The sequence below is a fragment of the Ochrobactrum sp. RH2CCR150 genome (assembly GCA_014138095.1).
In the GTDB taxonomy this organism is placed as follows: domain Bacteria; phylum Pseudomonadota; class Alphaproteobacteria; order Rhizobiales; family Rhizobiaceae; genus Brucella; species Brucella gambitense.
In genome coordinates, this window is sequence record JACGXE010000001.1 from 519,044 (window position 1) to 633,681 (window position 114,638).

Here is a 114,638-nt window from a genome sequence, read left to right on the forward strand (position 1 = left end):
CCACGAGGAAGTAGTGCTTCATGAAGCGTTCGACATGGTTCTGGCCGGGATGCGCGGTATAGCCGAGACGCTGGGCGATTTCCTGCTGAATGTCGAAGGAGAGGCGTTCTTCCGCTTTCAGCGTCGCAAAATGCATGTGGCAGCGCACAGCCCAGAGAAAATCTTCCGCCTTGTTGAAGATGCGCAATTCGGCGCGGGACAGCACGCCGAGCTTGACCAGCTCTTCCTTGGTTTTGACGCGGTAGAAATATTTGGCGATCCAGAACAGCGTATGCAGGTCGCGCTGGCCGCCTTTGCCTTCCTTGACATTCGGCTCTACCAGATAGCGCGTCTCGCCCGCCTTGCGATGGCGTTCGTCGCGTTCGGCAAGCTTGGCCTGAATGAATTCCGGCCCGGTATCCTTGACGATTTCCTCATCGAAGCGGGTGACGAGCGCGGTGAACAGATCCTTGTTGCCGGTTAGAAAACGCGCATCGAGAATGGCGGTGCGGATCGTCATGTCTTCGCGCGACAGGCGAATGCATTCATCGATGTTGCGCGTGGAGTGGCCGACTTTCAGCCCCATGTCCCAGAGCATGTAGAGCATATATTCGACAACCTGCTCGCCCCAAGGAGTCTGCTTGTAAGGCAGCAGGAACAGGAGATCGATATCGGAACCCGGCGCCAGTCCGTTGCGTCCGTAGCCGCCGACCGCAACGATGGCCATGTTTTCCGCCTTGGACGGATTGACCATCGGATAGACCTTGGTGGTCGCAAATTCGAACAGCGCCTCGATCAGCGTGTCCATGAGATAGGAGAGGCGTCGCGCGCAGAGCGTGCCGCCGCCATCCTTCATCAGCAGCCCTTCCGCATTGGCGCGACCGCGCACCAGCGCATCTTTCAGCGCGTGCAGAACCACCTTGCGCACGGGAAGGCTCGTGTAGCTTTCGTCGGTCGAATCCGCCAGCTCGTTGAGCTTGCGACGGAGCGTTTCGGGATTGACGATCTCTTCCAGCTTCAGGTCGTGTGCGCTCATGCGGCTTGCAGGTCCGGCTTTTCGGGAAAGGAATTGCGGTGACGGCGATAACGTATAACCGCTTTTAAACAGGATGAATATGCAAAAGCAAAGGCCGGGTTTCCCCGGCCTTCTCATGCATCATTTCTAATATTTAGTTCGTCGCATTATAGGCGGCAATGGCCGCCATATTGACGATGTCGGAATCCTTCGCGCCAATGCTGACGATCTGCGCCGGCTTGTCGAGGCCGACCAGCAGCGGACCGATAATGGTCGCGCCGCCCAGTTCCTGCAACATATTGGCGGCAATCGATGCGGAGTGATTGTCCGGGGTCACGATGACATTGGCTGCGCCCGACAGGCGGATGAACGGATATTGTTCCATCAGCTTTGGGTTCAGCGCCACATCAGCACTCATCTCGCCGTCGAATTCGAAATCGACATGGCGCGTATGGAGAATGCGCACCGCTTCCTGAATACGGGCAGAGGCTTCGCCGCCCATATGGCCGAAGGTCGAGAAGGCGGTGAGTGCAACGCGCGGAACATAGCCCATGCGACGCGCCATGCCTGCGGCTTCCACGGCAATATCGGCAAGCTCGTCTGCAGTCGGCTTTTCATGCACGGCGGTATCCGCGATGAACACGGTGCGACCACGGCAGAGCGCGATGGAAACGCCGACCACGCGATGGCCCGGCTTGGAATCCACCACGCGGCGCACATCGTCGAGGCCGGTTGCATAATTGCGGGTCACACCCGTCACCATGCCATCGGCATCGCCCAGCGCCACCATGCAGGCCGCGAAATGATTGCGGTCATTGTTGATGAGGCGATGGCAATCGCGGGTCAGATAGCCCTTGCGCTGCAATTTCTCATAGAGATAGTCGGCATAGGCCGAATTGCGGCTGGAAAGACGCGCATTGATGATCTCGATGCCGGGGCGCTCGATATCCATACCGGCGGCTTTCGCGGTGTCCTTGATGCGCTCGTCGCGACCGACGAGAATGGCGGTGCCCAGCCCCTGGTTCACATAGGAAACAGCGGCGCGCATCACCTGTTCTTCTTCGCCTTCGGCAAAGACGATGCGCTTTGGCTGGCGACGCACGCGCTCGTAAATACCGCGCAACGTCGAGGCGATCGGATCGCGGCGCGCCGACAATTCGCTCTTGTAGCCTTCGAGGTCGGTGATGATGCGGCCGGCAACGCCGGTTTCAATCGCAGCCTTGGCAACAGCTGCGGAAACCGAGGCGAGCAGACGCGGATCGAAGGGCACCGGAATGATGTAGCTCGGGCCGAAGCGCGGACGGCTGCCCTGATAGGCGGCGACCACATCGTCCGGCACGTCTTCGCGGGCAAGTTCGGCCAGCGCATTGACGGCGGCGATCTTCATCGCATCGTTGATCGTCGTGGCGCGCACATCGAGAGCGCCGCGGAAAATATAGGGGAAGCCAAGTACATTGTTGACCTGGTTCGGATAGTCCGAACGACCGGTGGCGACGATGGCGTCATCGCGAATGCGGGCGACTTCTTCCGGGGTGATTTCCGGGTCGGGATTGGCCATCGCGAAGATGATCGGGTTGGGCGCCATGGCGCGCACCATCTCTTCGGTCAGGGCGCCCTTGGCCGAGAGACCGAAGAATACATCTGCATCCTTCAGCGCGTCGGTCAGCGAGCGGCGGTCGGTCTTCACCGCATGCGCCGATTTCCACTGGTTCATGCCTTCTTCACGGCCCTGATACACGACGCCCTTGGTGTCGCACAGGATGATGTTTTCCGGCGCAAAGCCCATGGCCTTGATCAGTTCGATACAAGCGATACCAGCCGAACCCGCGCCATTGCAGACGAGCTTGGTCGTCTTCATGTCGCGCCCGGTCAGATGCAGCGAATTGATCAGACCGGCGGCGGCGATGATCGCGGTGCCATGCTGGTCGTCGTGGAAAACCGGAATATCCATCAGCTCGCGCAGGCGCTGCTCGATGATGAAGCAGTCGGGCGCCTTGATGTCTTCCAGATTGATGCCGCCGAAGGACGGGCCGAGATAGCGCACGGCGTTGATAAAGGCGTCGATATCGGTCGTGTCGACTTCAAGGTCGATGGAATCGACATCGGCAAAGCGCTTGAACAGAACGGCCTTGCCTTCCATGACCGGCTTCGATGCCAGTGCGCCGAGATTGCCGAGGCCCAGAATGGCGGTGCCGTTGGAAATGACGGCGACGAGATTGCCCTTGGCCGTATAGTCATAGGCGCGCGCGGCATCTTCCGCGATGGCCTTGACCGGCACGGCGACGCCCGGCGAATAGGCCAGCGACAGATCGCGCTGCGTGGTCATGGGCTTGGTGGGGTTTATTTCCAGCTTGCCGGGGCGGCCCTGCGCGTGAAAGTCGAGCGCTTCTTTCTCACTGGCTGTGGGTGTGCGCTCTGGCGTGTTGCCCTTCGGCGTCGAGACTGGCATGTTCCCTCCGGAATCTTGTGCGGTCGCATTCGATAGCGCCAGTCTGGAAATGTGTAAACAGCGCTTTTTGGAATAGTTATTCATTCAAAAACGAATGAATGCGTAATTGGAAGCAATCCCAGGAAAAGTGTGAAACGGTTTTCCGTCCGGGATTGCGAAGAAATAAAGTAACTTTGACTACGCAAAAAGCGCAATAAAAGAAGCATTTCCAGCAAAAGTGCGAAGCGGTTTTGCGTAGGATAATGCGTAACAATAAAGGTTTTATAGCATGGACGTGCGGGGCGAAAACGACAAGCCGGAAGCGGAAGAAAATACCGCGCAGGAAACTGTTGTTCGCCTCACACCCATGATGGAACAGTATATCGAGATCAAGGCGGCGAATGTTGATTCGCTTCTGTTCTATCGCATGGGCGATTTCTACGAACTGTTCTTTGACGATGCTGTGGAGGCGTCGGCAGCCCTCGGCATCACACTGACCAAACGCGGCAAACATCTGGGCGAAGACATTCCCATGTGCGGCGTTCCGGTCCATGCTGCCGACGATTATCTGCAAAAGCTCATTACCAAGGGCTATCGCGTCGCCGTCTGCGAACAGATCGAAGATCCGGCGGAAGCAAAGAAGCGCGGTTCCAAATCCGTGGTGCGCCGCGATGTCATCCGTCTGGTGACGCCGGGCACGCTGACCGAGGAAAAGCTGCTTGACCCGTCTGAGGCCAATTTCCTGATGGCGCTTGGTCGTACCAAGGGAGACGGGGCGCTGGCTCTGGCATGGATCGATATTTCGACGGGCACATTCCGCGTTGCCGAAACGACCGAAGAACGCCTTTTTGCCGATATCATGCGCGTTGATCCGCGCGAACTGGTGGTGGCCGATACGGCGTTTCATGATCCCGAATTGCGCCCGTCTTTCGATCTGATCGGCAAGGCGGTGTCGCCGCAGCCTGCAACCCTGTTCGACAGTGCTGCCGCGCAGACGCGCATTCAGCGCTATTACGACGTGGCGACACTTGACGGTTTCGGCCAGTTCAGCCGCTCGGAATTGTCGGCCATTTCCGGCGCCATCGCCTATATCGAAAAGACGCAGATTGCCGAGCGTCCGCCGCTGATGCGGCCGGAGCGCGAGCATGAAGGCGGCACAATCTTCATCGATCCGGCAACGCGCGCCAGTCTGGAACTGGTTCGCACCATGTCGGGCAACCGCGATGGCGGCTTGCTCAAGGCGGTGGACCGCACTGTCACCGGCGGCGGCGCGCGGCTTCTGGCCGAGCGTTTGACTGCGCCGCTGACCGACCCCAAGCCAATCGCGATGCGGCTCGATTCCGTGTCGTTCTTTCTCAGCGAGCAGTCGCTTTGCGATGCGCTGCGACGTGAGCTGAAAGGCGTGCCGGATATGCCGCGCGCGCTGTCGCGTCTGGCGGTGGGGCGTGGCGGTCCGCGTGATCTGGGTGCTTTGCAGCGTGGGTTTGAGGCGGCGGGCACGCTGGTCTCTGTACTGGAAGGTTCGCTTCTGCCGGAAGAGCTGGGCGCGGCGCGCGATGCGCTTGAAGTCATGCCTGCAGCTTTCGCAGCACATATCGACCGGGCGCTGGCCGATGAGCTGCCGCTGTTGAAGCGTGACGGCGGGTTCGTGCGCGAAGGCTACAACACCGAACTCGACGAAATGCGCGCCTTGCGTGATCAGTCCCGCCGCGTGATCGCAGGCTTGCAGGCCGACTATATCGAGGAAACCGGCATCAAGTCGCTGAAGATCAAGCACAACAATGTGCTTGGCTATTTCATCGAAGTGACGGCGAATAATTCCGGCGCGATGACCGATACGGATGCCGCCAAGGGTCGCTTCATCCACCGCCAGACCATGGCGAGTGCCATGCGCTTCACGACGACGGAACTGGCCGCGCTTGAAAGCAAGATCGCCAATGCTGCCGACCGGGCGCTTTCTATCGAACTCGCCATCTTTGAAGAACTGACGGCTGAAGCCGTTTCCCATGCCGACAGTATCCGCGCAGCCGCAGCCGCACTTTCGGTATTCGATGTTTCAGCCGCACTTGCCGTGCTTGCAGACGAGCAGGGCTATTGCCGCCCGTTGGTTGATGACAGCCTGTCCTTCAACATCGTGGCGGGTCGCCATCCGGTGGTGGAACAGGCGCTGCGCCGTCAGGCGGCCAATCCCTTCGTTGCCAATGATTGCGATCTATCGCCACAAAGCGACGGCGGCAATGGCGCGATCTGGCTGCTGACCGGCCCGAATATGGGTGGTAAATCGACTTTCCTGCGCCAGAACGCGCTGATCGCGATCCTTGCCCAGATGGGCTCGTTCGTGCCTGCGGGTTCAGCGCAAATCGGCGTGGTGGACCGGCTGTTCAGCCGCGTCGGCGCTTCCGACGATCTGGCGCGCGGGCGCTCGACCTTCATGGTCGAAATGGTGGAAACGGCGGCGATCCTCAATCAGGCGGGCGAGCGTTCGCTCGTCATTCTTGATGAGATCGGTCGTGGCACTGCGACCTTCGACGGGCTTTCCATTGCATGGGCGGCGGTGGAATATCTGCATGAAAAGAACCGCTGTCGGGCTTTGTTTGCCACGCATTTCCACGAAATGACGGCGCTGTCGGAAAAGCTGGAGCGGCTTTCCAATGTTACGATGCGCGTCAAGGAATGGGACAATGATGTCGTCTTCCTGCATGAAGTGGCCAAGGGCGCTGCCGACCGGTCCTATGGCGTGCAGGTTGCGCGGCTGGCCGGTCTGCCGGAAGCGGTCGTCAATCGCGCGCGGGACGTTCTGCACCAGCTGGAAGCTGGTGAAACATCCGGCAAAGCTGACAAGCTGATCGATGATTTGCCGCTGTTTTCTGTAGTGTTGCAGCAGGAAAAGCCGAAGCCGCAGGCATCGGCAAAGGACAGCGAACTGGCAAAGGCTGTGGCAGGCATCAGCCCGGACGAGCTGACGCCCCGTGAAGCGCTCGACCTGATCTACAGGTTGAAGGAACTGGCCGGAAAGGCGTGAGGTTTCTGAATGGTTTCCCCTCATCCTGAGGAGGCCCGCAGGGCCGTCTCGAAGGGCGAGGGGAAAATATTTACAGACTACACGAAGCGGTTTGCTTCAGCGCCGTAATAGGTAATGTAGCGGCTGGAGATGCGTTCGATCGGCAGGATGATGAACACGTCGGTCGTGCCGAAGGCTTCATCGATCACTGCACCGTCGCCGATCATCGCGCCGAGACGCAGATAACCCTTGACCAGTGGCGGCATGGAAAACAGCGCAACCTTGTTGTTGATCGCTTCCTTCGGCATCAGGTCCATTGGCTGATAGCGATGCGGCAGTGCGCGCACATCCCAATCCGGCGTGGCGCGACAATTCTGGTGCAGGAACGACAGGCCAAGCGCGTGGGCGGCGGGAACCGGTCCGTGGAACGAGGCGCAGCCGAACATGACGTCAATCGAATGACGACGGCAATAAGCCCATGCACCCTGCCACAGCAGCTCGACCGTACGCTTCGAACGGTATTCCGCCTTCACGCAGGAGCGGCCAAGCTCGAGCAGATTGAGATTGGGGCGGGACAGCGCCAGACGCTGCACGTCATATTCATCTGCCGAATAGAAACCGAGCGCCTTGTCGGCCTGATCGCTGCGCATCAGCCGGTAGGTGCCGACGATCTGCTGGTGCTCAGGAACCGGCAGGGCAGTATCATAGACGAGAAGGTGATCGCAGATCGTGTCGAAACGGTCGGCATCGCGAAGCTCCACGGCCTCGATGGATTCCTTGCGCGCGCCCATTTCTTCGAAGAACACGCGGAAACGAAGTTCCTGCGCGGCCTCAATGGCTTCACGGGAGTTTGCAAGTCGCACTTCGAGCGAACCGATACGTCCGAGAACGATCGGGTCATCACCGGTTGCGAATAGCGCCTGTTGTGCTTCTAAGCCTGACATGACCGTATCATCAATGATTTGCTGGCCCATTCCAAGCAGTACTGTCATGATGATTCGCTCCTGATTTGTCTATTCACGTATTCCTGAACCTTTTCCCACTGATTACGCAGTGAAATTGGCTTTCTCATTCGTAGGACGATGGCGCAGATGAACTGCAGCTGGCCGAGGTACTAGAGAGCGAGTGCTACGTGAGGATGACAGAAGCGTGTCACCAATGTGTCATTTCGGACGGGAGCCGCTTATCCCCTTCAAATGTCTTTAAAATTACGGGCTTCACGTTATGCGAAAGCCCGATAACGATCAAGTTACCCTCTCAATGGGCAATAAATTGGGCGTCATATTAGGCGCTCAATTGATAGGCTCAACGGGCGGCGCGTTCGCGCCGCCAGCCGAGAAACTCTTCCAGAATGATCAGTGCCGCACCGATGGTGATAAAGGTGTCTGCTAAATTGAAGACGGCGAAAGACCATGTCGGCAGGTGGAACAGGATATAATCCACCACATAGCCGTGTATCACGCGGTCGATCAGATTGCCGAGCGCGCCGCCGATCACCAGTGCAAAGCCATAGCGGGCAAAGACACGGTCCGGCGCATTTGTCCACCAGAGATAAAGCACGAAGGCGATGACCGCAGCGGTGATCGCCACCAGCCCCCAGTCGTGCAGCCAGGCGAGCATTGAGAAGGCGATGCCTTCATTATGCGTGCGAAACAGCGCGAGAAACGGCAGCAGGTCAATCTGCTGGGCGTAATCCATATGGGTTTCGACCAGAAGCTTGACGCCCTGATCAATGAGAACCGTGAGAATGACGACGAGAAGCGAAGACAGAACCGCGTGACGCTTCATTATTATCCTCTTTCGTCGAGGGCGAGTGCATCGCGGCGGATTTCATAGAGCATGACACCCGTGGCGATTGCCAGATTGAGCGAATCTGCGCGGCCTGCCTGCGGAATGCGCGCAAGCTTGTCGCAAGCATTGGCGAGGTTGTCCGGCAGGCCCTGCTGCTCATTGCCCATCATCAGCACAACCGGCTTGTTGGCATAGGGAATGGTGCGATAATCGACAGCGCCCTTCAGATGCGTGCCGACGATCAATCCCGAAAAACCCTTGCGCCAGTTGAGGAAATCCCCTTCCGTCGCCTTGTAGAGCGGCACGGAAAAGACGGAGCCCATGGTGGCGCGCACGGTTTCGAGCGAATAGGGGTCGGTGGTATCGCCGATCAGGATAACGCCCTTCGCACCGACTGCATCGGCGGTGCGGATGACAGTGCCAAGATTGCCCGGATCGCGCACGCGGTCGAGCGCGATATAGACGTCGTTATGCTTCGGCTTGAGGCTTGCCAGCGGTTGATACTGTTGCTCGAAAACGCCAACTACCACCTGCGGATTGTCGCGGCGGGTGATCGCGGAAATCACCTTTTCGGTCACTTCCAGCACCAGTCCGCCCTTGGCGAAGGTGCGGGCGGCAACCTGCTCGACCATTTTGTTGCCCTTGCCGGATTTGGCGAAAACCAGCGTCTTGATGCGCCAGTCCTGCTCCAGCGCGTCGATGACGAGCTTCAGCCCTTCGGCCAGAAACACGCCTTGCTGGTCACGGAATTTCTTCAATGCCAGCGAGCGCAGATCCTTGACGATCGGATTGGTCAGGCTGGTGACTTCCTTCACCTGACCGACTTTCGAATGTCCCGATGAATGATCACCGCGTGAACCGCTGTTTCTGGAAAAATCGTCGTTACGGCTCATTTGGCTACCCAGCGGCTGAACATGGATGTTGAAAGCGCGCGCCCTGCCGAACGCTCACGCAGGATAAGTTCGCCCGATTCGACTGTGCCGCCAAGGCCGGTGAACCGGTCGCGCATCAGTTCGTGAATGGCGAAGAAGGATGCGCGGATCGAATAGGCGGTCAGGATCACGGCCAGCGGCTTCTGTGTCAGGATCGAGCGGCACGTATCGACCATGGCGGGCAGATGCTCGAACAACTGCCAGACTTCGCCGCTCGGTCCGCGCCCGTAAGCGGGCGGGTCGAGCAGGATGATATCGTAGAAACTGCCGCGGCGTTCTTCGCGCGCCACAAATTTCATGGCGTCTTCGCAAATCCAGCGGATCGGTTTGTCCGACAGCCCTGCCATTTCCTGATTTTCGCGCGCCCAGATAATGGCCTTCTTGGAGGCGTCGACATGGGTTACTTCCGCGCCCGCGCGGGCCGCAACCAGCGAGGCAACGCCCGTATAGCCGAACAGGTTCAGCACCTTGACGCTGCGCCCGGATTTTACGCCGTCGCGGATGAGGCCATCCATGTAAGACCAGTGCGCCGCCTGTTCGGGAAACACGCCGACATGGCGGAACGAGGTGAAGCGACCGTGGAAGGAGATGCCGTCATGCTGCATCGGCCATGTTTCACCGAGCGGCACTTTCGGGAAGGCCCAGCGTCCGATGCCCTCTTCATCCGTATTGCCGGTGAAGACCGCATCGGCCTGATCCCATTCCTTTTGCGGCAGGCTGGGCAGCCAGATTGCCTGACCTTCCGGACGAACGATGCGGTAAGGTCCGTATTGCTCAAGCTTCAGCCCGTTGCCGCTGTCGAGCAGCGCATAATCGGCGGATGGTTCGGTTTCGAGGATGACCGGCAATTTTTCGCCCGGGCGAGGGCCGGTATAGGGCTTGATTTCGCGCAGCGGGGCGACAATCCGTTCGCGTTCTTCGGTGGCTACCGGCTTGGGTGCGGCCTTGGCAAATTGCGGGCGCGGCTTCTTGAAGGCCGAACCTTTACCCGGATTGGCAGAATCGAACTTGTTTTCATGACGCGGCGCATCATGCTTCGCGCGGTCGAAACCGCGATCCTGTTTGCCGCCCGACGGCTTTTTGCCTTTTCCCTTTGGCGCTTTCACCCGAAACTCCAATTACGATGATCGGGGTCTAGGTAGGATAAACAAGGCCGGTGTGGAAGGGGGAAACGACGTTCTTTCGCGCGCGCAGGCCTTTTCGGGGCCGGAAAACCCGGAAGTTTCGCTTCCGGGCTTGCGAAGAGGGGGCGTTTCAGGAGTTCGCGACCGATGTGTTGCGCCTTTCGGCGGCTTCGGCGCGTTCGAGAAGACGGGTCGCTTCCAGCTTGCGATCACGCGCTCTGCGGCGATGCTTGCCCTGCGTTAGCCAGGTGACCAGCGAGCCGATCACCACGCCGACCAACAACGCGCCAAACAGCCAAATGAACAGCGGCGCGCTGTAGGACAGTGCCGGATTGCCCGGATTGAACGGATCGACCGTCATAATCGTGGTGGCACGATTGGCAACCGACAGCGCGATCAGAATGACCGCAAGCGGGACCAGAATGACGATTGCGACGATACGTTTTGCCAGCATGATCTTCTATCAGACAGCGCCGTTGAGACGGTCACGCAGTTCCTTACCGGTTTTGAAGAAGGGAACCCACTTTTCTTCCACGTCCACCGTTTCGCCGGTGCGCGGGTTGCGGCCGCTGCGGGCCGGGCGGTTCTTGACGGAAAAAGCGCCAAAGCCACGCAGCTCGACGCGGTTACCGTCCGCGAGAGCATTGGTGATCTCGTCGAAAACCGCGCCGACGATGTTTTCGACATCGCGCTGGAAGAGATGCGGATTGCGGCTGGCGATAATCTGAACGAGTTCCGATTTGATCACGGCTTTAAACCCCTGTTTCCTGTTTTTGTACTGTCAGGCCTGACGCCAGACACGTTAGGTCGCTGAATTTACGTCAGTTTACGTCTGGCTTTCCGTCAACGTGCCAAACCGAGAGAAGTCCGTCAAGAAAGATGCGATCCTTTGCTATCTCCTTGAGCATACTATCGGCTTCCTGCGGCACGCCAATCAGCCGCGCACCGGCATGAATGAGGAGATCGCGCAGCGAAAATCCTGTTTCATTGTTGACCGGCTTCCATTCAAGGCGCGGCAATTTCGTCGAAACACCCTTGGTGCCGAGCCAGGCAACAGCTTCGTCTTCGCCACCAAGCCCGTCGATGAGTTTGTTTTGCAGCGCCTGACGGCCTGTGAACACCGCGCCATTGGCCAATGCGAGCGCCTGTTCATGCGTAAACGAGCGGCGCTTTTCCACAATGTCCACGAACCATGCATAGGAATCCATGATCATGTTGCGGATCATGCCCTTCGCTTCTTCGCTGGCCGGGCTGAAATAATTTGGTTCCGCCTTCAGCGGCGCGGATGTGATGGTTTCGACCTTTACGCCGATCGTATCGAGAAGCTTCGAAAGGTCGGGATACTGGAACAGCACGCCGATGGAGCCGACGATGGAGGTCTGCCGCGCCACAATATGGTCGGAAGCGCTGGCGATCATATAACCGGCAGACGCCGCCAGCGTGCCGACCTGGGTGACGACCGGCTTTTTCTCGGCGATCTTGCGGACGGCTTCGTAGATCGCTTCACCGCCGACAGTGGTACCGCCGGGCGAATCGAGAACCAGAATCACCCCCTTGACCGCATCGTTCTTGGCGATCCTGTCGAGGCGTTTCAAAAGCTCTTCATTTTCGAAGATGGTGCCTTCGATACGCACCTTGGCGATATGCGGCTGGCTGAAATTCGTGCCGCGCATCGACCATGAGGCGAACCCGACGACGAGAAGGACGAGCAGAAGCAGAAATGCCACGCGCCAGACGGTCAGCTTGCGGCGCAGCTTTCGTCTTTCGATTATTGCTTCGGCGTCCTGAGCCATTCTGTCCATCCATTCGTCTTTAGAAATGCGACCAGCCTCAACGGGTGGTCATAAAAATCCATGTTGATCTTTGTGCCCCCAATTAAGTCAGGCGGCAAGACGCTTCAATTACGCTTTTCAAAGAGATAGTGCTGCACAACTGCATTGTCATGACATTCATATGCGAGATTCTGTCTTTGACCAGAAACAAGGCGTTCAAGCGCAAGTTACGAGCGCTCATGATGCGCTGTAATGCAGGGCCATTTTGTGGTATCAAAGAGTTGATTAGCATTCTACTTATTTAGTGTGGGTGCTGATTGCGATGATTTATCAATGAGATAGCAGGGCTTGTCTATGTTTTTTGGACAGGTGCGATGTTTTGCGCCGCCATCATGCTATTGAGCATCCGGGCAAATTATCCCAAATAAACCATATTGAAGTGAAAGAGCGCTTATTGATTGTAGGTAATGAACCTCTACATCGAGTGCATCTGATCTTTGACTGGAAATTCTTGAATTGACTACAGTGGATTATCTGAAGGACATCATGACGACCGACACCACAAACAGCCCTGTTGCGCAAACCGCAGCCCCTGCCGGGCGCGGTAAGGGCGGCGTGCGTTTTGGTGCGTCCCAGAAGTCCGATTCACTTTTTCATGCCGCGCAGCGCCATTCGATCCGCGTTCGGGTGCTGAAAACCGCTCTGCCGGTTGCAGCCGTCGCGCTTGCGGCCGTGTTTTCCTGGTACACGTTTCTTGCAACGCCCGCCACGCCGATCAAGGTGGAGATGAATAATGGCGGCGAAAACGGCAAGCTCGTCATGTCGAGCCCGCACCTCAATGGCTATAACAAAGACAACAAACCCTATTCGATGACCGCTTCCAAGGCGACGCAGGAAGCCAATAACAGCGGCGTCATCACGCTCGAAGGTATTCAGGCCGAATTGCCGGTGGGCGACCGCGGCGTGGCCAAGGTCGAGGCGGCATCGGGCATTTACGACAATGCGAATGGTCGTTTGCAACTTGATAAGGACTTTGTCGTAACCACGAATGAAGGTTTGCGTGCTGTGATGCACTCGGCAGATGTCAATCTGAAGAGCGGACAGATCACAACCGACAAACCGGTCGATATTCGCAGCGGAAATACGCATATTCTGGCCGACAGCATGCAGGTCAAGGACAATGGCAAGGTTCTGATTTTTGAGAACCGCGTTCAGATGACCGTTGACGGCAGCGTGGTTTCGGGAAACAAGACGCCCTGACCGGGTGCTCGATAACGGCATATCAAGCGTTCAACCGTATTTTTTGGGATGGCGCGGATTTGTTTTTTGTACGCATTTTGCGAAGCCTAATGTTCCCATTTGGCGGCAAAGTGCTTAATGTTGCATCTGGACGCAGGCCACTCAAAGCTTAGACGCCTGCATTCGGGGGACTGAAGATTTATGGAACGTGAGACGGGCAAGATGATCAAGGGCACTATGGCTCGCACAATGCGGGCAGGATTCGCAGTTCTGGCGCTTGGCATCGTTGCCGCTCCTTTTGCCGCTTCGGCGCAGGACGCTGCAAGCGGCGGCGCAGTGAACGGGCTCAAGCTTTCCAACAGCAAGGCTCCGGTCAAGATCGACGCCGACAAGCTGGAAATGCGCGACAAGGAAGGCGTTGCGGTCTTCACCGGCAATGTTTCCGTTGCGCAGGGCGATGCACTGTTGAAGGCAGGCCTGATGACTGTCTATTACAACAAGGCTGCCAAAGACGGCGATGCCCCGAAGGAACCGGCAAGCGCCGGTGTCGGTGGCCTTGATTCGTCGAGCATCGATCACATCGATATTTCAGGCAAGGTTTACCTGAAGTCTGGCACGCAGGTCGCAACCGGCGATACCGGCCGCTACGACGCGAAGAATCAGATCATGATTCTCGAGGGTTCGAAGGTCGTTCTGACCGACGGCGACAATGTCGTCACCGGCTGCAAGCTGACGGCGCATCTCGACACTGGCCGCGCCAATGTCGAAAGCTGCAAGAGCGGCGCGAACAGCAAGGGTCGCGTGTCGATCATCATGGCGCCGAAGGATCAACAGCAGGGCGGTGCCGCGCCCAAGCAGAACTGACCGAGGCGTCACGCGTGGGATTGTTCTGGAACAAGAAGTCCGGTGAACCGCAGGCGGTTGCCGAGAGTGTCGACTCTTCGGGCGATGCGCATGGCGTCATGCCAGCACAGCCGGGCAAGACAGCGCGCCTGAAGGGCACGCTGGTCGCGCGCGGTCTCTGCAAGAGCTATCGTGGTCGCCAGGTCGTCAATGGTGTTTCGTTCGGCGTGCGCGCCGGTGAGGCGGTTGGCATCCTCGGGCCCAATGGCGCCGGCAAGACAACCTGTTTCTACATGGTGACGGGTCTTGTTCCAGCCGATGCCGGTTCCATCGAGATTGACGGTTTCGACGTCACATCCATGCCGATGTATCGTCGTTCGCGTCTCGGCATTGGCTATCTGCCGCAGGAAGCGTCCATTTTCCGTGGCCTTTCGGTCGAGAACAATATCAAGGCTGTGCTTGAAGTGGTCGAAAAGGACCGCAAGAAGCGCGCTTCCGAACTCGACGCACTGCTGGAAGAATTCCATATCGCGCATCTGCGCAAAGCACCTGCCATTTCGCTTTCGGGTGGTGAGCGTCGTCGTCTGGAAATCGCACGCGCGCTTGCTTCGCGCCCGAACTTCATGCTGCTCGATGAGCCCTTCGCGGGTGTCGATCCCATCGCGGTTTCGGATATTCAGCAACTCGTGCGCCATCTGACCAGTCGGGGTATCGGTGTTTTGATCACCGACCACAATGTGCGTGAAACGCTCGGTCTGATCGACCGCGCCTATATTATCCACGCCGGTCAGGTGCTGACCCATGGCCGTCCGGCCGAGATCGTCGCCAATCCGGACGTGCGCCGCCTCTATCTCGGCGATCAGTTCACGCTCTGATTATTCCTGACTGAAAAATCCATTTGACCCGCAAGCTTCGGCTTTCGGGTCTATTTGAGCTGGCTAACATAAAAGTCGCTCCAAAAAATGCATCAATCTTGCGACTATTTTCCGCTTTTGTCCCAAAACTGCACATTCTGAATTGACAAGCAAGGATCATACCAGTTTTGATCGGGAGGAAACTCCGGTCAGAAAGACCGGGTGAAATAGCGGCTCAGGGTTTTGGTCGACCGGTCGTTCGCAGGGGGAATAACGCGTCGTATGGCTCTGTCGCCCAAGCTAGATTTCCGTCAGTCACAATCGCTGGTGATGACACCCCAGCTGATGCAGTCGATAAAACTGCTGCAGATGACGCATCTTGAGCTTGAGCATTTTCTCGATCTAGAAATTGAAAAGAATCCGCTGCTGGACAGAATAGAGGCAGCGAATGATGATTTCGCAGGCGCTGACGCTGCATCTGACGATGAGCGCTCTTCCGCAAGCAGCGATCTGACGGATGACCGCCAGTCGGATGAGGATGGTCCCTTTGATGAGGGGCAAGCCGACTGGTTCAAGACCGATGCGCCGGACGCCGCTGAAAATCTCTCCACCACTTTTGACAGTTCACTGGAAAACATTTTTCCCGACGATCCGGGCCGTTATGACGAGATCAATCCAGACCTCGCCGCCCAGTGGAAATCGTCGACGCTCGATGCCTATAGCAGCGGTAGCGGCGGCGGGTACGATCTCGATCAGGTGACGGCCAGCCGGATCTCGCTGGCTGACTTTGTGGGTGAGCAGATTGCCCTGACCTTCTCGCAAACCTCCGACCGTTTCATCGCCATGGCTCTGGCCGATGCACTGGATGAGAGCGGCTATCTGCGCGTTGATACTGTTGGGCTGGCGCAAAATCTGGGCGTCGAGACCGTAGAGGTGGAGCGCGTTCTGGCTGTGATGCAAAGCTTTGATCCGCCTGGCATTTTTGCACGCGACCTGCGCGAATGCCTGGCGATCCAGTTGCGCCTGAAGGACCGTTTCGATCCGGCCATGGCAGCGCTGGTCGATAATCTCGACCTCCTGGCGCGGCGCGATTTCGCCACGCTGAAAAAGCTCTGTGGTGTCGATCAGGCCGACATTCTCGACATGCTGTCCGAGATCCGCACGCTGGATCCGAAGCCGGGTGCCTTATTCGAAGTTGCGGTGGCCGACGCCATCGTGCCCGATGCGGTCGTCACGCCCTCGCGTGATGGTGGCTGGGCCATCGAGCTTAATCCGGCGGCCATGCCGAGGCTGATCGTCAACAATGAATATTATGCCGAGGTAAGCGCTTCGGTGAAGGCTGAGGAAAAGACATTTCTGGCCGATTGCATGCAGACGGCGAGCTGGCTGGTGCGCAGCCTCGATCAGCGCGCGCGAACGATTTTAAAGGTGACGCAGGAAATCGTGCGCCAGCAGGACGGCTTTCTGCGCCATGGCGTCACCCACCTGAAGCCCTTGAACCTGCGCATGGTGGCCGATGCGGTGGGCATGCATGAATCCACCATCAGCCGCGTGACCGCCAACAAGTTCATGGAAACGCCACGCGGCGTGTTTGAACTGCGCTATTTCTTCACCGCTTCAATCGCCTCGTCGGAGGGCGGTGACGCCCATTCTTCCGAAAGTGTTCGGCATCGTATTCGCCAGATGATCGAGGCTGAAAAGCCAGATGATGTCCTGTCTGACGATGCAATTGTTGATGCATTGAAGAAAGACGGTGTGGATATTGCGCGAAGAACTGTCGCAAAATATCGGGAATCGATGAATATTGCTTCATCGGTTCAGCGCAGGCGCGAGAAGAAAGCCAAGCTTTCTGTCTCTTGATAAGCGCATCCCGGAACGCGAAGCATTTTCCGGACGAGATGTGTGTCAAAACAACTGTTTAAACCACCGGTTACCCGGTGGTCAGGAATAGACGATTGTACCTCCAGAGCGATTTTTGACCGGTTCAAACCCAAAAGAATGCTCTGAAATTTTGAACTTGAAGCACTGTTCGATCAGAAAAAATCGATCATGATCGGGAGAACCGGCAGCGCTTCGGGTTGGCCAACTGGCAGGAGGACCAATTGACAAGCGACGTTTCAATCAATAGAAGCCCGGCTCGCGCTGCAGCGCTTGCCCGAAAAAGCTGGATTAGTCCGGTTTTGCGGGCTTTTGCGAATGTGGCACAAAATATGCATCGGCTTTTTCTGAAAGAGTTAGCGGATGTCCGAATGCTTAAAGGAAAGGCAGTTTAGCAGAAAGGGCAACGATCACGCGTTTGGGGCGTTGCATAAGACAAGGAATGTTCAAGGTGCCGTTTGACCGGTTTTTGATCGGAAAAGCGTGGATTTTGAAGGTGTTTCAAGGCTCTGACCGGCAAACCGGATCAAGTCTGAAAAACCCGTAGGATGAATGCCATCTTTGATGACGGTTCGCTTTGCGCTTCGCTTGCCTTGTGATTAGACTAAGCCCTGTGGTGTAACGCAAATGAGGTGTGCCAAATGACTCTGCGTGTATCTGGAAAGCATATGGACGTCGGTGAAGCTTTCACAACCCGGATCGTAGATCGGGTGAATGAAACGGTCGGCAAATATTTCGATCATGGCTTTTCCGGGCAGGTAACGGTCTCAAAGTCCGGCTCACGGTTCAGTGCGGATTGTACATTGCACCTCGACAGTGGTGCGACGCTACAAAGCACTGGTGATGCGCAGGATCCGCAGCTGGCTTTTGATGCGGCAGCGGACAAGATTGAAACCCGCCTTCGGCGCTATAAGCGCCGTCTGAAGTCGCGTACGGCTACTCAGCCAAATGCGATCTATGACGACGTGGCATATCGTGTTATGGCACCGCTTCCGGAGGAAGAGGAGGAGCTTCCGGCCGATTATGCGCCTACCATCGTGGCGGAAACGTCTGTCGCCCTGCGCACCATGTCGGTGGCTTCGGCGGTGGTCGAGCTTGATCTGATTGAAAATCCGGTTCTGGTTTTCCGGAACGCGGGCAATGATGAAGTAAACATCGTCTACCGTCGAGCGGACGGCAATATCGGCTGGGTTGACCCATCGACGGTTACCCGCCAGGCCGCGCCTCGCGTCTGACGGCAAACCCGAAGCGCACGTTATGCGTAACCGCTGTGAAGGGCGGACCCATTCGTGGGTAGTTGCGTGCGCTTCCTAAAACCGGGCCGCAAACGGCCTGATTGAAGAAGGAACGGAGAGAATGGATCTTAGTGATCTGATTCAGCCGGGGGCGATTATCCCCGCGCTGAAAGCCAGCTCCAAAAAACAGCTTTTGCAGATTTTGTCTGAAAAGGCTGCGGAACTGACCGGTCTCCCTGAGCGTGAAGTTTTCGAAACAATTCTCCAGCGTGAACGCCTCGGTTCGACCGGGGTGGGCAGCGGTGTGGCTATTCCACACGGCAAGCTGGCGAATATCGGCAAGATTGCCGGTATCTTCGCGCGCCTTGAAACGCCGGTTGATTTCGAGGCGCTGGACGATCAGCCTGTCGATCTCGTTTTCCTGCTATTGGCTCCGGAAAATGCCGGGGCCGATCATCTGAAAGCCTTGTCGCGCATTGCGCGTATGCTCCGCGATCCGGATATGGTCGCCAAGCTGCGAGGCACCCATGATGCACAGGCGCTCTATTCATTTTTGACAGCCCAGCCGACGTCCAACGCCGCCTGAGACTAAAAGCATAATCCGACCGGCGTGAGATGAAGGTCGATAAGATTATGCTTCCAGTAAAGATTTTAGAGCGCCGGGTCTGATGCAATCGGATTAAACGGCGCTCTAAAGCCCAGATTTGTTTGTACCGGGGCTTTCAAGTATTTCCAGCAGAATACGGTCTATTTTTCGGATGGGCGCGCCTTTAAACAAGGATTTAGGCGCGTCCATTTGACTTCACGCGCTCATGATTGAGCTCGTAAGTATAGCTTCTTGAACTAGTCTTTTAAGAAGTTTTCAGGGGAGCGCCATCGCATATTATCGTGGGACTTATGCTGGCCAGAAAATCTCCTCCCACGTTTTACTCAGATCAAAGTCCTCGATTATTTGAGTAGCGTTGTATTGGCACAAATAACAAGTTTAGAGCGCATCCCAAAAAGTGTGAAACGGCTTTCGGAAATGATGTGCGTTAAAACTAAGAATTAGGGCGCAGATCTGATCCAATCAGATCGAAACGTGCTCTAAAAACGCTCGCTCATTATTAGGATTTCATAATTTAAATATTTATATAGAGATAGTTATGTTACAGAAATATGAAAGGAAGATAGAAATGAATAAGTATGTATATGTATTGGTTTCTTTGATTGCTTCTTATGGAACTATGGTTTCGACTGCTTCTGCGGCGGACAATCGATTGATGTGCTGGAACAAGGCTAAGGAAACTTGCAAGTATAATCCGGAAGGTTCTGGTGCTTATCAGAACTGTTTCAACCGAGAATACAGTAACTGCTTGAAGAACAGCCAAGATTAAATAAATTTCTTTGGCATAATATATGATAGTATAGTTATTATATCAGAATATGAATGATCTCATGTAAGATTACTTTCATATTGCCGCCTATTTTTATCTAGATTACGTGTCGTTCCGCGTAAATATTTTGATTTATGAGAAATAGACCACTTCTTTCATTGTAGAGTCAGATTCTGAATTTGGCGATATTTTAATCTTCACATTAAGATTTCGTACCTATTCGGGGTGCCGATTTTTAGAAAACATAGGTAAATAGATGAAGAAATATGCTTTATTACTAGTGTCTCTTTTTGCTGCTTCCGGTTCTGCTTTGGCGGATACCAAGACCTTTGAAGAATGTGTCAGGAACGAGCAGGCGGCGGCTACCGAGGCTTATAAGCAAGCAGTTCAGGACGGGCATGGAGCCTGGTTTTACGCTTCATATATAAGGCGCTTTAATAACGCCAAGGCGTTTTGCTCGAAGCAGTAAAGACTAGGTCTGGTCTCTGACGCTAACCACGCAATGATAGCGATAGCGGCTCTGCATGGTACCGCCGCTATCGTTGCGCATTCAACGAGGCTGTCATTTTAGTTGAACAGAACCATGCGTAATTCGTGTTCATACGCGTCTGTTAGCGCTTGGATAGGCCCATCAGGGGTGTTCTCCACTCGTTGTTCTTCGACATCAAATCCATTGAGTGAGAGCTGTTTCAAGGTTTGGGCATAATTTGGCGCGACCCGAACGGATTCTCCTTGATCCGTTTCTGCATCCTTTTCGGTTGGAAACTGCCCTTCTGAGCTGTCGCTTTTAGGCGCCTGAATCAAAATGCGGCATGTGTGCGACGAGGGCAATTTTTGGAGCTGGCCCTGAGCGAGTATCCGTTATCCAAAAAAGCCCCTCAATCTATCGATCTCGAGGTGAAGGGCTTCATTTTATCATGCCTTCAAGCTTGAGGAGAGAAGAGAGGGATTATTCGATGATCCAAAAAGTTTGGCTTCTCATTAGCGGTCATACAGCCAGCCGCTGGCTCTGCATTTTCTGGTGAGTACAAACAGAGGCATCGCCTCAGTGTGAGAACCGTTCGCGGGAAAAACCCGCGCAACATATAAACAGTTAATTAAATATGAGGAGTTTTTAAAAGAATAGATATCATAGATATAAAGAAAATATCTAAATTTGTTTTTATAGGGTGAATTCAATGATAAAATTGATAATCGCATCATCTTCTATTCTTTTTGCATTTAATTCAGCGTTGGCCGATGAATCTTCGAGTAAAAAAATAAAATATTGCCTCGAGCGCGCCATGAATATTTGTCATGGGGTTTCCGGAGGTCCTGATGGATATAGGAAATGTTACGATCATTGCTATGAGCGTTGTTATCAGGGATATGATGGCGGAATTCGTCCCAACTAATTTTTGTATTTGGTGATAACTCAACGTTGATAGCGGTTTAAAGTGGCACTTTTAAACCGCTATCGCTGCACATTCGAGAGGGCTGCCATTTTAGTTGAGCAGCACCGTGCGTAATTCGTGTTCGTGCGCGCCTTGCAACGCCGTGGCGCGGACATCGGAGAGCACAATCGGCTCGCCGCTTGCGCCAAAGAGAGCCCAGAGTTCAAGGCCAGGCTCGATTGGTGGGAGGGCAGGGAAGCTGCGTGCAAGGTCGTCGGAGCGGATCTTGCGTACGTAGGCAATTTCACCTTCGCCCAGATGAGCGAATTCATTTTCGGTGAGAACCTGTCTGTTCATGGTCTTAGCCTCCATTTGAGCGGCACACCATTCACGGCTATGCCGCACCAGAGCTTCACGATAATTATCATAGCCTTAATGACTGAACGAAACCTGAACGTTTTTCAGTCTTTCACAGCTATGTTGATTTTCTTGATCAGCCGTTCCGGTTCCGGTCGGTCGAGATCGACAGCGAGAAGACCGTTTTTCAACTCGCAACCCAACACCCGCATGCCATCGGCCAGCACGAACACACGCTGAAACTGACGGGCCGCGATGCCGCGGTGCAGATATTCGCGTTCGGTGTCGTCGGTCTGTCGCCCGCGGATGACAAGCTGGTTGTCTTCCGTCATGACGTCGAGATCTTCGCTGGCAAAACCTGCCACGGCAAGCGTGATGCGCAAGCGCTCGGAGCCTGTTTCACCGCGTAGGCGTTCGATATTATAGGGTGGGTAGCCATCGCCGGATTTGGCAATCCGTTCGAGTGTCTTTTCCATCGTGTCGAATCCGAGCAAGAGAGGGCTCGAAAACGGAGTCATTCTTGTCATTGCATCAGTCCTTGATGAGAAGCGACCGTTATGAAGAGAACCCGTTCGGCGTATCTCTCCGCTAACTGATATGGCTTGTGAAAAGCCCGACTTCAAGGGCCAATGCCGGAATCCCCCTTCGTCATATCGTAAAACGACGATGGGGGAGGGCGATACCCGCCACTGTTGCGGGGCGGGTAGTGTCAAACTTAGCACATACTGAAACGCGCTCTACCGTCGTGCCTCGGCCAAGGCTGCGCGAAAGGCGTTGGCGAAATTTTCGCGGTCGTCGGGGTTCAGAAAACTGCCGATGGCGACGTGCTTGTCGCGGCTTTCAACGCTCATATCCGTAATGCCGATATCCGGCTTTCGCGCCACGCGAAAGCGCGTCCAGAACGGGTTGAACTGATGCGCCGTCATTTTGCCGGAAGGGGCATATTGGCGGATATGCAGGGCTGCGCGCGAAACGGAAATCTCTTCACGCGCCCGGGCGGAGCGGTAATTCCAGCGAAATGCCAGATAGATCAGCAGCACATCGAGGCCGAAAAAGCCGAAGATCGGCCATGCGCCGATGGACCAGAACAAAATTCCGACAAACAACCAGCAGCCGATAAGTGCTGCCATCAGGACGGTGAAGCCCGTGCGCCCCAGCGAGCGATAGGGCGTCAGCAAGGCTTCAAAAATAGGGGTCTCGAACCTGTCCGGTTCCGCGCCGTCTGGATGGTGCATTGAAGTCTGAACCCTTGATCTGAAAGCCGCCTGCGTCAAGCTGCGGGTTGTCTTCCAGGAACAGACCTCAGTATAGAGACAGAATGCAAAAGGCCAAAATCAAATCGCCCGTGACCGTTTCCGTCGCCGCAAGCAGCCCGGCAGCCAGCCCTGCCGTTCGCCGCCCGCGCCGCGTGGCCGGTACGCTTTATACGGCCGACGAGATTCACGAAATCTTCCGCCGCTTCTCCGTGCAGCGCCCGGAACCGAAGGGCGAACTGGAGCATGTGAACGCGTTCACCTTGCTGGTGGCTGTGGTGCTGTCTGCTCAGGCGACCGATGCGGGCGTCAACAAGGCGACGCGCGGTCTGTTTGCGGTTGCCGACACGCCGCAGAAAATGTTGGCGCTGGGCGAGGAAAAGGTCGGCAACTATATTCGCACCATCGGCCTTTGGCGCAACAAGGCGAAGAACGTCATTCTGCTTTCGGAAGCACTGATCCGCGACCATGGCGGTGAGGTGCCGGGCGACCGCGACGCGCTGGTCAAGCTGCCGGGTGTCGGGCGCAAGACGGCCAATGTCGTGCTCAACATGTCGTTCGGCCAGCCGACCATGGCAGTGGACACGCACATCTTGCGTATCGGTAACCGGATCGGTCTGGCGCCGGGCAAGACGCCGGAAGCAGTCGAGGCGATATTGGTGCGGGTCATTCCGGCGGAATATATGCTGCACGCCCATCACTGGCTGATCCTGCATGGGCGCTATACCTGCAAGGCGCGCAAGCCGGAATGCGAGCATTGTGTCATCGCCGATATCTGCAAATCGCCGGAAAAGACCTGCGATGTGCCAGCCGCGCTGATTCCGCTCCCGCCTCAGGCGTAAGTTCTGACAGGCTTGGCAGTCTCGCGCTGCGAAATGGCCTTGTGCAGATGTACCATCAGCGCTGCTGCAAAAAGCGGGGTCAACAGATTGACCAGTGGAATGGCCATGAAACCGGCGATCAGCAGGCCCGCCAGAAAGACCGTCACGCCATAATGGGAGCGCAGCGCCTTGGCTTCCGCTTCGCTGCGATAGCGCATGGCGGCGAATTCGAAAAATTCGCGCCCGAGCAGATAGGCGTTGATGACGAAAAAGGCAATCAGGTTGATCCCCGGCACAAACAGCAGGGCGAGAGCCACAAGATTGCCGAGGATCACCACGCCGAGAAATTTCAGTGAAACGACGATGGAACGTCCAAGCGGTAGGGCGTCGCCTGCCGGGTCGTTCGGATAATCCGTGCGCTCGACCACTTCGGCAACGTCATCAAGAAACAGACCCGCCACAAGCGCCGTGACGGGCGCGATCATCAGCGCCAGAACAAGCGCTAGTCCAAGCCCCGCCGCGATGGCGGCAACAATACCAAGCCAGCCTGCCCATGCAGGCATGCCTGGAAGCAATTGCTCCATCCACGGCCAGGCATAGATAAAAAAGATTTGACGAATACTGACCCAGAGACCGGCCAGCAGCAAAAGCGTCAAACCCAGAGTCTTCCAGAAAACCGAGCGAAACTCCGGCGTCAGCAGACGATTCAGGGCTTTCAAGGCGGCGTCTATGATCATTCTTTTTCCGTTTTGAGCCTGTTTTGGCTGTGGACGAAATGAAAATAGGTACGGCCAACGGGCCGCGCAAGCCGGGCTACCCACATCGCAAGATCGCGGCGGGGTAGCCAAAGAGAGAGCAAAAGGCTAAACCCGCACCCGAATATCTATCCCACCGCATCATGTGCAAGATAGATAGCTGGCGCCAAAGCCTCCTCCTGCCAAGATTAAGGGCGGGCCGGAGAATTGAAAAAAGGGGAGCTTTTCGAGCTCATGGCCACATTCGACGTTCTTTGCATCGGCAATGCCATTGTCGATATTCTCTCGCGTACGGACGACTCATTTCTTGAAACCAACGGTATCGTCAAAGGCGCAATGAACCTGATCGATGCCGATCGTGCAGAATTGCTCTATAGCCGCATTGCAGGTCCGGCGACCGAAATGTCCGGCGGCAGCGCGGGCAATACGGCGGCAGGTGTCGCCAGCCTCGGCGGACGTTCCGCCTATTTCGGCAAGGTGGCAACTGACCATCTCGGACGTGTCTTCGCGCATGACATCCGCGCACAGGGCGTGGCCTTCGATACGCGTCCGCTGGAAAAGGGTTCGCCGACCGCACGCTCGATGATTTTCGTGACGCCGGATGGCGAACGCTCGATGAATACTTTCCTCGGCGCCTGCGTCGAGCTTGGACCGGAAGACGTCGAGACCTCCAAGGTCGCCGATGCCAAGGTCACCTATTTCGAAGGCTATCTGTGGGATCCGCCCCGCGCCAAGGAAGCCATCGTGATGGCTTCGAAGATCGCGCATGAGGCGGGCCATGAAGTGGCCATGACGCTTTCCGATCCGTTCTGTGTGGACCGTTATCGTGAAGAGTTCCTCGACCTGATGCGCAAGCGCACGGTCGATATCGTTTTCGCCAATGAGGACGAAGCCAAGTCGCTCTACCAGACCAAATCGCTCGAAACGGCGATTGCCTCGATGCGTATGGATTGCAAGCTGTCGATCATCACGCGCTCGGAAAAGGGTGCAGTCATTGTGACGCCCGATCAGACGCTGACCGTTCCCGCCATCGAGATCGACGAACTGGTCGACACGACCGGCGCGGGCGATCTTTATGCGGCTGGCTTCCTCTATGGTTATACCAAGGACCGCTCGCTGGAAGATTGCGCACGGCTCGGCTCGCTTGCCGCCGGTCTCATCATCCAGCAGATGGGCCCGCGTCCGCTGCTCAGCCTTCAGGCCGCTGCAAGTCAGGCCGGCCTGATCTAATCTGACTATTCGGACCGAATGATCCGGTCGCGCTGGAGTTCTTCTTCGGTGCGACCGGGGCGACTCTTATAAACCGGCAGGTTCCAGCCGAAATAAAGCGCTCCGCCGCGCACGGTAAAGCTGGTCAGCGCCGCGACCACTGCCGAAAAGAACGGATCGACGCCAAGGCGCGCCAGCCCGACATAGAGGCAGGCTCCGGCCAGCGCCGCCGTGATATAGATTTCCCGCCGCATGATTACCGATGGCTCTCCAGCCACCATATCGCGCAGGATACCGCCGAGTGTGGCTGTAAAAATGCCGGTGACGATGGCCACCGGTGCGCTGACGCCGAGCGCAAGTCCCTTGGCCGCACCCATCACCGTATAGGCCGACATGCCGATGGCATCGAGCCAGAGCAGCACGCGATAGCGTGATTCCACCATATGGGCGGTAAAATAGACCGCGAACGCGGCCAGTGTGCCCGCCAGCAGGTAGATCGGCTCCTGAACCCAGAAAACTGGCGTGCTCAGGATTAGATCGCGCAGCGTTCCGCCGCCGATACCGGTGATATTGGCAAGAAAGATGAAGCCGACAATGTCGAGCTGTCGCCGCGAGGCGGCAAGCGCGCCTGTTGCCGCGAAGACGAAAACACCCGCAAAGTTCAGAAACTGTACGACGGTCACGCGGCTCCCCCCAGCAAGATATGTGACGCGATTTTCTATTGCTCTGCGCGCCTTGGCAATATGCCTGTATGAGCGCAGGTCAGCAGATACAAAAAAGCGGCGGATGGACCGCCGCTCTTTTTGTAATTTCGATGACGCTGCTTATCAGCTGTCGCCTTCCGCGCCACCGGTCTCGGCAGCAGCTTTCGGGCCGCCCTTGGATACGCCGACCATGGCAGGGCGCAGGACGCGGTCGCCAATGGCGTAACCAGCCTGCACAACCTGCACCACGGTGTTGTTCGGCAGATCCGGGTTCGGCACTTCGAACATGGCCTGATGGAAATTCGGGTCGAACTTCTGGCCTTCCGGCTCAAGCTTGGTGACACCGTGACGTTCCAGCGCCTGCAACATGGCGCGTTCGGTCATTTCCACGCCTTCGGCCAGAGACTTCAGGCTGGCGTCGGCTTCCAGCATCTCTGCCGGAATGGTGTCGATGGCGCGGCGCAGATTGTCGGAAACCGACAGCATGTCGCGGGCAAAATTGGTCACCGCATAGGTGCGGGCATCCTGCACGTCGCGCTGGGTGCGCTTGCGCAGGTTTTCCATTTCGGCAGCAACGCGCAGAACCTGATCCTTGAGTTCCTTGTTATCGGCTTCGAGCGCGAGGATCCGGTTTGCGGTTTCATCAGCCGCATTGTCCGCTTCGTCTTCCGCAACTTCGGCGCTGGCTTCCGCCTTGCGCGCTTTCAGGAAATCGGCGGCAGCCCGGTTCAGCGCCTCACGATCCCGAGGATTGTTGATGTCGCGCTGCTCAAGATCGGGGTTCTGGGTTTTGTTTTTTTCGTCAGACATAATGCTTCTTCCGTCTTGAATATCTTCTGGGGCGGATATCGAGTTTCAGGCCATTAAAATCAAGGCTTAATTTCTGGTGACCCGGTAAGATTGACACCTCACCGCAAAAGTCTAGACACGATCTGGGCCGTATAGTCCACCATCGGAACGATACGCGCATAATTGAGACGGGTCGGGCCGATGACGCCGAGCGCCCCGATGACCCGCTGTTCGCTGTCGCGATAGGGCGCGACCACCAGCGACGAGCCGGACAGCGAAAACAGCTTGTTTTCCGAGCCGATGAAAATGCGCACACCCGAACCGGTTTCGGCCAGATCGAGAAGCTGGACCATGCCGTCCTTGGTTTCCAGATCGTCGAAGAGATGGCGCAGACGCTCAATATCTTCCTGCGCGTGAATGTTCTCCAGAAGATTGGCGCGACCACGCACGATCAGCCGCGACGGCTGGTCGGAGCCGGTGCCGCCCCAGACAGCGAGGCCCTGTTCGACAAGTTCCTGCGAAAGCTGGTCAAGCTCCTGACGGGTTTCCTCCATCAGCACCTTCAGTTCGGCCTTGGCTTCGGAAAGCGTGTGGCCGTGAATATGGGCGTTGAGGAAATTCGACGCCTCGACCAGTTGCGATGCGCTGATGCCGACCGGCAGATTGATGACGCGGTTTTCCACATCGCCATTCTGCATCACCAGCACGGCAAGCGCGCGGGTCGGCTCCAGACGCACGAATTCGATATGCTTGAGCGCGCCTTCCGTCTTGGTGGCGAGCACGAGACCGGCGCCACGCGACAGACCAGACAAGACCTGGCTTGCCTCGGTCAGTACGCTTTCCACCGAATTGCTGTTTCCGGCGGCGCGCACCTGCGCCTCGATGGACGAGCGTTCGCCCGGCGCCAGATCGCCGACTTCCATAAAGGCATCGACGAAAAAGCGCAGGCCGATCTGGGTCGGCAGACGACCCGCTGACACATGCGGCGCATAGATGAGCCCCAGATGCTCCAGATCGCTCATCACATTGCGAATGGTGGCAGGCGAGAGCGAATGCGGCAGCAGGCGGGACAAATTGCGTGAACCGACCGGGTCGCCGTCGTTGAGATAGCTCTCGACGACCAGCCGGAAAATTTCGCGCGACCGCTGGTCGAGCGAATTCAGAAGCTGATGTTCAGGCGATTTGATCATGATAGAGCGGCGAACCTGTTGATTGCTTGCCCTAAATATAAGGTTGCGGCGCTAAGCGTCAAAGGCTTTAGCTCCATACTGGCATTCCTCTCAACACTTCTCGACATGTCTTTGGGCTGGCGAAGCGCAAAATTCCTTTCTATTTGCGCCCGGGGAGCCTAAAAAGCCGCACGGAAACTTTGAATCCCCAAGAACTCGATCAAGGAAATTGATATATGCGTCCATCCAAGCGTGCTGCCGACGAAATGCGCGCCGTCTCTTTCGAGCGCGGCATCTCCAAACATGCGGAAGGCTCTTGCCTGGTCAAATTTGGCGACACGCATGTTCTGTGCACGGCAAGCCTTGAGGAAAAGGTGCCGGGCTGGATGCGCAACACCGGCAAGGGCTGGGTTACGGCGGAATACGGCATGCTGCCGCGTTCGACCGGCGACCGCATGCGCCGCGAAGCCGCCACTGGCAAGCAGGGCGGACGCACGCAGGAAATCCAGCGTCTGATCGGACGATCCTTGCGCGCTGTTGTGGACATGCAGGCGCTGGGCGAAGTGCAGATCACGGTGGATTGCGATGTCATTCAGGCCGATGGCGGCACGCGCACCGCAGCCATCACCGGCGGCTGGGTGGCCCTGCATGAATGCCTGCGCTGGATGGAAGCGCGCCAGATGGTGCGGGTCGAGAAGGTGCTGAAGGACCATGTCGCCGCCATTTCCTGCGGCATCTATGAAGGCGCTCCTGTTCTCGATCTGGACTATGCGGAAGATTCCGTCGCCCAGACCGACAGCAACTTCGTCATGACCGGCGCGGGCGGCATTGTTGAAATTCAGGGCACTGCCGAGGGCGCGCCTTTCTCGGAAGAAGAATTCCTGAACCTGATGAAGCTGGCGCGCAGCGGTGTCGATCGTCTTGTGTCGTTGCAGAAAATGGCCGTCGCTTAAGAGCCTCACTCAAAAAAGCGTATTTGCAGCCGCACAGGACGACTTTTGGAACAGGCTCTGCTAGGACAGGGTCTGCTCCATCTGAATGAGGAGACCTGATCCATGCGCGCTGCACGTATTCTTGAAACGGCACTCTATGTCCGCGACGTCGCCGAGGCGGTAGAATTCTATCGCAACACGATGGGGCTGGAACCGGTGGGGCAGCTCAGCGAGCGCAATGCTTTCTTCCGCTGTGGTGAGGGCATTTTGCTGCTCTTCAAGGCGGAAGAAACCTTGAAGCCGCCTTTGCCCGGCCATCTGCCTGTGCCACCACATGGCACGACGGGGCTGGGTCATGTATGTTTTGCTGCAAGCCGCGCGGAGATCGAGGGCTGGCGGAAACATCTGGAAAAGCATGGCGTTGCCATTGAGGCTGATTTCGATTGGCCCAATGGCGCACATTCGATTTATTTCCGCGATCCATCCGGCAATTCGCTGGAGATTGCCGAACCCAAATTATGGAATTGAAAATGAGAACGCTGGAAAAAGGCAAGCTGATCGTCGCCTCGCATAATGCAGGCAAGCTGAAGGAATTCGACGGGCTGATCGGCCCGTTCGGCTTCGATGTCAGCTCTGTTGCAGCACTTGGCTTGCCGGAGCCGGACGAGACCGGCACCACGTTTGAAGAAAACGCTTATATCAAGGCGCTTGCTGCGGCTGAAGCCACCGGCCTGCCCGCATTGTCCGACGATTCCGGCATGATGGTCGATGCGCTGGATGGTGAGCCGGGCGTCTACACGGCCAACTGGGCCGAAACCGAAGACGGCACGCGTGATTTCAACATGGCGATGCGCAAGGTCGAAGATCTTTTGCAGGAAAAGGGCGCCACGACCGCAGACAAGCGCGGCGCGCGTTTCGTCTCCGTCATCTGCCTTGCATGGCCGGACGGCGAAGCGGAATATTTCCGCGGCGAAGTGGAAGGCGTGCTGATCTGGCCGCCGCGCGGCACGACCGGCTTCGGCTATGACCCGGTGTTCCTGCCGGCGGGCCACGAAAAGACCTTTGGCGAAATGACCGCCGATGAGAAGCACGGCTGGAAGCCGGGCGACGATGAGGCCCTGTCGCACCGCGCCCGCGCCTTCAAGCTTTTCGCCGAAAAGGTGCTCAACGTGGAGCCGGCTTCCGCGAAATGAACAAGCTGTTTCCCTCTTCACCGGCGTTAGTGGACGGCGTGAGCACGATTCCCATCGCGCGTGCGAATGGGGAAACTGCGTTCGGCGTTTATGTGCATTGGCCGTTCTGTCTGGCCAAATGCCCTTATTGCGACTTCAACAGCCATGTCCGTCACAAGCCGGTGGATCAGGCGCGGTTTTCCGAAGCGTTCCGGCGCGAGATGGAAACGCTGCGCGAACGCACCGGCCCGCGCACCGTCACCAGTATTTTTCTGGGCGGCGGCACACCATCGCTGATGCAGCCCGAAACGGTGGGCGCTCTGCTCGATAATATTGCGTCGCATTGGTCTGTCGCACCCGACATCGAAGTGACGCTGGAAGCCAACCCGACCAGTGTGGAAGCCGACCGTTTTCGCGGCTATCGCGCGGCAGGCGTCAATCGCGTGTCGCTCGGCATTCAGGCGCTCAACGATCCCGACTTGCGCCGTCTCGGGCGCATGCATTCGGTTGAGGAAGCGAAGGCGGCCATTCGTCTGGCACGCGAGATTTTCCCGCGCCTGTCTTTTGATTTGATCTATGCACGCCCGAACCAGAGCATTGAGGCCTGGCGCGAAGAGCTGAAGGAAGCCATCGGACTGGCTGCCGATCACCTCTCGCTCTATCAGCTGACCATCGAGGAAGGCACACAGTTCTACAATCTCTGGAAGGCTGGAAAGCTGACCACGCCGGAGCCGGATCACGCCGCAGCGCTTTATGAAGAAACGCAAAGGGTGACGGCAGAGCACGGTCTCCCGGCCTATGAGATTTCCAATCATGCGGTGCCGGGGCGCGAGTCGCAGCACAATCTCGTCTACTGGCGTTATGGGCAATATGTCGGCATCGGCCCCGGCGCGCATGGGCGTTTCGTGGAAAACGACGTTCGCACGGTCACGATTACTGAAAAACATCCCGAAACCTGGCTCGACAAGGTTGATCGGCGCGGCCATGGCATTATCGAGGAAGAATATCTCGATGGCGGGCAGGAGGGCGACGAGTTCCTGATGATGGGGCTTCGTCTGCGCGAAGGCATCGATCTGGATCGCTACAAGCGGCTGTCGGGTCATGATGTTGACCAGAAGCGTCTTGCGAAACTGATCACCGAGGGCATGATCGAGCCGATGGGCGGCAGCATCATTCGCGCAACGCCGGACGGTGCGCTGGTGCTGGATGCGCTGGTGGCCGATCTCGCGGCATGAGGGATAAGCAATGACTGAAGATATGGGCGCCCAGAATATTGATGATGGACGGCGCGATTATGTGGTGGGTGGCACGGCCATGCGCGCCCGTCCGCTGGAGCCAGCACTTTATATCGTGTCGACGCCGATCGGTAATCTTGGCGACATGACGCTGCGCGGCATCGAAACGCTCGCCGCAGCCGATGTTCTGGCCTGTGAGGATACACGCGTGACCCGCGTTCTCCTCGACCGTTACGGGATTTCCCGCCGTCCAATCAGCTATCATGAGCACAATGCCGCCGAAGCCGGTGAAAAGCTGATTGCCGCGCTGTCTGCGGGCAAAAGCGTTGCGCTGGTGTCCGATGCGGGCACACCGCTTGTCTCCGATCCGGGTTTTCGTCTGGTTGGCGAAGCACGCGAAGCGGGTATTCGCGTTGTTCCCATTCCGGGTGCTTCCGCTGTTCTGGCTGCACTTGCCGCTTCCGGCCTGCCAACCGACGCCTTCATGTTCTGCGGCTTCCTGCCTTCCAAGCAGGGGCAAAAGCAGACGAAGCTCGAAAGCCTCAAAGGCATCGACGCGACGCTGGTGTTTTATGAATCGCCAAACCGGACAGCGGCGACGCTGGCCGAAATGGCCCAAGTGTTTGGGCCGGATCGTCTGGGCGCGCTCTGCCGCGAACTGACCAAGGCCTATGAGACCATTCGCACGGCGCCGCTGGGTGAACTTGCAGCGGAGTTTGACGGTGAAGATCGCATTCGCGGTGAAGTGGTTCTGCTGGTCGGTCCGCCGACAGGCAACACCATTCCGCAAAGCGAGGAAGATATCGACAAGCTGCTTCTGTCGCTTGCAGACGAACTGCCGCCATCCAAGGCCGCAGGCGAGGCCGCGCGCATGACTGGCGGGCAGAAATCGGTTCTCTATCAGCGCCTTATGCAACTGAAATCGGATCAGCGATGACAGACCTCCGCGAGAAAAAGCGCAGCGCTTTCTTTCGCGGACACAGCGCCGAACGCTTTGCGTCTGTACTACTTCTTTTGAAAGGCTTTCGGATTGTCGCGCGGCGCTATAGAACGCGGCTCGGCGAGATCGATCTGATCTCCCGGCGGGGCAATCTTGTGCTCATCGTCGAGGTCAAGGCGCGCAGCAGTCTGGAAGCCGCCCATCTCGCCGTCACACCGCAGGCCATGCGCCGTATCGAAGCCGCAGCCGATCTCTGGCTGCAACGCCAGCACGACCATGCCCGTCTGTCGTTGCGTTTCGACCTGATTGCCGTGCTGCCGCGCCGCTGGCCCAAACATGTTCCGGCCTTCTTCACGAGCGGTGATTATCGGTAACCGATATCTATAAGTCTATGTAAACCCTATAAAAATTGTGGGATATATTTCTGGCCTTATGGGAAATTAAAATCCCGCAATCGGCTGTTTTGAGAAAAAGTGATGCTCGCCGTGATTTTCACGCGCAAGCCCGTTTCTTATAAATCTCCCGCTCTCCATGGATAATGGCGCCATCTTTTTACCAGACGCATTTCCGTAACTGAAACCGGTATCGGCTTTCGCTGGAAATGCTCCCAAGGATCGCGCCGTGTCTCTACCGCAAAAGCGTTTACTGGCTGATTTTCCTGCCTTCTTCCGGGTGTCGGAAGAGGTGGTTGTCGTCGTTGGCGGCGGCGAGGAGGCTTTGAACAAGGCGCGCCTCGTGGCGCAGACATCCGCACGTCTTCGCATCGTTGCCGAAGAAACAGAGCATCATCTGGCCGATTTCATTGCAAGCCATGGTGCGGAGCATATTGCTGCACCTTTTGCGCCGGAACATGTCGAGGGCGCAAAGCTTGTTTTCGTGGCGACCGGCGATGAAGCGCAGGATCGCGCCATTGCTGCCGTGGTCAAGGCCGAGAAGGTTCCGGTCAATGTCGTTGACCGTCCAGCACTTTGCGATTTCCTGACGCCTGCCATCGTCAACCGTGCGCCGCTGACGATTGCGATTGGTTCGGAAGGAAGTGCTCCGGTTCTGGCGCAGATGGTTCGTGCGCGTATCGATGCCGCTTTTTCGCCGCGCCTCGGCGAGCTTGCGCATTTTGCCGAAAGCTGGCGACCGCTGGTCGAGCGCGCGCTGCCCAAGGGTCTGGCGCGCCGCAGTTTCTGGCGCGGGTTCTTTTCGGGTCGTGTCGCCAGCGCCATTGAAAATGGCGACCGCGTGGAAGCCTACAAGGCTGCGAGCGATCTGATCGAGCAGCGTGACAATGCCGCCGGTTATGTCTGGCTGGTCGGCGCCGGTCCGGGTGCCGAAGATCTGCTGACCCTGCGCGCCCATCGCGCTTTGATGGAAGCCGATGTCATCGTGCATGATGCGCTGGTGCCGGAAGGCGTCATTGCCATGGGCCGTCGTGACGCCGAGCGCCTTGCCGTTGGCAAGCGCAAGGGTTGCCATTCCAAAAGCCAGGAAGAGATCAACCGCCTGCTGGTAACGCTCGGGCGCGAAGGCAAGCGCGTTGTGCGGCTGAAATCCGGCGATCCGCTGGTATTCGGACGCGCAGGCGAAGAAATGGCGGCGCTGCGTGCTGCTGGTATCGGGTTCGAAATCGTGCCGGGCATCACCTCAGCCTTTGCTGCCGCTGCCGATATGGAATTGCCGCTGACATTGCGTGGTGTTGCTTCGTCGCTGGTGTTCACCACCGGTCATGACATGACGGGCGATGTGCTGCCGGGCTGGGCGAAGCTCGCCGTCTCGGGTGCAACAATTGCCGTCTATATGGGCTCCACGGTCGCGGCATCGGTTGCTGCACGCCTGATTGGTGCGGGGCTGCACGAAGATGCCGCCGTGGCGGTGGTGGAAAATGCGAGCCGACAGGACAAGCGCCTGTTCCACGGCACGCTGAAGGATTTGCCGGATCTGGAAAACCGCAAGGAACTTTCCGGCCCGGTCATGGTGATCATTGGCGATGCCGTCGCCGGTGCCGCAATCGACAAAGCCGAAGCGCTGGCCCTCAAGCCGGTTTCCGTCGCAGCCTAAACCCGCAGGATGCGCGGTTAACAGAAGTTTGGAGTTTGGAAATGGTCGTAAAAGTTCTCACTGCAAACCGGCTGATCGACGGGCAGGCTGTGTGGCTCGGTGCCGACGGTTCGTGGCAGGAGACCATCGACGGTGCGCTGATCGCCCGCCATGCGGAAGCCGTGACGGCGCTTGAAGAGGCGGGCAAGGTTGCAGCGAAAGCCAATCTGGTCGTCGATGTGAATGTGATTGATGTCGAGGAACGCGAAGAGGGGCTTTACCCGATCCGCCTGCGCGAGCGCATCCGCCTGTCCGGCCCGACCATCGTGACCTTCGGCGATTTGCCTCTCGACAAGCCTGCTTTGAAGCGCGCCTCGTAATATCTGTTGACGCATTTCCGGACGCAAAGCCGGTTTCCACTTTTGCAGGAAATGCTCTGAACTGGATTTAGACTATGTACCGTTATGATGAATTCGACCGTGATTTTGTTGCGGCCCGCGTTGCCCAGTTCAAGGATCAGGTCGAGCGCCGCCTGACTGGCGAGCTGACCGAAGACCAGTTCAAGCCGCTGCGTCTGATGAACGGCCTTTATCTGCAATTGCACGCGTATATGCTGCGCGTGGCCATCCCCTATGGCACGCTGTCGAGCCGTCAGTTGCGTCGGCTTGGCTCGATTGCACGCGACTATGATCGTGGCTTCGGCCATTTCACCACGCGCCAGAACATCCAGTATAACTGGCCTGCCCTGAAGGACGTGCCGCGTATTCTGGAAGAGCTGGCGGAAGTCGAGATGCACGCCATCCAGACCTCCGGCAATTGCATTCGCAACGTGACCGCCGATCATTTCGCAGGCGCTGCCGCCGACGAAGTGGCCGATCCGCGTCCGTTTGCAGAAATTCTGCGCCAGTGGTCGTCGCTGCATCCGGAGTTTTCCTATCTGCCGCGCAAGTTCAAGATCGCCATTGTCGGCTCGGAGCATGACCGCGCCGCCATTCAGGTGCATGACATCGGCTTGCAGCTGAAGAAGAACGAAGCAGGCGATCTGGGGCTGGCCGTCTATATTGGCGGCGGTCAGGGTCGCACGCCGATGGTGGCGAAGAAGATCCGCGACTTCCTGCCCCTCGAGGACATGCTGACCTATGTGACGGCCATCGTGCGCGTCTATAATCTGCATGGCCGTCGCGACAACAAGTATAAGGCTCGCATCAAGATCCTCGTCCATGAAACGGGCGTCGAAGAACTGACCCGCGAGATTGATGCCGAATGGGAAGATATTCGTTACGGCGAGCTGAAGCTGCCGCAGCGCGATATCGACGCCATCGAAAGCTATTTCCGCATGCCGAACCTGCCGCAACGGCCGGAAGGCTGGGAAGTGCTGGCGGTAACCCAGAAGGCCGATGCGGAATTTGCAAGCTGGGTGGCGCGCAATGTCACGCCGCACAAGAACCCGGATTATGCGGTTGTCACCATTTCGCTGAAGCCCATTGGCGGTATTCCCGGCGATGCGAGCGCCGAGCAGATGGAGCTGGTGGCGGATATTGCCGAAACCTATTCCTTTGATGAAATCCGCGTCAGCCACGAGCAGAATCTGGTTCTGCCACATGTGGCCAAGGCCGATCTCGCAGCTGTCTACGATCTGCTGCAATCGGATGGTCTGGTGACGGCGAATGCCGGTCTCATCACCGACATCATCGCCTGCCCGGGTCTCGACTATTGCGCCCTTGCTAATGCGCGCTCCATTCCGGTGGCGCAGCGTATTTCCGAGCGCTTTGGTGACCAGCAGCGCCAGCTTGAAATCGGCGATCTCAAGATCAAGATTTCCGGCTGCATCAATGCCTGCGGCCATCACCATGTCGGCCATATCGGCATTCTGGGCGTTGAGAAGAAGGGTGAGGAACTCTATCAGATCACGCTTGGCGGTTCGGCGGATGAGCATTCGACCATTGGTGAAATCACTGGTCGCGGCTTCTCGTCGGAAGAAGTGGTGGATGCCATCGAAACGGTGGTGGATACCTATCTGTCCCTGCGTGAAAACCCGGAGGAAACGTTCCTCGCCGCCTATCGCCGCGTCGGCATGGAGCCGTTCAAACGCGCGCTTTATGGAGAAATAAGCCGTGCAGCTTGATGCTGAAGAAAGCGCTGCCGCCGAAGCCCGCCTTCTGGAGGCCAGCCACGGTGCGTCTACCCCGCAGGAAGTGATCGCGCTCGTCACGCGTGAACTCTATGAGGGGCAGATTGCGGTCGTGTCTTCCTTCGGGGCGGAGTCGGCTGTGCTTTTGCACATGATCTCGGAAATCGACCCGGCGACCCCGGTTTTGTTTCTCGATACGGGCAAGCATTTTCGGGCCACGCTCGATTATCGTCATGATTTGGTGGACCGGCTGGGTTTGACCGATGTGCAGGATATCCTGCCGCTTGAGGACAGTCTTAAAAGCGATGATCCGTTCGGTGCGCTGTCTATGACCGACAAGGATCGTTGCTGCTTCATCCGCAAGGTTGAGCCGATGGCGCGCGCCGTCGCGCCCTATCGGGCCTGGATGACGGGCCGCAAGCAGTTTCAGGCATCGACACGCGAAAGCCTGCCCGTGTTTGAATCGGTTGGCCCGCGCATTCGTATCAATCCGTTGGCGCGTTTGCAGGCAGCCGATCTCAAGGCCTATGCCGAAAAGCATGATCTGCCGCCGCATCCCCTGACCGCGCAGGGCTATCGTTCCATCGGCTGCATGCCCTGCACACGGCCCGTTGGTGATGGCGAAGACCAGCGTGCCGGACGCTGGGCGGGATCAGAAAAGACAGAATGCGGCATCCACCTGTCGGGTCTGTCGGATAGTTTGAAGAATTTGGGAGCAGGTGACCGGAAATGAGCGATATCAACGAAACCAAACTCTGGTCTGCCGATGGCTTTCGCGAAGACGATTATGTCTTTGCCGACGATCTGGAAGCTGCTGGCGACGCCCCGGCGATCATCATTCCGCTGGCCGTCTGGCTCGGACTGGATGAAGAGCGCCGCCGCGCCTCCAATCACCGGATCGGCGTTTCGGTTGCGCCGGGCGAAGCGATTGAACCGCTTCTCAACGATCTGGGCAGCCTGCCGCTGATAGCCTTGCAGTTCCCGGCTTTCAATGACGGTCGTTCCTATTCCAAGGCCGAGATTTTGCGCCGCGAAGGTTTTACCGGCGAGTTGCGCGCTGTTGGCGACGTGCTGATCGATCAGGCCGCCCTGATGCTGCGCACCGGCTTCGACAGCCTGCAAGTGACGAACAAGGTTGCACAAGGCCGTCTCGGCGAAAACCGTCTGGTCGATACGCCCGGTTACTATCAGCCAGGGCGCGGTTCCGTGCCGGAAGCAGGCGGGTTTGCCTGGCGTCGCGTCAAGGCAAGTTAGACATATCGCTCAAACTTGCCATTTTGTTGGCTATCTTGATGCGCTAGATACGCCTCGTCACTATCAGGGAGTCGAGGCGTGATCCGACACATTGTTTTTTTCAGCGTCAAGCAAGGTCAGGATATCGAGACAGTCAGGAAAGGGTTGGAGCAGCTTGCCACGATCCCGTATTCCGATGTGTTCGAAGTTCTGCCGAATTCCAGGGTCGATCCGATGTGTGACCGCATCGATCTCGTGGTCTATGCCGAGTTCAAGGATGAAGAAGCGCTTTTCGCTTTCAAGAAGCATCCGACCTACGATGCGACGACGCAACTGGTGCGCCCGATGCGCGAATTGCGCTTCTCTGCCGATGTGGTCAGCGATAAAGAGTAGTTACCACTCCGCTTGCGGTCGTTCTTGAAGCGGCAGACCGCCAAACAGGTCGGGTTCGCTGGAGATTTTGGCGCGCTCGATATTGAGAAGCTTCAGCTTCGTCGCCGTGCCGCCAGCCGCCGAAAACCCGCCCACCTTGCCGTTGGAACCGAGAACCCGGTGGCAGGGCACGATGATCGGGAACGGGTTTTTGCCAAGCGCATAACCGACCGCTTGCGACAGGCTGACATCGCCAAGCCGTCTCGCAATCGCGCCATAGGTGGTAGTTTCTCCAGCCTTCAATTCAAGAATGATCTCGTAAACCTGCCGGTTAAGCTCGGGGAGCGAATCGAGCGCCAGTGGCGTTTGCGAGAAATCCGGTGATCCGCCGTCGAGAAGCACACGCACTTTTTCAATCGCTTGCGCCACAAAGGCTGGCACATCGACCTGCGCATCGGAAAGCTGTTCGCCCACCCGCTCGCCAAGACGGTAGCGGGTTTCTTTCTCGTCTGTATCGGCGATTTCAACACCAATGACTTTCGCACCGCGCCAGGCAATGCCGCACGCGCCGATAGGTGTTTCAAAAATGGTGATTCCAGACGGTTCCATGGGGTCAATATAGCATGGATTTTACGACTGAACGGCGGTCAGAAACGATAAGTTGTAACATTTGCAGCGAATGGCGCTGCGAAATGGTTGAAGAACGCCACGAATAATGATTGTGTGAGCGAGAAGGCTAGGGTGGCGGTGTGAGAGATTCCATGCCCTTAAATGGCCAAACAGGTCGATATAAGTTTCCGTCGCAGTTTTCGCGAGATCGGAACCGAGGAATTTAAATGGACGATTATGAGCGTTATGCCACGGGGTTAATGATCGTTTTCGGCGCGCTGATCATCGGCGGGTTGATGGCGGCAAACCTTTATCATGGCGACAAGCCGGGCTTTCTCTTCGCGCTCGGAGCGGCGGTCGTGGGCTGGTTTTCAGCTTTCGCCGTACTTTTCGACAAGCCGCGCGTTTATGGTGTGATGATTGCCGTCGCAATCGGGCTGGTCGCGGCTTCCATCGGTGCTTATGTCACCTGAACAGCCATAAATACTTTGAGACAGTTTAGAAAAAGCCCCGCATTGCGGGGCTTTCTTCGTTTGCTGCGGCCTCATAGATACGGCGAATAGCACTGGCGACGCGGCCCGTAATTGGGCTGGAAGGTGTTGTCATAGGCGCGGTATGACCGATAACGGTTGTAGCACCAGCGGACATGCGGGTTGCCGCCGCGATAGGCGGGCGCTGGGCGATGACGATAGACTGGTCCCGGGCCCCAGTAACGCCGGTCATGCCGATAATAGGGCCGGTAGCGCGGTCGGTCATAGCGCCAATAGCGCCGGTCGCCTCGATAATCGTAATATTGCACGGTCTGCGCATTGGGGGCTGAGGTCTGTGCCGACGCGGTGGCGGGTGTCGTCATCAGGGAGGGTTGCGCTGCATTGGCCGTCCCGGCGGCGGCTGACAGACCCATGCCAAGCGACAGACACGCGGCAAACAGGGAATAACCAAACCTTTTCATAGGTCGCTCCTCATAAAAGCAAATCATCCGTGCGGAAATTTTGCTTGTCCATTGTGGCGGAGCGGTGGCTTTGAGCGGTCACGATTTCTTTCTGTCCGGCAACAGATCGGTGAGGTAAATCCGGGTTGGTTGCATTGTCTCGGGGCCTCTTTCTTGGGTGCACATATCATGCCCTGAAAGTCGATCAATAATTGACATAAAGATATGTTTATGTCATTAAGCGTCCTTCTGCGATTATGCATATCAGAATACAGGCGGTACTCTTATGGCGTCTTCTCTCGACGATCTCTTCGGTGCAACGGCTGCTAAGCCGGATGGTTCGGAGGTGCTGGCCGCGCTGACGAAAGCGGCGCGCGAGCGTATTTTGATCCTCGATGGCGCGATGGGAACGCAGATTCAGGGCCTTGGCTTCCATGAAGAGCATTTTCGCGGTGAGCGTTTTGGCGCTTGCGATTGCCAGCTTCAGGGCAATAACGACCTTCTGACACTGACCCAGCCCAAGGCCATCGAGGAAATTCATTACGCTTACGCCATTGCGGGCGCGGATATTCTCGAAACCAACACATTTTCGTCCACGACGATCGCCCAGGCCGACTACGGCATGGAAGAGCAGGTCTATGAGCTGAACCGCGACGGTGCGCGTCTTGCGCGACGTGCTGCCTTGCGCGCCGAGCAGAAGGACGGTCGCCGCCGCTTCGTTGCCGGCGCGCTTGGACCGACAAACCGCACCGCCTCGCTGTCGCCGGATGTCAATAATCCTGGCTTCCGTGCCGTTACCTTCGATGATCTGCGCATTGCCTATGCCGAGCAGATCCGGGGGCTGATCGATGGCGGTTCCGACATCATCCTGATCGAAACCATCTTCGACACGCTGAATGCGAAGGCTGCCGTCTTCGCTTCGGAGCAAGTGTTCGAGGAGAAGGGCATTTTCCTGCCGGTCATGATTTCCGGCACGATCACCGATCTTTCCGGCCGCACCCTGTCCGGCCAGACGCCAACGGCTTTCTGGCATTCGCTGCGTCACGCCAAGCCGTTCACGATTGGTCTCAACTGCGCGCTGGGCGCCAATGCCATGCGCGCTCATTTGGATGAATTGTCGAATATCGCCGACACATTCATCTGCGCCTATCCGAATGCCGGTCTGCCGAACGAGTTTGGCCAGTATGACGAAACGCCGGAAGCGATGGCCGCCCAGATCGAGGGCTTTGCCCGCGACGGCATGGTCAATGTGGTCGGCGGCTGCTGTGGCTCGACGCCGGAACATATCCGTGCCATTGCCGAGGCCGTTGCAAAGCACCCGCCGCGCAAGCCTGCCAAGGTCGCGCCGCTGATGCGCCTGTCGGGTCTTGAGCCCTTCACGCTGACCGAGGATATTCCCTTCGTCAATGTCGGCGAGCGCACCAACGTGACCGGCTCCGCCCGCTTCCGCAAGCTGATCAAGGCCGGTGACTTTGCCGCTGCCCTTGATGTGGCGCGCGATCAGGTAGCCAATGGCGCCCAGATCATCGACATCAATATGGATGAAGGCCTGATCGATTCCGAAAAGGCGATGGTCGAATTCCTCAATCTGATCGCTGCCGAGCCGGATATCGCCCGCGTGCCGATCATGATCGACAGCTCCAAATGGGAAGTTATCGAGGCTGGCCTGAAATGCGTTCAGGGCAAGCCGGTGGTCAACTCCATCTCGATGAAGGAAGGCGAGGAAGCCTTCATTCATCATGCCAAGCTCGTGCGCGCCTATGGTGCGGCGGTCGTGGTCATGGCGTTTGACGAAACCGGACAAGCCGATACTGAAGCGCGCAAGATCGAAATCTGTACCCGCGCCTACAAGATCCTGACCGAGCAGGTCGGTTTCCCGCCGGAAGACATTATCTTCGATCCGAATATTTTTGCGGTAGCGACGGGTATCGACGAGCACAATAATTACGGTGTCGACTTCATCGAAGCGACCCGGCAGATCATGACGACCTTGCCGCATGTCCATGTCTCGGGCGGCGTGTCGAACCTGTCCTTCTCGTTCCGCGGCAATGAGCCGGTGCGCGAGGCGATGCATGCCGTGTTCCTCTATCACGCCATTCAGGCGGGCATGGATATGGGCATCGTCAATGCCGGTCAGCTGGCGGTTTATGATGCCATCGATCCGGAACTGCGCGAGGCCTGCGAAGATGTGGTGCTGAACCGCCGTTCGGATGCGACCGAACGTCTGCTGGAAATTGCCGAACGTTTCCGCGATTCCGGTTCGAAGGAAGCCAAGGCGCAGGATCTCGCCTGGCGCGAATGGCCGGTGGAAAAGCGCCTTGCCCATGCGCTGGTCAACGGCATTACCGAATATATCGAAGCCGATACGGAAGAGGCTCGCCAATCTGCCGAGCGGGCGCTGCACGTTATTGAAGGCCCGTTGATGGCTGGCATGAACGTGGTTGGCGATCTGTTCGGCGCGGGCAAGATGTTCCTGCCGCAGGTGGTCAAGTCCGCCCGCGTGATGAAGCAGGCGGTGGCCGTCCTCTTGCCTTACATGGAAGAGGAAAAGCGCCTCAATGGCGGCGAAGAACGCCAGAGCGCCGGCAAGGTGCTGATGGCGACCGTGAAGGGCGACGTGCACGATATCGGCAAGAATATCGTTGGTGTCGTGCTGGCCTGCAACAATTACGAGATCATCGATCTCGGCGTCATGGTGCCTTCGCAGAAGATTCTGCAAGTCGCCCGTGACGAAAAGGTTGATGTCATTGGTCTGTCCGGCCTCATCACGCCATCGCTTGACGAAATGGCGCATGTGGCAGCTGAGATGGAACGCGAAGGTTTCGACATTCCGCTTTTGATCGGCGGGGCGACGACAAGCCGTGTCCATACCGCGGTGAAAATTCATCCGCGTTACGAGCGCGGTCAGGCGGTTTATGTCATTGATGCCAGCCGCGCGGTTGGCGTGGTGTCCAGCCTGCTGTCGCCGGAAGCCAAGGGCAACTATGTCACTGGCGTTCGCGAGGAATATGCGAAGGTCGCCGCAGCGCATGCCCGCAGCGAAGCGGAAAAGCAGCGCCTGCCGCTGTCCCGTGCCCGCGCCAATGCGCACAAGCTCGACTGGGACAGCTTTGCTCCGGTGAAGCCGAGCTTTACCGGCACGAAGACTTTCGACGATTACGATTTGGCCGAAATCGCGCGCTATATCGACTGGACGCCATTCTTCCAGACCTGGGAGCTGAAAGGGCGCTATCCGGCGATCCTTGACGACGAAAAGCAGGGCGAGGCCGCGCGCCAGCTCTGGTCCGATGCGCAGGCCATGCTCAAGAAGATCATCGACGAAAAATGGTTCACGCCGAAAGCCGTGGTCGGTTTCTGGCCAGCCAATGCGGTGGGCGACGATATCCGGCTGTTCACCGACGAAAGCCGGAAAGAGGAGCTTGCGACCTTCTTCACCTTGCGCCAGCAGCTTAGCAAGCGCGATGGCCGTCCGAATGTCGCCATGTCCGACTTTGTGGCGCCGGTGGAAAGCGGCAAGCAGGACTATGTCGGCGGCTTCGTCGTCACGGCAGGCATTGGCGAAGTGGCCATTGCCGAGCGTTTCGAGCGCGCCAATGATGATTACTCCGCCATTCTGGTGAAGGCGCTGGCCGACCGTTTTGCCGAAGCCTTCGCAGAACTGATGCATGAGCGTGTGCGCCGCGAATTCTGGGCCTATGCGGCGGATGAAACCTATACGCCGGAAGAGCTGATCGGCGAGCCTTATCAGGGCATTCGCCCGGCCCCGGGTTATCCGTCCCAGCCAGACCATACCGAAAAGACCACGCTGTTCCGTCTGCTTGATGCCACGGCTGAGACCGGTGTGGAACTGACCGAAAGCTACGCCATGTGGCCGGGCTCGTCGGTTTCGGGCCTCTATATCGGCCATCCGGAAAGCTATTATTTCGGTGTGGCCAAGGTGGAGCGCGATCAGGTCGAGGATTATGCGAGCCGCAAGGGCATGAGCGTTCGCGACGTCGAGCGCTGGCTTGCACCGATCCTCAATTACATTCCGGGTGATGTTGCCGAAGAAGCTGCATAGTCGAAACAACTGTTACAACCAACAGAAGAAGGGCCTCGCGATGCGAGGCCCTTTTTTATTTTTGGCGCCTTCTCATCGACCGCCGCCAGAACTGTTTAAAAACGGCTGTTTTTCGCAAGGTTTCAGCTTTTTTGAAAACAATCTTTCTGGAGAGAGTTACAGGAAAATGCTATTTAAGGTTGTGCGTTCGGAATTTTGTGAGCGTAAAAGCTGTATTGTGCGTAAGTTATTGAAAACAAAATATTAGGATGGCAGCAATGAAATGGGAATTGTTATGCGATGCCATGCAGTCCGCCAGTAATGCGGACAAATTGTTTGAATATGTAAAAAAATATGCCCGCGAAATCGGCTTTGACCATGTTTCATATGTCATGTCGGTTCCGTCCTTGAATGGGGCGGTCAAATGGGTGCGTTACGAGGACATGCCGAAAGGCTGGACTGAACTCTATGCCGCCAAAAAATACGTGGAGATCGATCCGCTGGTTCGGCTCGGTCTGCACAGTATCGACCCGCTGGTCTGGTCGTCGAAACTCTTTGCGGACACCCCGCAATTATGGGCCGATCTGCAAAGCTTTGGCCTGAAGGTCGGTATTTCACAACCATGCTGGGCGGCACAGGGCGTGTTTGGAATGTTGACATTCCTGCGCAGCGGCCAGCCGCTGACCGCAGCCGAAGTCACCGCCTTGCGGCGTCAGTTGCAGATGGTGACCAATCTTCTGCATCTGTCGATGTTCACACTGGTCAATGTGCCACGGCTGAATTGTGCCAGTGAAGTCTGCCTGACGGCGCGTGAGCGTGAAATCCTGCGTTGGACGAGTGAAGGAAAGACTGCCGAGATTATTGGGGCGATCCTCAATATTTCGACCCGTACCGTCAATTTTCATATCAGCAACGTGCTGACCAAGCTTGTTGCCGTGAACAAGGTTCAGGCTGTCGCGAAGGCGCGCACCTTCGGCCTGCTCTGAACCACTTTTGAGCCCCACGGCGGTTTGGCCCGTTGGGTGCTTTCAAAAAATCCCTCTCTCAAACTGAACGCCTATCAGTCCCGTGCGTCGCAAGATGCCCGTGAGAAGCAGCTGTTTTGAGCAAGAATTTACCCGGCTTTTGTTCCCCAAAAGCGCTAAATATCACAATTTTAGTAGGATTTTCCGTCGTTTAAGCGAAATTTCGCTTTTTGCCGGCTGCGCAAGTTTGTTCCGGCCTTGTGGTCAAGACTGCAAGTTTTTCGCGCAGGTTCATCGGAATACGCGAAAGCGTTCTTTCACTTTTGGGCTTCTTTTCACGACAATGCGGCCAACTTAGTCAGGGTACCGATTTCGCTCCGTCAGAACCGTAATCCTGCTTTCTCGTCTCTATCCGGTTTCCGGGAGTAAATGTCGTGCATCATGCATCCCTGACCAAGAACCTGACGCATCTGCAGCGTCTCGAAGCAGAAGCGGTCCATATTTTTCGCGAAGTTGCAGCAACCTTTTCCAATCCGGTCATGCTCTATTCGGTGGGCAAGGATTCGTCCGTCATGATGCATCTGGCGATGAAGGCGTTTTACCCAGCGCCACCGCCATTTCCCTTTCTGCATGTCGATACGACCTGGAAGTTCCGCGAAATGATCGAGTTTCGCGATGCACAGGCGCGCGAAAAGGGCTTCGAGCTTCTGGTCCATATCAATGAAGATGGCGTGCGCGATGGCGTCGGCCCATTTAGTCATGGTTCGAATGTCCATACCCATGTGATGAAGACGCTGGCTCTGCGGCAGGCGCTCGACAAATACAAGTTCGATGCGGCCTTTGGCGGCGCGCGTCGCGATGAGGAAAAGTCCCGCGCCAAGGAGCGCATTTTCTCGTTCCGCAATGCGCAGCACGGCTGGGACCCGAAGAACCAGCGTCCCGAAATGTGGAAGGTCTACAATACGCGCGTTGCAGCCGGTGAATCGATCCGCGTCTTTCCGCTGTCAAACTGGACCGAACTCGACATCTGGCAGTATATCTTGCAGGAAAATATTCCCATCGTGCCGCTCTATTTTGCGGCCCGCCGCCCTGTGGTGGAGCGCGACGGCATGCTGATCATGGTCGATGATGACCGCATGAAGCTGCGGGATGGTGAAAAGGTGGAAGACCGGCTTGTGCGTTTCCGCACCCTTGGCTGCTACCCCCTGACCGGGGCGATTGAATCCAGCGCCTCAAGCCTCTCGGATATTGTCGAGGAAATGCTGATCGCCCGCACGTCGGAACGTCAGGGCCGTGCCATCGACCGCGATGAAGCCGGTTCCATGGAAAAGAAGAAGCGCGAGGGCTATTTCTGATGAATGCCGCGATAAAGCCTTTTGGCAAGCCTTCCGTAACCAGCGCAGCCGTGACCGCGTTTCTGGCCGATCAGGAACGCAAGACGCTGTTGCGTTTTCTCACCTGCGGCTCCGTCGATGACGGCAAGTCGACGCTGATCGGGCGTCTGCTCTATGACACCAAGCTGATTTTCGAAGACCAGCTTGCCGCGCTCAAGAATGACAGTCGCAAGTTCGGCACGACGGATGATGATTTCGACTTTGCGCTGCTGGTTGATGGTCTGGAAGCCGAGCGCGAGCAGGGCATCACCATTGATGTCGCCTATCGTTTCTTTTCGACGCCGCGCCGCAAGTTCATCGTCGCCGATACGCCGGGCCATGCGCAATATACGCGCAATATGGCGACGGGCGCTTCGACCGCCGATCTGGCCGTGGTGCTGATCGATGCGCGACAGGGCGTGCTGACGCAGACGCGCCGTCATTCCTTCATCGCTTCGCTGCTTGGCATTCGCCATATCGTGCTGGCGGTTAACAAGATCGACCTCGTCGACTTCTCGCAGGAAGCGTTCGACCGCATCGTTGCCGACTATATGAGCTTCGCCAAGGACCTTGGCTTTGCCAGCATCCAGCCGATCCCGCTCTCGGCGCGTTATGGCGACAATGTTACCAGCCTGTCGCCGCGTATCGGCTGGTATCAGGGACCGCATCTGCTCGAGCATCTGGAAACCGTGCGCATTGATACGGAAGCCGCAGCCAAACCGTTCCGTTTCCCGGTGCAATATGTGAACCGGCCCAATCTGGATTTCCGCGGCTTTTCCGGCACAGTAGCTTCGGGCTCGATTGCGGCGGGCGACACGGTTGTGGTGGCTAAATCCGGCAAGCAGTCGCGCGTGAAGCGTATCGCCACCTATGACGGTGATCTGCCTCGCGCCTCGGAAGGACAGGCCGTCACGCTGGTGCTTGAAGACGAAATTGAGGTTTCGCGTGGCAATATGCTGGTTGGCGCAGAAGCGCGACCGGACGTGGCGGATCGCTTTGCGGCCAATATTGTCTGGTTCGGCGAAGATGCCTTGCAGCCGGGACGCGCTTATCTGCTGCGCACCGAGACCGACCAGACGCCGGTGACGGTGAGCGAGATCAAATATCGGACGGATGTGAACACATTCGCGCGCGAGGATGCGGCGCGTCTTGATCTCAACGAGGTCGGCTTCTGCTATCTCCAGACGGCGGACCCGATTGTGCTGGACGCTTATGCCGATAACCGTGTTACCGGCGCTTTCGTGCTGATCGACCGCGTGTCCAATGCGACTGTCGGCGCGGGTATGATCGACAGCGCGCTTCGTCAGGCGACCAATGTGCATTTGCAGGCTTTCGACCTCGACAGCAAGGCACGGGCCGCGCAGAAATTCCAGAAGCCGGCGGTGCTCTGGTTCACCGGCCTTTCCGGTTCGGGCAAGTCCACCATCGCCAACCGTCTGGAACAGCGCCTTCATGCGCTCGGCAAGCACACCTATCTGCTGGATGGCGACAATGTCCGCCACGGCCTCAACAGCGATCTTGGTTTCTCCGATGCGGACCGGGCGGAAAATATCCGTCGCGTCGGCGAAGTGGCGCGACTGATGGCCGATGCCGGACTGATCACACTGGTTTCGTTCATTTCTCCGTTCCGCTCCGAGCGCGACACGGTGCGTGCGCGAGTGCCGGAGGGAGAGTTCATCGAAATCTTCGTCGATACGCCGATTGAGGAATGCATTGCGCGAGACCCGAAAGGCCTCTATGCGCAGGCGCTACGAGGTGAAATCAAGTCCTTTACGGGCATCGATTCGCCTTACGAAGCGCCGGTGTCGCCGGAACTGCGCCTCGATACGACGGGGCGCAATGTTGACGAACTGGTCGCGGAAGTAGAAAAGTATCTGGCCGAACGTGGTGTTATCGGCAGTTATGGTAGCGATTCCTGGTCGATCTGAGCGATGAACATTCCAGCCTCTCCCAAAGCAGACCCCAACGGCGCAGCCTTGCTCGCCGTTTTTGAAGAGGCCGTGCTTGAGGCTGGCCGGGTCATCATGAAGCATTATGTCGATGGCTGCGCCGTCGAGCGCAAAAAGGATGAATCGCCCGTCACCGAGGCAGACCGTGCCGCCGAGGCGATTATCCTTGCGGCATTGTCGTCTGTCGCACCTGATATCCCGGTCGTGGCCGAGGAAGAGGTGTCCGCCGGTCGTCTTCCGACCCATCTCGGACGGCGCTTTCTGCTTGTTGATCCTCTCGATGGCACGCGGGAATTTCTGCTGCGCAATGGCGATTTCACGGTCAATATCGGCCTGATCGAAGATGGTGTGCCGGTCGCGGGCATTGTCTATGCTCCGGTGCGCAATCTGCTGTTCACGGGTGCGGGCAACCATGCCGAGGAAGCGGAAACCACTGCGGACCACAAGATTGTCCGCCGCCGCACAATCCGTGCGCGCGCGGTTGCCGAGCAACGCATTGCCGTGTGCAGCCGTTCGCACAATACGCCTGAAACCGAGCGCTTTTTGCAGGCGAACCAGATTTCCGGCCATGTCTCGGTCGGCTCGTCCTTGAAGTTCTGCCTGATCGCGCGCGGCGAAGCAGATATCTATCCGCGTTTTGCGCCGACGATGGAATGGGACACGGCGGCTGGTGATGCGGTGCTGCGTGCCGCAGGCGGCATGACCGCTACCATCGACGGCAAGCCGTTTGTTTACGGACAGCGCGCCGGGCAGGGCGTGAAGGGCTTCGCCAATCCGCATTTCGTCGCCTATGGCGCAGGCTTTACGCCCGTGTTTCCAGCCGAAGTGCTCTGATCCTGTGATATTTATGAGCAGTCGCGATTGTGACCGCAAAAAAACTGCATCATGCTCTTGCGGCATCAAAAATGCAGCGTTATAAGCCGCCACAACGGTCGCACCGCATGGTTGCGACCGACTGGTTCGGAGTGTAGCGCAGCCTGGTAGCGCACCTCGTTCGGGACGAGGGGGTCGGAGGTTCGAATCCTCTCACTCCGACCATTCAGACGCTGGAAGCTGTTCCCGATTTTCCAGAAACCCATCCCTTCACGAATATGTGTCTAACGTTTTCGGTCGAAAACCGACATGCGCATGAACTCGCCGTCATATTCGGCGAGCGCAACAAGGCGTTCGCGATCCAGAATCTCGACGCGGTTGGATCGGAAGAGAACAAGTCCTTCCTCGCGCAAATCCCGCAACATGCGATTGAGATGAATTGGCGTCAGTCCTAGCGCATCCGCCAGCTGATATTGCGTCAGCGGGCAATAATAGGAATCGGGATCATCAATGCAGCAGGCCTTGACCCGATCTGACAGCTCCAGCAGCAGATGCGCTGTGCGCACAAAGGCGGTGCGGCGACCAACATTGGTCAGATGTTCGATCAGCATGGCGCGTTGTCGTGACAGAAGCTCGATGAAGATCATCGCCAGACGCGGCACACGGCGGATCGCGTTTTCGAGTGAAGCCAGTGGAATTTCAATGACTTTCATCGGCGTGATGGCTGAAATCGTATTATAACTGTAGCCATCGGCGGTGCGAAGCCCGATGAAATCGCAACGGATTGGAAAGTCGATGATCTGTCTTTGGCCGCCGGACAGGTCGCGATAGACGCAGCCCCAGCCGGACACGACCATATGCACATTTCGGACGCGCTCGCCCTGTTCTATAATGATGGCATCGGGGGCAAAATTGTTCTCGGTGACGACAAGAGAAGCCAAAGCACCGATTGCGTGCGCATCAAGGTCGGCCAGAATCGGAGAAGATTCCAGTAAGTCGATCAGCGCCCCCACCGAAGGTGCCGCAATGCCTCTGCCACTATGCATAACACTTCCGTACTAAACGAAAGATATAGTTTTATATCTTCCTACTGTTTAAGTCGCTCTTACGGACAACATAAATTTTCCAACTTGCTAACATAAATTAATGACACGAATGCTTTGAGGTAGCAATATTAGCACATGGAATGGCGGGAATTCGTCAATATAAGTCATAAGCATCATTTAAATACCGATCTTGCGGCGGGGCAAGGTCGGCGGATCACTGCGTAGAAGTTAGTAAACCTTCGTGCCGGGGAGACGCGCCGATGTTGGACGCCAGAGTTGCCAGCCTTTGGGCTGTGCCAAAAGATAGAGACAATGGAGCGGTTGATGTCGGTGTTCTGCCGAACAGCGACCGCCATCTGCTACTCGTATGCAAAAGCAATCTGGAGCGGGAATGCCTTTTCAACGGCCTCCTGATGAACGGGTTAAAAATGCCGGTGACGTGCTATGCCTTTGCTGAACAGGCGAAGGCGTTCAACGGCAGCGCCGTCATTTTGCTGCATATCGGCGCCAAGCGGCTTGCCGATCCGTTTTTTTCCGAAGAAATCCGCTCCCTCGTGGAAATGTGGTCGCCATCGCCGATTGTGCTTCTCGCGGAGCGCGAGGAATGGGCGCAGGTGGTGCGGGCCATGGAAATCGGCGCAAGAGGCTATATCCCCACCTCGGTCGATGTCCGGGTCTGCGTCGAGGCGATCCATCTGGCGAGCGCGGGCGGCATGTATATTCCCGCTTCCATGGCAATCAAGTCGCCGCCGCCGGATATCGATGAGGATGTGCTGGGCGAATTGCTGACCGCGCGCGAAATCGAGGTGGTGCATGCGATTCGCATCGGCCGCTCCAACAAGGTGATCGCTTTCGAACTCGGCATGAGCGAAGGCACCGTGAAGGCGCATGTTCATAACATCATGCGCAAGATCGGCGCTGCCAATCGTACCGAAGTGGCCTGCAAGCTGCACAATATGTACAACAGCACTTTGGGCGACGATTGAGCGGCGTTGCGCAGCTTGAATGCGTGAAAACAAAAACCGCTCTAATGGATGCGAAAACAGTGCAGACGGGCATAGGCGGTTGCTTTCTCTCCGAAAACAGAGACATTACAGGCTCGCAATTCTAACAAACTCAGTGCGGGCAAAAAATGCAGCTTACCCCTCGTCACAATGCAATTCTGGACCTTGCTCGCCGTCAGGGGCAGGTTCTGGTGGACGATCTGGCCGCGGCTTTTGATGTCACGCCGCAAACCGTGCGCAAGGATCTCAACGATCTGTGCCGTGCGCGCCTGCTGCGCCGCATTCATGGCGGGGCGCTTTATCCCTCCGGCGTTGAGAACATGGAATATGAGGCCCGCCGCCGGATCGCCGCCAATGAAAAAGAATCGATCGGCAGGGCGGCCGCTGAAATCATCCCGGATGGCGCGTCCCTGTTCATCAATATTGGCACTACGACCGAAGCTGTCAGCCATGCCCTGATTGACCATAGCGAACTGATGGTCATCACCAACAACATCAATGTCGCCAATACGCTTCGTGTGCACACTTCCATCGAAGTGGTCATTGCTGGCGGTGTGGTCCGCTCATCCGACGGTGGTATTGTGGGTGAGGCCGCGGTTGATTTCATCCGCCAGTTCAAGGTCGACTATGCCATCATCGGCGCTTCGGCGATGGACGAGGACGGCGCGCTGCTTGATTTCGATTTCCGCGAAGTGAAAGTCGCGCAGGCGATCATCGCCAATGCGCGCCATGTCATCCTCGTTTCTGATTCCACCAAGCTGGAGCGTACCGCACCGGTACGCATCGGCCATATTTCGCAGATCAACACGTTCATCACCGACCGTTGCTCGTCGCAGCAACTGCGTGATCTGTGCGCGGAACATGAGGTGGAACTGATCGAAACCCTTAATGATAGCGGGGCGACGACCAAAGCGGGGTAGTTTCGTTTATTTTCGCTTTGCTTTCGTATTAAATAGTTTTATATTCGCTTTGGTGTTCTGAGGCGCGTCCGGTGATGCGCTTTAAAATGAATGTTCGAGCGTCTGTCTGCTGCAAGCGCTCTGAAAGCCGCTTTTAAGGTTTGCCATGGCGCAGGATAAAATATTCGACATTTTCGTTATTGGTGGCGGCATCAACGGGTGTGGCATTGCCCGCGACGCCGTTGGGCGCGGCTTTTCTGTTTTCCTGGCGGAAATGAACGATCTGGCGAGCGGCACCTCTTCCCGCGCCACCAAGCTGATCCATGGCGGCCTGCGTTATCTGGAGCATTACGAGTTTCGTCTGGTGCGCGAGGCGCTGATGGAGCGTGAGGTTCTGTGGGCCAATGCACCGCATATCATCCATCCGATGCGCTTTGTGCTGCCCTATCACAAGGGCGGCGTGCGTCCGGCATGGCTGCTGCGGATTGGCCTGTTCCTCTACGATCATCTGGGTGGTCGCAAGAAACTTCCGGCGACGCGCACGCTGAATATGCGCACTGACCCTGCTGCTCAGCCGCTGAAGCCGCTTTTCACCAAGGCATTCGAATATTCCGATTGCTGGGTCGACGACGCCCGTTTTGTGGCATTGACGGCGCGTGATGCGTCTGACCGTGGCGCATCCATTCGCACCCGTACCAAGGTGGTGGCTGCGCGCCGTGACAGTCAGGGCTGGACGGTGACGATTGAGAACGCCGACACCGGACGTCAGGAAGAAATCCGCGCGCGTCTGCTGGTCAATGCCGCCGGTCCGTGGGCCGACAAGGTTCTGCAGGGTGTCGAAGGGGATCGCCAGTTGCACAATGTGCGTCTGGTGCAGGGTAGCCATATTGTAGTGCGCCAGAAATTTGCCGATCCGCGCTCCTATTTCTTCCAGAACAATGACGGGCGCATCATCTTTGCGATCCCCTATGAAGATGATTTCACTCTGATTGGCACTACCGATCAGGATTATAAGGGCGATCCCGCCAAGGTGGCGATCACCGAAGCTGAAACAGACTATCTTTGCTCGGCGGCAAGCGAATATTTCGCAGAACCTGTGCGGCGCGAAGATGTCGTGTGGACCTATTCGGGCGTGCGTCCGCTCTACGATGACGGTGCCAGCAAGGCGCAAGAAGCCACGCGCGACTATGTTCTGAAGGACGATGCGCCAGCCGGTCTTGCGCCGCTTATCAACGTCTTTGGCGGCAAGCTGACAACAGCGCGCAGGCTTGCTGAACATATGCTGGAAAAGATCGAGCATCATCTGGGCAAGAAGGGCGCGCCATGGACTCATGCGGCAGCACTGCCCGGTGGTGATTTCAAGGAAGTTGCTTTCGACAGCGAGTTACGGAAAGTACAGTCGACCTATCCATTTTTGTCGCCAGCCCATGTCCGCCGCCTGTTCCGGCTCTATGGAACGCGTGTTCATGTGCTGCTCGGCAAGGCCGCATCGCTCGCTGATCTGGGACGCCATTTCGGCGCGGATTTCTATGAGGCTGAAGTCTCTTATCTCATTGAAAATGAATGGGCTTGCACGGCAGAAGATATTCTGTGGCGTCGCACCAAACTTGGCCTTCGTCTCAATGCAGCAGAGGTAGAGGGGCTGAATAATTACCTGCAAGATGAAGAAAAAATAAAACCCCGATTTGTTGCCGGTGCTTAGTAGCAATCAAATGATTGTAATTTTCAATTATTCTTTCATGTGATAGTTTAATAATGTACTTTAAAACTTTTTATACTTAAGAATTTATGACAACTACTTTTATAATGCGGTGCGGATACTGATCGACTCCTCCCGATGTCGCTCGGACTGGTGTATTTTTGTCCGGTTGTCATCAACTAGATTGGTTCCGCACCGTTTATAAAATTACCTCTCAGGAGGTGCATGCCTCCTGATAAGTACCAACCTCCCAAAGACTACACCTCACGGCCCGGCGAATATTTCCGCCGGGCCGTCTTCATTTCGAAGTTTCGAGGACGCGCTTGCCAGTTGTGGGGGAACAGGCCATTATCATCGGGAACGTGCCCGGCAGATCTGTTTAGCGGTTCTGTTGGTCGGGAATGTTCAACGCGAATTCAGCGGTTCCAGCCTTCCTGGGAGGAGAAAGATGGGTGCACCGCAAGAGAGAGTTCATGCGGACCGCGTTCTGTCCGCGATCCACACCGGCGGGTCGGCCCGCTCGGCGCTGGTAGCGTCGTGGCAGCGTTCTGCCGAACTACACAAGCTCGACCCTGCCGATCCGGGTGCCGTGCGCACGCTTTCCGAGGGCGAATTCCGCACTGCGCATGAGCGGGTGGAGAGGCTGGTCAGCGTGGCGCAGGCCAGTATGGACCGTCTTTACATGGCGGTCGGCGGTGTTGGCTGCTGCGTGCTTTTGGCTGACAGTGAAGGCGTGCCGGTGGAGCGGCGCGGTGCGCCAAGCGATGACGACACGTTCTATCGCTGGGGCTTGTGGACGGGCGCTGTGTGGAGCGAGGAATGCGAAGGCACCAATGGCATCGGCACCTGTATCGTTGAACAGCGTGCGCTCACCATCCACCGCGATCAGCACTTTCACTCACGCAATATCGGGCTGTCCTGCACGGTGGCCCCGATCCACGATCATCAGGGTCGTCTTATGGCTGCGCTTGATGTGTCATCCTGCCGTTCCGATCTGACGGAAGCCTTTGCGCAGCTCATTTCCGTAGCAGTGATCGACGCGGCGCGCCGGATCGAGGCAGAAAACTTCCGCCAGGCTTTTCCAAAGGCCCGCATCATGCTGGCCCCCAGCGTTGACCGCAGCGGCGGGGCTTTGATCGCCGTCGACAAGGACGATCTGGTGATCGGCGCGACGCGGGCTGCACGTCTGGCGCTCGGCCTCGACGATGCGGTTCTGGCAGGTCCGTTGCCTGCTGCTGATATTCTCGGCTGGAATGCCGACCCGCGCGAGGATATGGCGGAGTCGGAACGCGGCGTTATCCTGCGTGCTCTGGCCCGTGCAGAGGGGAATATTTCCGCTGCCGCAGGGCTTCTGGGCATCAGCCGGGCGACGCTGCATCGCAAGCTGAACCGTCTCAAGATCATTCGCCCACATTAATCTCTTTGCAAAATCACCTGACGCAACTGTCTCAATATTGCGACACATGATCTTGCGAGCGTGAAAACGCGGGATGACTCTTCCTGGCTATCGCGCGATCCTCCTTGTCGAAGCGCTGTAGGAGCAGCGTTATTTCGGGAGGAAGCTATGAATAAGGTTGAATTCAGCCGGACGGTGAAGCCGGCTTTTGCCAAACGTTATGGAAACTTCATCGGCGGCAAATGGGTCGAGCCCAAGTCGGGCCGCTATTTCGAAAATACATCGCCGGTCAATGGTCAGGTTCTGTGCGAAGTGGCACGTTCCGATGCTGCGGATGTTGAAGCCGCACTTGATGCCGCTCATGCCGCCAAGGATGCATGGGGCCGCACCAGCGTGGCCGAGCGCGCGTTGATCCTCAACCGCATTGCCGACCGTATTGAGGAAAACCTGCCTGCGCTCGCTGCCGCCGAAACATGGGACAATGGCAAGCCGATCCGTGAAACCACGGCCGCCGATCTTCCGCTGGCCGTTGATCACTTCCGCTATTTCGCCGGTGTCATCCGCGCGCAGGAAGGCGGCATTTCGGAAATCGATCACGACACGGTCGCCTATCACTTCCATGAGCCGCTGGGCGTTGTCGGCCAGATCATTCCGTGGAACTTCCCGATCCTGATGGCGGTTTGGAAACTGGCTCCGGCGCTCGCCGCTGGCAATTGCGTGGTGCTGAAGCCTGCCGAGCAGACCCCGGCCTCGATCCTCGTCCTGATGGAGCTGATCGGCGATCTGCTGCCCGCAGGCGTGATCAATGTCGTCAATGGTTTCGGTCTTGAAGCGGGCAAGCCGCTGGCATCCAGCCCGCGCATCGCCAAGATTGCATTCACCGGCGAAACCACGACCGGTCGCCTCATCATGCAATATGCCAGCCAGAACCTCATTCCGGTCACGCTGGAACTTGGCGGCAAGTCGCCCAACATCTTCTTCAAGGATGTGGCTGCCGAAGACGACGATTTCCTCGACAAGGCGATTGAAGGCTTCGTCATGTTCGCCCTCAATCAGGGTGAGGTCTGCACCTGCCCGAGCCGTGCGCTTGTCCATGAGTCGGTCTACGACAAGTTCATGGAAAAGGCGCTGAAGCGCGTGGAAGCCATCGTGCAGGGCGATCCGCTCGATCCGGCAACGATGATCGGCGCGCAGGCTTCGAGCGAGCAGCTTGAGAAGATCCTGAGCTATCTCGACATCGGTCGTCAGGAAGGCGCGGAAGTGCTGACTGGCGGTGAACGCAATATCCTGCCGGGCGATCTGGCTGGCGGTTATTACGTCAAGCCGACCGTGTTCAAGGGCAACAACAAGATGCGTATTTTCCAGGAAGAAATCTTCGGACCGGTTGTGTCCGTTGCGACCTTCAAGGACGATGCGGAAGCGCTGTCGATTGCCAATGACACGCTCTATGGTCTGGGTGCCGGTATATGGACCCGTGACGGAACGCGGGCCTATCGCTTCGGTCGCGCTATTCAGGCGGGCCGTGTGTGGACCAACTGCTACCATGCCTATCCGGCCCACGCGGCCTTCGGCGGTTACAAGCAGTCGGGTATCGGCCGCGAAAACCATCTGAAGATGCTGGAGCATTACCAGAACACCAAGAACATGCTGGTGAGCTACAGCCCGAAGAAGCTGGGCTTTTTCTAAGCCCTGACCGACTGCGAATAGCGATGCGGGGAAATAGAATCTCCGCATTGCGTCTAATCAAAGAGCATTCCCGTCTTCCATGTCAGTATTGCGTTGGAAGAACGGCATCGGTTCACCCTCCCAAGGGGACTGCGAAGGGGCCTGGGCGAAAATGCCCGGGCAACCCTTGAATGGTCCATCAAACTGCCATTGCGCGGCAAGCTGGACGTGGCACCCGGGTGCGCCATATTCCTGTTACTCATTTCTTCCGACCCGTATCGGGAAACAGCTTGAAAGAAACTCAATTCGATAACGAAGGAGAGACTTCATGGCCAAGACAATGAAAGCGGCAGTGGTACGAGCATTTGGCAAGCCGTTGACAATCGACGAAGTGCCGATACCGGAACCGGGACCGGGACAGATTCAGGTTGCCATTCAGGCATCCGGCGTTTGCCATACCGATCTTCATGCCGCCGAAGGCGACTGGCCGGTGAAGCCCAATCCGCCGTTCATCCCCGGGCATGAGGGCGTGGGTTTCGTGTCGGGCGTGGGTGCTGGCGTCAAGCATGTGAAGGAAGGCGACCGTGTCGGCGTTCCGTGGCTCTATACGGCCTGCGGTCATTGCCGCCACTGCCTCGGCGGCTGGGAAACGCTGTGCGAGGAACAGCTCAATACCGGTTATTCGGTTAATGGCGGCTTCGGGCAATATGTGGTTGCCGATCCGAATTTCGTTGGCCATTTGCCGAAGAATATCGATTTCAACGAGATCGCGCCGGTGCTCTGTGCCGGTGTTACGGTCTATAAGGGTCTCAAGGTGACGGATACCAAGCCGGGTGACTGGGTGGTGATCTCCGGCGTCGGCGGTCTCGGCCATATGGCGGTGCAATATGCCAAGGCGATGGGAATGAATGTTGCCGCCGTTGATATTGATGACAAGAAACTCGAACTGGCGCGTAAGCTTGGTGCGACGGTGACCGTCAACGCCAAGACGAACAATGATCCGGCAGCCTATATCAAGAAGGAAACCGATGGCGGCGCGCAAGGCGTGCTGGTGACGGCAGTGTCGCCCATTGCCTTCGAGCAGGCGCTGGGCATGGTGGCGCGCGGCGGCACGGTGTCGCTGAACGGCCTGCCGCCGGGCGATTTTCCGCTGTCGATCTTCAACATGGTGCTGAACGGCGTCACCGTGCGCGGTTCCATCGTGGGCACCCGCCTCGATCTGCAGGAGTCGATCGATTTCGCTGCCGATGGCAAGGTCAAGGCGACTATCCGCACCGAGAAACTGGAAAATGTTAATTCCATCTTCGATGATATGCGCAAGGGCAACATCGAAGGCCGCGTCGTGATGGATCTGACGCAGTAAAGCGTGCAGGATGGACTTTACATGTTCTGAACGGGCGGACCTGTTTCGCCCGTTCTCATGCGAGGGAGGAGAGAATGTTGCAAGAAAACCCGCAAAAGGGTTCTGCGAGGAATCCTGAAACGAACGCTGGCGATGACGGCAAGGGTCAGGTCAGCGCCACGCCCGCCGCACTTGATCTCATTGCCGAGTTGCAGGCGGAATATGGGCCGATCATGTTCCATCAGTCGGGCGGCTGCTGCGACGGTTCTTCACCGATGTGCTATCCGCAGGGCGAGTTTGTCGTCGGAGACAACGATGTCAAACTGGGCGAAATTGGCGGCGCGCCGGTCTATATCAGCGGCCCGCAATATGAAGTCTGGAAGCACACTGAACTCATCATCGATGTCGTTCCGGGGCGCGGGGGCATGTTTTCGCTCGATAACGGGCGCGAAGTGCGTTTTCTGACGCGATCCCGCATATGTTCCATTCCCTGAAGTGTTTGGCCTTTTCGTTATCCGGCGAACAAGCTATCTACATAGGTCTTCGGGGAGGAAGTCGATTCTATATGGCTGCAACAGGCAAAAGAGCGACGATACACGATGTGGCGCGTCTGGCAGGCGTGTCGATCAAGACCGTTTCGCGCGTCTATAACGACGAACCGAATGTGCGTGAGGCGATCCGCGAAAAGGTGCGCGAAGTGGGGCAGGAGCTGCGCTATCGGCCCAATGCGGCAGCGCGCAATCTGGTGGAGCGCCGCTCGCATCTGATCGGTCTTTTTTTCGAAAACCCCAGTTCCAGCTATGTGACGGAATTGCAGATGGGCGCGCTGGAGCGCCTGCGCGGCACGCGCTATCGCCTGCTGATCTTTCCGGTCGAAAACCGCGCCGATATTCGCGGCGCGCTGATCGAAACCGCCCATGCATCGGGCCTCGACGGCATCATCGTGACGCCGCCCATGTCGGACGATCCGGAGATTCTACAGGAGCTTTCAGCCTCGGCCATGCCCTTTGCGCGCGTGGCGGGCGACGTCAACGTGCATCCGACCGACAGTGTTTCCATCGACGACGAAGCAGCAACCGTCGATCTGATGGAGTATCTTCTGAAGCTCGGCCACAGGAAGATTGCCATCATCATTGGCGACCCGACCCACCGCTCTGCCGAATTGCGGCTGGCCGGTTATCGCCGGGCGCTGGAAGCGGCAGGGATCGAGCGCAATCCCGATTATGAAGCGCAAGGCGGCTTCAGTTTTGCCAGCGGTCTTGTGGCGGGAAAGAAGCTTCTGTCACTTGAAAATCGCCCGACGGCGATCTTCGCGTCCAATGACGATATGGCGGCGGCGGTGGTGCAGATGGCGCATGATCATAAATTGTCCGTTCCGGGCGATCTCACCGTGGTCGGTTTCGATGACAGCTCGATTGCCAGCATGGTGTCGCCGCAGATCACCACCGTGCGCCAGCCGATCTTCGAAATGACGCGTGGTGCAGCCGATATGTTGTTGAACCATATCGAGAACGGCCAGACCTCTCCGGCCCGAAAGATCGACTACAAGCTGATCATTCGCCAGTCTGCCGGCAAGGCGCCAGCTTAAACATCGCGGTCAGCTTTGTGACGGTGCCGGGAAGAACCGATCCCGCGCGTAACTGCTGCCGAAGATCATGTCATATTGCAGCATCTGATAGTCGCGCAGGAGCGGTGCGAAGGGCGGGCGCTGCTGCCAGCCTTCGTCGGCATTTTCATCACCATCGAACACGGCATGCGCATCGACAATGCGATACTGGTCATGCAGCTGCCGCAGGAAGCCCGTGTAATAGGGATGCTGCATTCCGGCCATTTCGAGTATCTGCATCGGCAGGAAAGCCGGGCTGATTGTGCCGGTGCTGCGTTCCGCGCCGCGCTTGTTCGACCATAGCACCAACGGTGTCTCATGCTGGAGAAGCATGTCGGCGGCGGGCGCGATGCGGCTCGCGACGCGATCCTGCATAAAGCCGGTTTCGGTATAGACGGGACCGAGCGGCGGCAGATGATCGCCGAAGAACACCAGAATCGTCTCGCGTTCGCGCTTCGACGCCCAGTCCATCAGGCGTGCAAGGCTTGCATCGGCATCCATCGCGCCTTGCGAATAGCTGCGGATCGACTGGCGGACAGCTTCGCTGGCGTCGGTCTGCACATCGAGCTTGGAATCCGGATAACGGTTGGCCTCATAGGGACCATGGCCTTGCAGCGAAACGGCGAAGAAGAAGAACGGGTCCTGCTGCTCGTCAGCCTCGCGAATGATCTCGCTGGTCAGCGCATCGTCCGAAGCAAGCGCACCGCGCTTTTCCAGCGGTGGCATATTTTCTTCTGACATGAACTTGTCAAAGCCCATGTTTTCATAGACGGGACCACGGTTCCAGAACCACTGGCGATAGGGGTGGATCGCCCGTGTTGCATAGCCCTGTTCCTTGAAGAAGCTTGCAAGCGAAGGCAATGGGCGGCGAATATACTGCTGGTAAGGAATACTGCCCGAAGGCAGGAATGCCTTGGAAAAACCGGTCAGCGCTTCAAACTCGACATTGGCGGTCATGCCGCCGAATTCCGGCGAGAACACATAGCCGGATTGTTCGGCGCGCACGGTCGGGATCGGATCGGCGCTGAAGGCCACGCCCGGCAGGCGGGTCGGGTCCCAGAAAGACTCGCTCATGATCATGATGACGTCGGGCTTACCGGTATCAAGTGCTGCCGGAATGAGCTGCGCAGGCGGTTCAATCGACGCAATTGTTTCGGGCGAATAGCCTTCCGGCGCGAAGACGGTTGCCATTGGCACGTTCAAAATGAAGGCCATGGTGAACCCGTTATGCGCGTAATTTTCCTTCTGGTCCCACATGATGGGCAGAACGCGCAGGCGGTCGCGGGCCAGCGAGAAACTGGCATAGTCGGAAATGAAGGCGAACCAGGCGAGCAAAGGCAGCGCAAAGGCCAGACGAAGTGCGCGGCCTTTCCAGGGAATACGGTCGAAGCGACGCCACCAGAAAAGGCTGGCGGCAATGAGCAGCGCGGCACTGGCAATCAGGAGGAGGGCGATGCCGACAGCGCTCCACGGGCGCTCGCGCACCAGAAGCGGCAGCAGGTCGACGATCTGGCGGGCATAGAGAAAATCGCTCGGATAGAGCGGGTCGCCGAGATAAAGGCTTTTTTCGCGCGCCGTCGCGGCAGCGATCAGCGCCAGTGGCCCGACCACAAAAAGCCCGTAATGGATGCGCCCGAAAAGCGCATCGCTGGCGGTCAGCACCACGACGAAGAAGGCAACGGTCGTCCATGCAGGCTTGTGCGGGGTGCGGAAAAACTCAACGGTTTCAGCAAACGAACCGCGGAAAATCCATTCGACGGAGAAGACGAGCAGAACAGACAGGACGATGGAAGCAAGCGCGACCCAGACAAAGCGCACAGGCCACGAGACATGCGAAGCGCCGAAAATGGCCGCATCGCTCCAGCGACGTTCGCCCGCGTTTTCCACTACTCCAGACATCTCTTACCCGCTACCATTTCTAAATATGAGAAATTTCGTGTCACATTTCTGTCATGGAAATGTCAAGCCACGGTTGAGCGGTGGGTGATACCGGACGTGATCTGAATGCAGAATGAATAGAAAAAGCCCAATAAAAATAGGGCCGGAAGCGATTCCGGCCCTGTTCTTCAAGTGCTGACGATATTCGTCGGTTAAATGACGTCTTCGAGACCCTTGGTCAGCTCCAGCGCCTGCCGTTCGAACAGACGGCGGTAGATGCCGCCCGGCTTGCGGATCAGCGCGTCATGGTCGCCTTCCTCGATGATATTACCCTTGTCGAAGACAAGCAGCCGGTCGAGTGCGCGCACCGTCGATAGCCGGTGAGCAATGACGAGCGTGGTACGCCCGACCATCAGACGTTCCATCGCCTGCTGGATCAGCACTTCCGATTCCGAGTCGAGGCTGGACGTCGCCTCGTCGAGGATCAGAACCGGCGCATTGGCCAGAAACGCCCGGGCAATAGCCACGCGCTGGCGTTCACCGCCCGACAGCTTCACGCCGCGTTCACCCACCAGTGTCGCATAGCCCTTCGGCAGCCGGGTGATGAAGTCATGCGCGCTCGCAAGGCGTGCCGCTTCCTCAATCTCGGCCTGTGTTGCGCCGGGGCGGGCATAGGCGATGTTCTCGGCCAGCGTGCGGTGAAACAGGATCGGCTCCTGTTGCACGATGGCGATCTGTGATCGCAGTGACGCCTGGGTGACTTCGGCGATGTTCTGGCCGTCAATGCGGATGGCGCCGTCAGTGACGTCGTAAAGCCGCTGGATCAGCTTCACGAAGGTGGTCTTGCCAGAGCCGGAATGACCGACAAGGCCAACCCGTTCGCCTGCATCGATCTTGACCGAGAAGTCGCGGTAAAGCGGGTCTTCATGGTTGCCATAATGGAACGTGACGTGATCGAAGGTGATCTCGCCCGCACCGATCTTGATGGTGGTAGCGCCAGACCTGTCAGCAATGCCGTAGGGCTGTGCTTCGATATCGACCAGTTCTTCCATGTCGTTGACCGACCGTTGCAGGTTGCGGATATGCATGCCGACATCGCGCAGATAGCCCTGCAGCATGAAGAATGCCGTCAGAACGAAGGTGATGTCGCCTGCCGTGGCCTTGCCCTGGCTCCAGAGATAGAGCGCAAAGGCAATGACAACGCCGCGCATGACCAGAAGGTTCGCACCCTGGATGAAGCCGTTCAGCGTGCCAATCAGCCATGTGCGGCGTGTGCGGCTGCGCCACTTGGTCACCACCTTGGAAAGACGAACATCTTCACGGCTTTCCGCGCCGAATGCCTTCACGACCGCGTTGCAGGAGATGGCGTCGGCCAGCGAGCCGCCCATGCGCGTGTCCCAGCTATTGGCCAATGTTGCGGCAGGCGCAACAAAGCCAAGCGAAATCACAATCGTGCAGACGATGAACAGCACAGAGCCGATTGCAACCAGCAAGCCCATCAGCGGCCAGTACCACGACAGAAGCACTACCGAGCCAACCAGCATCAGGATTGACGGCAACAGCGCCACGATCAGCGTGTCATTGAGCAGATCGAGTGCCCACATGGCGCGCGAAACCTTGCGGACCGTCGATCCGGCAAAGGCATTGGCGTGCCAGTCGGTCGAAAACCGCTGCAACTTGTGGAACGAACTTGCCGCCATGTCGCTCATGATCTTCAAAGTGAAGTCGGTGATGACATAGAAGGTCAACTGGCGGGTAATCAGCGCCAGCGCACCCAGCGCAAGCAGCACGACAAGCGCCTGAATGGCGGCATCCCATGCACCATTATTGCCAAGCGAAAGCGCATCGACCAGCCGCCCTGAATAGAGCGGGGTCAAAACATCTGCGGCTGTTGCAAGCAGCATGCCGATTATCATCAGCGCCAGCCGCAAGGGCTGACTTCGCCAATGGCTGAAAGTATAGCCGAGGACATTGCGGAACGCAGGTCCCCGGAAATCTAAACGAAACCGAGTCATATCCATATTCCAGCCTGTGCTTGCGCGCAGAACTGGCCCTTGATTGAGAAAACAAAACAGTCGGCTCCCGGAGGAGCCGCGAACAGCGATGGTTTTGGAAAGATGCTCCGAAGGAGCGATTTTAGCCCGCGAGGCGGGCCGCGGACCTAGCGATTAGAGGCGCCCGCAGAAACACTGGGCACCATTGGGAATGGATATTGGACACGCATCTCATACCTCCTGCCAGTGTTTCAGATCGCTGCACAATAAATGAGCAAATTCGTTTGCCAAGGCCCTAAATGCAATTTCTGGTTTGCAAGGTGTCAGGTGTGGCAATTTTACAAGAACGCCGATTTTGGGATTTTAAAAGTAATACTTTTCACATTTTCTGCTAAAAGCCCGATGCAACCTTGCATTCGCTGGTTCTATGCGCGAATGAAAGTGAGATATATCAGAGCCGCACGGCTGATATCGGGAGAGAGAGTTCATATGACAATTCATCAGAATCTGATCGCTGGCGAGTGGGTTGGCGGTGACGGCACTGCCAACATCAACCCGTCCGACACCAATGATGTGGTGGGCACCTATGCCCGCGCGACGGCTGAAGACACGAAAGCGGCGATTGCAGCTGCGAAGGCCGCTTTCCCGGCCTGGTCGCGTTCCGGCATTCTGGAGCGCCACGCGATCCTGCGTAAGGCAGCCGACGAGATTCTGGCGCGCAAGGACGAGCTTGGCCGTCTCCTGTCGCGCGAAGAAGGCAAGACGCTTGCCGAAGGCATCGGCGAAACCATACGCGCCAGCCAGATTTTCGACTTCTTCGCAGGCGAGTGCCTGCGCCTTGCCGGTGAAACGCTGCCTTCGGCGCGTCCGGGCATCGGCGTTGAGGTCACCCGTGAAGCCGTTGGTGTCGTCGGCATCATCACGCCGTGGAATTTCCCGATCGCCATCCCGACCTGGAAGATCGCGCCAGCGCTTTGCTATGGCAACACCATCGTCTTCAAGCCAGCCGACCTCGTGCCGGGCTGCTCCTGGGCGATTGTCGATATTCTGCATCGCGCCGGTCTGCCGAAGGGCGTTCTCAACCTCGTCATGGGCCGAGGTTCCGTCGTTGGCCAGACCATTCTGGACAGCGCCGATGTTCAGGCTGTGACCTTCACCGGTTCGACCGGTACGGGCAAGCGCGTTGCCGCTGCCTCCATCGAACACAATCGTCGCTTCCAGCTTGAAATGGGCGGCAAGAACCCGGTCGTCGTTCTGGACGATGCCGATCTCAATGTCGCGGTTGAATCCGTGGTCAATTCGGCCTTCTTCTCGACCGGACAGCGTTGCACCGCATCCTCACGCGTCATCGTGACGGAAGGCATCCACGACAAGTTTGTTGCCGCCGCCATTGAAAGGCTGAAGGGTGTTGTCGTCGACAATGCGCTGAAGCAGGGCACGCATATTGGCCCGGTTGTGGACGAAAGCCAGCTTCAGCAGGACATGGATTATATCGAGCTTGGCCGCAAGGAAGGCGCGAAGCTTGCCTTTGGCGGCGAACGCCTGAACCGCGAAACACCGGGCTTTTATCTCCAGCCAGCACTTTTCACCGAAGCCACCAACCAGATGCGCATCAGCCGTGAGGAAATCTTCGGCCCGGTCGCTTCGGTCATCCGCGTCAAGGATTACGAAGAAGCGCTGGCCACCGCCAACGATACGAACTTCGGCCTGTCTTCTGGCATTTGCACGACGAGCCTGAAATACGCAACGCATTTCAAGCGCAATTCGGAAGCAGGCATGGTGATGGTCAATCTGCCGACTGCCGGTGTCGATTTCCACGTGCCATTCGGCGGGCGCAAGGGTTCGAGCTACGGTCCACGTGAACAGGGCCGCTACGCCGCCGAGTTCTACACGACGGTCAAGACAGCCTATACGCTCGCCTGATAAAGCATGTCTCCCGAAAGTGGGAACCGGTTTCGGGATAAAGACATGCGTAAAAACAAAAGCTTTAGCGTCTGAGGGAATGTGAAAACCGGCGGTTTCCCCGCCGGTTTTTTTATGCGGCTTTTTTTGGCCAGGCGGCAAGCTTGCGGGCGAAATGCGACACCGTGCCGTGCAGCAGCATGGTGAAGGCCGCCAGCACAAACAGGCAGGCGAACATCAGATCCACCTTGGCGCGTCCATTGGCGAGCAGCATCAGATAGCCGAGGCCCTTCGATGCACCGACCCATTCACCCACCACGGCACCAATGGGCGCATAGACTGCGGCAAGGCTCAGGCCCGACGCCAGTGAGGGAAAGGCAGACGGAATGCGGATGCGAAACAGGATCGCCATGCGTCCGGCCCCCAGAATTTCCGCCGCGTCGATCAGGCTGCTATCAGTGCGCCGCATGCCGTCAAAGAAGGTGGAAACAATGGGGAAGAAGATCATCAGCACTGTAACCGCGATCTTCGATGCAGGACCGTAGCCGAGCCACAAAGTCAAAATCGGGGCGAGCGCAAAGATCGGGATCGCCTGACTGAACACCATCGCAGGCATGACGAGCCGCTGCGCCAGCGGCGACATCATCAGGCAGATGGCGGTTGCGATGCCGACCGCACTGCCAAGGACAAGACCGCCCAGAACTTCGCCGATGGTGGCGGCGGCGTTTTCTGCAATCAGCCCGGCATTGGTGATCAGCGCCTGCGCCACATCCAGCGGACCGGGCAGAATGAAGCGCGGCATCTGGCCGATGCTCACCACCGCCTGCCAGATCGCCAGCGCCACCGCCGCCGACAGCAAGCCGTCGGCGATGCGCCTTGTGCGGGAACGAGTTAGAACTGCTCCCTCCAACTAAGCCGCCCTTAGCCCCATCGACCAGAACTCGGCTTCGAGCCTGCTTGCGGTGGCAAAAATCTGGCAGAGCCTTGGCCAGCGCGGGCTTTTCTCGAAGTCGTCGCCGATGCGGTCTTTGGCGGCCTGATCGAACAGCTTGCCGACCGTATGGCACATGTCCTGATATTCGGCCCCCGCATAGGTATCGATCCATTCCTGATAGGGCGTGCCGGGCAGGGCGGTCACGGCGAGATTGAGGCCGATCTCGCCATAACCATGCGCGCAGGGCACAAGCGCGGTCAGTAGGTCGAGGAAATCGCCCGCTTGTCCGCAATCGAGCACATAGCGCGTATAGGCTAGATTTTCCGGCTCTTCCTTCGTCGCGTAAAGCTCGTCTTCGCTGATCCCCTCGCGGGCGCAGATGCTGACATGCAGCGGCAGTTCCATATGGGCAAGGCCGTGCATGATATCGGCGCAGAGCCGGGTTTCCTGCAGCGTATTTGCCTTGACGACGCCCAGCGCAAAGGCGCGCGCATAGTGGTGCAGATAGACATAGTCCTGACGGAGATAATGCAGGAAGGCAGCTTTCGGCAGGGTGCCGTCGCCCAGTCCGCGCACGAATTCATGCTCGATATAGGGCTTCCAGTCGCCAAGCGTCGCGGCGCGCAGGCGCGTGAACAGTTGGGATGAATAATGCGGCTGCGGCTGGCTCATGACTTGCTCCCTTCCGCGTTGACGTCGATGGCGAATTTCTCGACCGGCAGGATGGAAGGCACCAGATTGTGCTCCTTGAGATAGGCCTCATAACGCTGCCAGCGACCATAATCGAGGCTCGCAGGCGAGCGTGAGAAGCGCGCCACGGTGTCTTTCCAGGCGCGCTGGTTCAGCTCATCCTTGAGCTCGGTGCTATAGGATGAAAACAGCTCGTAACCCTTGTCCGGGTGATTGACGATATATTGCGCGGCCTTCTCTGTGGCCGAGAGGAAGCGCGAAATCTTGTTCTTTTCCGCCGCATCCAGCTTGGTCGTGGCGGCGACATAGACCAGCTCGTCATAAACCGGCACGCCTTCCTCCTCGACGAAGAAGCATTTGCCGGGCACGCCTTCGACGGCCATCTGGTTCAGTTCGACATTGCGATAAGCACCCATCACAGCGTCGACCTGCTTCGACATCAGCGATGGCGCGAGCGAGAAATTCACATTGATCAGTTCGACATCGGAGAGTTTGACACCGTGCTGGCCGAGAATGGTGCCGAGCAGAGTTTCCTCGGTTCCGGCGACCGAATAGCCGATCTTCTTGCCCTTGAGATCGGCAATGGAATTCACCGATCCGTCGTCGCGGGTCATCAGGCAGTTGAGCGGCGAGTCGATCAAGGTGCCGACGCGGATAAGCGGCAGGCCTTCATGCACCTGAAGATGCACCTGCTGCTGATAGGAAATGGCAAGATCGGCCTGTCCCGCCGCCACCATCTTGGTCGGTGTCGATGCATCGGCAGGCGCGACGATATCCACGTCCAGCCCGGCATCCTTGAAGTAGCCGAGCTTGTCGGCGACGATGATCGGACCATGATCCGGGTTCACATACCAGTCGAGAATGAGCTTCAGCTTGTCATCGGCGTGAGCCGAAGTGGCAACCGTGAAAGCGAGGCCGAACAGGGCGGCGAAGACGGTCTTTTTCATTTGCGTTGCCTTTCCATGGGGGTCTGCTCCAGAGCGTGGCCTGCATAAGCGCGGGTGGTTTCGATCCATTGGCGCAGGCGGCTTTCGGGGTCGGCATTGAGGGTGATGTCGGTGACGACGGAAACGATATCGGCGCCCGCTTCAAAGACGCCCGGTGCGCGTTCGACGCTCATACCGCCGATCCCGACCAGTGGAATATCGCCAATTCGCGCCTTCCATTGGCCAAGGCGGGGCAGGCCCTGCTCGTGCCATTTCATCTTTTTCAAAATGGTCGGGTAGATGGGGCCAAGCGCGATATAGTCTGGCTTTACCGACAGGGCGCGGTCCAGTTCCGCCTCGTCATGGCTCGAAACACCCAGTTTCAAACCACCGGCGCGAATGGCGTCAAGATCGGCATCGTCAAGGTCTTCCTGTCCGAGATGGATGAAGTCGCAACCTTCCTCCAGCGCGAGCTTCCAATAGTCGTTGACTATCAGCTGGCAGTCATGCGCAAGGCAGATTTCCCGTGCGGCGCGGATTTCGCTGCGCAGCTCCGGCTCGGTCTTGTCCTTGGCACGCAACTGCACCAGCTTGACGCCGAGCGGCACCATGCGCTCCAGCCATTTTGCGCTGTCGAAGATCGGGTAGAACGGATCGAGGGCCATTACAAAAACGCCTTTCCGAGAAGAGGGGTGGAAGGTGCCGCCATATCGCGCGCTTCGATGGCGTCCGCTTCAAAAGCGAGCCGCCCGGCTTCAACCGCAAGCGCAAAACCGCGCGCCATGGCGACGGGATCACCAGCCTTGGCGACAGCGGTGTTGATGAGCACGGCGTCATAGCCCAGTTCCATCGCCGCAGCCGCATGGGACGGCACGCCAATGCCGGCATCGACGACAAGCGGAATGTCGGGGAAATGCGCTCGCATGGTCTTCAGCGCATAAGGGTTGTTGAGGCCACGGCCTGAGCCGATGGGCGCGCCCCAGGGCATCAGCACTTTGCAACCGGCTTCAATGAGCTTTTCCGCGACGACAAGATCGTCATTCATATAGGGAAAGACCTCAAAGCCGTCATCGCAGAGTATGCGCGCTGCTTCCACAAGGCCGAACGGATCTGGCTGCAACGTGTCGTGGTCGCCGATCACTTCCAGCTTGATCCAGTTGGTGCCGAAGATTTCACGCGCCATTTTGGCGGTGGTCACCGCTTCACGCGGCGTGTGGCAGCCTGCCGTATTGGGCAGAACGGCCACGCCCAGCTCGCGGATCAGCGCCCAGAAGTCCTGTCCGGCGCGGGCATCGCCGCTTTCACGACGCAGCGACACGGTGACGATATCGCTTTGCGAAGCGCGCACCGCATCCGCCAATATGGCGGGCGATGGATATTGCGCCGTGCCGAGCAACAGGCGGCTTTCGAATTTTTTGCCATAGAATTCAAGCATCTCAGCCTCCCTGCATCGGGGCCAGAACTTCGATGCGGTCGCCAGCCGACAAGGTCGCGGCTGCGCGCTCGTCGCTTGCCACGAATTCGCCGTTCAGCGCAGTTGCGACAACCGCTTCGTCCAGTTCGATCTCGGCGAGCAGTGCCGCCAGATTGGCGGCTGCCGTGGTGATGACTTCACCGTTCAGCACGATTGTCATGCATAGTCCTCCACAAATTCGGGCATGGTTTCGGGCGTGGTCGCGGCCGCAACCGCCATGCGCGCTATCGCCGGCGAAAGCAGGAAGCCGTGGCGGTAAAGCCCGTTGACATAGATGGTTTTGCCACGCCGTCTCACGCGGGGCAGATTGTCTGGAAAAGCAGGGCGCGCATCGACGCCGGTTTCGAGAATTTCCGCCTCGCCGAATGCCGGATGCAGGGCATAGGCCGCGCTCAAAAGTTCCAGTGTTGAGCGCACGCTGATGCCACTGCGCTGATCGCTTTCGATCATCGTCGCGCCGATCATGTGCACGCCGTCGCCGCGCGGCACGATGTAGAGCGGAATGCGCGGATGGAGGAGGCGGACGGGTCGCGAAAGGTTGATGTCACGCGAGCGGACAACCAGCATCTCGCCTTTGACACCGCGCAGATCGGGCAGCACATCGCGGGCACTAAGACCGCGGGCATCGACGATAATATCCGCGTCGATCTTCGCTGCGTCCGCTTCCGTATTGAGCTGGAACACGACGCCCTTTCTTTGCAGGTTTTCGGCCAGCTCAACCAGTGTCTTGCGCGGGTCGAGATGGCCTTCGCGTGCGAAGAACAGGCCCTGCCGGAAACGTCCGGCGAGATCAGGCTCCAGCGCATCAATGCGTTCACTGTCTATTGTGTCGAAGGCTTCCGTGCGGCGTGCGAAGCGGCGCAACTCGCTGGCGTCGCGGTTGTGCGACAGAACCAGAGTGCCTTCGTGCTTGACGCCGGAGACGTGCTTTTCCCACCAGCCAATCGCTTCCTGACCGAGCCGCACCACAGGTTCCTCGGCGCTTTCGCCTTCGCACCATGGCGCCAGCATGCCGCCTGCAAGCCAGGAGCAGCAGTCGGAACCGATCTGCGGGCTGCGGGCAATCACCGTGACGGCGTGGCCCTGATCGGTGAACTCGGCGGCAGTGGCAAGACCGGCAACACCCGCTCCGATGATGGTGACGCGCATCACGCAATCTCCTCCGTTCGGGTTTTCCAGAGGTCATGGAAATGGTGCACCGGCCCATGGCCGTGTCCGATCTTCAATGTGTCGGCAGCGCGGATTGCCCCTTGCAGATAGGTGTGGGCTGCAAGCACCGCTTTTTCGAGCGGCAGGTTCTTGGCAAGCTCCGCAGCAATGGCCGAGGAGAGCGTGCAACCTGTGCCATGGGTGTTGTCGGTCCGGATGCGCGGTGCCTCGACACGCAGCGTCGGCTGATCGCGGCGAACGAGCAGGTCGACGCAAATTTCGCCTTCGGCATGGCCGCCCTTCATCAGAACGGCCTTCGCGCCGAGTTCGAGCAATGCGCGGCCTTGCTGTTCGGCGTCATCGTCATCAAGCGCCAGACCGGAGCCGAGCAGGCAGGCCGCTTCAGGCCGGTTGGGGGTCAAAAGCGTTGCGAGCGGCACCAGTTTCTGGCGCAAAAGCGCAATGGCGTTTTCGCTCAAAAGCCGGTCGCCCGACTTGGCCACCATCACCGGATCGAGAACGATGGGGCCGGAAAAATGGGCAAGCCCGCGCGCAATGGCCTCGATGGTTTCGGGCACGGACACCATGCCGATCTTCACTGCGGCAACATCGAGATCGCTGAAAACGGCGTCTATCTGGCCCGCGACGATGGCGGGCGGGATATCGTGCACCGCGCTCACCGTGCAGGTGTTCTGCACGGTCACAGCGGCAATGACGCTCGCGCCATAGACGCCCAGCGCTGAAAATGTCTTGAGGTCGGCCTGAATGCCAGCACCGCCGCCACTGTCGGAACCGGCAATGGTCACACAGATGGGGGTCACGCAGATGGGCGCAGACAGTGTCTGGCCATTGTTGGATTTGGGTCGGGAGAAACTATGTTTCTGGTTCATCGTATCGTCTCTCATTCCGAACGGAAAGATGAGACGCCATGAACCTGTATGGAGCATAAGCTCCGAGTGGGATGAACCCTGTCCGCGACGCGTCAAACTCCGTTCCCTACGCAGGTATTACCCGGATCAGGTTCAATGGGTTAACGCGAGAACGCGCCTCTCAGCCTCTTTCGAGGCACCCCAACGAATTTTGCTGCCATAGGCATAGGCCGGAAGTTTTGAGTGGTCAAGCCGTCTCTGGCGGTCTTCAGCAGATGCCGGTTCACTTCCCCATGATGGCGGCGCGATAAGAATAAGATCATCAGAAAAAACTAAATGAGCGCCTCCTTCATATATGGTTTGTTAAAACCATTGGTCGTATTGTCCCTGCGGGGAAGTGTGTCCTGGTGGCAGTCCCCGCCTGTTTGTTCGTGCCTGTCTGGTCATGAACTCATGCGGAATATGATGTTCCAGTGAGAGGTTTTATTGGCTAATTTAGACTGACGGCATGTGTCGGCTTGGGGCAAGGGGTTTATAATGGCGAAGCGGAAAGCCGGTCCGGCAGAGGCGGGAGGCTCCATGGCGAGCACATCCCAGCAGGATTTCCGTATTCTGTTCACCACCCATCCGACGCCAATGTGGGTCTATGATCCGCAGACTCTCGGCTTCATCATCATGAACGACGCGGCCTATGCGCTTTACGGCTACACGCCCGACGAGCTGCCGGGCATGACCGTACTTGATATCCGTCCGCATACTGAGCGCGAGCGCATGCTGAGCGCTGTTCGTGATCGCAGCGATCTGGAGCGCCCGGAGCGCTGGCAGCACCGGCGCGCCGACGGCGAAATCATCGAAGTCCTGACCTACGGGCGTGAGGTACAGTTCGATGGCAGGGAAGCTATTCTCGCCATTGTGCAGGACCGGACCGAACTTGCCGAAGCCAACCGGCAGGCGATCCATGCCCAGTCTTTGCTCGATAGCCTTGTCAGCAATCTGCCGCTCGGCGTGTTCATCAAGGACATGCAGGATGAGGGGCGTTACGTGCTCTACAATCAGGCGGCATCGCAGGCGAGCGGCAAGGCGGTCGAGACGGTGGTCGGCTTTACCGACGCGCAACTGATGACGGATCTGGAGCGCCGCCAATATGCGCAGCAGGATCGTCAGGTGATGAGCAAGGGCGAAGCGCTGAGCGTCGAATATAAAACCCATCACGACGATGGAACCCTGCGTATTCTGCGCGTGATCAAGAGTTCCATTCCGCCGATTGACGGCGCTTCGCCGCGCTATCTGATCGGCCTGATCGAAGACGTCACCGAACGACGCGAAATCGAGGCGCGCATGGCCCATATCGCCATGCATGACAGCCTCACGCGATTGCCCAACCGTGCCTATTTCTCCCATCATGTGGAGGAATTGCAGAAAAAGGGCGGTGATGCGGAGCCATTTGCGCTTTTCTATATCGACATCGATCATTTCAAGAGCATCAACGACAATATCGGCCATCAGGCAGGCGACCAGCTTTTGCAGCAGGTGGCCGAGCGGTTGCGTCAGATCACCACGAGCGACCAGTTCATCGCACGGCTCGGCGGCGATGAATTCGCCGTCATTTACCGCAGCGGGACCGTTGGCCAGATCGCCATGTTTGCGGATCGGGTGCTTTCGGCGTTTCAGGAACCGTTCAAGCTCGGCGATAACTCCGAATTCGTCACCTGCAGCATGGGCATCGCGCAGGCGCCGCTGCATGGCGATAATTCCGACGTGCTGATGCGCAATGCCGATCTGGCGCTTCACGCATCGAAATCGAGCGGCAGGCGCAGCTTCCATTTCTACCAGCACTCGCTGCGTCTGGCCGCTGAAAAGCGCCACATCATGACGAGCGAGCTGCGTCAGGCGCTGTCGTCCCAACAGTTCGAACTGCATTACCAGCCGATCTTCAATCTGGAGAGCGGGTTGATTTCCGGTTTCGAAGCACTGATCCGCTGGCGTCATCCCGAACGCGGGATGATTTCCCCGGCGGAATTCATTCCGCTTGCGGAAGAAACCGGATTGATCGGCCCTATCGGTGATTGGGTACTGTTGGCTGCCTGCCGCGAAGCGGTTTCCTGGCCGGAGGACATCAAGGTTTCGGTCAATCTGTCGCCGGTCCAGTTCAGCCAAAGCTCGCTTCTGCACTCTGTAACCGATGCGCTGGACGCGGCCCGCCTGTCGCCGAACCGGCTCGAACTGGAAATCACCGAATCGGTGTTCCTCTCCAACAGCAAGCACAATATCGAGCTGCTGTTCGAGTTGCGCCGCCTTGGCGCTCGCATTGCCATGGACGATTTCGGCACCGGCTATTCCTCGCTCAGCTATCTGCGCTCCTTTCCGTTTGACAAGATCAAGATCGATCGCAGCTTCGTATCCGGGATCGAAGCGGATACGCGTGATCTCGCTATCATCCAGGCGGTGGCCACGCTGGGCGCTGGTTTCAACATTGTCACCACTGCCGAAGGCGTAGAAACAACACAGCAGCTTGAGCGCCTGAGGACCGAACGTTTCGGCGAAGTGCAGGGCTTTCTGACCGGACGCCCGATGCCGGCCAGCGATGTGCAGGCCTTTATCCAGAGCAACAACGGCACCGGTCTCGCCATGCCCGCAGCCCATAACCGGCTGCCAATCTGACCCGGAAAATCCGCCGTCACTACACCGCATTTCCGCTTCCAAAAAAGCGCTTGACCTTCCAACGGTGGGAAGGACTACTTATATGGCAATTCAGAAATTTAGCCTCTCCGGAGGTGTGAAAGGGGACCGCTAAAGGTCTCGAAGAGGATTGCCATGAACAAGCCCGTCGATCACGAATCCATCAGCTTTCCCGTTCCCGTGGAAGGCATGAGCTGCGCATCCTGTGTCTCCTCGGTCGAAAAGGCCGTGTCGAAGGTCGCAGGCGTCGACAAGGTTTCCGTCAATCTCGCCACCGAACGCGCCGATGTTACCTTCAAGGGCACGCCGGATCTGCCTGCCGTCATCGATGCCATCCGCAAGGCGGGTTACGAGGTTCCGTCCGGCAGCATCGATCTCGCCATTGACGGCATGAGCTGCGCCTCCTGCGTCAGCAAAGTCGAAAAGGCGCTGAATGCGGTGCCGGGCGTGACGCGCGCCAACGTCAATCTGGCGACCGAGCGTGCGCATGTGGAACTGGCCGGACAGGTCGAGACCGCCGAACTCGTCAAGGCTGTCGAGAAAGCCGGTTACGAGGCGCGGTCGCTGAACGATCACGCCGACGAAGCACCAGCTGAAACCCAAAGCGAAAAGCGCGATGCCGAAGCTGTTGAACTGAAAAAGAGCGTTCTGCTGGCGGCAGTTTTGACCCTTCCGGTCTTCGTGCTGGAAATGGGATCGCATCTCATTCCCGCTGTCCATATGTTCGTGATGGACCGGGTCGGCATGCAGAATAGCTGGTATCTGCAATTCGTGTTGACCACGCTTGTGTTGTTCGGGCCGGGTCTGCGCTTCTTCAAGAAGGGCATTCCGGCGCTGCTGCGCGCAACACCGGATATGAACTCGCTGGTTGTTGTCGGCACGCTTGCGGCCTGGGGCTTCTCGCTTGTCGCAACCTTCCTGCCGGGCATTTTGCCCGCGGGCACGGTCAACGTTTATTTCGAGGCGGCCGCGGTCATCGTCACGCTGATCCTGATCGGGCGCTATCTTGAAGCGCGCGCCAAGGGACGCACCAGCGCGGCCATCAGCCGTCTGGTCGGCTTGCAGGCCAAGTCGGCCCGGGTGGTGCGCGATGGCGAGACGCTCGATGTGCCGCTCGAAGACGTGCGTGCAGGCGATGTTGTACAAGTGCGCCCCGGCGAGAAAGTGCCGGTCGATGGCGAAGTGATCGAAGGTTCGTCCTATGTCGATGAATCGATGATCACCGGCGAGCCCGTGCCTGTCGCCAAGAACAAGGGTGCGGAAGTGGTTGGCGGCACCATCAACAAAACGGGCGCTTTTACCTTCCGCGCCACCAAGGTTGGCCGCGACATGGTGATCTCGCAGATCATCCGCATGGTGGAAGATGCACAGGCCGACAAGCTGCCCATTCAGGCCAAGGTCGACAAGGTGACAGGCTGGTTCGTGCCCGCCGTCATGGCCGCTGCCGCGCTGACCTTCGTGCTCTGGCTCGCCATTGGCGGCACCGCGATGCTCGGCTATGCGCTGGTCAATGCGATTGCCGTTCTCATCATTGCCTGCCCATGCGCAATGGGGCTGGCAACCCCGACATCGATCATGGTTGGCACCGGTCGCGCGGCAGAGTTCGGTGTTCTGTTTCGCCGTGGCGATGCGCTGCAAACCTTGCGTGATGCAACGATTATCGCTGTCGACAAGACCGGCACGCTGACCCAGGGCAAGCCCGCACTGGCGCATTTTGCAACGGTGGACGGTTTCGACAGGCAAGAACTTCTGGCGCTGGTGGCAGCTGTCGAGGCTCGCTCTGAACATCCGATTGCCGACGCCATCGTGACGGCTGCCAAGGAAAAGGGCCTGAAGCTTGCTGATGTCTCGGCTTTCGAAGCAGTGCCGGGTTTCGGTCTCAAGGCGACGGTATCAGGGCATGAAGTCGCCATCGGCGCCGACCGCTATATGGCCAAACTCGGCCATGATGTGGCGGTATTTGCCGAGGATGCGAAGCGTCTCGGCGATGAAGGCCAATCTCCGCTTTATGCCGCCGTTGACGGTAAGCTTGCGGCCATCATCACGGTCGCCGACCCGATGAAGGAAACCACGCCTGCCGCCATCGCTGCCCTGCACGAGCAGGGGCTTACCGTGGCGATGATCACCGGCGACAATCGCCGCACTGCGCAGGCCATCGCCAAGCGGCTCGGCATTGATGAAGTGGTGGCGGAAGTGCTGCCGGACGGCAAGGTCGAAGCGCTGAAGCGGCTTTCGGCTGGCGGCAAGCGTATTGCTTTCGTCGGTGACGGCATCAACGACGCCCCGGCGCTGGCAGCAGCAGATGTTGGCATTGCCATTGGCACCGGCACGGATATTGCGATTGAAAGCGCGGATGTGGTGCTGATGTCAGGCGACCTGCGCGGTGTTGCAAACGCCATCGCGATATCGAAAGCGACAATCCGCAATATCAGCGAAAACCTCTTCTGGGCCTTCGCCTATAATGTGGCGCTCATTCCGGTCGCTGCCGGTATTCTCTATCCCTTCACCGGCACTTTGCTATCGCCGGTTCTGGCAGCGGGTGCGATGGCGCTGTCGAGCATCTTCGTGCTCAGCAATGCGCTGAGGCTCCGCCGGTTCCAAAGCCCACTCGGCTGACCAACGCAGCAATTCAAACTAACTCCCAAGCAAAGGCGGCTCTCACGAGCCGCCTTTTTTGTTTCCTCTGGTCTTTTTAGATTTCTGCCTAGTTTTATTTGGAGGCAGAGAGTGTCGGTGCATTCGAAACGCAACGACACTCCCACCCATCAGGACTTCTCGCATTCGATGTTTTCCGTGCATTCGGGTTCAGGCACGGCGGTCTGCAGTCACACTTGAAGGGGTATTATTTTGCTTATTTCCTTGACCTCTATCGTCCTTGTGCTGGTCGGGCTGGCGCTCGGCTGGGGCGGTGTCCAGCTCGTTACCCTGGGGGGCAGCTGGTACTACATCATTGCGGCTGTCGGCTTTTTGCTGACAGCCGCTCTCCTCTTGAAAAGAAGCGCGGCGGCTCTGTGGCTCTATGCGCTGATCGTGCTCGGCTCGCTGGGCTGGGCCGTTTATGAAGTCGGTTTCGATTGGTGGCAGCTTGGCGCGCGCGGCGGCATTATCGTGCTGCTTGGCCTCTGGCTTTTGACCCCGTGGATCCGCAAGCCGCTGAATGGCGGGCAGGGCGGCGGTGGCCTGCCGCTGACGGTCGCAAGCGTGATTGCGCTTGCAATCGCCGGTTATTCCATGACACAGGACCCCTACAATATTGCGGGCAGTCTCCCGACAGACAAGGTTGCGGCGACACCCGATCTGGGCGGCAATGTACCGGACGGTGAATGGCACCAATATGGCCGCACACCCTATGGCCAGCGTTATTCGCCGCTGTCGCAGATCACGCCGGACAATGTCTCCAAATTGCAGGTTGCCTGGCAGTACCAGACCGGTGACGTGAAGCAGCCGCAAGATGTCGGCGAAACCACCTATCAGGTGACGCCGCTCAAGATTGGCGACTCGCTCTATCTCTGCACGCCGCATAATTGGGCGATTGCGCTCGACGCCGCGACCGGCAAGGAAAAGTGGAAGTTTGACCCGAAAGTCGGCTTCAACACCGACCGCCAGCACCAGACCTGCCGTGGCGTGAGCTACTGGAAGGACTCCAATGCAACGGCTGGCGCCAAATGCGCCGAGCGGGTCTATCTGCCGACCTCGGATGCCCGCCTGATCGCGCTTGATACGGCGACCGGTGAAATCTGCACCGATTTTGCCAATGGCGGCACGCTCGATCTCAGCCATGGCATGAAGTTTAATCCGGCCGGTTATTATTACTCGACCTCGCCTCCGGCTGTTGTTGGCGACAAGATCATTGTCGGCGGCGCCGTCAACGACAATTACTCGACGGAAGAACAGTCGGGCGTCATCCGCGCCTTCGATATCCGCACGGGCCAGCTTATCTGGAACTGGGATTCGGGTAATCCGGACGTCACGACACCGTTGCCGGAAGGCCAGTTCTACACGACGAATTCGCCCAATAGCTGGTCGGTCTCCAGCGTGGACGAAAAACTCGGCCTGATCTTCGTTCCGCTTGGCAATCAGGTGCCTGACCAGCTCGGCATGGGACGCAGCGAAAATGTGGAGAAATATTCCTCCTCCATCGTCGCACTTGATGTGAATACGGGTCAGGTGAAGTGGGTGCGCCAGACGGTCCATCACGATCTGTGGGATATGGACGTTCCGGCGCAGCCGGTTCTGCTTGATATCAACGGTACGCCAGCGCTGGTCGGTCCGACCAAGCAGGGCGACCTCTATGTGCTCGACCGCCGCACCGGCGAGCCGATCATTCCGATCAAGGAAATTCCGGCCCCGACCGGCACAATCTCGGAAGATCATTCGTCGCCAACGCAGCCGATTTCCGATCTGACCTTCAGCCCACCAGCATTGCGCGAAAGCGATATGTGGGGCGTGACGATGTTCGATCAGCTCGCCTGCCGCATCAAGTTCCACCAGCTGGCCTATGAGGGGCGCTACACGCCGCCGTCGCTGAAGGGCACCATTGTCTATCCGGGCAATTTCGGTGTCTTCAACTGGGGCAGTGTGGCCGTTGATCCGGTGCGTCAGGTGATGTTCGGCATGCCGACCTATCTGGCCTTCACCTCGCGCCTTGTTCCGCGTTCGGAAATTCCGCCGAAGGGACAGGATGAAAAGGGCAGCGAACAGGGACTGAACCGCAATGATGGTGCGCCTTATGGCGTCTTCATGGGACCGTTCCTCGGACCGCTCGGCATTCCGTGCCAGACTCCGCCATGGGGCTATGTTGCGGGCGTCGATCTGCGAACCGGCAAGACCGTCTACAAGCATCGCAATGGCACCATTCGCGATATGGCGCCGGTTCCGCTGCCGCTGAAAGTCGGCGTGCCGGGCATCGGTGGTCCGATGATTACGGCGGGCGGCGTTGCCTTCCTCGGCGCAGCTGTCGACGATTATTTGCGCGCCTATGATCTGACCAGCGGTAAGGTGCTTTGGGAAGCGCGTCTGCCCGCAGGCGGACAGGCGACGCCGATGTCCTATACGGTTGGCGATCAGCAATTTGTGCTGATGGTTGCCGGTGGGCACGGTTCTATCGGCACCAAGCCGGGCGATTACGTCATCGCCTATACGCTTCCAAAAAGCTAACTCCCAAAGGGAGCTGCAATAAAAACGCCGGGAGAAATCCCGGCGTTTTTTCATCTGAAGATGTGGATCGGTCAGACCTTGCTGTGCAGCAATTCGCCCTTGCGCGCGGCGGGGCGCTTGCGCGGCTCGGCGGCATTTTCCGCAAGCTGGTGAATGATCGGACAGTCGGGGCGATTGTCGCCATGGCAGTTCTTTGCCAGATGGCGCAGCGTGTCGGCCATTTCCTGAAGCTGGAGCATCTTGGTTTCAAGCTCCTCGACATGAACGAGCGCGACCTTCTTCACATCGGCGGATGCGCGGTTGCGGTCACGCCAGAGCGCCAGCAGTTCCTTGATTTGTTCGACCTGAAAACCGAGATCGCGGCTGCGGCGAATAAAGCGCAGCGTCTCGACATCTTTTTGCGTGTAGACGCGATAGCCGGAATCCGTGCGATCAGCAGCCTCGATAAGCTCGATGGTTTCATAATGGCGGATCATCTTCGCCGATATGCCTGATGCTGTGGCTGCCTGCCCGATATTCATTCCGTTCCTCGCCCAATGTTGGTTTAACAGGATATAGGAGCGCAATATGGCTATTCAAAGGGGTACGGGCCGGTTCAGGCGTCTCTTCCGGCCTGTTTCATGAGATAATGTTCGAGGGTTTGAAAGCCGTCGAAGATCAGAATGGCCAGCGCCGCGACGACGAGACCGCCTTGCAGCACGAAAGCGAGGTTGTTGGAGATGAGGCCGGCAATGATCACTTCGCCAAGCGTGCTGGCCGCGACCGTCGAGCCGATGGTGGCGGTGGCAAGGCCGATGACCGCCGACAGCCTTATTCCGGCAAGGATGACGGGCATGGCAAGCGGCATTTCAACTTTGACCAGACGCTGCATTCCCGTCATGCCCATGCCGCGTGCTGCTTCTACAACGGGCGCGGGAAGAGTGGTCAGGCTGGTCAGGGTGTTTTCGAAAATTGGCAGAAGCCCATAGAGAAACAGCGCGATCAGCGTCGGCTTGTCGCCGAAACCGAAAACCGGCACAGCAAGCGCCAGAACCGCGACGGGCGGAAATGTCTGGCCGATATTCACCAGACTGCGCGAAAGCGGCAAAAACTCTGCGCCCTGCCGTCTGGTCACGAAGATTGCCATGGCGACTGCAACCAGTGTCGATATCAGGGTGGCCAGCGCCACCAGCCCCAGATGCTGCAAGGTCAGCGTCAACAGATTGGCGCGGTCATAGATGACGGGTGCGCCATCGCTGACCAGCGGGCGGAAGACGGGTTCGAACAGATGCGGCTGCATCAGAAACAGAACGAGCACCGCCAGGAGCGCCAGCCGTGGAATGATGGAAACGAACAGCCTCATGCCGGGCGTTCCGCTTTCCGCAACAGTCTTTCCAGCGTCACGCGGCCGAGTGGCCTGCCGTCGCCATCGAGAACCGGCAATGCATTGCGACCCGACCATAAAAGCTCGGCCAGCGCGTCGCGTTGCGAGGCAGAGACGGGCATGGCGTCGCCGCTGGCGTCACCCGGTTGCAGGACCGTTTTCAGATCAGTCAGCGAGAGCAGGCGGAACGGGCGCTCGCCGGTGCCGACCAGCCTTTCGACGAACTCCGTTGCAGGCCGTGCCAGAATTTCCGCGGGCGGGCCATATTGCAAAAGCTTTCCGTCATCCATGACCGCAATATGGTCGCCGAGCGAAATCGCTTCCTCCATATCATGCGTGACCAGCAGGATCGTGGTGCCGAAACGGCGCTGGATGGCCTTCAGGTCTTCCTGCGCCTTGGCGCGGATGACCGGGTCGAGCGCGCCGAAAGGTTCGTCCATCAGCAATATGTTCGGTTCCGCCGCCAGCGCCCGTGCGACACCAACGCGCTGCTGCTGGCCGCCCGACAGTTCCTGCGGGTAACGGTCGCGATAGTCTGCCGGTTCAAGCTGAAACAGATCAAGCAATTCATCGACGCGGGCATTGATCCGCTGTTTCGTCCAGCCGAGCAGAACCGGCACTGTGGCAATGTTTTCCGCAACTGTGCGATGTGGAAAGAGCCCGTGTTGCTGGATGACGTAACCGATCCGCCGCCTCAGGGCGTGACCGGGCTCGTCCATATTGCTGTGCCCGTCAATGCGGATTTCGCCTTCGGTCGGTTCGACAAGGCGGTTGACCATGCGCAGCAAGGTGGTCTTGCCCGAACCGGATGTGCCGACAATGGCCGCAATACTATGCGGCTCGACGGAAAAGCTGACCGCATCCACCGCAGCCCGGCCATTATAGCGCTTGGTAATCCGGTCGAACTCGATCATTGCGCGGTTCCTTTCCCGGCGATTTCAATGGCGGCGTCGAGCAGAACGGCAGCGCCGAAGGCCAGCAGAACCGTTGGCAGCGCGCCAAGCAGCACGAGATCCATGGCTGTCTGCCCGATCCCCTGAAAGACGAATGTGCCGAAACCGCCGCCGCCGATCAGCGCGGCGATGGTGGTCAGGCCGATGTTCTGCACCATGACGATGCGAATGCCGGTGAGGATGACCGGAAACGCCAGGGGAAACTCGGTCTTGAACAGCCGTTGCAGGCGCGTCATGCCCATACCGCGCGCGGCATCGCTGACCGGCTCTGGCACCTGCGCCAGTCCCGCCACCGTATTGGCGACGATGGGCAGAAGCGAATAGAGAAACAGGGCGACAAAGGCAGGCGCTGCACCGATACCGCGAATGCCGAGGCTCGCCGCCCATGGCGCGTTTGCGGCAAGCCAGCCGAGCGGTGCAATCAATATGCCGAACAGCGCCATCGATGGGATGGTCTGAACGATGTTGAGGCTGTTCAGCACCAGACCGCGCAGCCGCGGCACACGATGGCAGATAAGCCCGAGCGGAATGCCGATGACCGTTGCCGCGACAAGCGAACCGAGCGCCAGTTCCACATGGCGACGGGCTTCATTCCAGAAACTGTCGGCGCGGCTGAGATATTCCTTCATGAAGGAGAGATTGTCCCACAGCCCCGATGCGAGCAGCGCATAGAGAAGAAGGGCGGCGAGTGTCAGCAAACCCACCCGCACCAGCGGCCGCACTTGCAGGCGCACCAGAGCATCGGCGACTGAAATGCCGCTGGTGAAGAGCAGCAGCCAGAAGCCTGATGCCGGTGAAACGCGCGAGTAATTGTTGCCAGCTGGAGAAAGATGCGTTGCCGCAAGTCCTATCGCGATCAGCATGGCGGCAAGCCCGGCAAGGCTTGCGCCCAGTCGCAACATGCGGCCTGTTGAAAACAGGGCGACCAACAGCCAGACGATGACAATGACGAGCAGCAGCGCGGCTTCACCAACGGGCAAGGCGTCGAGCAGAAAGCGCGGTTCGCCCTGAACGATGCGGTTGGCGCGGAAGGTGGCAAAGGGCAACAACAGTCCGGCGATGGCCAGAACGGTTATAACGAGACCAAGCCTGTCGACACGACCGAACAGGCCATGCGGGGCCTTTTCAGCATTCGCCGAATTGGAATGAGGAACTGCGATTCTATCCGGCAACGTGTCGCCTTTATCCGCCTATTTCAGAAAGCCGTTCTTCTTCAGGAAGTCCTCGGCGACCGCCTTGGCCGGTTCACCGCCAAGCTGGACACGACCGTTCAGTTCCTGAAGCGTGGTCAGGTCGAGCTTTGCAAAAACCGGCTTCAGCAGTTCTTCGATCTTCGGGTTCTTTTTCAGCACTTCCTCGCGGATTATGGGGGCGGGCTGGTAGACAGGCTGCACATGCTTGTCGTCTTCAAGCACCACAAGACCGGACGGCGCAATGCCGCCATCCGTGCCATAGACCATTGCCGCATTTGCGCCATTCGTCTGGTTGGCGGCGGCGGCAATGGTCGCCGCCGTATCGCCGCCAGACAGCGTGATGAGCTGATCCTGCTTCAGCGTGAAGCCATAGGCAGTCTGGAAAGCGGGCAGGGCGGCAGCCGAATTCACGAATTCCGACGAGGCGGCCAGAATGACCTTGCCGCCACCGGAAGCATATTTGCCGAAATCGCTGAGACTGGCGAGCTTGTTCTCGTCGGCCACGTCCTTGCGCAGCGCAATGCCCCAGGTGTTGTTGGCAGGCGAAGGCGACAGCCAGACAATCTTGTTGGCGTCGTAATCGAGCTTCTTTGCCGTCTCAAACGCCTTGGCCGGGTCTTTCCAGAGCGGATCATCCGCCTTGTTGAAGAAGAAGGCCGCATTGCCGGTATATTCCGGGTAAATATCGATCTCACCGGCCACGATTGCCTTGCGCACCACCGGCGTTGCGCCCAGCTGGATGCGGTCGGTCGTCTGAATGCCATTGGCGTTGAGGACGGCGAGAATGATATTGCCCAGCACACCGCCTTCCGTATCGATCTTGGATGAAACGACAACCTGCGATTGTGCTGGACTGGAAAGTCCCGTCGCGCCGGCAAGCAGGGTGATTGCGATGGCTGCGCCTTTCAGAAGACCTCGGTGTGACATATTCCTCGTCCCATATCGCTTATTTACGTTACCAATAACCTATAGCGCGACAGCAAAAAGGAAACCTTGGGTGGAACCGGCTCCTGACAGCTGTCTGTCAGGAGGGCTGGCGATGGACAGATCGGGCGGAGATTTGGCCTGATGTCACCATGTCGCGAAATGGTGTGCATGTCGTATTTATGGCGTCTTTTGACGCAAGCCTGCTGTCGGGTTTTCACAGGACACAATAGAAATATCATCAAAGGCTTCGCATGTGCCGTCAGGGTGCATGCGGTCGCGAAACTGGTGGTTGTTCATGTCCCGCTTTTCTGCAGCTTCTATTATCAAAAACGCGCTTTCCGGTAACAAGAACTGGGACCCGCAATGGCCCAATGCCGAACCCAAGGCCGAATATGACGTCATCATCGTCGGCGCGGGCGGGCATGGTCTGGGCGCGGCCTATTATCTGGCCAAGGAACACGGCATCACCAATGTCGCGGTGATCGAAAAGGGCTGGCTCGGCGGCGGCAATACGGGGCGCAACACCACCATCATTCGCTCCAACTATCTCTATGACGAGAGTGCGCATCTTTACGAACATGCGGTGAAGCTGTGGGAAGGTCTCAGCCAGGACCTCAACTACAACGTCATGTTCTCGCAGCGCGGCGTCATGATGCTGGCGCATACGGTGCATGACGTGCAGAGCTTCAAGCGCCATATCCATGCCAACCGCCTCAACGGCATCGACAATGAATGGCTGTCGAAGGAAGAAGCCAAGGAATATTGCCCGCCGCTCGATATTTCGCCCAATGCCCGCTATCCGGTGGTCGGCGCCACCTTGCAGCGTCGCGGCGGCGTGGCCCGTCACGATGCGGTGGCCTGGGGCTATGCGCGCGGCGCGACCCAGCGCGGCGTGGATATCATCCAGAATTGTCCGGTTCTGTCGATCCGTCGCGATGCTTCGGGCCGTGTGACCGGCGTGGAAACCGCGCGCGGCTTCATCAAGGCCAAGAAGGTTGCGGTTTCAACCGCTGGCAACACTTCGGTCGTCATGGATACGGCTGGCGTGCGCATGCCGCTTGAAAGCTTCCCGCTTCAGGCGCTGGTGTCGGAGCCGGTCAAGCCGGTCTTCCCGTGCGTGGTCATGTCCAACACCGTTCACGCCTATATCAGCCAGTCCGACAAGGGTGAACTGGTGATCGGTTCCGGTACGGACCAGTACACCTCCTACAGCCAGCGCGGCGGCCTGCCACTGATCGAGCATACGCTGGCGGCAATCTGCGAAATCTTCCCGATCTTCACCCGCATGCGCATGCTGCGCAAATGGGGCGGCATCGTCGACGTCACCCCGGATCGCTCGCCGATCATCGGCAAGACGCCGGTTCCGGGTCTCTATGTCAATTGCGGCTGGGGCACTGGCGGCTTCAAGGCGACGCCGGGTTCGGCGCATGTCTTTGCCCACACCATCGCCCGCGACGAACCGCACTGGATCAACGCGCCGTTCACGCTCGACCGTTTCAAAACCGGTCGCCTGATCGACGAAGCGGCAGCCGCCGCGGTTGCGCACTGAGGAAATATCGACATGCTTTTGATCCGTTGCCCTTATTGCGAAATGGAACGTCCGGAACTTGAGTTCGCCTATGCGGGCGAAGCGCATATTGCGCGTCCTGCCGATCCTTCGACCTATTCCGATGATGAATGGCGCGATTTCCTGTTCATCCGCTCCAACCCGCGCGGGACGCATTTCGAGCGCTGGCGGCACATCAATGGTTGCGGCCGCTTCTTCAATGCGGTGCGCGACACGGTGAGCGACAAATTCGTCACGACCTACAAGGCCGGTGAAGCGCGCCCTGTACTGGCAGACGGACAGGAACAAACGCCCGCTGCGGAGACGAAATAATGACCGACATGCGTTTGAACAATAAAGGCCGCATCAACAAGGCCAAGCCGGTACGCTTTTCCTTCAACGGCAAGACCTATGCGGGCTTTGAGGGCGATACGCTTGCTTCGGCGCTTCTGGCCAATGGCGAGCATCTGGCGGGCCGTTCGTTCAAGTATCACCGTCCGCGCGGCATTCTTTCCGCCGGTTCCGAAGAGCCGAATGCGCTGATGGGCGTTTCGCGTGGTGAGGGCCGTTACGAGCCGAACACCCGCGCCACCGTGCTGGAGCTTTATGACGGGCTGAAGGCGGAAAGCCAGAACCACTGGCCATCGCTCAAGCATGATGTCGGCGCGGTCAACGATGCCTTCTACATGTTCTTCTCGGCGGGCTTCTACTACAAGACCTTCATGTGGCCGAAGAGCTTCTGGAACAAGGTCTATGAGCCTTTCATCCGGGGCGCCGCCGGTCTTGGTAAATCGCCGTCCGAGGCCGATCCCGACAGCTATGCCAGCCGCTATGCCTATTGCGACGTGCTGGTGGTGGGTGCCGGGCCTGCCGGTCTTGCCGCAGCCTTTGAAGCCGCCAAGAGCGGCGCGAAAGTTTTCCTCTGCGACGAACAGGCGGAAATGGGCGGTTCGCTCCTGTCCGAGCCGGAGCCCGTCATCAATGGCCGCACCAGCTGGGATTGGCTGAACGAAACGCTGGCGACACTGGGTTCGCTGCCGAATGTCACGCTTTTGCCGCGCACCACGGCGATTGGCTATTATCATCAGAACATGGTCGGCCTTTGCCAGCGCCTGACCGATCATCAGGCAAAGCCTGCCGCCAATGCCCCGCGTGAGCGCATGTGGCGCGTGCGCGCCAAACAGGTCGTGCTGGCGCAGGGTTCAATCGAAAAGCCGCTGGTCTTTGCTGGCAATGACCGTCCGGGTGTGATGCTGGCCGGTGCCGCACGCACCTATCTCAATCGTTACGGCGTCAAGGTCGGCGAAAAGGCTGTCGTCGTTACCTCGCATGATTCCGCCTGGCTTACGGCCTTCGATCTCGCAGTTGCGGGTGTCAAGGTTCCGGCCATTATCGATGTGCGCGAACACGTCGCCGACAGTCTGGTAAACCGCGCCAAGATGCTCGGCATCGAGACGCTGACCGGCTGGACCGTCAGCGATACGGCAGGCCGTCATCGCGTTGCGTCTGTTCGCGTCAATCCGGTCAGGAACGGTTCGGTCGGCTCGGCGCGCACCATTGCCTGCGATGTCGTGCTGATGTCTGGCGGCTGGAACCCGAGCGTGCATCTGTTCTCGCACACCAAGGGTTCGCTCATCTGGGATGAGGAACGCCAGATCTATCTGCCGGGCGAACGCACGGAAGAAAGCCGCTGCGCCGGTGCCGGTAACGGCAATTTCGATCTTCAGGCTTCCTTGCGCGAGGGGGCTGCCAGCGGTGCTGCGGCAGCAAATGACGCCGGATACAAGGCCAAGGCGCTGGAATATGCGGTCGCGGGCGACTTCGTCTGCGCAGGCGTCAACTGCCGCGAACTGCCGACGGATCGCGATCCCGGCAAGGCAAAAGCCTTTATCGATTTCCAGAACGACGTGACGGCCAAGGATATCCGCCTTGCAGTGCGCGAGGGCTTCCGCTCCATCGAGCATATCAAGCGCTATACCACCAACGGCATGGCGACGGATCAGGGCAAGACCTCGAACATCAACGGTCTTGCAGTTGCATCCGATGCGCTCAGCCGTCCTGCACCGCAGGTGGGTCTGACGACATTCCGTCCGCCCTATACGCCGACGACCTTCGGCGCTTTCTGCGGTTACAATCGCGGCAAGCTGTTCGACGTGACGCGCAAAACGCCGATTGACCCTTGGGCTGAAGAACAGGGTGCTGCTTTCGAGCCGGTCTCGCTGTGGCGTCGTGCATGGTATTTCCCGAAGGCCGGCGAAGACATGCACAAGGCTGTTGCGCGTGAGTGCAAGGCCGTGCGCACCAGCCTCGGCATGTTCGACGCGTCGACGCTCGGCAAGATTGAGGTGGTCGGCCCGGATGCGGCTGAATTCATGAACCGCATGTACACCAATCCATGGACGAAGCTGGGTGTCGGGCGCTGCCGCTATGGTCTGCTGCTCGGTGAAGACGGCTTTATCCGCGACGATGGTGTGGTCGGCAGGTTGTCGCAGGACCGTTTCCATGTCACGACGACGACCGGCGGCGCGCCGCGCGTTCTCAATATGATGGAGGATTATCTCCAGACGGAATGGCCGGACCTGAAAGTATCGCTGACGTCCACGACCGAACAATGGGCCGTGGTGGCGCTGAACGGACCGAATGCGCGCAAGCTCATCGAGCCGATGGTCGAGGGCGTGGATATTTCCGACGAAGCTTTTCCGCATATGTCGGTGGCGGAATGCACATTCCTCGGCGTACCGGCGCGTCTGTTCCGCATGAGCTTTACCGGCGAACTCGGCTTCGAAATCAATGTCCCGTCGCGTTACGGTCTGGCTCTGTGGAAGGCGCTTTATGAAGCGGGCCAGAAATATGACGTCACGCCTTATGGCACCGAGACCATGCACGTGCTGCGCGCCGAAAAGGGCTATATCATTGTCGGACAGGACACGGACGGCACGGTAACGCCGGATGACGCAGCACTTGGCTGGGCCATCGGCAAGCAGAAGCCGGATTTCGTCGGCAAGCGTTCGCTGGCGCGTCCGGATATGCTGAAGAAGGATCGCAAGCATCTGGTTGGCCTGCTGCCAAAGGACCCGAAACTGGTTCTGGAGGAAGGCGCACAGATTGTCGCCGATCCGAAACAGGCTGTGCCGATGACCATGCTCGGTCACGTCACCTCGTCCTATTGGAGCGAGACGCTGGGCCGCTCTTTCGCCATGGCGCTGATTGCCGGTGGCAAGGATCGCACGGGCGAGACCATCTATATGCCGATGCCGGATGGCACCGCGCATGAGGCGGAAATTACTGGGCTCGTCTTCTATGACCCAGAAGGCAAGAAGCTGAACGGATAAGGATCGCATCATGCTGCAACAGACCAACCCTTTTGCGAGCCGCGCGGTTGCTATTCCGGGACGGCTTGATATTCGCCCCGCCGCTGATGGCGCACGCTTTGTCCTGCGCTTCAATCCGGGAAAACTGGCGCTGGCGGAAAAGGCGCTCGGGGCAACGATTCCCGCCAAAATCGGCGGACTCGAGAAAACCGGCGACATCGCCGTCGCCTGCATTGGGCCGGATGAATGGTTTATCTGGGCCGATGACAGCAAGGCTGGCGCCATCATCGCGGCTTTCGCGAGCCTCTACGAGACCGAACCGCATGCGCTGGTTGAAGTGAGCCATCGCGAGACTGGCATCGATGTTACCGGCCCGCAGGCCGAGTGGCTGCTCAATGCAGCTTCACCGCTCGATCTGGCTTCGATGGCCGCACCCGGTGCTGCACGCACGATCTTCGATCGCGTACAGATCATTCTGCTGAAATGGGATGCGGATCACTACCGCGTGGAAGTATGGAACTCGCTGGCCGATCACGTCTGGACCCTGCTCGAAACCGCAAGCCGCGAAGTCGAACTCGACGTCTGATCGCCCAACTTAGCGATCGCTCAATATTCAAAAACGCCGCCCGTTTCGGGCGGCGTTTTTGCATGCTCATAGCGCCGACTTCTCCTTCCCTCATCCTGAGGAGCCATTGAAAATGGCGTCTCGAAGGATAAGGGAAAACGAACCCAGCGCCCGCCCTCGTCCTTCGACACGGTGCTTCGCACCGGCTCAGGATGAGGGGGAAGCCACAAGGCAAACTGCTTCTGCGGTTCCCCACCGTTGATCCGGCACATATTCAATTGAAACGCGCTCTGATCCCAATTTCAGTCTTGCCTTCTATAAATCCATATGTGAAGACTATATTTACATAAGAAATTCATGAGGAGGGAATTTCCCGATGTCGGAAAATGAACTGCCGCTGAGCGGGCTCGTTGTTGTCGATATGAGCCAGTTTCTGTCGGGGCCTTATTGCTCGCTGCGCCTGATGGACCTCGGAGCGCGGGTTATCAAGATCGAGCGCCCGGACGGCGGAGACCTGTCGCGCAGGCTTTATCTGAGCGATACAGAGATCGGTGGCGATTCAACGATTTTCCATGCGATCAATCGCGGCAAGGACAGCCTGGCGCTGGACCTTAAAAACCCGGACGATGTTGAAGCGCTGAAGAAGCTCATTACCAAGGCCGATGTTCTGATCCAGAATTTCCGTCCCGGCGTCATCGAGCGGCTGGGGCTGGATTATGAATCCGCCAAGGCGATCAATCCGCGCCTCGTCTATGCCTCCATCAGCGGCTATGGCGAAGAGGGTCCGTGGGTCAAGCGCCCGGGACAGGATCTGCTGGCGCAGGCGCGTTCGGGCCTGATGTGGCTCAATGGCGATGAAGGGCAGGGGCCGGTGCCGTTTGGTCTGGCTGTTGCCGATATGCTGGCGGGCGCTGCCGTGGCGCAGGGCATTCTTGCAGCACTCGTGCGACGCGGCATTTCCGGCAAAGGCGCACATGTGGAGACAAGCCTTCTTGAAGCGCTGGTCGATTTCCAGTTCGAAGTGTTGACCACCCATCTCAATGACGGACGCCGTTTGCCGAAGCGCTCCGATTTCCGCAGCGCGCATGCTTATCTCTCCGCACCTTACGGGGTCTATCAGGCGGCGGATGCCTATCTGGCCATCGCCATGACGCCGATCCCCAAACTGGCGGCGCTGCTGGAAGCGAACACGCTGGCCCCATATGCCGACGATCCGTCGAGCTGGTTCACCAAGCGCGATGAAATCAAGCGCCTGATTGCCGAGCGCATTGCCCAGAAGACGGTGGACGAGTGGCTCGCTATTCTCGAACCGGCCGATATCTGGTGCGCCCGCGTTCTCAATTGGGAAGAGTTGCTTGCCAGCGACGGCTTCTCGGTTCTCGACATGCTGCAGACCGTCACCCGTGAGGATGATGTCTCCATCACCACCACCCGATCGCCGCTGCGTATCAACGGGCAGCGCCACAAGGTGGAGCGCGCAGCACCGCGCATCGGTGAAAACAGCAAGGCAATTCGTGAGGAGTTCGGTCTATGAGTGTGATCAAGCTGAAAGGCATGACCTGGAGCCATCCGCGCGGTTACGATCCGATGGTTGCCGGCGCCACGCAATGGCTGAGCGACAAGGGCGTCGAGATCGAATGGGAAAAGCGCTCCTTGCAGGATTTCGAAACCTTTCCGGTCGAGGAACTGGCGCGCAATTTCGATATGATCGTAATCGATCATCCGCATGTTGGCCAGATCACCAAGGAAGGCTGCCTGCTGCCGCTCGAGGTACCGGGCCGCGAAGCTGAGCTGAAAGCGCTGGCCGATGGTTCGGTCGGTCAGTCTTTCCCAAGCTATAACTGGCAGGGCCATCAATGGGCGTTTCCGCTTGATGCCGCCACGCAGGTTCAGGCATGGCGTCCGGACCTGATTGAAAAGCCTGCCGTCTCGTGGGGTGAGGTGCTGGAACTGGCGCGTGCGGGCAAAGTGCTTTTGCCGTTGCGCTCGCCGCATTCGCTGATGTGCTTCTATACTCTGGCGGCGAATAACGGTTCACCTTGCGCCACTGAAGGCGAGTTGATCAGCCTTGAAGACGGCGTGAAGGCTTTTGAACAACTTCGGGAAATCGCCGCGCTGGTGAAGCCGGAATGTTTTGCTATGGACCCGATTGCGGTGTTCGAAGAGATGGCAAAGCCAGATTCCGGCATCGCCTGCACACCTCTGATCTATGGCTATGTGAACTATGCCATGCCCGGCTTCCGCGATCGTCTGATCCGTTTTGCCGATATTCCGGCAGGCGCAAAGGGGGTTGCAGGTTCGGCTTTGGGCGGCACCGGCATCGCCGTCTCGGCCTTTACGAAACATCCCGAAGCGGCCATCGACTTCGCTTATTGGATCGCGAGCGGCGCAGTGCAGAAGGGGCTTTATGCCGCCTCCAATGGACAGCCCGGCCATGCGGAAGCATGGGAAGACGAGGGCGTGAATGCCGCCACGTCGGGCTTCTATCGCGATACGCGCGCAACGCTGGAAGGCGCATGGGTGCGCCCGCGCCATGACGGCTACATGCCTTTCCAGGAAGCAGCTTCGGAGCGCATCAACAAGGGACTTCAGGGCAATGAAGCGGCAGAACAGGTAATCGCCGATCTGAACCGGCTCTTCCGCGAAAGCTTCTGACGGCTGGTACTGGTTCTTACACCGGCCTCTCTCCCTCCACCCTCATCCTGAGGAGCCTCCTGAGCTTGCGAAGGAGGCGTCTCGAAGGATCGAGGGATCCAAAGGGAAAATGCGGTGCCTGTCTCCTCACCCTTCGAGACGACTCCCCGAGCTTCGCTCAGGGAGTCTCCTCAGGATGAGAGGGGAAGCTTACAAGTTCCAGATACGGCGCGCGTTCTCAGACAGAAGGCGCGCCTTTTCGTCATTGCCGCAGCCTTCAAGCAGGGCATGGGTCGTTGCCACCCAGGTTGCTAGCCCGCCATCGACGGAGCTTGCCAGCGTGCAGACGGGCCAGTCGCTACCCCATACCACACGATCCCAGCCGAAAGCCTCGATGACGTGCTCGACATAGGGGCGGATCGTCTCGGCAGTCCAGCTTTGCGCGTCGGCATAAGCCACCACACCGGAAATCTTCGCCACGACATTGGGCCTGCGGGCAATCTCGGTGATGCCCTTCTGCCAGCTTTCCAGCGCGCCCGACTTGATGTCCGGTACACCGCAATGATCGAGAACGAATTGCAGTCCCGGCGCGAGATCGGCAAGTGCGATGGCCTTGTCGATCTGGTGCGGCAGCGTGCAGAGATCGAAAGTCAGGCGCGTATTTTCCATACGCTTGAGGTTTGAGCGAAACAGCGCACCTTCGGAAAGCTCGTCCGGCACGACATGCAGAACACGGCGAAAACCTTTGACAAAGGGATCGGCAAGCTGACGCTCCAGATAAGCGGCAAAGCCGTCTTCCTCGGGGCGGCAGGAGCCGATAGCGCCTTTGATGAAGCCGCCGGAGCGAGCGGAAATGGCGCGCACATTCTCGGTCTCAGCCTGCATGGCTTCAGGCGCGACATCCACTTCCATGTGCAGGGCGGCGGCGATGCCGCAGCGTTCCGCCTGCTGCCGGTAGGTGTCGAACAGAAAATCCCGATCAAGCGCTGGCACGCTGCCAAGCCATGGATAGCTGAGCGCGCTTTTGTCGATCAGGTGCAGATGGGTATCAATCAGCATGAGATTCCTCCTGCGCCGATATTTTCAAAAAAGAAGATAGTTTTCAAATAAGAATTCAATCGAGCGTGGAGAGATCAGCGCCGACGAGCTTCGACAGTTCCTGCACGGTCTTTTGCAGCAGCGTAATGGTCTGTGTGATGTCGGGTGCGGAAGACGAATTGACCAGCGTCACATAAGGGCAGGTCAGTGCCGCAATGCAGGTGCCGTCGGGACCGAGAATCGGAGCGGAAAGGTTATAGACGCCTGCAACCTGCGCACTTGGCATCATTTCGTACCCGCGCTCGCGGATCTGGTCGAGACGCTCATAGAAGCTCGCGTCGAGATCGATGCGCTCGCTTTCCTTGACATATTCGGCGATCATCATCTTGCGCTCTTCCGGGGAACGGAAGGCAAGCAGCACATGGCCGGAACCGGTGTCGAACAGGCTGATATGTGAGCCAACGCGGATCGAAATGCCCCAGTAATCCGGCGCTTCCTGCTGTGCAATCACCACCACCGAGCCACGGTCGAACACGGCGAGCTGGTTTGCCTGCTTGGAACGGTCGGCAAGCTCACGCATGAAGGGCGTTGCAAAAGAGGCGAGTCGGCGCACCGGCGCATGCAATTGGGCAAGGCCAAACAGCTTCAGCGTCAGCGAATAGCGGTCGCCCTCAAGCTTGGTGACATAGCCGCGTTTCACCAGCCGGTCGAGCATGCGGTAGAATTCGTTCGGGCTGCGATCCAGATGCTTGGCAATCTCGGCCTGCGTCAGTCCGCCGTCAACGCCTGCCAGCAATTCGAGGATATCAAGGCCCTTGTCGAGCGCGGGTGCGCGGTAGCGATCATCGGTTTCCAAATGCGTCCCCCCAAGGTGGTCCTTCGTGAATTTCGTAATTCATATACAAACATTGTCAGGTGTGAAAGTCGTATATGCGCGATAAAACGCCTTGACCGTTATTGAATACTATGTTTGCATATAAATACAACCTTCACAACCGGGGGTGCGGACAGGGAGTGTCCGTTTTAGGAGGAGAAGAGATGCAGAATTTCAAATCGCGCATTTTGGCAGGCGTGGCGCTGATGGCCGTGGGGATGGCTCCGGCGGTTGCAGCCGATCTGCCGGGCAAGTTTGAAGGCGTGACGATCAACGCCAAGCTTATTGGCGGCCAGCAGTATGAAGCGCTCTATTCGCGTATCGGCGAATGGGAGAAGGCCACTGGCGCCAAGGTCAACATCCTTTCCAAGAAGAACCACTTCGAGCTGGACAAGGAAATCAAGTCCGACATCGCTTCCGGTTCGATCAACTGGTGCGTCGGCTCCAACCACTCGTCTTTCGCGCCGCAGTATACGACACTGTACACCGATCTGAACGCGCTCGTGCCGAAGGAAGAAATCGAAGGCTTCGTGCCCTCGGTCATCAAGGCTTCGACGCTTGATGGCAAGCTGATCATGTTGCCACGTGCGCAGTTCGACGTTTCGGCGCTTTACTATCAGAAGAGCCTTTTCCAGGACGAAGCCAAGAAGAAGGCCTTCAAGGAGAAATACGGCTACGACCTCGCACCGGCCAAGACCTGGAAGGAAGTGTCGGATCAGGCTGTATTCTTCGCTGACCCGCCGAATTTCTACGGCACGCAGTTTGCGGGCAAGGAAGAAGCCATCAATGGCCGCTTCTATGAAATGCTGGTCGCTGAAGGCGGCGAATATCTCAAGGACGGCAAGCCTGCTTTCAATTCGGAAGCCGGTGTTCGCGCCCTCGACTGGTTCGTCAATCTCTACAAGGCAAAGGCTGTTCCTGCCGGTACGACCAACTATCTGTGGGATGAGCTGGGCGCAGGCTTTGCTTCCGGCACCATCGCAATCAATCTGGATTGGCCGGGCTGGGCGACCTACTTCAACGATCCGAAGTCGTCGAAGGTCGCTGGCAATGTCGGCATCGCTCCGGCGCCGACCGGTTCTTCCGGCAAGCGCACCGGCTGGTCAGGTCATCATGGCTTCTCGGTAACGGAAGCCTGCCCGACGAAGGAAGCCGCTGCATCGCTCGTCTGGTTCCTGACCAACGAAGATTCGCAGAAGCAGGAATCGGCTGCAGGCACGCTCCCGACCCGTACCGCTGTCTGGGATTACGTCATCGCGCAGGCCGCTTCCGATCCATACAAGAAGGAAGTGCTCTCGGTGTTCCAGGAAACGGCAAAGACCGCATTCCCGGTTCCGCAGACCCCGTCCTGGATCGAAATCTCCAACGCGGTCTATCCTGAGCTTCAGGCTGCGATCCTTGGTGACAAGACGTCCCAGCAGGCTCTCGACGACGCTGCCAAGAAGGCAACGCAGATTCTTGAGGATGCGGGCGAGCTCTGATCCTGCCTGAATAAAATCATGGGCCCGCCCTGAAACCTTTTTGGGGCGGGCCTTTTTTGCCAGTAGCACTGCCTGTTCGGTACCGCCGGTTGCCAGTTCTACTGTTTGCCAATCCACTGTCTGGAAGAGCAATGTTCAAGAGACTTTCCCCGCCGGTCCTGCTTCTGCTCCCGGCCTTTATCATCCTCGCAGCGGTGGTTCTGTTTCCTCTCGCGCTGTCGCTTTATTCGAGCTTCACGCCGTTCCGGCTGACGCGCCCCGAGAGCCTGTTCAACTTCATCGGTTTCCGCAACTATCAGCGCATTCTGACCGACTGGGTGTTCTGGGCGGCTTTCATTCGCACGGTGGTCTTCCTCACCATTGCGCTCAATCTGGAAATGCTGCTCGGCCTCGGCCTTGCCATGCTCGTCAACAAGGCGACGCGCGGCCAGCGCGTGTTGCGCACGCTGATGATGTTCCCGATGATGTTCTCGCCGGTGCTCGTCGGCTTCCAGTTCAAGTTCATGTTCAATGACAATATCGGTCTGGTCAACAATGCGCTGCAGTCGCTGGGCCTGACCAATACCGCCATTCCATGGCTGATCGACGGCAATCTGGCACTGATCGCCATCCTGCTGGCAGAAGTCTGGATGTCGACCTCGGTCTTCGCGATCCTTATTCTGGGCGGTCTTCTGTCCATGCCGCAGGATCCGGTGGAAGCCGCTCGCGTCGATGGCTGCACGCCGTGGCAGACCTTCCGCTATGTCATCTGGCCTTACCTGATGCCTTTCGCCTATATCGCGATGACCATCCGTTCGCTGGATGTGGCGCGCGCTTATGACATTGTGAAGATCATGACCGATGGCGGCCCGGCGCGCCGCACAGAACTGATCTGGACGCTGGTTGGCCGCACGGCCTATGCGGATGCGCAGATGGGCATGGCCAACGCCATGGCCTATGTCGCGATCCTGCTCTCGATCCTCTTCACCGTCTTGTTCTTCCGCAAACTTGCGTCCGCACGCACGCAGATTGGAGCGGAGTGGTAATCATGGCAACAACAACACTCAGCAACAGCCAGCATCGCCTGCTGCGCCGTATCAAGAAAATCGCCTATCTGGTCGGCCTGTTTCTGGCGATGACTGTCATCTGCCTGCCGGGCCTGTGGATCGTGCTTTCCTCGCTGCGTCCGCCGGTCGAAATCATGGCGAAACCGCCGGTGTGGATTCCGCAGGAAATCACCTTCGAGGCCTATCGCGCCATGTTCTCGGGCGCAGGCGCTGGCGGTATTCCGGTTTGGGATTATTTCCGCAACTCGCTCATCATCTCGGTGACCTCCACCGTGATTGCGCTGATCGTCGGCGTATCGGGCGGTTATGCCTTTGCGCGCTTCCGTTTCTGGGGTAAATCGACAACCTTCCTCGGCCTCATGCTGACGCGTTCCGTGCCAGGTATCGCCCTCTCGCTGCCGCTCTTCATGGTGTTTTCCCGCGTTGGCATCATCGACACCCATTTCGGCCTCATCCTGACCTATGTGGCGCTGAACGTGCCATTCACGATCTGGCTGATCGACGGTTTCTTCCGTCAGGTGCCGAAGGATCTTGCGGAAGCCGCCCAGATTGACGGCTGCACGCGCTGGCAGGCTTTCTGGCAAGTGGAGTTTCCGCTGGCCGGCCCCGGCATCGCGACGGCAGGCATTTTTGCCTTCCTAACGTCGTGGAACGAATATGCGCTGGCTTCCCAGCTCACCCGTTCCGTCAATTCCAAGACCCTTCCTGTGGGTCTTCTCGATTACACCGCTGAATTCACCATCGACTGGCGCGGCATGTGCGCGCTGGCGGTCGTGATGATTATTCCGGCGCTGACCCTCACATTCATCGTCCAGAAACACCTTGTTGCTGGTCTGACGTTCGGCGCGGTTAAAGGTTGATATAGCAATGGCTCAGCTTTCCATCAAAAATCTCGTCAAGCGCTACGGCAATGTCGGCGTGGTGCATGGCATCAATCTCGAAATCGCGGACAAGGAGTTCGTGGCGCTGGTCGGTCCTTCCGGCTGCGGCAAGTCCACGACGCTGCGCATGATCGCGGGTCTGGAATCCATCACCGACGGCACGCTGGAAATCGGCGGCAAGGTGGTCAACGATCTGCCGCCACGTGACCGCAACATCTCGATGGTGTTCCAGTCCTATGCGCTTTATCCGCATATGTCGGTGCGCGAGAACATGGGTTTCTCGCTGAAGATCGCCAAGCAGCCGCAGACGGAAATCGACCGTCGCGTCAATGAAGCCTCGGCCATTCTCGGTCTGGAAGCGCTGATGGAACGCCGCCCGGCGCAGCTCTCCGGCGGCCAGCGCCAGCGCGTCGCCATGGGTCGCGCCATTGTGCGCAATCCGGAAGTGTTCCTGTTCGACGAACCGCTGTCGAACCTCGACGCCAAACTGCGCACCCAGATGCGCACTGAAATCAAGAAGCTGCATGCCAAGGTGCAGTCGACGGTCGTTTACGTGACGCATGATCAGGTCGAAGCCATGACGCTTGCCGACCGCATCGTCATCATGCGCGATGGCCATATCGAGCAGGCCGGAACCCCGGATGACGTCTTCAAGCGCCCCGCAACGCAGTTCGTTGCCGGTTTCATCGGCTCCCCGCCGATGAATATGGGCGAGGCGACGGTGACGGGCGACGATCTGGTCTTCGCCAATGGCGATCACCTTCCGCTGCCTGCCCAGTTCCGGGGCAAGGCCAAGGACGGCACCAAGGTGACATTCGGCCTGCGTCCGGATGATGTCTTCCCGAAAGGCCACGGCATTTCCACCAGTGAAGCCGTGCACGAAAAAGACATGCGCGTGTCGATCACCGAGCCGCTCGGCAATGAAACGCTGGTCTTCGTGGAATTCGCAGGCAAAGAGTGGGTGGCTCGCATGCTGAACCCGCGTCACCTGCAACCGGGCGAAACCATCACCATGCAACTCGATCTGTCGCAGGCGCATCTTTTCGATGCCGCAACCGGCAAGACTTTGGCGGTCTGACCATGGCGCGTATTGAAAAAGTTGAACTGCGCATGGTCGACCTTCCGCCGAAGGTCAAGCGCACCGATGCAATCCAGAGCTTTGTCAGCCAGGAAACACCGATTGTCACCATCACCGACAGCGATGGAGCGGTCGGCACGGGTTACAGCTATACGATCGGCACTGGCGGTTCGTCCGTCATGCGCCTGTTGAGCGACCATCTCGTGCCGCTGATCATCGGTGAGGATGCCGATTGCATCGAAGCGATTTGGCGCAAGCTGGAATTCGCAACCCATGCCACCACCATCGGCCCGATCACTGCGCTGGCGCTGGCCGCAGTCGATACTGCGCTTTGGGATCTGCGCGCCAAGAAGCAGGGTCTGCCGCTCTGGAAGCTTGCAGGCGGCGCCAAGGAAAGCTGCCCGCTCTACACGACCGAAGGCGGCTGGCTGCATATCGAGAAAGAAGCGCTGGTTGAGGATGCATTGCAGGCCAAGGCCAAGGGCTTCACCGGCTCGAAGGTAAAGATCGGCAAGCCGCACGGTTCTGAAGATTATGCGCGCCTGTCCGCGGTGCGTGCGGCCCTTGGCGACGGCTTCGAAATCATGACCGATTGCAATCAGGGCTTTACCGTGGACGAAGCCATTCGCCGCGCCGAGCGCCTGAAGGAGCTTGATCTGGCATGGATCGAGGAGCCGCTTCCAGCTGACGATCTCGACGGTCATATCCGCCTGACGCGCTCCACCCCGACGCCCATCGCGGTTGGAGAATCCATCTATTCGATCCGCCATTTCCGCGAATATATGCAGAAGGGCGCTTGCTCCATCGTACAGGTGGACGTGGCGCGCATCGGCGGCATCACACCTTGGCTGAAAGTCGCCCATGCGGCGGAAACATTCGACATTCCGGTCTGCCCGCACTTCCTGATGGAGCTGCATGTCAGCCTCGTCTGCGCGGTGCAGAACGGTCGCTATGTCGAATATATTCCGCAGCTCGACGACCTCACCACCAAGGGCATGGAAATTCGCGACGGTCGCGCCATTGCACCGTCGGAGCCGGGTATTGGCATCGAGTGGGATTGGGACGCAGTGCGCGCCCGGTCGATTTCGGAATTCACCCGCGAGATCACGGAGGCGGCATGACGTCTCCCGCAAAACAGCGCATGGGCATGGTGATTGGCCTCAATGCGGAGAAGATCGCAGAATATAAGAAGCTGCACGCTGCCGTGTGGCCGGAAATTCTTGCGCTCATCTCGGAATGCAACATCACCAACTATACGATCTTTCTCAAAGAGCCGGAAAATCTGTTGTTCGGCACATGGGACTATGTCGGCACCGACTTTGACGCCGACATGAAGAAGATGGCCGATAACCCGAAAAATCAGGAATGGTGGTCCGTCTGCATGCCATGCCAGAAGCCGTTTGAGACCCGCAAAGAGGGCGAGTGGTGGGCAATGATGGAAGAGGTGTTCCATCATGACTGAGGCTTTCGATCCAAAGCAGCTGCGTCAGTGGTGGGCCAAGCCCTCCAAGCCGAAGCCCATTGTGATCTTTGGCGCGGGCAGCATTGTCGGCGACGCGCATCTGCCCGCCTACAAGAAGGGCGGCTTTCCGGTTGCAGGTATTTTCGATCCCAATCTGGACAAGGCTAAAGAGCTTGCCGATCAATGGGGCATCAAGGCTTTTGCCAGTGCTGAGGAAGCTCTTGCCGTCGAAGGTGCGATTTTCGATCTGGCCACGCCGCCATCAGCCCATGCAGCGATCCTGTCGCAATTGCCGAAAGGTGCGGCTGTTCTGATCCAGAAGCCGATGGGCAGCGACCTTGCAGCAGCAACAGAGATCCTGAAGGTCTGCCGCGCGCGCAATCTGAAAGCGGCGGTGAATTTCCAGCTGCGTTTCGCGCCGATGATGCTCGCTCTTTACGACGCCGTCGATAAGGGTCTGCTTGGCGAAGTGGTGGATTTCGACGCATGGCTGGCGCTTGCCACGCCATGGGGTCTGTGGCCGTTCCTGAAAGGTCTGCCGCGCATCGAGATCGCCATGCATTCGATCCATTATCTGGATTTCATCCGCGGTCTGCTCGGCAATCCGCTCGGTGTTCACGCCAAGACCATTGGCCATCCGAACCATGAAGTTGCCCAGACCCGCACCGCCGCAATCCTCGATTATGGCGACCGTGTCCGTTGTGCGCTTTCGGTCAATCATGACCATGATTTCGGCCGCAAGTTTCAGGCCTGCGAGTTCCGCATTTGTGGTACCGAGGGTGCGGCCTATGTGAAACTGGGCGTCAATCTCGACTATCCGCGCGGCGAGCCTGACGAACTCTGGATCAAGCCCAAGGGCGGTGATGACTGGGTTTCCGTGCCGCTCGAAGGTGCCTGGTTCCCGGACGCTTTCCTCAATCGTATGGCGCAGTTGCAGCGTTTCGCGACAGGCGAAGATGCTGAGCTTGTTGGTTCTGTCGAAGATGCCTGGCACACCATGGCGCTTGTCGAGGCCGCCTATCAGTCGAGCGCCGCGCCTGCCACGCCGCTTGCCGCAAAACCGGAGGTCTGATCATGGCCGAGCAGATAATCTACTACGAAGACTATGAAATGGACCATGTGCGCCTCACCACGGGCCGCACCATCACCGAAACCGATTTCGTGGTTCATGCCGGGCATACGGGCGATTTCTTCCCGCATCATATGGATGCGGAATTTGCCAAGACCTTGCCGGGCGGCCAGCGCATTGCGCATGGCACCATGATTTTTGCCATCGGCGTCGGCCTTACGGCGACGCTGATCAACCCGGTTGCTTTTTCCTATGGTTATGATCGTCTGCGGTTTATTCGTCCGGTGCATATCGGCGATACGATCCGCACACGCGTGACGATCAGCGCCAAGGAAGACGATCCCAAACGCGCCACTATGGGACGCGTGACGGAACGCTGCGAAGTGCTTAATCAGCGGGATGAAGTGGTGCTCGCTTGCGATCACATCCTGCTTGTCGAACGGAAGGCTTGAAAATGACGATACGCTTTGATGGAAAAACCGCGCTGATAACCGCCGCAGCTCAGGGGATTGGCCGCGCCAGCGCGCTGGCTTTCGCGGAAGCGGGCGCCAAGGTCTATGCGACCGACATCAACACCGATGCGCTCAAGGAAATCGAAGGCGTCAACGGCATCATCACCCGCAAGCTCAACGTGCTTGACGAGGCTGAGGTGAACACGCTTGTAGCCGAGATCGGCCAGGTGGACATCCTGTTCAACTGTGCAGGCGTCGTCCATGGCGGCTCCATTCTTGAAATGAAGGATGAAGACCTCGACTTCGCCGTCAATCTCAACGTCAAGGCGATGATCCGCACCATCCGCGCCGTGCTGCCGGGCATGCTGGAACGCAAGGACGGCGCCATCGTCAACATGGCTTCCGTCGCATCGAGCGTGAAGGGCGTGCCGAACCGTTTCGCCTATGGTGTCACGAAGGCTGCCGTTATCGGTCTCACCAAGGCCGTCGCTGCCGATTATGTCGCCAAGGGCATCCGCTGCAACGCGATCTGCCCCGGCACGGTCGAAAGCCCATCCTTGCAGGACCGTCTGCGTTCGCAGGGCGATTATGAAGAACAGCGCGCGGCGTTTATCGCTCGTCAGCCGATTGGCCGCATCGGTCAGCCGGAAGAGATTGCCGATCTCGCCGTTTATCTCGCCGGTGCAACCTACACGACCGGTCAGGCTTACAATATCGATGGCGGCTGGACGATCTAAGTCAGGCTGCGACTATCCCCCCAAAGGAGCAAAATCATGAAATTTCTTCGTTACGGTGAAGCTGGTCAGGAAAAGCCGGGCATTCTCGATGCCGATGGTGCGATCCGCGATCTCTCCGCGCATGTAAGCGACCTTTCCGGTGCGGCTCTGGCCCCCGATGCGCTGGCCAAGCTTGGCGCCGTCGACGTCAACTCGCTGCCGAAGGTTGAAGGCAATCCGCGCCTTGGTCCTTGCGTTGCAGGCACCGGCAAGTTCATCTGCATCGGCCTCAACTATGCCGACCACGCCGCAGAATCCGGCATGGCTGTGCCACCTGAGCCGGTTATCTTCATGAAGGCCACTTCGGCTATCGTCGGCCCGAATGACGACGTCCTCATCCCGCGCGGCTCGGAAAAGACCGACTGGGAAGTTGAACTCGGTATCGTGATCGGCAAGACCGCGAAATACGTCTCGGAAGACGATGCGCTGGACTACGTTGCCGGTTACTGCACGCTGCATGACGTTTCCGAACGCGCTTTCCAGATCGAACGCGCTGGCCAGTGGACCAAGGGCAAGTCCTGCGACACGTTCGGCCCGACCGGCCCATGGCTGGTGACGAAAGACGAAGTCGCCGACCCGCAGAACCTGAAAATGTGGCTCACCCTCAATGGTGAAACCATGCAGGACGGTTCGACCAAGACCATGGTCTACGGCGTTCGCCATCTCGTTTCCTATCTCTCGCAGTTCATGTCCCTGCAGCCGGGCGACATCATCTCCACCGGCACGCCTCCCGGCGTCGGCATGGGCATGAAGCCGCCTCGCTATCTCAAGGCTGGCGATGTCGTCGAACTCGGCATTGAAGGCCTTGGCACGCAGAAGCAGAACGTGCGCGCTGACATCTAGGCTTTTGTTTATGCATGATCCCAAGACCGTTCCCATGTTTTGGGATCATGCCCTGATCACGGATAAATCATGACGAAAATCACTGACCTGCGCGTCTTCGATCTGCGTTTCCCGACTTCGCAAAGTCTGGACGGTTCGGATGCCATGAACCCGGACCCGGATTATTCGGCGGCTTATGTCATCCTCGATACGGATGATGCGTCGCTGAAGGGCCACGGCCTTACCTTCACCATCGGACGCGGCAACGACATTTGCTGTCAGGCGATTCTCGCCATGCGTCATCTGGTTGTCGGCTCCTCGATGGATGATTTCCTCGCGGCACCCGGCAAGTTCTGGCGCTACCTGACCGGCGACAGCCAGCTGCGCTGGATCGGCCCGGACAAGGGCGCGATGCATCTCGCCACCGGCGCTGTCGTCAACGCTTTCTGGGACCTCGCTGCAAAGCAGGCGGGCAAGCCGGTATGGCGACTCGTGGCCGATATGTCGCCGGAAGAAATCGCCGATATCGTCGATTATCGCTATCTCACCGATGCGCTGACGCGTGACGAGGCTCTTGCGATCCTCCGCAAGGCGGAAGCTGGCAAGGCAGAGCGTATCGCCACGCTCGAAGCGGAAGGCTATGCCTGCTACACGACGTCGGCTGGCTGGCTCGGCTATGACGACGACAAGCTGCGCCGTCTTTGCCAGGAAGCCATCGATGAAGGTTTCGACCACGTCAAGATGAAGGTCGGCCGCGATCTCGAAGACGATATCCGTCGCCTGACCATCGCCCGCGAAGTGATCGGTCCCGACCGTTATCTGATGATCGACGCCAATCAGGTCTGGGAAGTCGATCAGGCCATCGAATGGGTCAACAAGCTGGCCTTCTCGAAGCCGTTCTTCATTGAAGAGCCGACCAGCCCGGACGATGTGGCAGGCCATCGCAAGATTCGCGAAGCCATTGGCGACGTGAAGGTCGCAACTGGTGAAATGTGCCAGAACCGTATCATGTTCAAGCAGTTCATCGCAGAAGGCGCTATCGACATCGTCCAGATCGACAGCTGCCGCATGGGCGGCCTGAACGAAGTTCTGGCCGTGCTGCTGATGGCTGCCAAGTTCGGCAAGCCGGTCTGGCCGCATGCGGGCGGCGTTGGCCTGTGCGAATATGTGCAGCATCTGTCGATGATCGACTATGTGGCCGTTTCGGGCACCAAGGAAGGCCGTGTGATCGAATATGTCGATCATCTGCACGAGCACTTCATCGACCCATGCGTGATCAAGGACGCAGCCTATATGCCGCCGTCACTGCCGGGCTTCTCCATCGAGATGAAGCCGCAGTCGATTGCGGACTATACGTTCAAGGGCTGAGCCGGTTTCAGCACCCTATCGAACACGAAAACGCCGTGCTTAACAGCTCGGCGTTTTCTTTTCCGGTTATCTAGAGAAAACGGATCATCAACGCGCCAGTGAGCAGCAATACGGCTCCCGCAACGCGTCCTGCGGTGATCTCTCGCACCGCAACGCCCATGAAGCCGATGCGGTCGGCGAGCAATCCGGCCATCAGCTGACCGGCCACAGCGAGGCCCATCACCGCTGCCGCTCCAATGCGTGGCGTCAGCAGGATGGATGCCGTGACATAAATGCAGCCAAGCGCACCGCCCGCAACAAACAGCCAGCCTGCCGGAACGTTGAACGCTGGAAGGTTACCGGTCGCCTTGGCGGTGACGGCAGAGACGATGGCGAGAATGACCGCGCCCGCAAGAAACGAAATTGCGGCAGCGGTCGGTGGGGAACCAAGTCCGCGCGCAAGTGCTGCATTGATCGGCGCCTGAATGGCAATGCAGGCACCCGAAAGAACGCCGAACAAGGTCCACAGCATAGAATATCCTCTCCTGGGTTTCCCCGTTTAACCGAAGGCTGGACGCGAAATGTTGCGTCAACGGTCCCCGACCATCTGATGAAAAGAGCAACGCGTAAGAATGCGCTAAAATGCTATCGCATAAAGCGGTGACAATAGAAGATCACTTTTCAGGGAAAATTTGCGAAATCAACCAGATGAAACAGAAGAAGATGGTGGGCGAATATTGGTGCCTGCATAATGTTCTCCGCCGCTGCAGGTATCGCAATTCCGTTTGTGTTTTAGGTCTTCAATAATCATCAAGATCGGAAAGCGTGGCAAGCTTGTTTGCCCGCCGCGCTTTTGCTTAATGCACCGGTGGAGTACCGGCTCACTCACGCCTGTCCCGCGATAGGAAGTTGCCGCGTATCTTTTCCAGCCAGCCGAACACGTTGCCGACGGCGCTTCCACCTTTGCCCAACAGCTCGATCAGTTCGCTTTCCGCTCTTTCGCGCGTCGTGGTGTCAGCCTCCGGCAGCGGCGGCAGGATATGCGCGAAGTAGGTTTTGGCCAGCAGCCGGTGCAGCAGGCGCTCGCCGATAAACGGCTCGTCATTGTTGAGCGCGCGGGCGGCCTTCAACAAGGTGCGGATATCATATTGCACGGGGCTGATATCAGGCACCTGCTTGTGCAGGCCGAGCAGCGTATAGACGCCCACGCGTGCCGTGCGGATCGAACTGTCCATGGTGAAAATGATATCGTTCGAGGTTTCCACAAACTGGCCCATCAACGCCAGATTGGTGCAGCCAGCGGGCACGACATGGGGCCGATCCCCGGCTGCGCGCGGCATGAACATCGCGGTGATATAGGGCATCAACGCCAGGCGCGCTTTGGTGTTTGCCACGACGGCGTCGACCTGGCCCTCGATGCCGAGGTGATAGCAAAGCTCGGCAATGATCTCGCGGCCCGTACAGGCCGGCATAGGCTTCTTGATATAGTTGCCGTCCTTGTCCATCAACAGGGCATAAACCCAGAGCACCAGCACATCGTCCGGCTGGTCGGGGAAATGCGGCTGGCGATTGCAGGTGAAGCTCAAAACCCAGTTGGAATCCGTAAAGGTGATGATGCCGCCGGTTACGGTTCTTCCGGAATAGGGATCGTTGACAGACAGTTCCTTCAGCTTGTCGATGAGCGGCGACGGCTTGCAGGTTAACGTGACGGATTCCCACATCGACTTGTCGATATCGCCATAGAACTTATCCGGCTTGCCGAATATCGGCGATTTCTTGGCGAGGTTTTTCCAGAGCGCCCAGTCGCTTTCATCGCCCGGATCATGTCGTCCTCGTTCGAGCACAGGGGCGGTGTTCATATCGCCGTAGGCGGTGCCCTCGGTCATCGAGCCGGTAAGCGCGAAGACAAGATCATGCGGACCGACCGCGATTGTCTTGTCCTTGCCGTCAACCTTGACCTTGATGCCGGTAACCGTGCGTGCATCACCATCCACGCTCATATCGAGATCGTAGCTGCGCGTGCCGAACTGGACCCTTACGCCCGCTTTCTGCAAATGCGCGACGAGGGGACGGACGAAGCTGTCATATTGGTTATATTTCGGAAACACCAATGCCGACATGTCATGAAGACCGTCGAGCGCATCCAGAAAACGGTGCATATAGAGCTTCATTTCAAGCAGGCTTTGCCAGTTCTCGAAAGCGAACATGGACCGCCACAGATACCAGAAATTGGTCTCCAGAAACCCTGCGCTGAAATACTGCTCAATGGTGATGTCGTTCAGCTCTTCCTTGCGCTTGAGCAGAAGCCGGATCAATTCCCACTGCTGAGAGCGGGACAGGCCCAAGGTGGAAAAGTCGCGAATCTTTCCGCGCTGGTGCATCAGCCGGGCTTTGGAAAAATTCGGGTCGTTGTCATTGAGGAGCCGGTATTCATCGAGGACGCTATATCCTTCCGGAAGCTCAAGCGCCTGCACGTCCTGGAACATGTCCCACAGATTGTCGTAGTTCCAGTTCATTTCGCGGCCGCCGCGGATGATATAGCCATCTTCGGGGTTTCCCGCGCCATCCAGCGACCCGCCCTCGATCTGCATGGCATCGAGAATGGTGATGTCTTCGCCTTTCATGCCGCCATCGCGGATCAGATAGAACGCCGCAGAAAGGCCCGCGATCCCACTGCCGATGATCCAGGCCTTGCGACCCTTCACGGCTTTGGACGGTACAGGACGGTTGCGCATATAGGCGCCCATCATATCCGGCGGCGGGAGTGTATTTTCAGGGGTGTGGCTCCAATAGCCGGACGTGGTGTCGTTTTCGACCTTGAATGGCTTGTCACTTTGTGAATCGGGAAATCTTGCCTTCTTCATTCAAAATCACCTCGTTATCTTCCGCAGGGTCGTGCGTGCCACCGTTCTAAAAGCTAGGACGGAAGCGCTGAGGTGAGAGATAGGGCAGGTTTCGAGGGCGCATAGCTCCCAAAACGGTCATTCCGCATATGGCGTTCTATTGCATGCGCGGATGCCGTTTATAGAAAAATGTGAGGGAGGCGCAGACGCAAATGCGCATAAAGCCCTCTTTTACAAGAAGGTTGTTCAGGCGTGCAATTTTGCGGGAAATCGTGCGCGTTCAAAGAGATGACTGGTGCTGCGAGAGAGGATTGAACTCTCGACCTCTCCATTACCAATGGAGTGCTCTACCACTGAGCTACCGCAGCATTCTCTTGAGTGCGGCGGACTTCTGACACATCATTACGCAAATCGCAAGCGACCAAATGCATTTCTTTTCACATAATGTGGAAATCTGCGTATAGCTGCGCATCATGCCGCTTTTCTGGCGCTTTTTCTCGTAGTAGACACGGCTTATGAGTGAAAAACCGATCAATCAGGAACGACAAAACCAGCTGGACCGTCAAAAAAAGCGGCTGGCCGATCAGCTGCGCGCGAATCTGATGCGCCGCAAGGAACAGTCGCGCTCGCGACGCTCCGGCGAAGCGGATGAGCGCAATGACGGCATTTCCACTGCGGGCGAAGAAACCGAATAGGCCTTTCTTGAAGAGAGACGTCGGCTAAGGTAAAAGCGCATTTCTGTTCTCGGTTGCCATTGTCGTTCGAAAGCGATTCGCGTTTGAACGTAATTCCGCCGCAAGACTCGTCATTTTGTCAGTATCGCCGCCGCGCCGCTCAGGCAGCAGCAACAGCACATCCCGAAAAGGGTGAACCGGTTTTCGGGCAAGATGTGCTTAAAAACAAACAGTTGGAATGCTGATCCGATTATCCCGATCGAAACGCGTTCCAACGGCTTCAAATCGATTACCGGGGGCAAGCCCCGGCCCAGAAGGGGAAACAGCATGGATCGCATCAAAATCGTCGGCGGTAATAAGCTGAATGGAATCATTCCGATCTCGGGCGCAAAAAATGCCGCTTTGCCCCTGATGATCGCTTCTCTCCTGACCGACGATACGCTGACGCTCGAAAATGTGCCGCATCTGGCCGATGTCGAGCAGCTGATCCGCATCCTCAGCAATCATGGCGTCGATTATTCGGTCAATGGCCGCCGCGAACATCAGAACGGCGCTTATTCCCGCACCATCCATTTTACGGCTCGCAACATCGTCGATACCACTGCGCCTTATGAGCTTGTCTCGAAAATGCGCGCAAGCTTCTGGGTGATTGGCCCGCTTCTGGCGCGCATGGGCGAAGCAACCGTGTCGCTGCCAGGCGGCTGCGCCATCGGTACGCGCCCAGTTGATCTGCTGCTCGATTGCCTTCAGGCGCTGGGCGCCGAAATTGACATCGAAAACGGCTATGCCAAGGCGCGCGCGCCGAAGGGCGGTCTTGTCGGTGGTCGCTACCGCTTCCCGAAAGTGTCGGTCGGCGCAACGCATGTCATGCTGATGGCCGCTGCTCTCGCCAAGGGTGAAACGATCATCGAGAACCCGGCCCGTGAGCCGGAAGTCGTCAATCTTGCCGATTGCCTCAATGCAATGGGCGCAAAGATTACCGGTGCAGGCACCGGCACCATCCATGTGCAGGGCGTGACCAGCCTTTCCGGCGCGCGCGTTCGCGTCATTCCTGACCGCATCGAAACCGGCACCTATGCAATGGCTGTCGCCATGACCGGCGGTGACGTGCTGCTCGAAGGTGCACAGGAAAGCTTGCTTTCGTCGGCGCTCGATACGCTGCGTCAGGCCGGTGCGGAAATCACCGAGACCAATAGCGGCCTGCGCGTTGTGCGCAACGGACATGGCATCCATCCGGTAGATGTCACGACCGATCCGTTCCCGGGCTTCCCGACTGACCTTCAGGCACAGTTCATGGGCCTGATGACCAAGGCCAAGGGCACGTCGCACATCACCGAGACGATCTTCGAAAATCGTTTCATGCATGTGCAGGAACTGGCGCGTCTTGGCGCGAAAATTTCGTTGTCCGGCCAGACCGCGACCGTTGAGGGCGTGGAACGCCTCAAGGGTGCTCAGGTCATGGCAACCGATCTGCGCGCATCGGTCTCGCTGGTTATTGCGGGCCTTGCCGCCGAAGGCGAAACCGTCGTCAACCGCGTCTATCATCTGGATCGCGGGTTCGAGCGTCTGGAAGAAAAGCTTTCGCGTTGCGGCGCGAATGTCGAACGCATTAGCGGATAATCGGTAAGGGCCGGAACTTTGAGTGCATCCCGAAAAGTGTGAAACGGTTTTCGGATAAGATGCGCGTTGGAGTAAAGGATTAGAGCGCTGATCCGATGCAATCGGATCGAAACGCGATCTAATCCAGGTTCCGGCTTTTTCATTCTGTCACGCTGATTGATCACAGGCTTGAAAAGCCTGTCGATTTTTTTCTGCCGACATGTAAAGTTATTGGGCAAAGTTGTCTCAAACTATTGAGCAAAGTTGCTTCGTGAACCACCCATGTCGTCGATCTGGATGCGGCGTGGGGCGGTTGTTTTGAACATGACAGGAAGTCGGTGCGGACCATGGATATGTTGAAGCTTGTGGCGTTGGATGAAGAGGATTTGCAGGTCCTGTCCGCCCATCTTCAGGACGCGGTTCTCAAAGTTTCCGACCTCCAATATATCGCCAAGGAACAACGTTTCGTTCTGACGGCAAACCGCTTCGTCTGGGAAGAAGCGCGTCCGAAATTCCTGCGCAAGCCGCAATATCAGCGCCGCCGCGCCGCTTTGCATTTCAACCGCGTCACCGCCGCCAAGGCCACTGGCATCGACCGCCAGAAACAGGACGACGTCCTGTCGCTGCTGACGATCGGTTTTGTCCCCGGCGAAGCGCCTGCGGGCACAATAGAACTGACATTCTCGGCAAATGCCGCTATCCGTCTTTCGGTGGAATGCATCGAAGCACAGCTGACGGATCTGGGCGCGGCCTGGGAAACGGAATCGCTCCCGCGTCACGGCGTATGAGATGAACCTTCCATGCATCGCGTCTGCTGTCACGCGGGCGGTTGCTCTTATCTGGACTATTTAAAGGAATACAAGCGTGGTCACGACGCTCAGACAAACCGATCCGAACTTCGAAAAGCAATTCGCGGCCTTTCTGTCCGGCAAGCGCGAAGTTTCGGCTGACGTAGACCGCGCGGCCCGCGAAATCGTTGAGCGCGTGCGCCTCGAAGGCGATGCGGCCCTGATCGACTATTCGCGCCGTTTCGACCGTATCGATCTGGAAAAGACTGGCATCGCCGTCACGGAAGCTGAAATTGATGCAGCTTTTAAGGTTGCACCCGCATCCACCGTTGAGGCGCTGAAACTGGCGCATGAGCGCATTGAAAGCCACCATGCGCGGCAATTGCCCAAGGACGACCGTTACACCGATGCGCTCGGCGTTGAACTTGGTTCGCGCTGGACGGCAATCGAGGCAGTCGGCCTTTATGTGCCGGGCGGCACGGCCAGCTATCCAAGCTCGGTCCTGATGAATGCCGTGCCTGCCAAGGTGGCGGGTGTCGAGCGCATCGTGATGGTTGTTCCAGCACCTGACGGTATTCTCAATCCGCTGGTTCTGGTCGCGGCCCGTCTGGCAGGTGTTTCGGAAATCTATCGCGTCGGCGGCGCACAGGCTGTTGCAGCGCTTGCCTATGGCACAGAAACCATCAAGCCGGTCGCCAAGATTGTCGGCCCCGGCAATGCCTATGTCGCGGCGGCCAAGCGCATTGTGTTCGGTATCGTCGGTATCGATATGATCGCTGGTCCGTCGGAAGTTCTGGTGATTGCCGACAAGGACAACAATCCGGACTGGATTGCTGCCGATCTGCTGGCGCAGGCAGAGCATGATACCGCCGCGCAATCCATTCTCATGACCAATGACGAAGCGCTGGCGAAGGATGTGGAAGCGGCAGTCGAGCGTCAGTTGCTTACGCTGCCGCGCGCGCAGACTGCCACGGCAAGCTGGCGCGATTTCGGCGCGGTCATTCTGGTCGATGATTTCGAAGCGGCGATTCCGCTCGCCAACCGAATTGCTGCCGAACATCTGGAAATCGCCGTTGCTGATCCTGAAGCGCTGCTGCCGAAGATCCGCAATGCCGGCTCCATTTTCATCGGCGCACACACGCCGGAAGTGATCGGCGATTATGTGGGCGGCTGCAATCACGTCCTGCCGACCGCGCGCTCGGCCCGGTTCTCGTCGGGCCTGAACGTGCTTGATTACATGAAGCGCACCTCGCTTCTGAAGCTCGGTCCGGACCAGTTGCGGGTGCTCGGCCCTGCGGCCATTGAAATCGCGCGTGCCGAGGGTCTCGACGCACACGCCAAGTCTGTCGCCATCCGGCTCAATCTATGAGGCATCATGACCGCTGGCGTTCCCAATGCCCGTCTTGTTGATGTCGAACTCGATGAATCCATCGGGCGGTCGACGCCTGACGTCGAGCATGAACGCGCGGTCGCGATTTTCGATCTGATCGAGGAGAATTCCTTTCATCCGATTGGCGACGAGACCGGCGGTCCCTACCGGCTGAAACTCTCGCTGATGGAAACGCGGCTGATCTTTGCCATCAGCCGTGAAAGCGGGGACGGTGTGGCGACGCATATATTGTCGCTCACACCGCTGCGCCGCGTGGTGCGCGACTATTTCATGGTCTGCGAAAGCTATTATCAGGCAATCCGGTCGGCCACGCCAAGCAAGATCGAAGCCATCGATATGGGCAGGCGCGGGCTGCACAATGAAGGGTCGCAAACCTTGCAGGCGCGGCTGAAGGGCAAGATCGAAGTCGATTTCGACACGGCGCGGCGGCTGTTCACGCTTGTCTGCGTGCTGCATTGGCGAGGTTGAGCCTGCATGGTCGCTGTTGATGTCGTGAGCGCGCAGGATGATGGAGAGGGCGATGTGGGCCCGAAACATAAACTGCCGTCATCCCTGCTTTTCGTCTGCGGCAAGAACGCGATCCGCTCGCCGATGGCCGAGCTTCTTGCAAGAAAGCTGCTGCCACCCAATATATATGTGGCTTCCGCAGGTGTGAAACGCGGTGAACGTGATCCATTCGTGGATGCCGTGCTTTCGGAAGAGGGGCTTTCGCTCGACGACCGCCAGCCGCGGGGCATTGAAGAACTGGCCGACGGCTATTTCGACCTCATCGTGACGCTGACACCACTTGCCCACCATACGGTGCTGGAGCGCATGCGCGGTTTCTCCGTGGATGTGGAATATTGGCCCACGCCGGACCCCACGCTGGTCACCGGCAGCCGCGAGCAGATCATGAATGCTTATCGCGATGTGCGGGATCGTTTGAAGACGCAGATTTTGCAGCGTTTCAGCCCGAAATAAGTTCACGGAATTCCGTTGTTCACAAATGCCGCCTAATCATATAGGTTCCGGCCAAATTTAGGATCAGAGTCCATTTTCGGACGCTTTTTATCGAAGAAAGAAACAGGTATCGCATGGCGAAAGAAGAAGTCCTCGAATTTCCGGGTGTTGTTACGGAATTGCTGCCGAATGCAATGTTCCGCGTGAAGCTCGAAAATGAACATGAAATCATCGCTCATACGGCTGGCCGTATGCGTAAGAACCGCATCCGCGTTCTGGCTGGTGACAAGGTTCTGGTCGAAATGACCCCTTACGATCTGACCAAGGGTCGCATCACCTACCGCTTCAAGTAAGCTTATCACGCACGGGCAGCCGTTTCGGGGGTGTTCTTGACGACAGTTGCGCAACACAAGCTGGTTCTGGCTTCCGGGTCTCCTCGCAGGATTGAACTGCTGGGGCAGGCCGGTATCGAGCCGGATCATATCCAGCCTGCCGACATAGACGAGACGCCGCAGCGTAGCGAGCATCCGCGCTCGCTGGCGCGCCGTCTGTCGCGTGAAAAGGCCGAAGCGGCGCTGGCGCAGCTGAAGAGCGACGCCAATTTCGCCAAGCCCTACCTGCTCGCGGCCGATACGGTCGTCGCGGTCGGGCGGCGCATTCTGCCCAAGGCGGAAACCGCCGATGAGGCGCGTGAATGTCTGCGTCTTTTGTCGGGCCGTACTCATAAGGTTTTCACGGGCGTTTGCCTCATTTTGCCGAATGGCAATCTGCGCCAGACCCTGGTGGAAACGCGCCTGCGCTTCGAGCGCCTGTCGCGCCAGCAGATTGACGCCTATCTCTCTTCAGGGGAGTGGCGCGGTAAGGCTGGCGGCTACGCCATACAGGGCCTTGCAGGCAGCTTTGTCGTCAAACTGGTTGGCTCCTACAGCAATGTGGTCGGCCTGCCGCTCCAGGAAACCGTAAGCCTGCTGGCTGACGGTGATTATCCGGTCTATGCCAACTGGAGCACCGGAAAAGTTTAAGGTTTAAGCCATGAACGGCAAGAAGGACATATCCGCAGCAGCTGGCGCCCGCGTGACGCCGCTGCGCCCGACACGCCCTTGCCCGGAATGCGGCAAGCCTTCGGCGCGTGACAGCTATCCCTTCTGTTCGCCGCGCTGCAAAAGCATCGATCTCAATCGCTGGCTTTCGGGAAGCTATGTCATCCCCGGCAAGCCTCTGGGCGAAGAGGACGAGGGCGAGAATTAGGCTTTTTGACGCTTTTTCTCTTGTGAAATCAATTCATTAGAGAAACTGTGAGAAAAGCGCATAAAAAATGCGATACGGTGCTGGACAGCGCGAAATTTAATGCTATAACCCACCCACTTCCGGCGGACACCAACACCGCCACACGGCAAGACCAAGCGCTTGCTACAGGATGCCCGGATAGCTCAGTTGGTAGAGCAGCGGATTGAAAATCCGCGTGTCGGTGGTTCGAATCCGCCTCCGGGCACCACTTCTTCTCCAAGAAAAAAATGCTGCATGACTGGCGCGGATGCTTATGCAATGTGCGTGCATATTCCGCTTTTCACATCGGTCGCTTCTATGCTCCCTTGCGCGGATCGCTGGCAGTTGGCTATGTGAGAACATCACGCATCCAACTGACATGCCGTGTGAAGAACGAGGCGGCTTTCAAACAGGGTGCACTTAAACGGGAAAATCTGTGCGCTCGCTCACGTCGATCCTGCGAGGCGCGTTACAGGGCTCAGGAGGGAGTTTTTCCATGCGTTGGCTGTTAGTGCCTTATTAATCCTGATGCCCTCTCTGGCCCTCGCTGAGGCCGATCAGGATCGTATCTCTTATGTATGCGACCATGACAATGTCATCGATGTCTTCACGTCAACTGAAGATCCTGACCATATCCGGTTGAGCGCTTTTAGCCGTGATCGTCTTCTTGAGAGGGTGCCGTCGGCTTCTGGCAGCAAGTTTGCGGGTGAGGGCTATGAGATCGCGTTCGATACTCTGACGAAAATCGCGATCACCTCTCAAGGTGTTACATACCAGTGTGTTATGGATTCGGTGGAGTAGATGGCCGTAGCCGTGTCGCCGCATTCGGAGGGGCATCGAAAGCAACGAACTCAAACAACGCCAGCATACTGCCAGTATACTGATTGTGAATGGACGCGTTCTGATCTGACGCCGGATAAGCAAAAAGCGAAGCCCGATCTGACGATCAGTCTCTCTTGAAATCTTCGCTAAATGCTTGAAAAGAAATGGCGCACCCGAAAGGATTCGAACCTCTGACCCCCAGATTCGTAGTCTGGTGCTCTATCCAGCTGAGCTACGGGTGCTTGCCTTTGTGCCGCTCGCTGCGGCGATGGGCGGTTGATAATCGGACCCATTACTAAATGCAAGCGTCTTCTGAGAAAAAAATGCCGTTATGTGAATATTTCTTGTCAAAGCCCGGATTTCCGGGCTTCTCAACCGTTGTTTTCCCTGGGGTTTTTCCCCAGTCAGGCGGTTTCCTCCCGCCGTGTCTGTTCTCTTTCGCGCTGCGCAGGCAAATCAGGCAGGCGAATCTCGAAATGCGCTCCGATCGGACGATCTTCCCGAAGCTCGATACTGCCGCCATGGGCGCGGATCAACTCCTGCGCGATTGCAAGGCCTAGTCCGGTACCGT

General features: G+C 58.0%; 107 protein-coding genes, 4 tRNA genes and 1 riboswitch (2 of these 112 running past the window's edge). Of the genes, 70 read left to right on the forward strand and 41 right to left on the reverse strand.

Annotated features, from left to right (window positions below):
- Together FHW03_RS02335 and FHW03_RS02340 are read right to left on the reverse strand one after the other, a co-directional pair.
- On the reverse strand, positions 1-1,015 hold the 5' end (the start) of the coding sequence (locus FHW03_RS02335) for a [protein-PII] uridylyltransferase (RefSeq protein ID WP_182519176.1). The gene continues 1,790 nt to the left of window position 1, outside the view; the window shows 1,015 of its 2,805 coding nt (coding positions 1-1,015); its start codon is at positions 1,013-1,015; its stop codon lies off the left edge, out of view.
- Positions 1,016-1,148: 133 nt separating this feature from the next.
- On the reverse strand, positions 1,149-3,443 hold the full coding sequence (locus FHW03_RS02340; RefSeq protein ID WP_182519177.1) for an NADP-dependent malic enzyme: 2,295 nt from the start codon (positions 3,441-3,443) through the stop codon (positions 1,149-1,151).
- A 268-nt stretch (positions 3,444-3,711) separates the two neighbouring features.
- Here FHW03_RS02340 and mutS point away from each other — a divergent pair, with 268 nt between their 5' ends.
- Positions 3,712-6,444 (forward strand): DNA mismatch repair protein MutS, encoded by a 2,733-nt coding sequence (gene mutS / locus FHW03_RS02345; protein WP_182519178.1) that lies wholly within the window; start codon positions 3,712-3,714, stop codon positions 6,442-6,444.
- A gap of 77 nt (positions 6,445-6,521) precedes the next feature.
- Here the strand turns inward: mutS and FHW03_RS02350 are convergent, their stop codons facing one another.
- From FHW03_RS02350 to sppA, 7 genes are all read right to left on the reverse strand, one after another.
- Complete coding sequence (locus tag FHW03_RS02350) at positions 6,522-7,415, reverse strand: GNAT family N-acetyltransferase (RefSeq protein WP_182519179.1); 894 nt, start codon at positions 7,413-7,415, stop codon at positions 6,522-6,524.
- Between the two features lie 313 nt (positions 7,416-7,728).
- Complete coding sequence (lspA, locus tag FHW03_RS02355; protein ID WP_182519180.1) at positions 7,729-8,211, reverse strand: signal peptidase II; 483 nt, start codon at positions 8,209-8,211, stop codon at positions 7,729-7,731.
- A 2-nt stretch (positions 8,212-8,213) separates the two neighbouring features.
- A complete protein-coding gene (locus tag FHW03_RS02360) occupies positions 8,214-9,107 on the reverse strand; it encodes an RNA methyltransferase (protein ID WP_182519181.1) in 894 nt (297 codons plus the stop codon).
- Positions 9,104-10,252 (reverse strand): class I SAM-dependent methyltransferase, encoded by a 1,149-nt coding sequence (locus FHW03_RS02365; RefSeq protein ID WP_182519182.1) that lies wholly within the window; start codon positions 10,250-10,252, stop codon positions 9,104-9,106. Before FHW03_RS02365 ends, FHW03_RS02360 begins: the two co-directional genes overlap by 4 nt.
- Positions 10,253-10,400: 148 nt before the next feature.
- Positions 10,401-10,724, reverse strand: coding sequence for a LapA family protein (locus FHW03_RS02370; protein WP_182519183.1), 324 nt, complete (start codon positions 10,722-10,724; stop codon positions 10,401-10,403).
- 9 nt (positions 10,725-10,733) lie between these two features.
- Positions 10,734-11,018: an integration host factor subunit beta gene (locus FHW03_RS02375; RefSeq protein ID WP_061344837.1), complete on the reverse strand. Its 285-nt coding sequence runs from the start codon at positions 11,016-11,018 to the stop codon at positions 10,734-10,736.
- Between the two features lie 73 nt (positions 11,019-11,091).
- Positions 11,092-12,063, reverse strand: a complete 972-nt coding sequence (gene sppA / locus FHW03_RS02380; protein ID WP_182519184.1) for a signal peptide peptidase SppA — start codon at positions 12,061-12,063, stop codon at positions 11,092-11,094.
- A gap of 525 nt (positions 12,064-12,588) precedes the next feature.
- Here sppA and lptC point away from each other — a divergent pair.
- From lptC to FHW03_RS02420, 8 genes are all read left to right on the forward strand, one after another.
- Positions 12,589-13,302, forward strand: coding sequence for an LPS export ABC transporter periplasmic protein LptC (lptC, locus tag FHW03_RS02385; protein WP_182519421.1), 714 nt, complete (start codon positions 12,589-12,591; stop codon positions 13,300-13,302).
- Positions 13,303-13,482: 180 nt separating this feature from the next.
- Positions 13,483-14,145 (forward strand): LptA/OstA family protein, encoded by a 663-nt coding sequence (locus FHW03_RS02390; protein ID WP_182519185.1) that lies wholly within the window; start codon positions 13,483-13,485, stop codon positions 14,143-14,145.
- A gap of 14 nt (positions 14,146-14,159) precedes the next feature.
- A complete protein-coding gene (gene lptB / locus FHW03_RS02395; protein WP_182519186.1) occupies positions 14,160-14,999 on the forward strand; it encodes an LPS export ABC transporter ATP-binding protein in 840 nt (279 codons plus the stop codon).
- Positions 15,000-15,260: 261 nt separating this feature from the next.
- On the forward strand, positions 15,261-16,838 hold the full coding sequence (gene rpoN / locus FHW03_RS02400; RefSeq protein ID WP_182519187.1) for an RNA polymerase factor sigma-54: 1,578 nt from the start codon (positions 15,261-15,263) through the stop codon (positions 16,836-16,838).
- 659 nt (positions 16,839-17,497) lie between these two features.
- Entirely contained in the window at positions 17,498-18,091 is a 594-nt protein-coding gene (gene hpf, locus FHW03_RS02405) for a ribosome hibernation-promoting factor, HPF/YfiA family (RefSeq protein ID WP_078339639.1), read from the forward strand.
- A gap of 121 nt (positions 18,092-18,212) precedes the next feature.
- Positions 18,213-18,677, forward strand: coding sequence for a PTS IIA-like nitrogen regulatory protein PtsN (gene ptsN, locus FHW03_RS02410; RefSeq protein ID WP_182519188.1), 465 nt, complete (start codon positions 18,213-18,215; stop codon positions 18,675-18,677).
- Positions 18,678-19,266: 589 nt separating this feature from the next.
- Entirely contained in the window at positions 19,267-19,467 is a 201-nt protein-coding gene (locus FHW03_RS02415) for a hypothetical protein (RefSeq protein WP_182519189.1), read from the forward strand.
- Between the two features lie 256 nt (positions 19,468-19,723).
- Complete coding sequence (locus FHW03_RS02420) at positions 19,724-19,936, forward strand: hypothetical protein (protein ID WP_182519190.1); 213 nt, start codon at positions 19,724-19,726, stop codon at positions 19,934-19,936.
- A 1,015-nt stretch (positions 19,937-20,951) separates the two neighbouring features.
- Here the strand turns inward: FHW03_RS02420 and FHW03_RS02425 are convergent.
- From FHW03_RS02425 to FHW03_RS02435, 3 genes are all read right to left on the reverse strand, one after another.
- Positions 20,952-21,197 (reverse strand): DUF1150 family protein, encoded by a 246-nt coding sequence (locus tag FHW03_RS02425; protein WP_078339635.1) that lies wholly within the window; start codon positions 21,195-21,197, stop codon positions 20,952-20,954.
- Between the two features lie 104 nt (positions 21,198-21,301).
- On the reverse strand, positions 21,302-21,724 hold the full coding sequence (locus FHW03_RS02430; RefSeq protein ID WP_182519191.1) for an Hsp20 family protein: 423 nt from the start codon (positions 21,722-21,724) through the stop codon (positions 21,302-21,304).
- A gap of 210 nt (positions 21,725-21,934) precedes the next feature.
- Positions 21,935-22,432: a DUF2244 domain-containing protein gene (locus tag FHW03_RS02435; RefSeq protein ID WP_182519192.1), complete on the reverse strand. Its 498-nt coding sequence runs from the start codon at positions 22,430-22,432 to the stop codon at positions 21,935-21,937.
- A gap of 83 nt (positions 22,433-22,515) precedes the next feature.
- Between FHW03_RS02435 and nth the strand changes: the two genes are divergently transcribed.
- Entirely contained in the window at positions 22,516-23,292 is a 777-nt protein-coding gene (gene nth, locus FHW03_RS02440) for an endonuclease III (protein ID WP_182519193.1), read from the forward strand.
- Here nth and FHW03_RS02445 read toward each other — a convergent pair.
- Positions 23,283-24,008: a sulfate transporter family protein gene (locus tag FHW03_RS02445; RefSeq protein ID WP_182519194.1), complete on the reverse strand. Its 726-nt coding sequence runs from the start codon at positions 24,006-24,008 to the stop codon at positions 23,283-23,285. The genes nth and FHW03_RS02445 overlap by 10 nt on opposite strands.
- Positions 24,009-24,260: 252 nt before the next feature.
- Here FHW03_RS02445 and FHW03_RS02450 point away from each other — a divergent pair, with 252 nt between their 5' ends.
- On the forward strand, positions 24,261-25,256 hold the full coding sequence (locus FHW03_RS02450) for an adenosine kinase (protein ID WP_182519195.1): 996 nt from the start codon (positions 24,261-24,263) through the stop codon (positions 25,254-25,256).
- Between the two features lie 5 nt (positions 25,257-25,261).
- On the opposite strand, the gene FHW03_RS02455 is transcribed toward FHW03_RS02450, so the two are convergent.
- The 3 genes from FHW03_RS02455 to hrcA all read right to left on the reverse strand — a co-directional run bounded on the left by FHW03_RS02455 (position 25,262) and on the right by hrcA (position 27,918).
- Positions 25,262-25,918, reverse strand: coding sequence for a trimeric intracellular cation channel family protein (locus FHW03_RS02455; RefSeq protein WP_078339629.1), 657 nt, complete (start codon positions 25,916-25,918; stop codon positions 25,262-25,264).
- A 144-nt stretch (positions 25,919-26,062) separates the two neighbouring features.
- Positions 26,063-26,749: a nucleotide exchange factor GrpE gene (gene grpE, locus FHW03_RS02460; protein WP_182519196.1), complete on the reverse strand. Its 687-nt coding sequence runs from the start codon at positions 26,747-26,749 to the stop codon at positions 26,063-26,065.
- A 98-nt stretch (positions 26,750-26,847) separates the two neighbouring features.
- Positions 26,848-27,918: a heat-inducible transcriptional repressor HrcA gene (hrcA, locus tag FHW03_RS02465; protein WP_182519197.1), complete on the reverse strand. Its 1,071-nt coding sequence runs from the start codon at positions 27,916-27,918 to the stop codon at positions 26,848-26,850.
- Positions 27,919-28,133: 215 nt separating this feature from the next.
- On the opposite strand from hrcA, the gene rph reads away from it, so the two are divergent.
- From rph to FHW03_RS02525, 12 genes are all read left to right on the forward strand, one after another.
- Positions 28,134-28,850: a ribonuclease PH gene (gene rph / locus FHW03_RS02470; RefSeq protein WP_078339626.1), complete on the forward strand. Its 717-nt coding sequence runs from the start codon at positions 28,134-28,136 to the stop codon at positions 28,848-28,850.
- A 102-nt stretch (positions 28,851-28,952) separates the two neighbouring features.
- The gene (locus FHW03_RS02475; RefSeq protein ID WP_182519198.1) at positions 28,953-29,357 is read left to right on the forward strand and encodes a VOC family protein; all 405 of its coding nucleotides are present in this window, start codon (positions 28,953-28,955) and stop codon (positions 29,355-29,357) included.
- A gap of 2 nt (positions 29,358-29,359) precedes the next feature.
- Positions 29,360-30,022: an RdgB/HAM1 family non-canonical purine NTP pyrophosphatase gene (gene rdgB, locus FHW03_RS02480; RefSeq protein WP_182519199.1), complete on the forward strand. Its 663-nt coding sequence runs from the start codon at positions 29,360-29,362 to the stop codon at positions 30,020-30,022.
- Positions 30,019-31,236 carry a radical SAM family heme chaperone HemW gene (hemW, locus tag FHW03_RS02485; protein ID WP_078339623.1) on the forward strand — a complete coding sequence of 406 codons (1,218 nt, stop codon included), beginning with the start codon at positions 30,019-30,021 and terminating at the stop codon, positions 31,234-31,236. The genes rdgB and hemW overlap by 4 nt, the downstream gene beginning before the upstream one ends.
- Before the next feature lie 22 nt (positions 31,237-31,258).
- Positions 31,259-32,173, forward strand: a complete 915-nt coding sequence (rsmI, locus tag FHW03_RS02490; protein ID WP_377514045.1) for a 16S rRNA (cytidine(1402)-2'-O)-methyltransferase — start codon at positions 31,259-31,261, stop codon at positions 32,171-32,173.
- Positions 32,170-32,550, forward strand: a complete 381-nt coding sequence (locus FHW03_RS02495; RefSeq protein WP_182519201.1) for a YraN family protein — start codon at positions 32,170-32,172, stop codon at positions 32,548-32,550. Before rsmI ends, FHW03_RS02495 begins: the two co-directional genes overlap by 4 nt.
- 247 nt (positions 32,551-32,797) lie before the next feature.
- A complete protein-coding gene (gene cysG / locus FHW03_RS02500; RefSeq protein ID WP_182519202.1) occupies positions 32,798-34,225 on the forward strand; it encodes a siroheme synthase CysG in 1,428 nt (475 codons plus the stop codon).
- 41 nt (positions 34,226-34,266) lie between these two features.
- Entirely contained in the window at positions 34,267-34,584 is a 318-nt protein-coding gene (locus FHW03_RS02505) for a DUF2849 domain-containing protein (protein WP_151654317.1), read from the forward strand.
- Between the two features lie 74 nt (positions 34,585-34,658).
- Positions 34,659-36,329 (forward strand): nitrite/sulfite reductase, encoded by a 1,671-nt coding sequence (locus FHW03_RS02510; protein WP_182519203.1) that lies wholly within the window; start codon positions 34,659-34,661, stop codon positions 36,327-36,329.
- A complete protein-coding gene (locus tag FHW03_RS02515) occupies positions 36,319-37,068 on the forward strand; it encodes a phosphoadenylyl-sulfate reductase (protein ID WP_182519204.1) in 750 nt (249 codons plus the stop codon). The genes FHW03_RS02510 and FHW03_RS02515 overlap by 11 nt, the downstream gene beginning before the upstream one ends.
- Positions 37,065-37,589, forward strand: a complete 525-nt coding sequence (locus FHW03_RS02520; protein ID WP_182519205.1) for a DUF934 domain-containing protein — start codon at positions 37,065-37,067, stop codon at positions 37,587-37,589. The genes FHW03_RS02515 and FHW03_RS02520 overlap by 4 nt, the downstream gene beginning before the upstream one ends.
- Positions 37,590-37,667: 78 nt before the next feature.
- Positions 37,668-37,961: a Dabb family protein gene (locus FHW03_RS02525; protein ID WP_182519206.1), complete on the forward strand. Its 294-nt coding sequence runs from the start codon at positions 37,668-37,670 to the stop codon at positions 37,959-37,961.
- Here the strand turns inward: FHW03_RS02525 and FHW03_RS02530 are convergent, their stop codons facing one another.
- Entirely contained in the window at positions 37,962-38,549 is a 588-nt protein-coding gene (locus tag FHW03_RS02530; RefSeq protein WP_182519207.1) for a methylated-DNA--[protein]-cysteine S-methyltransferase, read from the reverse strand. It lies immediately after the preceding gene.
- Between the two features lie 227 nt (positions 38,550-38,776).
- Between FHW03_RS02530 and FHW03_RS02535 the strand changes: the two genes are divergently transcribed.
- Positions 38,777-39,022 carry a hypothetical protein gene (locus tag FHW03_RS02535; RefSeq protein WP_006465911.1) on the forward strand — a complete coding sequence of 82 codons (246 nt, stop codon included), beginning with the start codon at positions 38,777-38,779 and terminating at the stop codon, positions 39,020-39,022.
- Between the two features lie 71 nt (positions 39,023-39,093).
- Here FHW03_RS02535 and FHW03_RS02540 read toward each other — a convergent pair whose 3' ends face one another.
- Positions 39,094-39,501 carry a BA14K family protein gene (locus FHW03_RS02540; protein ID WP_182519208.1) on the reverse strand — a complete coding sequence of 136 codons (408 nt, stop codon included), beginning with the start codon at positions 39,499-39,501 and terminating at the stop codon, positions 39,094-39,096.
- A gap of 265 nt (positions 39,502-39,766) precedes the next feature.
- On the opposite strand from FHW03_RS02540, the gene metH reads away from it, so the two are divergent.
- The 6 genes from metH to FHW03_RS02570 all read left to right on the forward strand — a co-directional run bounded on the left by metH (position 39,767) and on the right by FHW03_RS02570 (position 48,844).
- Positions 39,767-43,540 carry a methionine synthase gene (gene metH / locus FHW03_RS02545; protein ID WP_182519209.1) on the forward strand — a complete coding sequence of 1,258 codons (3,774 nt, stop codon included), beginning with the start codon at positions 39,767-39,769 and terminating at the stop codon, positions 43,538-43,540.
- A 257-nt stretch (positions 43,541-43,797) separates the two neighbouring features.
- Positions 43,798-44,505, forward strand: a complete 708-nt coding sequence (locus FHW03_RS02550) for a LuxR family transcriptional regulator (protein WP_182519210.1) — start codon at positions 43,798-43,800, stop codon at positions 44,503-44,505.
- 413 nt (positions 44,506-44,918) lie between these two features.
- A complete protein-coding gene (cysD, locus tag FHW03_RS02555; RefSeq protein ID WP_182519211.1) occupies positions 44,919-45,839 on the forward strand; it encodes a sulfate adenylyltransferase subunit CysD in 921 nt (306 codons plus the stop codon).
- Entirely contained in the window at positions 45,839-47,785 is a 1,947-nt protein-coding gene (cysN, locus tag FHW03_RS02560; RefSeq protein WP_182519212.1) for a sulfate adenylyltransferase subunit CysN, read from the forward strand. Before cysD ends, cysN begins: the two co-directional genes overlap by 1 nt.
- A gap of 3 nt (positions 47,786-47,788) precedes the next feature.
- Positions 47,789-48,640 (forward strand): 3'(2'),5'-bisphosphate nucleotidase CysQ, encoded by an 852-nt coding sequence (gene cysQ, locus FHW03_RS02565; protein WP_182519213.1) that lies wholly within the window; start codon positions 47,789-47,791, stop codon positions 48,638-48,640.
- 127 nt (positions 48,641-48,767) lie between these two features.
- A tRNA-Pro gene (locus FHW03_RS02570) sits at positions 48,768-48,844 on the forward strand.
- A gap of 59 nt (positions 48,845-48,903) precedes the next feature.
- Here FHW03_RS02570 and FHW03_RS02575 read toward each other — a convergent pair.
- Positions 48,904-49,665, reverse strand: a complete 762-nt coding sequence (locus FHW03_RS02575) for a Crp/Fnr family transcriptional regulator (protein ID WP_182519214.1) — start codon at positions 49,663-49,665, stop codon at positions 48,904-48,906.
- 260 nt (positions 49,666-49,925) lie between these two features.
- Here FHW03_RS02575 and FHW03_RS02580 point away from each other — a divergent pair, with 260 nt between their 5' ends.
- The 8 genes from FHW03_RS02580 (at position 49,926) to FHW03_RS02615 (ending at position 59,258) form a co-directional block, all read left to right on the forward strand.
- The gene (locus FHW03_RS02580; RefSeq protein WP_182519215.1) at positions 49,926-50,651 is read left to right on the forward strand and encodes a DNA-binding response regulator; all 726 of its coding nucleotides are present in this window, start codon (positions 49,926-49,928) and stop codon (positions 50,649-50,651) included.
- Between the two features lie 146 nt (positions 50,652-50,797).
- The gene (locus tag FHW03_RS02585; RefSeq protein ID WP_182519216.1) at positions 50,798-51,589 is read left to right on the forward strand and encodes a DeoR/GlpR family DNA-binding transcription regulator; all 792 of its coding nucleotides are present in this window, start codon (positions 50,798-50,800) and stop codon (positions 51,587-51,589) included.
- A gap of 145 nt (positions 51,590-51,734) precedes the next feature.
- Positions 51,735-53,270 (forward strand): glycerol-3-phosphate dehydrogenase, encoded by a 1,536-nt coding sequence (gene glpD / locus FHW03_RS02590; protein ID WP_182519217.1) that lies wholly within the window; start codon positions 51,735-51,737, stop codon positions 53,268-53,270.
- Positions 53,271-53,715: 445 nt separating this feature from the next.
- The gene (locus tag FHW03_RS02595; RefSeq protein ID WP_182519218.1) at positions 53,716-54,684 is read left to right on the forward strand and encodes a GAF domain-containing protein; all 969 of its coding nucleotides are present in this window, start codon (positions 53,716-53,718) and stop codon (positions 54,682-54,684) included.
- A gap of 147 nt (positions 54,685-54,831) precedes the next feature.
- A complete protein-coding gene (gene adh, locus FHW03_RS02600; protein ID WP_182519219.1) occupies positions 54,832-56,349 on the forward strand; it encodes an aldehyde dehydrogenase in 1,518 nt (505 codons plus the stop codon).
- 307 nt (positions 56,350-56,656) lie between these two features.
- Positions 56,657-57,691: an alcohol dehydrogenase AdhP gene (adhP, locus tag FHW03_RS02605; protein WP_182519220.1), complete on the forward strand. Its 1,035-nt coding sequence runs from the start codon at positions 56,657-56,659 to the stop codon at positions 57,689-57,691.
- Between the two features lie 74 nt (positions 57,692-57,765).
- Positions 57,766-58,164: a DUF779 domain-containing protein gene (locus FHW03_RS02610; RefSeq protein ID WP_078339601.1), complete on the forward strand. Its 399-nt coding sequence runs from the start codon at positions 57,766-57,768 to the stop codon at positions 58,162-58,164.
- A 71-nt stretch (positions 58,165-58,235) separates the two neighbouring features.
- On the forward strand, positions 58,236-59,258 hold the full coding sequence (locus FHW03_RS02615) for a LacI family DNA-binding transcriptional regulator (protein WP_151588673.1): 1,023 nt from the start codon (positions 58,236-58,238) through the stop codon (positions 59,256-59,258).
- A gap of 9 nt (positions 59,259-59,267) precedes the next feature.
- Here the strand turns inward: FHW03_RS02615 and FHW03_RS02620 are convergent, their stop codons facing one another.
- Positions 59,268-61,175 carry an LTA synthase family protein gene (locus FHW03_RS02620; protein ID WP_182519221.1) on the reverse strand — a complete coding sequence of 636 codons (1,908 nt, stop codon included), beginning with the start codon at positions 61,173-61,175 and terminating at the stop codon, positions 59,268-59,270.
- Between the two features lie 191 nt (positions 61,176-61,366).
- A complete protein-coding gene (locus FHW03_RS02625) occupies positions 61,367-63,169 on the reverse strand; it encodes an ABC transporter ATP-binding protein (RefSeq protein ID WP_182519222.1) in 1,803 nt (600 codons plus the stop codon).
- Positions 63,170-63,637: 468 nt separating this feature from the next.
- Here FHW03_RS02625 and FHW03_RS02630 point away from each other — a divergent pair, with 468 nt between their 5' ends.
- On the forward strand, positions 63,638-65,071 hold the full coding sequence (locus tag FHW03_RS02630) for an aldehyde dehydrogenase family protein (protein ID WP_182519223.1): 1,434 nt from the start codon (positions 63,638-63,640) through the stop codon (positions 65,069-65,071).
- Between the two features lie 112 nt (positions 65,072-65,183).
- Here FHW03_RS02630 and FHW03_RS02635 read toward each other — a convergent pair whose 3' ends face one another.
- The 8 genes from FHW03_RS02635 to thiD are packed head-to-tail and all read right to left on the reverse strand — an operon-like array spanning position 65,184 to position 71,113.
- Positions 65,184-65,960 carry an ABC transporter permease gene (locus tag FHW03_RS02635; RefSeq protein ID WP_182519224.1) on the reverse strand — a complete coding sequence of 259 codons (777 nt, stop codon included), beginning with the start codon at positions 65,958-65,960 and terminating at the stop codon, positions 65,184-65,186.
- Positions 65,961-66,656 (reverse strand): thiaminase II, encoded by a 696-nt coding sequence (gene tenA / locus FHW03_RS02640; RefSeq protein WP_182519225.1) that lies wholly within the window; start codon positions 66,654-66,656, stop codon positions 65,961-65,963. It lies immediately after the preceding gene.
- Positions 66,653-67,621 carry an ABC transporter substrate-binding protein gene (locus FHW03_RS02645; protein WP_182519226.1) on the reverse strand — a complete coding sequence of 323 codons (969 nt, stop codon included), beginning with the start codon at positions 67,619-67,621 and terminating at the stop codon, positions 66,653-66,655. The genes tenA and FHW03_RS02645 overlap by 4 nt, the downstream gene beginning before the upstream one ends.
- Positions 67,618-68,265 carry a thiamine phosphate synthase gene (locus tag FHW03_RS02650; protein WP_182519227.1) on the reverse strand — a complete coding sequence of 216 codons (648 nt, stop codon included), beginning with the start codon at positions 68,263-68,265 and terminating at the stop codon, positions 67,618-67,620. Before FHW03_RS02650 ends, FHW03_RS02645 begins: the two co-directional genes overlap by 4 nt.
- A complete protein-coding gene (locus tag FHW03_RS02655; protein ID WP_182519228.1) occupies positions 68,265-69,035 on the reverse strand; it encodes a thiazole synthase in 771 nt (256 codons plus the stop codon). Before FHW03_RS02655 ends, FHW03_RS02650 begins: the two co-directional genes overlap by 1 nt.
- Position 69,036: 1 nt before the next feature.
- A complete protein-coding gene (thiS, locus tag FHW03_RS02660) occupies positions 69,037-69,234 on the reverse strand; it encodes a sulfur carrier protein ThiS (RefSeq protein WP_010658054.1) in 198 nt (65 codons plus the stop codon).
- Positions 69,231-70,223 carry a glycine oxidase ThiO gene (thiO, locus tag FHW03_RS02665; protein WP_182519229.1) on the reverse strand — a complete coding sequence of 331 codons (993 nt, stop codon included), beginning with the start codon at positions 70,221-70,223 and terminating at the stop codon, positions 69,231-69,233. Before thiO ends, thiS begins: the two co-directional genes overlap by 4 nt.
- On the reverse strand, positions 70,223-71,113 hold the full coding sequence (gene thiD, locus FHW03_RS02670) for a bifunctional hydroxymethylpyrimidine kinase/phosphomethylpyrimidine kinase (RefSeq protein ID WP_182519230.1): 891 nt from the start codon (positions 71,111-71,113) through the stop codon (positions 70,223-70,225). Before thiD ends, thiO begins: the two co-directional genes overlap by 1 nt.
- 86 nt (positions 71,114-71,199) lie before the next feature.
- A riboswitch (TPP riboswitch) is annotated at positions 71,200-71,306 on the reverse strand.
- Positions 71,307-71,728: 422 nt separating this feature from the next.
- On the opposite strand from thiD, the gene FHW03_RS02675 reads away from it, so the two are divergent.
- The 3 genes from FHW03_RS02675 (at position 71,729) to FHW03_RS02685 (ending at position 78,928) form a co-directional block, all read left to right on the forward strand.
- On the forward strand, positions 71,729-73,753 hold the full coding sequence (locus FHW03_RS02675) for a putative bifunctional diguanylate cyclase/phosphodiesterase (RefSeq protein ID WP_377514047.1): 2,025 nt from the start codon (positions 71,729-71,731) through the stop codon (positions 73,751-73,753).
- Between the two features lie 153 nt (positions 73,754-73,906).
- Positions 73,907-76,387 carry a heavy metal translocating P-type ATPase gene (locus FHW03_RS02680; RefSeq protein WP_182519232.1) on the forward strand — a complete coding sequence of 827 codons (2,481 nt, stop codon included), beginning with the start codon at positions 73,907-73,909 and terminating at the stop codon, positions 76,385-76,387.
- 231 nt (positions 76,388-76,618) lie between these two features.
- Positions 76,619-78,928, forward strand: coding sequence for a glucose/quinate/shikimate family membrane-bound PQQ-dependent dehydrogenase (locus FHW03_RS02685; protein WP_182519233.1), 2,310 nt, complete (start codon positions 76,619-76,621; stop codon positions 78,926-78,928).
- A 71-nt stretch (positions 78,929-78,999) separates the two neighbouring features.
- On the opposite strand, the gene cueR is transcribed toward FHW03_RS02685, so the two are convergent.
- The 5 genes from cueR to FHW03_RS02710 all read right to left on the reverse strand — a co-directional run bounded on the left by cueR (position 79,000) and on the right by FHW03_RS02710 (position 83,364).
- Positions 79,000-79,449: a Cu(I)-responsive transcriptional regulator gene (gene cueR / locus FHW03_RS02690; RefSeq protein ID WP_182519234.1), complete on the reverse strand. Its 450-nt coding sequence runs from the start codon at positions 79,447-79,449 to the stop codon at positions 79,000-79,002.
- Positions 79,450-79,523: 74 nt separating this feature from the next.
- Complete coding sequence (locus FHW03_RS02695) at positions 79,524-80,270, reverse strand: ABC transporter permease (protein ID WP_182519235.1); 747 nt, start codon at positions 80,268-80,270, stop codon at positions 79,524-79,526.
- Positions 80,267-81,205 (reverse strand): ABC transporter ATP-binding protein, encoded by a 939-nt coding sequence (locus FHW03_RS02700; RefSeq protein ID WP_182519236.1) that lies wholly within the window; start codon positions 81,203-81,205, stop codon positions 80,267-80,269. Before FHW03_RS02700 ends, FHW03_RS02695 begins: the two co-directional genes overlap by 4 nt.
- Positions 81,202-82,404 carry an ABC transporter permease gene (locus tag FHW03_RS02705; protein WP_377514049.1) on the reverse strand — a complete coding sequence of 401 codons (1,203 nt, stop codon included), beginning with the start codon at positions 82,402-82,404 and terminating at the stop codon, positions 81,202-81,204. Before FHW03_RS02705 ends, FHW03_RS02700 begins: the two co-directional genes overlap by 4 nt.
- A gap of 30 nt (positions 82,405-82,434) precedes the next feature.
- On the reverse strand, positions 82,435-83,364 hold the full coding sequence (locus FHW03_RS02710; RefSeq protein ID WP_182519237.1) for an ABC transporter substrate-binding protein: 930 nt from the start codon (positions 83,362-83,364) through the stop codon (positions 82,435-82,437).
- A gap of 295 nt (positions 83,365-83,659) precedes the next feature.
- Between FHW03_RS02710 and FHW03_RS02715 the strand changes: the two genes are divergently transcribed.
- The 6 genes from FHW03_RS02715 (at position 83,660) to FHW03_RS02740 (ending at position 91,441) form a co-directional block, all read left to right on the forward strand.
- Positions 83,660-84,913, forward strand: coding sequence for a sarcosine oxidase subunit beta family protein (locus FHW03_RS02715; RefSeq protein WP_182519238.1), 1,254 nt, complete (start codon positions 83,660-83,662; stop codon positions 84,911-84,913).
- Between the two features lie 12 nt (positions 84,914-84,925).
- Entirely contained in the window at positions 84,926-85,243 is a 318-nt protein-coding gene (locus FHW03_RS02720; protein WP_182519239.1) for a sarcosine oxidase subunit delta, read from the forward strand.
- Positions 85,243-88,242 (forward strand): sarcosine oxidase subunit alpha, encoded by a 3,000-nt coding sequence (locus FHW03_RS02725; RefSeq protein WP_182519240.1) that lies wholly within the window; start codon positions 85,243-85,245, stop codon positions 88,240-88,242. The genes FHW03_RS02720 and FHW03_RS02725 overlap by 1 nt, the downstream gene beginning before the upstream one ends.
- Before the next feature lie 10 nt (positions 88,243-88,252).
- Positions 88,253-88,807, forward strand: coding sequence for a sarcosine oxidase subunit gamma (locus tag FHW03_RS02730; RefSeq protein ID WP_182519241.1), 555 nt, complete (start codon positions 88,253-88,255; stop codon positions 88,805-88,807).
- A gap of 355 nt (positions 88,808-89,162) precedes the next feature.
- Positions 89,163-90,320 carry a CaiB/BaiF CoA-transferase family protein gene (locus FHW03_RS02735; protein WP_182519242.1) on the forward strand — a complete coding sequence of 386 codons (1,158 nt, stop codon included), beginning with the start codon at positions 89,163-89,165 and terminating at the stop codon, positions 90,318-90,320.
- Positions 90,317-91,441 (forward strand): extracellular solute-binding protein, encoded by a 1,125-nt coding sequence (locus FHW03_RS02740; RefSeq protein ID WP_182519243.1) that lies wholly within the window; start codon positions 90,317-90,319, stop codon positions 91,439-91,441. Before FHW03_RS02735 ends, FHW03_RS02740 begins: the two co-directional genes overlap by 4 nt.
- Positions 91,442-91,630: 189 nt before the next feature.
- On the opposite strand, the gene FHW03_RS02745 is transcribed toward FHW03_RS02740, so the two are convergent.
- Both FHW03_RS02745 and FHW03_RS02750 read right to left on the reverse strand, forming a co-directional pair.
- The gene (locus FHW03_RS02745; RefSeq protein WP_182519244.1) at positions 91,631-92,479 is read right to left on the reverse strand and encodes an amidohydrolase; all 849 of its coding nucleotides are present in this window, start codon (positions 92,477-92,479) and stop codon (positions 91,631-91,633) included.
- A gap of 55 nt (positions 92,480-92,534) precedes the next feature.
- Positions 92,535-93,314: an IclR family transcriptional regulator gene (locus FHW03_RS02750; RefSeq protein ID WP_078337851.1), complete on the reverse strand. Its 780-nt coding sequence runs from the start codon at positions 93,312-93,314 to the stop codon at positions 92,535-92,537.
- Positions 93,315-93,496: 182 nt separating this feature from the next.
- Between FHW03_RS02750 and FHW03_RS02755 the strand changes: the two genes are divergently transcribed.
- From FHW03_RS02755 to FHW03_RS02805, 11 genes are all read left to right on the forward strand, one after another.
- Entirely contained in the window at positions 93,497-94,813 is a 1,317-nt protein-coding gene (locus FHW03_RS02755; protein WP_182519245.1) for a sugar ABC transporter substrate-binding protein, read from the forward strand.
- A gap of 131 nt (positions 94,814-94,944) precedes the next feature.
- Entirely contained in the window at positions 94,945-95,838 is an 894-nt protein-coding gene (locus FHW03_RS02760; protein WP_078337853.1) for a carbohydrate ABC transporter permease, read from the forward strand.
- A gap of 2 nt (positions 95,839-95,840) precedes the next feature.
- The gene (locus FHW03_RS02765; protein ID WP_151588694.1) at positions 95,841-96,719 is read left to right on the forward strand and encodes a carbohydrate ABC transporter permease; all 879 of its coding nucleotides are present in this window, start codon (positions 95,841-95,843) and stop codon (positions 96,717-96,719) included.
- Between the two features lie 7 nt (positions 96,720-96,726).
- Positions 96,727-97,818 (forward strand): sn-glycerol-3-phosphate ABC transporter ATP-binding protein UgpC, encoded by a 1,092-nt coding sequence (locus FHW03_RS02770; RefSeq protein ID WP_182519246.1) that lies wholly within the window; start codon positions 96,727-96,729, stop codon positions 97,816-97,818.
- A gap of 2 nt (positions 97,819-97,820) precedes the next feature.
- Entirely contained in the window at positions 97,821-98,939 is a 1,119-nt protein-coding gene (locus FHW03_RS02775; protein ID WP_078337856.1) for a mandelate racemase/muconate lactonizing enzyme family protein, read from the forward strand.
- Entirely contained in the window at positions 98,936-99,280 is a 345-nt protein-coding gene (locus tag FHW03_RS02780; protein WP_182519247.1) for an L-rhamnose mutarotase, read from the forward strand. The genes FHW03_RS02775 and FHW03_RS02780 overlap by 4 nt, the downstream gene beginning before the upstream one ends.
- Positions 99,273-100,352 (forward strand): Gfo/Idh/MocA family protein, encoded by a 1,080-nt coding sequence (locus FHW03_RS02785; RefSeq protein ID WP_182519248.1) that lies wholly within the window; start codon positions 99,273-99,275, stop codon positions 100,350-100,352. Before FHW03_RS02780 ends, FHW03_RS02785 begins: the two co-directional genes overlap by 8 nt.
- A 2-nt stretch (positions 100,353-100,354) precedes the next feature.
- Positions 100,355-100,801, forward strand: a complete 447-nt coding sequence (locus FHW03_RS02790; protein WP_182519249.1) for a MaoC/PaaZ C-terminal domain-containing protein — start codon at positions 100,355-100,357, stop codon at positions 100,799-100,801.
- A gap of 2 nt (positions 100,802-100,803) precedes the next feature.
- Positions 100,804-101,538 carry an SDR family oxidoreductase gene (locus FHW03_RS02795; protein WP_078337860.1) on the forward strand — a complete coding sequence of 245 codons (735 nt, stop codon included), beginning with the start codon at positions 100,804-100,806 and terminating at the stop codon, positions 101,536-101,538.
- Positions 101,539-101,574: 36 nt separating this feature from the next.
- A complete protein-coding gene (locus FHW03_RS02800; protein ID WP_182519250.1) occupies positions 101,575-102,420 on the forward strand; it encodes a fumarylacetoacetate hydrolase family protein in 846 nt (281 codons plus the stop codon).
- Positions 102,421-102,489: 69 nt separating this feature from the next.
- Positions 102,490-103,767, forward strand: coding sequence for an L-fuconate dehydratase (locus tag FHW03_RS02805; RefSeq protein ID WP_182519251.1), 1,278 nt, complete (start codon positions 102,490-102,492; stop codon positions 103,765-103,767).
- Between the two features lie 70 nt (positions 103,768-103,837).
- Here FHW03_RS02805 and FHW03_RS02810 read toward each other — a convergent pair whose 3' ends face one another.
- The 3 genes from FHW03_RS02810 to FHW03_RS02820 form a co-directional block, all read right to left on the reverse strand.
- Entirely contained in the window at positions 103,838-104,278 is a 441-nt protein-coding gene (locus FHW03_RS02810; RefSeq protein ID WP_182519252.1) for a DMT family transporter, read from the reverse strand.
- Between the two features lie 349 nt (positions 104,279-104,627).
- Positions 104,628-106,610, reverse strand: coding sequence for an oleate hydratase (locus tag FHW03_RS02815; protein ID WP_182519253.1), 1,983 nt, complete (start codon positions 106,608-106,610; stop codon positions 104,628-104,630).
- Between the two features lie 272 nt (positions 106,611-106,882).
- Positions 106,883-106,957: transfer RNA gene (locus tag FHW03_RS02820), tRNA-Thr, on the reverse strand.
- Between the two features lie 147 nt (positions 106,958-107,104).
- On the opposite strand from FHW03_RS02820, the gene FHW03_RS02825 reads away from it, so the two are divergent.
- The 11 genes from FHW03_RS02825 (at position 107,105) to FHW03_RS02875 (ending at position 114,046) form a co-directional block, all read left to right on the forward strand.
- Positions 107,105-107,284, forward strand: coding sequence for a hypothetical protein (locus tag FHW03_RS02825; protein WP_182519254.1), 180 nt, complete (start codon positions 107,105-107,107; stop codon positions 107,282-107,284).
- A gap of 306 nt (positions 107,285-107,590) precedes the next feature.
- Positions 107,591-108,883, forward strand: a complete 1,293-nt coding sequence (gene murA / locus FHW03_RS02830) for a UDP-N-acetylglucosamine 1-carboxyvinyltransferase (RefSeq protein ID WP_182519255.1) — start codon at positions 107,591-107,593, stop codon at positions 108,881-108,883.
- 326 nt (positions 108,884-109,209) lie between these two features.
- Positions 109,210-109,650 carry a DUF2948 family protein gene (locus FHW03_RS02835; protein ID WP_140024409.1) on the forward strand — a complete coding sequence of 147 codons (441 nt, stop codon included), beginning with the start codon at positions 109,210-109,212 and terminating at the stop codon, positions 109,648-109,650.
- A 76-nt stretch (positions 109,651-109,726) separates the two neighbouring features.
- The gene (hisD, locus tag FHW03_RS02840) at positions 109,727-111,019 is read left to right on the forward strand and encodes a histidinol dehydrogenase (RefSeq protein ID WP_182519256.1); all 1,293 of its coding nucleotides are present in this window, start codon (positions 109,727-109,729) and stop codon (positions 111,017-111,019) included.
- Between the two features lie 6 nt (positions 111,020-111,025).
- The gene (locus FHW03_RS02845; protein ID WP_182519257.1) at positions 111,026-111,508 is read left to right on the forward strand and encodes a UPF0262 family protein; all 483 of its coding nucleotides are present in this window, start codon (positions 111,026-111,028) and stop codon (positions 111,506-111,508) included.
- 6 nt (positions 111,509-111,514) lie between these two features.
- On the forward strand, positions 111,515-112,000 hold the full coding sequence (locus tag FHW03_RS02850) for a low molecular weight phosphatase family protein (RefSeq protein WP_377513952.1): 486 nt from the start codon (positions 111,515-111,517) through the stop codon (positions 111,998-112,000).
- Positions 112,001-112,113: 113 nt separating this feature from the next.
- A complete protein-coding gene (gene infA / locus FHW03_RS02855) occupies positions 112,114-112,332 on the forward strand; it encodes a translation initiation factor IF-1 (RefSeq protein WP_002965531.1) in 219 nt (72 codons plus the stop codon).
- Positions 112,333-112,368: 36 nt separating this feature from the next.
- Positions 112,369-113,001, forward strand: coding sequence for a Maf-like protein (locus tag FHW03_RS02860; RefSeq protein ID WP_182519258.1), 633 nt, complete (start codon positions 112,369-112,371; stop codon positions 112,999-113,001).
- Positions 113,002-113,011: 10 nt separating this feature from the next.
- Positions 113,012-113,227: a DNA gyrase inhibitor YacG gene (yacG, locus tag FHW03_RS02865; protein WP_182519259.1), complete on the forward strand. Its 216-nt coding sequence runs from the start codon at positions 113,012-113,014 to the stop codon at positions 113,225-113,227.
- 171 nt (positions 113,228-113,398) lie between these two features.
- Positions 113,399-113,474 (forward strand) — tRNA-Phe (locus FHW03_RS02870).
- A 272-nt stretch (positions 113,475-113,746) separates the two neighbouring features.
- Positions 113,747-114,046 (forward strand): hypothetical protein, encoded by a 300-nt coding sequence (locus FHW03_RS02875; protein ID WP_182519260.1) that lies wholly within the window; start codon positions 113,747-113,749, stop codon positions 114,044-114,046.
- 186 nt (positions 114,047-114,232) lie between these two features.
- Here the strand turns inward: FHW03_RS02875 and FHW03_RS02880 are convergent.
- Together FHW03_RS02880 and FHW03_RS02885 are read right to left on the reverse strand one after the other, a co-directional pair.
- A tRNA-Arg gene (locus tag FHW03_RS02880) sits at positions 114,233-114,309 on the reverse strand.
- Positions 114,310-114,471: 162 nt separating this feature from the next.
- On the reverse strand, positions 114,472-114,638 hold the 3' portion of the coding sequence (locus FHW03_RS02885; RefSeq protein WP_182519261.1) for a HAMP domain-containing sensor histidine kinase. 1,387 nt of this gene lie beyond the right edge of the window; 167 of the gene's 1,554 nt are visible here — the last part of the coding sequence; its start codon lies beyond the right edge, outside the window; the stop codon is at positions 114,472-114,474.

Excerpts from the sequence above, each read along its gene's own strand:
- FHW03_RS02340 (WP_182519177.1), bottom strand. The coding sequence starts at position 3,443 with ATGCCAGTCTCGACGCCGAAGGGCAACACGCCAGAGCGCACACCCACA.
- mutS (WP_182519178.1), top strand. The coding sequence starts at position 3,712 with ATGGACGTGCGGGGCGAAAACGACAAGCCGGAAGCGGAAGAAAATACC.
- FHW03_RS02350 (WP_182519179.1), bottom strand. The coding sequence starts at position 7,415 with ATGACAGTACTGCTTGGAATGGGCCAGCAAATCATTGATGATACGGTC.
- lspA (WP_182519180.1), bottom strand. The coding sequence starts at position 8,211 with ATGAAGCGTCACGCGGTTCTGTCTTCGCTTCTCGTCGTCATTCTCACG.
- FHW03_RS02360 (WP_182519181.1), bottom strand. The coding sequence starts at position 9,107 with ATGAGCCGTAACGACGATTTTTCCAGAAACAGCGGTTCACGCGGTGAT.
- FHW03_RS02370 (WP_182519183.1), bottom strand. The coding sequence starts at position 10,724 with ATGCTGGCAAAACGTATCGTCGCAATCGTCATTCTGGTCCCGCTTGCG.
- sppA (WP_182519184.1), bottom strand. The coding sequence starts at position 12,063 with ATGGCTCAGGACGCCGAAGCAATAATCGAAAGACGAAAGCTGCGCCGC.
- lptC (WP_182519421.1), top strand. The coding sequence starts at position 12,589 with ATGACGACCGACACCACAAACAGCCCTGTTGCGCAAACCGCAGCCCCT.
- FHW03_RS02390 (WP_182519185.1), top strand. The coding sequence starts at position 13,483 with ATGGAACGTGAGACGGGCAAGATGATCAAGGGCACTATGGCTCGCACA.
- rpoN (WP_182519187.1), top strand. The coding sequence starts at position 15,261 with ATGGCTCTGTCGCCCAAGCTAGATTTCCGTCAGTCACAATCGCTGGTG.
- hpf (WP_078339639.1), top strand. The coding sequence starts at position 17,498 with ATGACTCTGCGTGTATCTGGAAAGCATATGGACGTCGGTGAAGCTTTC.
- ptsN (WP_182519188.1), top strand. The coding sequence starts at position 18,213 with ATGGATCTTAGTGATCTGATTCAGCCGGGGGCGATTATCCCCGCGCTG.
- FHW03_RS02415 (WP_182519189.1), top strand. The coding sequence starts at position 19,267 with ATGAATAAGTATGTATATGTATTGGTTTCTTTGATTGCTTCTTATGGA.
- FHW03_RS02420 (WP_182519190.1), top strand. The coding sequence starts at position 19,724 with ATGAAGAAATATGCTTTATTACTAGTGTCTCTTTTTGCTGCTTCCGGT.
- FHW03_RS02425 (WP_078339635.1), bottom strand. The coding sequence starts at position 21,197 with ATGAACAGACAGGTTCTCACCGAAAATGAATTCGCTCATCTGGGCGAA.
- FHW03_RS02430 (WP_182519191.1), bottom strand. The coding sequence starts at position 21,724 with ATGACAAGAATGACTCCGTTTTCGAGCCCTCTCTTGCTCGGATTCGAC.
- FHW03_RS02435 (WP_182519192.1), bottom strand. The coding sequence starts at position 22,432 with ATGCACCATCCAGACGGCGCGGAACCGGACAGGTTCGAGACCCCTATT.
- nth (WP_182519193.1), top strand. The coding sequence starts at position 22,516 with ATGCAAAAGGCCAAAATCAAATCGCCCGTGACCGTTTCCGTCGCCGCA.
- FHW03_RS02445 (WP_182519194.1), bottom strand. The coding sequence starts at position 24,008 with ATGATCATAGACGCCGCCTTGAAAGCCCTGAATCGTCTGCTGACGCCG.
- FHW03_RS02450 (WP_182519195.1), top strand. The coding sequence starts at position 24,261 with ATGGCCACATTCGACGTTCTTTGCATCGGCAATGCCATTGTCGATATT.
- grpE (WP_182519196.1), bottom strand. The coding sequence starts at position 26,749 with ATGTCTGACGAAAAAAACAAAACCCAGAACCCCGATCTTGAGCAGCGC.
- hrcA (WP_182519197.1), bottom strand. The coding sequence starts at position 27,918 with ATGATCAAATCGCCTGAACATCAGCTTCTGAATTCGCTCGACCAGCGG.
- rph (WP_078339626.1), top strand. The coding sequence starts at position 28,134 with ATGCGTCCATCCAAGCGTGCTGCCGACGAAATGCGCGCCGTCTCTTTC.
- FHW03_RS02475 (WP_182519198.1), top strand. The coding sequence starts at position 28,953 with ATGCGCGCTGCACGTATTCTTGAAACGGCACTCTATGTCCGCGACGTC.
- rdgB (WP_182519199.1), top strand. The coding sequence starts at position 29,360 with ATGAGAACGCTGGAAAAAGGCAAGCTGATCGTCGCCTCGCATAATGCA.
- hemW (WP_078339623.1), top strand. The coding sequence starts at position 30,019 with ATGAACAAGCTGTTTCCCTCTTCACCGGCGTTAGTGGACGGCGTGAGC.
- rsmI (WP_377514045.1), top strand. The coding sequence starts at position 31,259 with ATGGGCGCCCAGAATATTGATGATGGACGGCGCGATTATGTGGTGGGT.
- FHW03_RS02495 (WP_182519201.1), top strand. The coding sequence starts at position 32,170 with ATGACAGACCTCCGCGAGAAAAAGCGCAGCGCTTTCTTTCGCGGACAC.
- FHW03_RS02505 (WP_151654317.1), top strand. The coding sequence starts at position 34,267 with ATGGTCGTAAAAGTTCTCACTGCAAACCGGCTGATCGACGGGCAGGCT.
- FHW03_RS02510 (WP_182519203.1), top strand. The coding sequence starts at position 34,659 with ATGTACCGTTATGATGAATTCGACCGTGATTTTGTTGCGGCCCGCGTT.
- FHW03_RS02520 (WP_182519205.1), top strand. The coding sequence starts at position 37,065 with ATGAGCGATATCAACGAAACCAAACTCTGGTCTGCCGATGGCTTTCGC.
- FHW03_RS02530 (WP_182519207.1), bottom strand. The coding sequence starts at position 38,549 with ATGGAACCGTCTGGAATCACCATTTTTGAAACACCTATCGGCGCGTGC.
- FHW03_RS02535 (WP_006465911.1), top strand. The coding sequence starts at position 38,777 with ATGGACGATTATGAGCGTTATGCCACGGGGTTAATGATCGTTTTCGGC.
- FHW03_RS02540 (WP_182519208.1), bottom strand. The coding sequence starts at position 39,501 with ATGAAAAGGTTTGGTTATTCCCTGTTTGCCGCGTGTCTGTCGCTTGGC.
- metH (WP_182519209.1), top strand. The coding sequence starts at position 39,767 with ATGGCGTCTTCTCTCGACGATCTCTTCGGTGCAACGGCTGCTAAGCCG.
- FHW03_RS02550 (WP_182519210.1), top strand. The coding sequence starts at position 43,798 with ATGAAATGGGAATTGTTATGCGATGCCATGCAGTCCGCCAGTAATGCG.
- cysN (WP_182519212.1), top strand. The coding sequence starts at position 45,839 with ATGAATGCCGCGATAAAGCCTTTTGGCAAGCCTTCCGTAACCAGCGCA.
- cysQ (WP_182519213.1), top strand. The coding sequence starts at position 47,789 with ATGAACATTCCAGCCTCTCCCAAAGCAGACCCCAACGGCGCAGCCTTG.
- FHW03_RS02575 (WP_182519214.1), bottom strand. The coding sequence starts at position 49,665 with ATGCATAGTGGCAGAGGCATTGCGGCACCTTCGGTGGGGGCGCTGATC.
- FHW03_RS02580 (WP_182519215.1), top strand. The coding sequence starts at position 49,926 with ATGTTGGACGCCAGAGTTGCCAGCCTTTGGGCTGTGCCAAAAGATAGA.
- FHW03_RS02585 (WP_182519216.1), top strand. The coding sequence starts at position 50,798 with ATGCAGCTTACCCCTCGTCACAATGCAATTCTGGACCTTGCTCGCCGT.
- glpD (WP_182519217.1), top strand. The coding sequence starts at position 51,735 with ATGGCGCAGGATAAAATATTCGACATTTTCGTTATTGGTGGCGGCATC.
- FHW03_RS02595 (WP_182519218.1), top strand. The coding sequence starts at position 53,716 with ATGGGTGCACCGCAAGAGAGAGTTCATGCGGACCGCGTTCTGTCCGCG.
- adh (WP_182519219.1), top strand. The coding sequence starts at position 54,832 with ATGAATAAGGTTGAATTCAGCCGGACGGTGAAGCCGGCTTTTGCCAAA.
- adhP (WP_182519220.1), top strand. The coding sequence starts at position 56,657 with ATGGCCAAGACAATGAAAGCGGCAGTGGTACGAGCATTTGGCAAGCCG.
- FHW03_RS02610 (WP_078339601.1), top strand. The coding sequence starts at position 57,766 with ATGTTGCAAGAAAACCCGCAAAAGGGTTCTGCGAGGAATCCTGAAACG.
- FHW03_RS02615 (WP_151588673.1), top strand. The coding sequence starts at position 58,236 with ATGGCTGCAACAGGCAAAAGAGCGACGATACACGATGTGGCGCGTCTG.
- FHW03_RS02620 (WP_182519221.1), bottom strand. The coding sequence starts at position 61,175 with ATGTCTGGAGTAGTGGAAAACGCGGGCGAACGTCGCTGGAGCGATGCG.
- FHW03_RS02625 (WP_182519222.1), bottom strand. The coding sequence starts at position 63,169 with ATGACTCGGTTTCGTTTAGATTTCCGGGGACCTGCGTTCCGCAATGTC.
- FHW03_RS02630 (WP_182519223.1), top strand. The coding sequence starts at position 63,638 with ATGACAATTCATCAGAATCTGATCGCTGGCGAGTGGGTTGGCGGTGAC.
- tenA (WP_182519225.1), bottom strand. The coding sequence starts at position 66,656 with ATGAGCCAGCCGCAGCCGCATTATTCATCCCAACTGTTCACGCGCCTG.
- FHW03_RS02645 (WP_182519226.1), bottom strand. The coding sequence starts at position 67,621 with ATGAAAAAGACCGTCTTCGCCGCCCTGTTCGGCCTCGCTTTCACGGTT.
- FHW03_RS02650 (WP_182519227.1), bottom strand. The coding sequence starts at position 68,265 with ATGGCCCTCGATCCGTTCTACCCGATCTTCGACAGCGCAAAATGGCTG.
- FHW03_RS02655 (WP_182519228.1), bottom strand. The coding sequence starts at position 69,035 with ATGCTTGAATTCTATGGCAAAAAATTCGAAAGCCGCCTGTTGCTCGGC.
- thiS (WP_010658054.1), bottom strand. The coding sequence starts at position 69,234 with ATGACAATCGTGCTGAACGGTGAAGTCATCACCACGGCAGCCGCCAAT.
- thiO (WP_182519229.1), bottom strand. The coding sequence starts at position 70,223 with ATGCGCGTCACCATCATCGGAGCGGGTGTTGCCGGTCTTGCCACTGCC.
- thiD (WP_182519230.1), bottom strand. The coding sequence starts at position 71,113 with ATGAACCAGAAACATAGTTTCTCCCGACCCAAATCCAACAATGGCCAG.
- FHW03_RS02675 (WP_377514047.1), top strand. The coding sequence starts at position 71,729 with ATGTGGGTCTATGATCCGCAGACTCTCGGCTTCATCATCATGAACGAC.
- FHW03_RS02680 (WP_182519232.1), top strand. The coding sequence starts at position 73,907 with ATGAACAAGCCCGTCGATCACGAATCCATCAGCTTTCCCGTTCCCGTG.
- cueR (WP_182519234.1), bottom strand. The coding sequence starts at position 79,449 with ATGAATATCGGGCAGGCAGCCACAGCATCAGGCATATCGGCGAAGATG.
- FHW03_RS02695 (WP_182519235.1), bottom strand. The coding sequence starts at position 80,270 with ATGAGGCTGTTCGTTTCCATCATTCCACGGCTGGCGCTCCTGGCGGTG.
- FHW03_RS02700 (WP_182519236.1), bottom strand. The coding sequence starts at position 81,205 with ATGATCGAGTTCGACCGGATTACCAAGCGCTATAATGGCCGGGCTGCG.
- FHW03_RS02710 (WP_182519237.1), bottom strand. The coding sequence starts at position 83,364 with ATGTCACACCGAGGTCTTCTGAAAGGCGCAGCCATCGCAATCACCCTG.
- FHW03_RS02715 (WP_182519238.1), top strand. The coding sequence starts at position 83,660 with ATGTCCCGCTTTTCTGCAGCTTCTATTATCAAAAACGCGCTTTCCGGT.
- FHW03_RS02720 (WP_182519239.1), top strand. The coding sequence starts at position 84,926 with ATGCTTTTGATCCGTTGCCCTTATTGCGAAATGGAACGTCCGGAACTT.
- FHW03_RS02725 (WP_182519240.1), top strand. The coding sequence starts at position 85,243 with ATGACCGACATGCGTTTGAACAATAAAGGCCGCATCAACAAGGCCAAG.
- FHW03_RS02730 (WP_182519241.1), top strand. The coding sequence starts at position 88,253 with ATGCTGCAACAGACCAACCCTTTTGCGAGCCGCGCGGTTGCTATTCCG.
- FHW03_RS02735 (WP_182519242.1), top strand. The coding sequence starts at position 89,163 with ATGTCGGAAAATGAACTGCCGCTGAGCGGGCTCGTTGTTGTCGATATG.
- FHW03_RS02740 (WP_182519243.1), top strand. The coding sequence starts at position 90,317 with ATGAGTGTGATCAAGCTGAAAGGCATGACCTGGAGCCATCCGCGCGGT.
- FHW03_RS02745 (WP_182519244.1), bottom strand. The coding sequence starts at position 92,479 with ATGCTGATTGATACCCATCTGCACCTGATCGACAAAAGCGCGCTCAGC.
- FHW03_RS02755 (WP_182519245.1), top strand. The coding sequence starts at position 93,497 with ATGCAGAATTTCAAATCGCGCATTTTGGCAGGCGTGGCGCTGATGGCC.
- FHW03_RS02760 (WP_078337853.1), top strand. The coding sequence starts at position 94,945 with ATGTTCAAGAGACTTTCCCCGCCGGTCCTGCTTCTGCTCCCGGCCTTT.
- FHW03_RS02765 (WP_151588694.1), top strand. The coding sequence starts at position 95,841 with ATGGCAACAACAACACTCAGCAACAGCCAGCATCGCCTGCTGCGCCGT.
- FHW03_RS02770 (WP_182519246.1), top strand. The coding sequence starts at position 96,727 with ATGGCTCAGCTTTCCATCAAAAATCTCGTCAAGCGCTACGGCAATGTC.
- FHW03_RS02775 (WP_078337856.1), top strand. The coding sequence starts at position 97,821 with ATGGCGCGTATTGAAAAAGTTGAACTGCGCATGGTCGACCTTCCGCCG.
- FHW03_RS02780 (WP_182519247.1), top strand. The coding sequence starts at position 98,936 with ATGACGTCTCCCGCAAAACAGCGCATGGGCATGGTGATTGGCCTCAAT.
- FHW03_RS02785 (WP_182519248.1), top strand. The coding sequence starts at position 99,273 with ATGACTGAGGCTTTCGATCCAAAGCAGCTGCGTCAGTGGTGGGCCAAG.
- FHW03_RS02790 (WP_182519249.1), top strand. The coding sequence starts at position 100,355 with ATGGCCGAGCAGATAATCTACTACGAAGACTATGAAATGGACCATGTG.
- FHW03_RS02795 (WP_078337860.1), top strand. The coding sequence starts at position 100,804 with ATGACGATACGCTTTGATGGAAAAACCGCGCTGATAACCGCCGCAGCT.
- FHW03_RS02800 (WP_182519250.1), top strand. The coding sequence starts at position 101,575 with ATGAAATTTCTTCGTTACGGTGAAGCTGGTCAGGAAAAGCCGGGCATT.
- FHW03_RS02805 (WP_182519251.1), top strand. The coding sequence starts at position 102,490 with ATGACGAAAATCACTGACCTGCGCGTCTTCGATCTGCGTTTCCCGACT.
- FHW03_RS02810 (WP_182519252.1), bottom strand. The coding sequence starts at position 104,278 with ATGCTGTGGACCTTGTTCGGCGTTCTTTCGGGTGCCTGCATTGCCATT.
- FHW03_RS02815 (WP_182519253.1), bottom strand. The coding sequence starts at position 106,610 with ATGAAGAAGGCAAGATTTCCCGATTCACAAAGTGACAAGCCATTCAAG.
- FHW03_RS02825 (WP_182519254.1), top strand. The coding sequence starts at position 107,105 with ATGAGTGAAAAACCGATCAATCAGGAACGACAAAACCAGCTGGACCGT.
- murA (WP_182519255.1), top strand. The coding sequence starts at position 107,591 with ATGGATCGCATCAAAATCGTCGGCGGTAATAAGCTGAATGGAATCATT.
- FHW03_RS02835 (WP_140024409.1), top strand. The coding sequence starts at position 109,210 with ATGGATATGTTGAAGCTTGTGGCGTTGGATGAAGAGGATTTGCAGGTC.
- FHW03_RS02845 (WP_182519257.1), top strand. The coding sequence starts at position 111,026 with ATGACCGCTGGCGTTCCCAATGCCCGTCTTGTTGATGTCGAACTCGAT.
- FHW03_RS02850 (WP_377513952.1), top strand. The coding sequence starts at position 111,515 with ATGGTCGCTGTTGATGTCGTGAGCGCGCAGGATGATGGAGAGGGCGAT.
- infA (WP_002965531.1), top strand. The coding sequence starts at position 112,114 with ATGGCGAAAGAAGAAGTCCTCGAATTTCCGGGTGTTGTTACGGAATTG.
- yacG (WP_182519259.1), top strand. The coding sequence starts at position 113,012 with ATGAACGGCAAGAAGGACATATCCGCAGCAGCTGGCGCCCGCGTGACG.